104 protein-coding genes and 2 pseudogenes (2 of these 106 cut by a window edge) are annotated in these 115343 nt (G+C 60.4%); 56 read left to right on the top strand and 50 right to left on the bottom strand.

Annotated elements, in window-relative coordinates; translation table 11 throughout:
• The 9 genes from M0D68_RS15700 to M0D68_RS15660 form a co-directional block, all read left to right on the top strand.
• On the top strand, window positions 1–22 hold the 3' end of the coding sequence (locus tag M0D68_RS15700) for a porin (RefSeq protein ID WP_266224768.1). It extends 1085 nt beyond the left edge of the window; 22 of the gene's 1107 nt are visible here — the last part of the coding sequence; its start codon lies beyond the left edge, outside the window; the stop codon is at window positions 20–22.
• Between the two features lie 217 nt (window positions 23–239).
• A complete protein-coding gene (locus M0D68_RS15695; RefSeq protein WP_266224766.1) occupies window positions 240–968 on the top strand; it encodes a PIG-L deacetylase family protein in 729 nt (242 codons plus the stop codon).
• Window positions 965–1660, top strand: coding sequence for a 4-carboxy-4-hydroxy-2-oxoadipate aldolase/oxaloacetate decarboxylase (locus M0D68_RS15690; protein ID WP_266224764.1), 696 nt, complete (start codon window positions 965–967; stop codon window positions 1658–1660). The genes M0D68_RS15695 and M0D68_RS15690 overlap by 4 nt, the downstream gene beginning before the upstream one ends.
• A 15-nt stretch (window positions 1661–1675) precedes the next feature.
• Window positions 1676–2782 (top strand): 4-oxalomesaconate tautomerase, encoded by a 1107-nt coding sequence (locus tag M0D68_RS15685; protein WP_256456658.1) that lies wholly within the window; start codon window positions 1676–1678, stop codon window positions 2780–2782.
• Window positions 2783–3364: 582 nt separating this feature from the next.
• On the top strand, window positions 3365–3562 hold the full coding sequence (locus M0D68_RS15680) for a hypothetical protein (protein WP_054038930.1): 198 nt from the start codon (window positions 3365–3367) through the stop codon (window positions 3560–3562).
• A 115-nt stretch (window positions 3563–3677) separates the two neighbouring features.
• Window positions 3678–4247, top strand: a complete 570-nt coding sequence (locus M0D68_RS15675) for a phasin family protein (RefSeq protein WP_266224761.1) — start codon at window positions 3678–3680, stop codon at window positions 4245–4247.
• Between the two features lie 42 nt (window positions 4248–4289).
• On the top strand, window positions 4290–4448 hold the full coding sequence (locus M0D68_RS15670; RefSeq protein ID WP_166618145.1) for a hypothetical protein: 159 nt from the start codon (window positions 4290–4292) through the stop codon (window positions 4446–4448).
• A 276-nt stretch (window positions 4449–4724) separates the two neighbouring features.
• Window positions 4725–5738: an ABC transporter substrate-binding protein gene (locus M0D68_RS15665; RefSeq protein ID WP_093637902.1), complete on the top strand. Its 1014-nt coding sequence runs from the start codon at window positions 4725–4727 to the stop codon at window positions 5736–5738.
• Window positions 5739–6162: 424 nt separating this feature from the next.
• Window positions 6163–7290 (top strand): porin, encoded by a 1128-nt coding sequence (locus M0D68_RS15660; protein ID WP_093637908.1) that lies wholly within the window; start codon window positions 6163–6165, stop codon window positions 7288–7290.
• A 367-nt stretch (window positions 7291–7657) separates the two neighbouring features.
• On the opposite strand, the gene M0D68_RS15655 is transcribed toward M0D68_RS15660, so the two are convergent.
• Window positions 7658–8059 carry a hypothetical protein gene (locus M0D68_RS15655; RefSeq protein ID WP_211701027.1) on the bottom strand — a complete coding sequence of 134 codons (402 nt, stop codon included), beginning with the start codon at window positions 8057–8059 and terminating at the stop codon, window positions 7658–7660.
• 8 nt (window positions 8060–8067) lie between these two features.
• Complete coding sequence (locus tag M0D68_RS15650; protein ID WP_256456655.1) at window positions 8068–9321, bottom strand: LysR family transcriptional regulator; 1254 nt, start codon at window positions 9319–9321, stop codon at window positions 8068–8070.
• 467 nt (window positions 9322–9788) lie between these two features.
• Between M0D68_RS15650 and M0D68_RS15645 the strand changes: the two genes are divergently transcribed.
• The 7 genes from M0D68_RS15645 to M0D68_RS15615 all read left to right on the top strand — a co-directional run bounded on the left by M0D68_RS15645 (window position 9789) and on the right by M0D68_RS15615 (window position 16121).
• Window positions 9789–10634 (top strand): gallate dioxygenase, encoded by an 846-nt coding sequence (locus tag M0D68_RS15645; RefSeq protein ID WP_093637918.1) that lies wholly within the window; start codon window positions 9789–9791, stop codon window positions 10632–10634.
• Window positions 10631–10990, top strand: coding sequence for a protocatechuate 3,4-dioxygenase (locus M0D68_RS15640; RefSeq protein ID WP_093637921.1), 360 nt, complete (start codon window positions 10631–10633; stop codon window positions 10988–10990). The genes M0D68_RS15645 and M0D68_RS15640 overlap by 4 nt, the downstream gene beginning before the upstream one ends.
• Before the next feature lie 114 nt (window positions 10991–11104).
• A complete protein-coding gene (locus tag M0D68_RS15635) occupies window positions 11105–12448 on the top strand; it encodes an aromatic acid/H+ symport family MFS transporter (protein ID WP_200618339.1) in 1344 nt (447 codons plus the stop codon).
• Window positions 12449–12534: 86 nt separating this feature from the next.
• Window positions 12535–13077, top strand: a complete 543-nt coding sequence (locus tag M0D68_RS15630; protein WP_093637928.1) for a hypothetical protein — start codon at window positions 12535–12537, stop codon at window positions 13075–13077.
• Window positions 13078–13157: 80 nt separating this feature from the next.
• Complete coding sequence (locus tag M0D68_RS15625; RefSeq protein ID WP_266224759.1) at window positions 13158–14378, top strand: porin; 1221 nt, start codon at window positions 13158–13160, stop codon at window positions 14376–14378.
• 194 nt (window positions 14379–14572) lie between these two features.
• Window positions 14573–15121 (top strand): carboxymuconolactone decarboxylase family protein, encoded by a 549-nt coding sequence (locus M0D68_RS15620; RefSeq protein WP_256456653.1) that lies wholly within the window; start codon window positions 14573–14575, stop codon window positions 15119–15121.
• Window positions 15122–15263: 142 nt separating this feature from the next.
• Window positions 15264–16121: a helix-turn-helix domain-containing protein gene (locus M0D68_RS15615; RefSeq protein ID WP_266224758.1), complete on the top strand. Its 858-nt coding sequence runs from the start codon at window positions 15264–15266 to the stop codon at window positions 16119–16121.
• 41 nt (window positions 16122–16162) lie between these two features.
• Here the strand turns inward: M0D68_RS15615 and M0D68_RS15610 are convergent, their stop codons facing one another.
• The 4 genes from M0D68_RS15610 to M0D68_RS15595 all read right to left on the bottom strand — a co-directional run bounded on the left by M0D68_RS15610 (window position 16163) and on the right by M0D68_RS15595 (window position 21409).
• Window positions 16163–17356 (bottom strand): porin, encoded by a 1194-nt coding sequence (locus M0D68_RS15610; RefSeq protein ID WP_256456651.1) that lies wholly within the window; start codon window positions 17354–17356, stop codon window positions 16163–16165.
• A gap of 179 nt (window positions 17357–17535) precedes the next feature.
• Window positions 17536–18903 carry a cytochrome c gene (locus M0D68_RS15605; protein WP_266224756.1) on the bottom strand — a complete coding sequence of 456 codons (1368 nt, stop codon included), beginning with the start codon at window positions 18901–18903 and terminating at the stop codon, window positions 17536–17538.
• Window positions 18900–20678, bottom strand: a complete 1779-nt coding sequence (locus M0D68_RS15600; protein WP_211700523.1) for a GMC family oxidoreductase — start codon at window positions 20676–20678, stop codon at window positions 18900–18902. The genes M0D68_RS15605 and M0D68_RS15600 overlap by 4 nt, the downstream gene beginning before the upstream one ends.
• On the bottom strand, window positions 20678–21409 hold the full coding sequence (locus M0D68_RS15595) for a gluconate 2-dehydrogenase subunit 3 family protein (protein ID WP_200618346.1): 732 nt from the start codon (window positions 21407–21409) through the stop codon (window positions 20678–20680). The genes M0D68_RS15600 and M0D68_RS15595 overlap by 1 nt, the downstream gene beginning before the upstream one ends.
• 528 nt (window positions 21410–21937) lie before the next feature.
• Here M0D68_RS15595 and M0D68_RS15590 point away from each other — a divergent pair.
• The 4 genes from M0D68_RS15590 (at window position 21938) to M0D68_RS15575 (ending at window position 27811) form a co-directional block, all read left to right on the top strand.
• Window positions 21938–23179 carry an ammonium transporter gene (locus tag M0D68_RS15590; protein ID WP_200562106.1) on the top strand — a complete coding sequence of 414 codons (1242 nt, stop codon included), beginning with the start codon at window positions 21938–21940 and terminating at the stop codon, window positions 23177–23179.
• Between the two features lie 58 nt (window positions 23180–23237).
• The gene (locus tag M0D68_RS15585) at window positions 23238–24140 is read left to right on the top strand and encodes a LysR family transcriptional regulator (protein ID WP_266224754.1); all 903 of its coding nucleotides are present in this window, start codon (window positions 23238–23240) and stop codon (window positions 24138–24140) included.
• A 106-nt stretch (window positions 24141–24246) separates the two neighbouring features.
• Window positions 24247–26205, top strand: a complete 1959-nt coding sequence (locus tag M0D68_RS15580) for an aconitase family protein (RefSeq protein ID WP_093637958.1) — start codon at window positions 24247–24249, stop codon at window positions 26203–26205.
• Between the two features lie 136 nt (window positions 26206–26341).
• The gene (locus M0D68_RS15575; protein ID WP_266224753.1) at window positions 26342–27811 is read left to right on the top strand and encodes an MFS transporter; all 1470 of its coding nucleotides are present in this window, start codon (window positions 26342–26344) and stop codon (window positions 27809–27811) included.
• A gap of 55 nt (window positions 27812–27866) precedes the next feature.
• Here the strand turns inward: M0D68_RS15575 and M0D68_RS15570 are convergent, their stop codons facing one another.
• Entirely contained in the window at window positions 27867–28445 is a 579-nt protein-coding gene (locus tag M0D68_RS15570; protein WP_244863968.1) for a TetR/AcrR family transcriptional regulator, read from the bottom strand.
• A 158-nt stretch (window positions 28446–28603) separates the two neighbouring features.
• Here M0D68_RS15570 and M0D68_RS15565 point away from each other — a divergent pair, with 158 nt between their 5' ends.
• The 4 genes and pseudogenes from M0D68_RS15565 (at window position 28604) to M0D68_RS15550 (ending at window position 32480) form a co-directional block, all read left to right on the top strand.
• Entirely contained in the window at window positions 28604–29485 is an 882-nt protein-coding gene (locus M0D68_RS15565) for an aldo/keto reductase family oxidoreductase (protein ID WP_256456647.1), read from the top strand.
• Window positions 29486–29595: 110 nt separating this feature from the next.
• A complete protein-coding gene (locus tag M0D68_RS15560) occupies window positions 29596–31035 on the top strand; it encodes a DEAD/DEAH box helicase (protein ID WP_266224751.1) in 1440 nt (479 codons plus the stop codon).
• Window positions 31036–31369: 334 nt separating this feature from the next.
• Window positions 31370–31580 (top strand): annotated as a pseudogene (locus M0D68_RS15555) (ABC transporter substrate-binding protein); the annotation flags it as partial.
• 324 nt (window positions 31581–31904) lie between these two features.
• Window positions 31905–32480 (top strand): helix-turn-helix domain-containing protein, encoded by a 576-nt coding sequence (locus M0D68_RS15550; protein ID WP_200652883.1) that lies wholly within the window; start codon window positions 31905–31907, stop codon window positions 32478–32480.
• A 131-nt stretch (window positions 32481–32611) separates the two neighbouring features.
• On the opposite strand, the gene M0D68_RS15545 is transcribed toward M0D68_RS15550, so the two are convergent.
• Both M0D68_RS15545 and M0D68_RS15540 read right to left on the bottom strand, forming a co-directional pair.
• Complete coding sequence (locus tag M0D68_RS15545; protein ID WP_256456645.1) at window positions 32612–33508, bottom strand: hypothetical protein; 897 nt, start codon at window positions 33506–33508, stop codon at window positions 32612–32614.
• A complete protein-coding gene (locus tag M0D68_RS15540) occupies window positions 33496–34401 on the bottom strand; it encodes a LysR substrate-binding domain-containing protein (RefSeq protein ID WP_256456644.1) in 906 nt (301 codons plus the stop codon). Before M0D68_RS15540 ends, M0D68_RS15545 begins: the two co-directional genes overlap by 13 nt.
• Window positions 34402–34566: 165 nt before the next feature.
• Between M0D68_RS15540 and M0D68_RS15535 the strand changes: the two genes are divergently transcribed.
• The 6 genes from M0D68_RS15535 to M0D68_RS15510 all read left to right on the top strand — a co-directional run bounded on the left by M0D68_RS15535 (window position 34567) and on the right by M0D68_RS15510 (window position 41964).
• Complete coding sequence (locus M0D68_RS15535; RefSeq protein ID WP_256456643.1) at window positions 34567–35112, top strand: sugar ABC transporter; 546 nt, start codon at window positions 34567–34569, stop codon at window positions 35110–35112.
• A 7-nt stretch (window positions 35113–35119) separates the two neighbouring features.
• Window positions 35120–35446, top strand: coding sequence for a hypothetical protein (locus tag M0D68_RS15530; RefSeq protein ID WP_200652885.1), 327 nt, complete (start codon window positions 35120–35122; stop codon window positions 35444–35446).
• 21 nt (window positions 35447–35467) lie between these two features.
• A complete protein-coding gene (locus M0D68_RS15525; protein WP_093647098.1) occupies window positions 35468–36313 on the top strand; it encodes an MBL fold metallo-hydrolase in 846 nt (281 codons plus the stop codon).
• Between the two features lie 657 nt (window positions 36314–36970).
• On the top strand, window positions 36971–38698 hold the full coding sequence (locus M0D68_RS15520) for a carboxylesterase/lipase family protein (RefSeq protein ID WP_256456641.1): 1728 nt from the start codon (window positions 36971–36973) through the stop codon (window positions 38696–38698).
• A gap of 592 nt (window positions 38699–39290) precedes the next feature.
• A complete protein-coding gene (locus M0D68_RS15515; protein ID WP_266224749.1) occupies window positions 39291–40499 on the top strand; it encodes a hypothetical protein in 1209 nt (402 codons plus the stop codon).
• A gap of 337 nt (window positions 40500–40836) precedes the next feature.
• The gene (locus M0D68_RS15510) at window positions 40837–41964 is read left to right on the top strand and encodes an aminotransferase class V-fold PLP-dependent enzyme (protein ID WP_256456639.1); all 1128 of its coding nucleotides are present in this window, start codon (window positions 40837–40839) and stop codon (window positions 41962–41964) included.
• Window positions 41965–42042: 78 nt separating this feature from the next.
• Here M0D68_RS15510 and M0D68_RS15505 read toward each other — a convergent pair whose 3' ends face one another.
• The gene (locus M0D68_RS15505) at window positions 42043–42207 is read right to left on the bottom strand and encodes a hypothetical protein (protein ID WP_256456638.1); all 165 of its coding nucleotides are present in this window, start codon (window positions 42205–42207) and stop codon (window positions 42043–42045) included.
• Between the two features lie 265 nt (window positions 42208–42472).
• Between M0D68_RS15505 and M0D68_RS15500 the strand changes: the two genes are divergently transcribed.
• A complete protein-coding gene (locus tag M0D68_RS15500; protein ID WP_266224748.1) occupies window positions 42473–46510 on the top strand; it encodes a CheR family methyltransferase in 4038 nt (1345 codons plus the stop codon).
• Between the two features lie 160 nt (window positions 46511–46670).
• Window positions 46671–47708 (top strand): zinc-dependent alcohol dehydrogenase family protein, encoded by a 1038-nt coding sequence (locus tag M0D68_RS15495; protein ID WP_256456636.1) that lies wholly within the window; start codon window positions 46671–46673, stop codon window positions 47706–47708.
• Window positions 47709–47759: 51 nt separating this feature from the next.
• Here the strand turns inward: M0D68_RS15495 and M0D68_RS15490 are convergent, their stop codons facing one another.
• From M0D68_RS15490 to M0D68_RS15475, 4 genes are all read right to left on the bottom strand, one after another.
• A complete protein-coding gene (locus M0D68_RS15490; RefSeq protein ID WP_266210952.1) occupies window positions 47760–47936 on the bottom strand; it encodes a hypothetical protein in 177 nt (58 codons plus the stop codon).
• Between the two features lie 129 nt (window positions 47937–48065).
• Window positions 48066–48299, bottom strand: a complete 234-nt coding sequence (locus tag M0D68_RS15485) for a hypothetical protein (protein ID WP_054042581.1) — start codon at window positions 48297–48299, stop codon at window positions 48066–48068.
• A gap of 94 nt (window positions 48300–48393) precedes the next feature.
• The gene (locus tag M0D68_RS15480; RefSeq protein ID WP_266224745.1) at window positions 48394–49203 is read right to left on the bottom strand and encodes a PRC-barrel domain-containing protein; all 810 of its coding nucleotides are present in this window, start codon (window positions 49201–49203) and stop codon (window positions 48394–48396) included.
• A 60-nt stretch (window positions 49204–49263) separates the two neighbouring features.
• Window positions 49264–49854 carry a YSC84-related protein gene (locus M0D68_RS15475; RefSeq protein ID WP_054042588.1) on the bottom strand — a complete coding sequence of 197 codons (591 nt, stop codon included), beginning with the start codon at window positions 49852–49854 and terminating at the stop codon, window positions 49264–49266.
• 313 nt (window positions 49855–50167) lie between these two features.
• Here M0D68_RS15475 and M0D68_RS15470 point away from each other — a divergent pair, with 313 nt between their 5' ends.
• A complete protein-coding gene (locus M0D68_RS15470; RefSeq protein WP_266224744.1) occupies window positions 50168–50887 on the top strand; it encodes a Crp/Fnr family transcriptional regulator in 720 nt (239 codons plus the stop codon).
• Between the two features lie 166 nt (window positions 50888–51053).
• On the top strand, window positions 51054–51344 hold the full coding sequence (locus tag M0D68_RS15465; RefSeq protein ID WP_266224742.1) for a hypothetical protein: 291 nt from the start codon (window positions 51054–51056) through the stop codon (window positions 51342–51344).
• 532 nt (window positions 51345–51876) lie between these two features.
• Here M0D68_RS15465 and M0D68_RS15460 read toward each other — a convergent pair.
• Window positions 51877–52770, bottom strand: coding sequence for an SDR family oxidoreductase (locus M0D68_RS15460; protein WP_308187591.1), 894 nt, complete (start codon window positions 52768–52770; stop codon window positions 51877–51879).
• Window positions 52771–52809: 39 nt separating this feature from the next.
• Between M0D68_RS15460 and M0D68_RS15455 the strand changes: the two genes are divergently transcribed.
• Window positions 52810–53778: an AraC family transcriptional regulator gene (locus tag M0D68_RS15455; protein ID WP_266224740.1), complete on the top strand. Its 969-nt coding sequence runs from the start codon at window positions 52810–52812 to the stop codon at window positions 53776–53778.
• A 284-nt stretch (window positions 53779–54062) separates the two neighbouring features.
• Here the strand turns inward: M0D68_RS15455 and M0D68_RS15450 are convergent, their stop codons facing one another.
• Complete coding sequence (locus M0D68_RS15450; RefSeq protein WP_054041342.1) at window positions 54063–55010, bottom strand: GlxA family transcriptional regulator; 948 nt, start codon at window positions 55008–55010, stop codon at window positions 54063–54065.
• 226 nt (window positions 55011–55236) lie between these two features.
• On the opposite strand from M0D68_RS15450, the gene M0D68_RS15445 reads away from it, so the two are divergent.
• From M0D68_RS15445 to M0D68_RS15425, 5 genes are all read left to right on the top strand, one after another.
• Window positions 55237–56331, top strand: coding sequence for an alpha/beta fold hydrolase (locus tag M0D68_RS15445; protein ID WP_211700534.1), 1095 nt, complete (start codon window positions 55237–55239; stop codon window positions 56329–56331).
• A 117-nt stretch (window positions 56332–56448) separates the two neighbouring features.
• On the top strand, window positions 56449–56709 hold the full coding sequence (locus M0D68_RS15440) for an aldo/keto reductase (protein WP_093647331.1): 261 nt from the start codon (window positions 56449–56451) through the stop codon (window positions 56707–56709).
• A 118-nt stretch (window positions 56710–56827) separates the two neighbouring features.
• Window positions 56828–57823, top strand: a complete 996-nt coding sequence (locus M0D68_RS15435; protein ID WP_266224842.1) for an alpha/beta fold hydrolase — start codon at window positions 56828–56830, stop codon at window positions 57821–57823.
• A gap of 148 nt (window positions 57824–57971) precedes the next feature.
• Window positions 57972–58856, top strand: a complete 885-nt coding sequence (locus M0D68_RS15430) for an NmrA family NAD(P)-binding protein (protein ID WP_266224738.1) — start codon at window positions 57972–57974, stop codon at window positions 58854–58856.
• Window positions 58857–59102: 246 nt separating this feature from the next.
• Window positions 59103–59462, top strand: coding sequence for a hypothetical protein (locus tag M0D68_RS15425; protein WP_143131867.1), 360 nt, complete (start codon window positions 59103–59105; stop codon window positions 59460–59462).
• 305 nt (window positions 59463–59767) lie between these two features.
• On the opposite strand, the gene M0D68_RS15420 is transcribed toward M0D68_RS15425, so the two are convergent.
• From M0D68_RS15420 to M0D68_RS15400, 5 genes are all read right to left on the bottom strand, one after another.
• Window positions 59768–60301, bottom strand: a complete 534-nt coding sequence (locus M0D68_RS15420) for a MarR family winged helix-turn-helix transcriptional regulator (RefSeq protein ID WP_054041336.1) — start codon at window positions 60299–60301, stop codon at window positions 59768–59770.
• 169 nt (window positions 60302–60470) lie between these two features.
• Window positions 60471–61277, bottom strand: a complete 807-nt coding sequence (locus M0D68_RS15415; RefSeq protein ID WP_093647339.1) for an oxidoreductase — start codon at window positions 61275–61277, stop codon at window positions 60471–60473.
• Window positions 61278–61308: 31 nt separating this feature from the next.
• On the bottom strand, window positions 61309–64446 hold the full coding sequence (locus tag M0D68_RS15410) for an efflux RND transporter permease subunit (protein WP_266224734.1): 3138 nt from the start codon (window positions 64444–64446) through the stop codon (window positions 61309–61311).
• Window positions 64443–65558 carry an efflux RND transporter periplasmic adaptor subunit gene (locus tag M0D68_RS15405; RefSeq protein ID WP_266224733.1) on the bottom strand — a complete coding sequence of 372 codons (1116 nt, stop codon included), beginning with the start codon at window positions 65556–65558 and terminating at the stop codon, window positions 64443–64445. The genes M0D68_RS15410 and M0D68_RS15405 overlap by 4 nt, the downstream gene beginning before the upstream one ends.
• An 83-nt stretch (window positions 65559–65641) precedes the next feature.
• On the bottom strand, window positions 65642–66259 hold the full coding sequence (locus M0D68_RS15400) for a TetR/AcrR family transcriptional regulator (protein ID WP_266224731.1): 618 nt from the start codon (window positions 66257–66259) through the stop codon (window positions 65642–65644).
• Window positions 66260–66335: 76 nt separating this feature from the next.
• Here M0D68_RS15400 and M0D68_RS15395 point away from each other — a divergent pair, with 76 nt between their 5' ends.
• Window positions 66336–67796, top strand: a complete 1461-nt coding sequence (locus tag M0D68_RS15395; protein ID WP_256456625.1) for an efflux transporter outer membrane subunit — start codon at window positions 66336–66338, stop codon at window positions 67794–67796.
• Between the two features lie 300 nt (window positions 67797–68096).
• Here the strand turns inward: M0D68_RS15395 and M0D68_RS15390 are convergent, their stop codons facing one another.
• Entirely contained in the window at window positions 68097–68870 is a 774-nt protein-coding gene (locus M0D68_RS15390) for an SDR family oxidoreductase (RefSeq protein ID WP_200652897.1), read from the bottom strand.
• Window positions 68871–69226: 356 nt separating this feature from the next.
• On the opposite strand from M0D68_RS15390, the gene M0D68_RS15385 reads away from it, so the two are divergent.
• Complete coding sequence (locus tag M0D68_RS15385) at window positions 69227–70108, top strand: LysR family transcriptional regulator (RefSeq protein ID WP_266224730.1); 882 nt, start codon at window positions 69227–69229, stop codon at window positions 70106–70108.
• Between the two features lie 335 nt (window positions 70109–70443).
• Here M0D68_RS15385 and M0D68_RS15380 read toward each other — a convergent pair whose 3' ends face one another.
• The 4 genes from M0D68_RS15380 to M0D68_RS15365 form a co-directional block, all read right to left on the bottom strand.
• Complete coding sequence (locus M0D68_RS15380; protein WP_093647352.1) at window positions 70444–72414, bottom strand: lytic transglycosylase domain-containing protein; 1971 nt, start codon at window positions 72412–72414, stop codon at window positions 70444–70446.
• A gap of 635 nt (window positions 72415–73049) precedes the next feature.
• Window positions 73050–73613, bottom strand: coding sequence for an Hsp20/alpha crystallin family protein (locus tag M0D68_RS15375; protein WP_200621496.1), 564 nt, complete (start codon window positions 73611–73613; stop codon window positions 73050–73052).
• A gap of 133 nt (window positions 73614–73746) precedes the next feature.
• Window positions 73747–74154, bottom strand: a complete 408-nt coding sequence (locus M0D68_RS15370) for an Hsp20/alpha crystallin family protein (protein WP_200621487.1) — start codon at window positions 74152–74154, stop codon at window positions 73747–73749.
• A gap of 24 nt (window positions 74155–74178) precedes the next feature.
• Window positions 74179–74631, bottom strand: a complete 453-nt coding sequence (locus tag M0D68_RS15365) for an Hsp20/alpha crystallin family protein (protein ID WP_266224729.1) — start codon at window positions 74629–74631, stop codon at window positions 74179–74181.
• A gap of 242 nt (window positions 74632–74873) precedes the next feature.
• Between M0D68_RS15365 and M0D68_RS15360 the strand changes: the two genes are divergently transcribed.
• Window positions 74874–75257 carry a hypothetical protein gene (locus M0D68_RS15360; RefSeq protein ID WP_200621485.1) on the top strand — a complete coding sequence of 128 codons (384 nt, stop codon included), beginning with the start codon at window positions 74874–74876 and terminating at the stop codon, window positions 75255–75257.
• Between the two features lie 248 nt (window positions 75258–75505).
• Here M0D68_RS15360 and M0D68_RS15355 read toward each other — a convergent pair whose 3' ends face one another.
• Entirely contained in the window at window positions 75506–75775 is a 270-nt protein-coding gene (locus M0D68_RS15355; RefSeq protein ID WP_266224727.1) for a hypothetical protein, read from the bottom strand.
• A gap of 29 nt (window positions 75776–75804) precedes the next feature.
• Complete coding sequence (locus M0D68_RS15350; protein WP_200621484.1) at window positions 75805–76554, bottom strand: SDR family NAD(P)-dependent oxidoreductase; 750 nt, start codon at window positions 76552–76554, stop codon at window positions 75805–75807.
• Window positions 76555–76652: 98 nt separating this feature from the next.
• Here M0D68_RS15350 and M0D68_RS15345 point away from each other — a divergent pair, with 98 nt between their 5' ends.
• Window positions 76653–77024, top strand: a complete 372-nt coding sequence (locus M0D68_RS15345; protein WP_093644093.1) for a helix-turn-helix domain-containing protein — start codon at window positions 76653–76655, stop codon at window positions 77022–77024.
• Window positions 77025–77344: 320 nt separating this feature from the next.
• Here M0D68_RS15345 and M0D68_RS15340 read toward each other — a convergent pair.
• The 10 genes and pseudogenes from M0D68_RS15340 to M0D68_RS15295 form a co-directional block, all read right to left on the bottom strand.
• Window positions 77345–78649 (bottom strand): annotated as a pseudogene (locus tag M0D68_RS15340) (collagen-like triple helix repeat-containing protein); the annotation flags it as partial.
• A 1106-nt stretch (window positions 78650–79755) separates the two neighbouring features.
• Entirely contained in the window at window positions 79756–80109 is a 354-nt protein-coding gene (locus M0D68_RS15335; protein ID WP_256456616.1) for a RidA family protein, read from the bottom strand.
• 79 nt (window positions 80110–80188) lie between these two features.
• On the bottom strand, window positions 80189–81355 hold the full coding sequence (locus M0D68_RS15330) for an FAD-binding oxidoreductase (RefSeq protein WP_256456615.1): 1167 nt from the start codon (window positions 81353–81355) through the stop codon (window positions 80189–80191).
• A complete protein-coding gene (locus M0D68_RS15325; RefSeq protein WP_256456614.1) occupies window positions 81348–82754 on the bottom strand; it encodes an FAD/NAD(P)-binding oxidoreductase in 1407 nt (468 codons plus the stop codon). The genes M0D68_RS15330 and M0D68_RS15325 overlap by 8 nt, the downstream gene beginning before the upstream one ends.
• Entirely contained in the window at window positions 82744–83109 is a 366-nt protein-coding gene (locus M0D68_RS15320; RefSeq protein ID WP_093647361.1) for a (2Fe-2S)-binding protein, read from the bottom strand. The genes M0D68_RS15325 and M0D68_RS15320 overlap by 11 nt, the downstream gene beginning before the upstream one ends.
• An 8-nt stretch (window positions 83110–83117) precedes the next feature.
• On the bottom strand, window positions 83118–84254 hold the full coding sequence (locus tag M0D68_RS15315) for an FAD-binding oxidoreductase (RefSeq protein ID WP_266224725.1): 1137 nt from the start codon (window positions 84252–84254) through the stop codon (window positions 83118–83120).
• Window positions 84251–85048, bottom strand: coding sequence for an ABC transporter permease (locus M0D68_RS15310; RefSeq protein WP_200621479.1), 798 nt, complete (start codon window positions 85046–85048; stop codon window positions 84251–84253). The genes M0D68_RS15315 and M0D68_RS15310 overlap by 4 nt, the downstream gene beginning before the upstream one ends.
• 16 nt (window positions 85049–85064) lie before the next feature.
• Complete coding sequence (locus M0D68_RS15305) at window positions 85065–85937, bottom strand: ABC transporter permease (RefSeq protein WP_200621478.1); 873 nt, start codon at window positions 85935–85937, stop codon at window positions 85065–85067.
• Window positions 85924–87003, bottom strand: coding sequence for an ABC transporter ATP-binding protein (locus tag M0D68_RS15300; protein WP_093647368.1), 1080 nt, complete (start codon window positions 87001–87003; stop codon window positions 85924–85926). Before M0D68_RS15300 ends, M0D68_RS15305 begins: the two co-directional genes overlap by 14 nt.
• A gap of 70 nt (window positions 87004–87073) precedes the next feature.
• Window positions 87074–88141, bottom strand: coding sequence for an ABC transporter substrate-binding protein (locus M0D68_RS15295; protein WP_266224724.1), 1068 nt, complete (start codon window positions 88139–88141; stop codon window positions 87074–87076).
• A gap of 157 nt (window positions 88142–88298) precedes the next feature.
• Between M0D68_RS15295 and M0D68_RS15290 the strand changes: the two genes are divergently transcribed.
• Entirely contained in the window at window positions 88299–89252 is a 954-nt protein-coding gene (locus tag M0D68_RS15290) for a LysR substrate-binding domain-containing protein (protein ID WP_266224723.1), read from the top strand.
• Between the two features lie 142 nt (window positions 89253–89394).
• On the opposite strand, the gene M0D68_RS15285 is transcribed toward M0D68_RS15290, so the two are convergent.
• Window positions 89395–89901: a hypothetical protein gene (locus tag M0D68_RS15285; protein ID WP_093647372.1), complete on the bottom strand. Its 507-nt coding sequence runs from the start codon at window positions 89899–89901 to the stop codon at window positions 89395–89397.
• Window positions 89902–90088: 187 nt separating this feature from the next.
• The gene (locus M0D68_RS15280) at window positions 90089–90550 is read right to left on the bottom strand and encodes an N-acetyltransferase (protein ID WP_093647374.1); all 462 of its coding nucleotides are present in this window, start codon (window positions 90548–90550) and stop codon (window positions 90089–90091) included.
• A 352-nt stretch (window positions 90551–90902) separates the two neighbouring features.
• Between M0D68_RS15280 and M0D68_RS15275 the strand changes: the two genes are divergently transcribed.
• Window positions 90903–91409 (top strand): GNAT family N-acetyltransferase, encoded by a 507-nt coding sequence (locus M0D68_RS15275; RefSeq protein ID WP_093647376.1) that lies wholly within the window; start codon window positions 90903–90905, stop codon window positions 91407–91409.
• 223 nt (window positions 91410–91632) lie between these two features.
• Here the strand turns inward: M0D68_RS15275 and M0D68_RS15270 are convergent, their stop codons facing one another.
• Both M0D68_RS15270 and M0D68_RS15265 read right to left on the bottom strand, forming a co-directional pair.
• Window positions 91633–91902 (bottom strand): hypothetical protein, encoded by a 270-nt coding sequence (locus M0D68_RS15270; RefSeq protein ID WP_211701042.1) that lies wholly within the window; start codon window positions 91900–91902, stop codon window positions 91633–91635.
• A 100-nt stretch (window positions 91903–92002) separates the two neighbouring features.
• Window positions 92003–93241: an MFS transporter gene (locus tag M0D68_RS15265; protein WP_266224722.1), complete on the bottom strand. Its 1239-nt coding sequence runs from the start codon at window positions 93239–93241 to the stop codon at window positions 92003–92005.
• A 194-nt stretch (window positions 93242–93435) separates the two neighbouring features.
• Between M0D68_RS15265 and M0D68_RS15260 the strand changes: the two genes are divergently transcribed.
• The gene (locus tag M0D68_RS15260; protein WP_266224720.1) at window positions 93436–96096 is read left to right on the top strand and encodes a winged helix-turn-helix domain-containing protein; all 2661 of its coding nucleotides are present in this window, start codon (window positions 93436–93438) and stop codon (window positions 96094–96096) included.
• 20 nt (window positions 96097–96116) lie between these two features.
• Here M0D68_RS15260 and M0D68_RS15255 read toward each other — a convergent pair whose 3' ends face one another.
• The gene (locus M0D68_RS15255; protein WP_266224719.1) at window positions 96117–97055 is read right to left on the bottom strand and encodes a LysR family transcriptional regulator; all 939 of its coding nucleotides are present in this window, start codon (window positions 97053–97055) and stop codon (window positions 96117–96119) included.
• A gap of 161 nt (window positions 97056–97216) precedes the next feature.
• Between M0D68_RS15255 and M0D68_RS15250 the strand changes: the two genes are divergently transcribed.
• Window positions 97217–98425 (top strand): MFS transporter, encoded by a 1209-nt coding sequence (locus M0D68_RS15250; protein ID WP_266224718.1) that lies wholly within the window; start codon window positions 97217–97219, stop codon window positions 98423–98425.
• 1070 nt (window positions 98426–99495) lie between these two features.
• A complete protein-coding gene (locus tag M0D68_RS15245) occupies window positions 99496–100215 on the top strand; it encodes a tetratricopeptide repeat protein (protein ID WP_093645165.1) in 720 nt (239 codons plus the stop codon).
• Between the two features lie 284 nt (window positions 100216–100499).
• Here the strand turns inward: M0D68_RS15245 and M0D68_RS15240 are convergent, their stop codons facing one another.
• Window positions 100500–101978: an esterase-like activity of phytase family protein gene (locus tag M0D68_RS15240; RefSeq protein ID WP_093645162.1), complete on the bottom strand. Its 1479-nt coding sequence runs from the start codon at window positions 101976–101978 to the stop codon at window positions 100500–100502.
• 926 nt (window positions 101979–102904) lie between these two features.
• Window positions 102905–103642 carry a hypothetical protein gene (locus M0D68_RS15235; protein ID WP_200620411.1) on the bottom strand — a complete coding sequence of 246 codons (738 nt, stop codon included), beginning with the start codon at window positions 103640–103642 and terminating at the stop codon, window positions 102905–102907.
• A 1015-nt stretch (window positions 103643–104657) separates the two neighbouring features.
• Here M0D68_RS15235 and M0D68_RS15230 point away from each other — a divergent pair.
• Window positions 104658–105131: a hypothetical protein gene (locus M0D68_RS15230; RefSeq protein WP_266224715.1), complete on the top strand. Its 474-nt coding sequence runs from the start codon at window positions 104658–104660 to the stop codon at window positions 105129–105131.
• A gap of 87 nt (window positions 105132–105218) precedes the next feature.
• Here the strand turns inward: M0D68_RS15230 and M0D68_RS15225 are convergent, their stop codons facing one another.
• Complete coding sequence (locus M0D68_RS15225) at window positions 105219–106130, bottom strand: LysR family transcriptional regulator (RefSeq protein WP_266224713.1); 912 nt, start codon at window positions 106128–106130, stop codon at window positions 105219–105221.
• A gap of 216 nt (window positions 106131–106346) precedes the next feature.
• Between M0D68_RS15225 and M0D68_RS15220 the strand changes: the two genes are divergently transcribed.
• Window positions 106347–106559, top strand: coding sequence for a 4-oxalocrotonate tautomerase family protein (locus M0D68_RS15220; protein ID WP_200620408.1), 213 nt, complete (start codon window positions 106347–106349; stop codon window positions 106557–106559).
• 158 nt (window positions 106560–106717) lie between these two features.
• Here M0D68_RS15220 and M0D68_RS15215 read toward each other — a convergent pair whose 3' ends face one another.
• Window positions 106718–108142, bottom strand: a complete 1425-nt coding sequence (locus M0D68_RS15215; protein WP_200620407.1) for an MFS transporter — start codon at window positions 108140–108142, stop codon at window positions 106718–106720.
• A gap of 395 nt (window positions 108143–108537) precedes the next feature.
• On the opposite strand from M0D68_RS15215, the gene M0D68_RS15210 reads away from it, so the two are divergent.
• On the top strand, window positions 108538–109632 hold the full coding sequence (locus M0D68_RS15210; protein WP_093645141.1) for a porin: 1095 nt from the start codon (window positions 108538–108540) through the stop codon (window positions 109630–109632).
• Window positions 109633–109684: 52 nt separating this feature from the next.
• Here M0D68_RS15210 and M0D68_RS15205 read toward each other — a convergent pair whose 3' ends face one another.
• Window positions 109685–110758 (bottom strand): LysR family transcriptional regulator, encoded by a 1074-nt coding sequence (locus M0D68_RS15205; protein ID WP_200653971.1) that lies wholly within the window; start codon window positions 110756–110758, stop codon window positions 109685–109687.
• Window positions 110759–110763: 5 nt separating this feature from the next.
• Window positions 110764–111747: an AraC family transcriptional regulator gene (locus M0D68_RS15200; protein WP_200574830.1), complete on the bottom strand. Its 984-nt coding sequence runs from the start codon at window positions 111745–111747 to the stop codon at window positions 110764–110766.
• A 216-nt stretch (window positions 111748–111963) separates the two neighbouring features.
• On the opposite strand from M0D68_RS15200, the gene M0D68_RS15195 reads away from it, so the two are divergent.
• Together M0D68_RS15195 and M0D68_RS15190 are read left to right on the top strand one after the other, a co-directional pair.
• Window positions 111964–113070: an NAD/NADP-dependent octopine/nopaline dehydrogenase family protein gene (locus tag M0D68_RS15195; RefSeq protein WP_200653973.1), complete on the top strand. Its 1107-nt coding sequence runs from the start codon at window positions 111964–111966 to the stop codon at window positions 113068–113070.
• Entirely contained in the window at window positions 113067–114068 is a 1002-nt protein-coding gene (locus M0D68_RS15190; RefSeq protein WP_211706933.1) for a 3-hydroxybutyryl-CoA dehydrogenase, read from the top strand. The genes M0D68_RS15195 and M0D68_RS15190 overlap by 4 nt, the downstream gene beginning before the upstream one ends.
• Before the next feature lie 57 nt (window positions 114069–114125).
• Here the strand turns inward: M0D68_RS15190 and M0D68_RS15185 are convergent, their stop codons facing one another.
• Complete coding sequence (locus M0D68_RS15185) at window positions 114126–114926, bottom strand: helix-turn-helix domain-containing protein (protein WP_211706932.1); 801 nt, start codon at window positions 114924–114926, stop codon at window positions 114126–114128.
• A gap of 97 nt (window positions 114927–115023) precedes the next feature.
• Here M0D68_RS15185 and M0D68_RS15180 point away from each other — a divergent pair, with 97 nt between their 5' ends.
• Window positions 115024–115275, top strand: coding sequence for a hypothetical protein (locus tag M0D68_RS15180; protein ID WP_093645129.1), 252 nt, complete (start codon window positions 115024–115026; stop codon window positions 115273–115275).
• 38 nt (window positions 115276–115313) lie between these two features.
• A protein-coding gene (locus tag M0D68_RS15175; RefSeq protein ID WP_211706931.1) for a zinc-binding alcohol dehydrogenase family protein crosses the window boundary here: on the top strand, window positions 115314–115343 show its start. Its footprint extends 927 nt past the window's final position; the window shows 30 of its 957 coding nt (coding positions 1–30); it begins with the start codon at window positions 115314–115316; its stop codon lies off the right edge, out of view.

The following is a 115343-nucleotide window of genomic DNA, read 5'->3' as shown; positions in this document are numbered from 1 at the left end:
CGGGATACACCATCTGTTCTGATTCGAGCGCGGGACGACGGAGTTGCAGTCGTGCTGTGCCACGTGTTCGAGAACATCGTTGAACAACGCGCTCCTCAAGGTTCCAAGCCGGTCTCGCGTTGAACCGACTCATTCCGATAAACAGATTAGATGGCATTGCACGCTCCTTTAGGTGCTTCCTCGCCACCTTCGAAACCTACAATAGTACCCATCACATAGTGAATACAGGTGGGTTGGAAATGGCAGGCAAGGCGATGTTGGTGGTGAGCGCGCATAGCGCCGATTTCGTGTGGCGAGCAGGTGGTGCAATCGCTCTGCACAAAAAAAACGGATACCGTACGAAGGTTGTATGCCTCTCATTCGGCGAGCGCGGAGAGTCGGCCAAACTCTGGCGCAAGGGCGAAATGACGATCGAGAAGGTCAAGGCGGCGCGCAAGGAGGAGGCCGAGCGGGCCGCGGACATCCTCGGCGCGGAAGTCGAATTTCTCGATCTCGGCGATTACCCGTTGCGCGTGCCGGACGAGGCTCTGATGCGCCTCGTCGATGTGTACCGTGAACTGCAGCCGGCGTTCGTGTTGAGCCATTCGCAGAAAGACCCGTACAACTTCGATCATCCGCTCGCCATGCACGTGGCGCAGGAAGCGCGGATCATCGCCCAGGCCGAAGGCCACAATCCCGGGCAAAAGGTGGTCGGTGCGCCGCCTGTCTACGCGTTCGAACCGCATCAAACCGAACAGTGCGAATGGATGCCCAATACGTTCCTCGATATCACCGAGGTCTGGGACACCAAGCGCCGTGCGATCGAGTGCATGGCGGGCCAGGAGCACCTGTGGCAGTACTACACGCGCGTCGCCCTGCAACGCGGCGTGCAGGCCAAGCGCAATATCGGCATCACCGCCGCGCGCGATATTCAATACGCGGAAGGCTATCAACGCATCACCCCGGCCGTGACGGGAGAACTGGCATGAAGCGAGGCGTTGTGGTGACGACTATCCGCCGCGCCGATCCGCGCGACGTGGCCGTGCTGCAGCATGCGGGCGCCGCCACCGTTCACGAGGCGCAGAACCGGCTAGGCCTGCTTGCGTCGTACATGCGACCGATCTACTCGGGGCCGGCTATCGCGGGGTCGGCGGTGACGGTGCTGGTGCCGCCGTCGGACAACTGGATGCTGCACGTTGCCGTCGAGCAATGCCGCGAGGGTGACATTCTCGTTGTGGCGCCGACTTCGCCCTGTGAGGACGGCTATTTCGGCGACCTGCTCGCGACCTCGCTCGTGGCGCGCGGCGTGCGCGGACTGATCATCGACGCGGGCTGCCGCGACGTCGCCTCGCTCAGGGAAATGAAATTCCCAGTCTGGTCGAAGGCCGTGTCCGCGCAAGGGACGGTCAAGGAAACGCTCGGTTCGGTGAATATCCCGGTGGTATGCGCGCAGCAGATCGTGCATCCCGGCGATGTCATCGTTGCGGACGATGACGGCATTGTCGTCGTGCCGTTCGATACCGTGGCGAGTGTCGCGCAGGCGTCGCAAGCCCGCATCGCGAAGGAAGAGAAGACGCGTTCGGTGCTGGCCGGCGGCACGCTCGGTCTCGACTACTACGCGATGCGCGAGAAGCTCGCGCAAAAGGGCCTGCGCTACGTCGCCTCGGCCGAAGATATTTGACGGAGAGGCGAGGTCATGCCCAGTCGCGCACAAACGCGCATTCCGTGCATGATGATGCGCGGCGGCACGTCGAAAGGCGCCTATTTCATGGCGACGGATTTGCCGGCCGATCCCGCTCTTCGGGACCGTGTTCTGCTTGCCGTGATGGGCTCGCCCGATCCGCGCCAGATCGACGGTATCGGCGGCGCCGATCCGTTGACGAGCAAGGTGGGGATCATCTCGCCCTCCACGCGCGACGATGCCGACGTCGACTATCTGTTTGCACAAGTCGTTGTGAACGAAGCGCGGGTCGATTTCGGACAGAACTGCGGCAATATTCTCGCGGGCGTCGGCCCGTTTGCGATCGAACGCGGTCTCGTGGATGCACGCGACGGCAGCACACCGGTCGCGATTCACATGGTCAACACCGGGCAGATTGCGGTAGCGACGGTAAGCACGCCGGGAGGCCAGGTAACCTACGAAGGCGATGCCCGCATCGACGGCGTGCCAGGCCTCGCAGCGCCGATTCCGCTCGAGTTCAGGGACACGGCTGGTTCCACTTGCGGCACGCTGCTGCCTACGGGGCATCTCAAGGATACGGTCGACGGTATCGACGTGACGTGCATCGACAACGGCATGCCCCTCGTGCTGCTGCGAGCGCGCGATCTCGATCGCACCGGTTACGAAACGCGCGAGCAACTCGACGCGGATGACGAACTGAAAGCGCGCATCGAAAAGATCCGGCTTGCTGTGGGGCCAATGATGAATCTCGGCGACGTGAGCGCGCGCACGGTGCCGAAGATGTGTCTGGTGGCCGAGCCTCGCCACGGCGGCACGATCAGCACGCGCAGCTTTATTCCGCATCGCTGCCACGCGTCGATCGGCGTACTCGGTGCGGTGAGCGTGGCCACGGCCGCGGTGCTGCCGGGTACGGTCTGCGAGGGCCTCGCCGATGTGGACGCTTACGGTATGCGAAAGCGCGTGTCGGTTGAGCACCCGACAGGCGAGTTCACGGTGGAACTCGTTCTTGGCGGAAGCCTTGGCCAGCCTGAAGTGCTGAGCGCGGCGCTGTTGCGCACGGCGAGGTGGCTATTCGACGGAGCAGTCGGCATTCCTTCGGCAGTGTGGCCGGCACGGACATAAGCGGACTTCAGGCGGGTCGCTTCGCTGGGTTTCAGCGCGGTTAGCGGTATTGCGGGTTGTTTGTGGAGTTCAACCCGATAAATAAGTCAGAGGCATCCGCGCTGATTGAAATTCTGCCTATTCTTAAAATTGATGCGCGTTGTAATAAATGTTTCGCAATGTCGAGGTAGGGATGGTCGCCTCGATGAAGTCTCGGTCTGTAAATACAATATTCAAATATAAACAGACTCAGCGAATTCAAAATGAATCGATCGTGTTAATTAAGCCGTCGATTCAAACATTGGTGTGTTGAATGGATCAGCCCTTAAGCCACGCCCGGCGGGCATCCACGGGGCTGTGGCAGTGTTATCGAGGGGCATTGCGGGGGCCCTGTAATGCGGAAGTATTCAACAGACAAAACAGCAGTTTTGATAAAGCGCATCCCGCATATTGCATTTGAAAATTGAGCGGTTATGATGGCGTCTCCCAGATGCGATTTCTCGAACGATCGCTTGCGGAGACGGCAGGAACATTTGCCGGGCATTAAAGCTGGAGGGGGTAATTAATACTTCCCGCGCAGATGGACTAAATCGAGGAGACGATATGTTGAGTCCCCATGAATTCGCTACGTTAATGCTCATCAAGAACGCCCCGGATCAGATCGAACTGGGCCGCGCCGAGCTCGACGCTCTGCTCGAGCGACAACTCATATCCCTGGAAAACCTCGCGTCGGGACGTTCACGTCCTCAGATCACAAGCGAAGGCGATTCCATTCTCAAGGCGGTTGCCCGGATGCGCTAGGCATCTGCATCTGCATCTGCGACACCCACATCGATTTATTCACCATCGCGATCCGCCGCTGCACACCCGTCCGATCGGGGCTTCGCGTGCCGGACCGAACTTTGAGGAATTCACAATGACTCTATTGAGTCCCGAGCAGGTTGCTGCACAGAAGGCCAACGTCGACGCGTTCTTCGGGGTGGCCGGAAAGATCTTTGAAGGCTTCGAGAAACTGGCCGCGCTGAACCTGCAGGCCGTCAGGGCCACGCTGGCCGAAACGCAGGAAAACATGGCGAAGGTGTCTGGCACGACGGAGCCGCCGCAATGGTTCGCGCTGCAAGCCGGTTTCACCGCACCCTTCGCGGAAAAATCACTGTCATACAGCAAGCAGGTGTTCGAGATCGCATCGAGCACTCAGGCTGAAGTGACGCAACTCGCACAGGCGCACTACGAGCGCTATAACGACCGCGTGCAGGCATTCGTCGAAGAAACGGCGAAGCATGCTCCCACCGGCTCCGAAGCAGCAGTCGCCGCATGGAAGTCCGCGATTGCCGCCACCACGACCCTGTACGAAACGCTGCAGAAAACGGGGCAACAGGCTGTGCAGTTTGCCGAAAGCAATCTTGATGTAGTCACAGCCTCGGCATCGAAGGCCGTGCAAGGCAACTCTGAGAAGGCTCCCGTAGCCGCGGGCGTGAAGCGTTAGAACTGAAGCCGATAGTTCGCTAGTTCCGCAATGGAGGTCGCGATGAGTGAAGCAGTGGGAATCGTTATGGGTTCGTTCGTGCTGGCGATGGCGCCTGTGTTCGTCGCCGCTCATTATTACCGGGAGCAGATGCGTCGCAAGCGGCTTAGACATCTCGATCACCGCCACTACTGGCCGCATTGGAGCAAAGCCCGGCATTGAGCCTCCGCGCTCGCCAGGCTGTTATTGCCGTACCTGGGTGCTGCTGCGGTCCAAGGCGCAGCAGGCACCTTTGGATTCTGCTGGACGTCTTGACCCACAGAATTTTCCAAGCCAAGGCTTCACGCCTTGGCTTTTTTTTGTGCGCGTCTCTCATGGAAATCCCGTACGGCTCCTTGGTCTCCGTGTAAGCCGAGGGAAGGATTCGCTCTCCTAGAATCGGCCCATCGATGCAGACGGGCGGCACTCCGCCGCACCGGACAATAACGGAGACTATCGATGACCCCTCGCATTCGCACGTTGCGCCATATCGCCGTTGCTTCCGGCCTGCTGTTCAGTCTTGCGTCGCAGCACGCGATAGCAGCCGACGGCGAGAAGATCACGATCATGGTCGGCGGTATCACGAAGCTGATCTATTTGCCGGCGCGCCTGACCGAACAACTCGGCTATTTCAAGGATGAAGGGCTCGACGTCGAACTGCTGTCGCAGCCGGCAGGCGTCGATGCTGAGAACGAACTGCTGGCCGGCGCCGTTCAGGCCGTCGTCGGTTTCTACGACCATACGATCGATCTGCAAACCAAGGGCAAGGACGTCAAGGCGATCGTCGTGTTCGGGCAGGTGCCGGGCGAGGTCGAAATGGTATCGACCAAAGCTGCCGAAACGGTCAAATCGATGGCGGACGTGAAGGGCAAGACGCTAGGTGTGACCGGCCTCGGTTCTTCGACAAGCTTCCTGACGCAATACCTCGCCGGACAGCACGGCATCCCGTCCACGCAATACACGATGCTGCCGGTGGGCGCCGACGCGAGCTTCATCGCGGCGATCAAACAAGGCCGCATCGACGCCGGCATGACGACTGAGCCGACCGTCTCGGCATTGCAGAAGTCCGGCGACGCAAAGGTGCTTGTCGACATGCGCACAGTGGAAGGCACGAAGGCGGCATTGGGCGGCACCTACCCGGGATCGAGCCTCTATGTGCAGGCGGCATGGGCTGATTCCCACAAGGCGGAAGCAGCAAAGCTCGCGCACGCGTTCGTTCGCACGATGCAATTCATCAACACGCATAGCGCGGAAGAAATTGCAGCGAAGATGCCTGACGACTATCAGAAAGACAAACCGCTCTACGTGAGCGCGTTGAAAGCATCGCTGCCCATGTTTACGAAGGACGGCAAGATGCCGGCCGACGGTCCCGAGACCGTGCTGAAGGTGCTGTCGGCGTTCAACCCGTCGGTCAAAGGTAAGCATATCGAGCTGGCGAAAACTTACACCAACGAGTTCACCGGGTCGAAATAAGCCGGCGCTTGCCGGTCACTGTCGCGTGTTGGTTGCGGAGTGATTTCGTTGCGCCGCCGGTGCCGCTTTCGCGGTACCGGCGCCTCGCACGCATTTACCTGATGAATCCCGCTGTTTCCAAAGACGCTCCGGTGATCGAGTTCGACGCCGGTGGCGTACCGCTTTATCTCCGAACGGCCTGCGGCGCTGAAGTGGGTCGGCATCATCTTGCGCGGCATCGATACCGCGTAGCGAGCGCCGAATTATCGACGTATATCGGTGAATTCACTTAGTTGTGCCGGTGATGCGGGAAAGCGGCGTGAAGGATTGAGAAAACTAGGATTGCGCTCATCGACTGATCGGGGCTGTTGTCCGGATCTCCGGACCGCAGTCACCGCAGTCGGCGAAAACGAAAATTTCAACGTTGTAATCAGAGGAGACGATCGTGAAGAAAAAGTATCTGGCTTTGGCCGCTACTGCAGGCGCTTTTGCGGCAACCGGCGCGCACGCCCAATCGAGTGTTCAGCTCTATGGCCTGATGGATCTGAGCGTACCGACCTATCAGTCGCACGCGAATGCGAACGGTGATCACGTGATCGGCATGGGTATCGGCGGCGAACCGTGGTTCAGCGGCAGCCGTTGGGGCCTGAAGGGCGCGGAAGATATCGGTGCCGGTTCGAAGATCATTTTCCGGCTTGAAAGCGAATACGTTGTCGCCAACGGCCAGATGGAAGATCCGGGCCAGATTTTCGACCGTGACGCATGGGTCGGCATCCAGAACGATACGTTCGGCAAGATTACGGCAGGCTTCCAGAACACGATCGCACGCGACGCATCGACGATTTATGGCGATCCGTACGGCACCGCGAGTCTGACGACGGAAGAAGGCGGCTGGACGAACGCGAACAACTTCAAGCAGATGATTTTCTATGCGGCCAGCGCGACCGGCACACGTTATAACAATGGCGTGGCATGGAAGAAGCTGTTCGACAACGGCATTTTCGCCAGCGCAGGCTACGCATTCGGCAACTCGACGAGTTTCGGCTCCAACGCCAACTACCAGGCAGCGCTCGGGTACAACGGCGGCCCGTTCAACCTGTCGGGTTTCTATAGCCACGCGAATCGCGTCGGCTTTACCAACCAGTCGTTCTCGGTCGGTGGCAACTACACGTTCGGTATTCTGCGCGCCAACGCGGGTTACTTCCGTTACCTGGGCAATCAGGGCGCGCTCGGCCAGCGTCAGGACAATGCCTTTACGGTGTCGCTCAAGCTGTCGCCGAAGGGGCCATTCGACTACGAACTCGGCTATCAGCAGATGCGGGTACACAACGCCGCTTACAACAGTGACGGCGATATCCCGAACGCGAACATCGGCGCTTTCGATCCGACGTCGGGCCTCCACAACGGTTACAAGGAAACGCTGTACTGGTCGGCGTTCTATCACCTGTCGAAGCGTACCGAGGTGTATCTGGCGGGCGACTACATGAGGCTGCATGGCGGCTACACAGTCGGAACGACGTTCGGCGCAACCAATCAGCTCGAACTGACTTCGGGCGTGCGCACTCGCTTCTGATCCAGGAATCAGATTCGCTCTGAACCGTTCATCGATGTGCTCCTGCTAGCGGCGGCGGACTTATCCGCCCGCCGCTTTTTTGGGGCTCACCATGTGCAACCTCCCACGCCGACGATAGGTCCAAGAAGTAGCGTATGCGGTAGATGCGAGGAGGTGTGCGATGAACGGTCGAGCAGCCGTGCGGTGCATTTGCGCCGCTTTACTGACGTTACTCACGTGCGGCTTTCTCGCCGGCCTTGCCGGATGCAAAGCGCTAAGCGGTCCACCGGCGGCGGAATGGCCAGGGCCTCACACTCCCTATCCTTTCCCGGACGATGTTCCGCATCGTACCGAATGAGCCGCACGCACTCCGTCACGCCACTCCAAGTCAACCGACGGCCCCGCACGCGACGTTCGGTGCTGTGTACGGGGATGGATATGCAGACGTGGGGCCGCTGACGAGGCGCAGTCGCTGAGTCGCCAATACGTCGGCTTCCGTCGTTTCGCGTCGGGTGAGCGCGGTGCCGGTGGCGCGCACAGCGGTCAGGGGCTCGTTCACAGCACAGCTCAGCGTTTTGCCGTCGGAAAGGTGCACCGTTGTCGAATAGGCGTAATTCGGCTGAGCGGCTTGGCTATCGGCAGCCCAGAACGCGGTGAAGGCGAATAGTGCGAACAAAAAAGATTGGCTTTTCATAGTGCTTCCGTTGTCTTGATCGTCACTATTCGACCAAGGCAACAGCGGCATATTCTGGCGATCTTTGTAATTCTGAATTCCAGATTTCAATGACATTAGCCACGCTAAAGCTGGTTTGCAGCGATGCTGATCGTCCGCGTGACATCGACAACCGAGAGCCGGATCGCGTCGATCAACGCACGCGCCGCGGGTGAGGGCGTGCCGGCTGCCCGCATGGTTAGGCCTATGTCGCGCCGGGTGTTGTGCAACTGCACGTCGAGCATCGTCAACTGGCCAGATTGAACTTCGTAGTGCAGTTGCTGACCCGACAATGCCGCGACCATGTCCGTGCCGAGCAGCAGCCCACGAATCACGGCGAGGTCGGCCGTCTCGACCGTCGGCATGGGCGGCTTCACTTTCATTCGCTTGAATTGCGCTTCGAACAGCGCGCGAGCCGGCGCATTGCTGCGCGGCACGATCCACTGCGCGTCGCGCAAATCCATGATGGTCAGATCGCGTGCGCGAGTGAGCGGGTGATCGCGACGCACCAGAACGACCATATCTTCCGACATCAGGCGCTCGTTCTTCAAACCGCTGCTGGCGTCGTTATCGCGCAGCGCGCCGAGAATGAAGTCGATATCGCCCGCGCGCAGGCCGGCGACCAGCGCCTCATAGGCGCTTTCGTCAGTGACGACTCTCACGCCCGGATGCTGAACGGTCATCCGCGCAATCGCCTTGGGCAGGAGCAACGTGCGCCCGAGCGGCAATGCGCCTACCGTCACCGCACCCTGAATCTTGCCGTGCAAGGCGGCGATATCGTCGGGCACATGCCGCAATTCGTTCAATGCGCGGCGCACGTGAAGCAGAAACGTTTCGCCCTCCGTGGTGAGCAGGATGCCGCGCGCGCTGCGATGGAACAGACTCAAACCGGAGCCGCTTTCCAGCACCCGGATCGCTGTGCTGACGGCCGGCTGACTGATGCCGAAGGTCTTCGCCGCACTCGGCATATGCCGATGACGGGCCAATGCGATGAATAGCTGAAGCCGCCGGGTGTTGAGCAGATAGGCCGGCAACGCGCCTTCTGCTGTCGGCCGTCGGCGTGCCTGCCTCGTGGAGCACCACTGCGCGAGTTCTTCCAGCTCGGCGAAGATCCGCTCGCACCGCTGCAGCACGGCGCGGCCAACGGGCGTCGGAAGCATGCCGGAAGGGCCGCGATCGAAGAGGGGTTCGCCGAGTGCCGACTCGAGTTCCTGCACCGAACGCGTCACAGCCGACTGGGCGCGAAATAGCGCCGCAGCCGCACGCGTGGCGCTACCCATGTCGGCGACGAGTCGAAATGCGCGCAATTGCGCGAGGTTGAGGAGTTCTTTGCTGCTCACGGATGGCGGCGTTCCGGCTGGCGGATGCTCAACGCGTCCGCGATGGTGTGCTGGGTGATCTCGTTCATGGGTGTCTACTCATTCGAGGCCATCAAGTATAGCGACGCATCAGGTCCGGTACCACGCTTGCCAGACGGCTTGCGACTTCGTTTCCCGGGCATCTGTTTTGTTTATCGCATGTGGATAGTCAGGAGTGTAGGCCGGGACTCGGCACGCTCGTCAGCGATACCCAGCACCCTATATCCGGTGGGGCTTCCAGCGTTTATCCGTGCGCCGGCCACGGGCATTCAGGGTGCTTGCGAGCAATTTAATCGGTGCAAATGTGGTTTACCCGTACTTTCGGCAAGCCTGCATGATCTTTATGGTTGCACCTCAAGATGGTTGCAAAGGCTGCCACCCCGGTAGCGGCGACCCATCCGATTGGCGCTTGTTGAAGCACGGCACGAAGTAACGGAAGACAACGGGATATGGCAAGGATCATTGGTGGAATCGGCACGTCGCATGTGCCCACTATCGGCATGGCGTACGACAAGGGTAAGCAGAACGATCCCGCGTGGGCGCCGCTCTTCAAAGGCTACGAACCGGTGGCCGACTGGCTCGCCGAGCGCAAGCCGGACGTGATGGTGATGTTCTACAACGACCACGCAAACAGCTTCTTCTTCGATTGCTATCCGACCTTCGCGCTGGGTGTATCGGCCAATCACGAATTCGCGGACGAGGGCGCGGGCAAGCGCCCGCTGCCGGACATTGCCGGTCATCCCGATCTGGCGATTCACATTGCCGAGCAGCTCGTCAACGACGAGTTCGATCTGACGATTTTCCAGGACCGTGCACTCGATCACGGATGCAATTCCCCACTTTCGCTGATGTTGCCGCATGACGGCGGCTGGCCGATGTCGCTCGTGCCGATGGAAGTCAACGTGCTGCAATATCCGCTGCCGACCGCGAACCGCTGCTACCGTCTCGGTCAGGCGCTGCGCCGGGCGATCGAGTCGTTTGAGCAGGACCTGGACGTCGTGGTGGTCGGCACCGGCGGGTTGTCGCATCAGGTCCACGGCGAGCGCAGCGGCTTTAACAACACCGATTGGGACATCGAGTTCCTCGATCTGATCGTGCATGAGCCACAGCGGCTCGCCGCGATGAAGCATGTCGACTATGTGCGCCTTGGCGGCGCGGAGAGCGTGGAGACGATCATGTGGCTCGCGATGCGCGGCGCGCTCGGGCCGAAGGTTCGTGAACTGCATCGCAGCTATTACCTTGCGACGAGCACCGCGATGGCCGTGACCCTCTACGAAGAGGAGGTGACGCAATGAACCCGCAACTGATCGGTATCGAGGAATTGACGGGCACGTATCCGTTCGACATCCGCCAGAGCATGAAAGCGATGCGCCTGAACCGTTTCTTCTGGCAGATGCGCGAAGCGCCAGCTCGCACGCTGTGGCTGGAGAACCGGACCGCTGCCTACGACGCGGTCGGCCTGACGGTGGAGGAGCGCGCGCTCGTCGACAACACAGACTGGATCGGACTGATTCGATATGGGGTGTGTTTCTTCGTGCTCGAGAAATTTGCACGCGTAGTGAAGATCACGAATCTGGGCATGTACGCCAGCATGCGAGGCGAAACACTCGAGGCGTTTCTGAAAACGCGCAGGGTGCCGGAGGCCGTCTAAGGCGACTCGACCCTGCGTCACATCTTTTTTTTAGCGGCTTTTTCATTTCAATACCAAGAAGACCCGGCTTCGACAGAACGCCGGGGCGGGAAACTGTTTTCTCCGGAGACACGCATGAAATCTGCAGACTCAGTCGACATCAAGGCGTTTATCGACGCACGCAAGATGTCGGCGTACCAATGGCTGGTCCTCGTTCTATGTTTTCTCATCGTCATGATGGACGGGCTGGACACGGCCGTGATGGGCTTTGTCGCGCCCGTCATCATGCATGACTGGAATGTCAGCCGGGCTGCCTTCGGCCCCGTGATGAGTGCCGCGATGGTCGGCCTTGCAATCGGCGCGCTGTCTGCAGGGCCGATTTCCGATCGCATCGGGCGCAAGAAAGTGTTGATTGCCTCCGTGCTCTGCTTCGGCTTCTTCAGCCTGACCTGCGCATTCGCCGACTCAGCCCTGGAACTCGTTGTGCTGCGCTTTCTGACGGGCTTGGGCCTCGGCGCCGCGATGCCGAATTCGACCACGCTGCTTTCCGAATACGTACCGTCGCGCAGCCGCTCGCTGCTGCTCACGATCATGTTCACCGGCTTCAACTTCGGTTCAGGGGCCGGCGGATTCGTGGCGGCTTCGCTGATTCCGCACTTTGGCTGGCGCGCGGTGTTCATGTTCGGCGGTATCTTGCCGATCCTCAGTATTCCCGTGTTGTTGTTGCTGTTGCCTGAGTCCGCACGTTTGATGCTGGTGCGGAAAATGTCGACCGAACGCATTGCGGCAACGCTCGGCCGTGTCTGCGGACATGTCTTCGGTCAAGACGTGCGCTTCACCGCACCCGAACCGGTGGTCACAGCGAAGGCGCCGGTGCGGATGCTGTTCGCGGACGGCTACGCGTTCAGCACGCTGATGCTGTGGCTCACGTACTTCATGGGCCTGCTGATCATCTATCTGCTCACTGGCTGGCTGCCCACGTTGATCAAGGACGCCGGCCTGCCGGTCGAGCGTGCTGCCGCGATCACCGGCATGTTCCAGTTGGGCGGCACCGTGGGCGCCATTGCGGTCGGCTTCGCGATGGACCGCATGGATCGCAACGCGGTGATCGGTGCGGCGTATCTGCTCGGTGGGGTGTTCATCTTCGCGCTGGGCATGGGCACGCTCAAATCGAACCTGCTGCCGGTTCTCGTTACCTGTGCCGGCTTTTTCATGAGCGGCGCACAGACCGGCCTCAATGCACTTGCCCCGAGCTGCTATCCGACACGTGCCCGCGCAACCGGCGTGAGCTGGATGCTTGGGTTCGGCCGGCTCGGCGGCATTCTGGGATCGCTCGTGGGGGGCACGTTGCTGTCGCTGGGATTCAGTTTCGAAACCGTATTCGCGGTGCTCGCTGTACCTGCGCTGATCGCTGCTGGGGCGATCGTCATGAACCGTCTCGCGCTGCGCTTTATCACCAGTCCCGTGGCCGACGCCTGAACGCGTTTCCAGCGGGCTCACGCAGCGGCTTGCTGGCCGCTGCGCGCACGGCATCCCTTACCAGAAGTTATTGAAGGAGAGCAGACATGGGCGGCAATTTTAGCGTGAGCGGAAGCGGGCTCAACAAGGGCGAGGCGACGAATGTGACGGAATGGCCGAACCGCATGGCCATGATTCGCGCGGGCGTGATCGGTGGATTGGTCGGCGCCGTGATCATCTGGATTTACGAAGCGCTCATCTGGGTAGGGGCGCAGCACCTGATGCCGTTGGCGGGGATTCCACGGAACGCGACGGGGCTGGTGTTCGGCAAACAGGTGCAGGAATCGATCGGTGTGTGGGCTTATATCGTCGGCACGGGCATTCACTTCGTGTTCGCGTCGGCGTGGGGTGTTCTGTTCGCGGCAATCTGGCCGTACTTTCGCCGACGCGGATACGAAGCCACTTTTGTCGCCCTGTTTTACGCGGTTTTCGCGTGGATCGTCATGCATGTGGCAATCATGATCGCCTCCGATAACCATCCGAACTACTACGACCCGGCTGTGATCATCGGTGGCTTCATGTCCCATATCTTCTTCACCGTCCCCCTGGCCTTGACGGTAAAGCGACTGCTGCAGCCGCAAGGGCAATAGAACAAAGTGTTTGGCGAACCTCGAGCGTCAATGCCGATTAAGACAATTTCAACAAGACGTACGATTTGGAGATCTGCAGCATGAATAAAAGTATCAGACGAGTAGACGTTGTGCTGTTGGGAGCAGCGATCGCAGCTTCTGTGCCGGCTTTCGCGCAAAACAGCGTCACGTTATACGGTATCGTCGACAACGGCTTTTCTTATACGAACAATCAGACGTCGCTCGGCTCCACTAGCGGAGGAAAATCGGCCGTCAAAATGGCGCAGGGTGTATTTGCGGGCAGCCGCTTCGGCCTCAAGGGCGCGGAAGACCTGGGTGGCAACACGAAAGCGATCTTCCAGCTTGAGTCCGGCTTCAATTCGGCAACCGGTGCTCAGCAATACAGCAACGCGATGTTCGGCCGCCAGGCGTGGGTCGGCCTGACCAACCCGACATACGGTACCTTCACGGCGGGCCGCCAATACGCTTCGTACTACCAGATGCTCTCACCGTATAGCCCGACCACCTGGATCACCGGCTACTACGGCGCGCATCCTGGCGATATCGACGGCCTCGACACGATCTACCGTGCGAACAACACGCTGGAGTACACGTCGCCGAAGCTCTATGGCCTGACGGTGAGCGGCTCGTATTCGCTGGGCGGCGTGGCGGGCAGCACGAACCAGGGCTCGACCTGGGCGACCGGGGTCCAGTATGCGATGGGGCCGATCGGCCTCGCAGTCGGCTTCTCGCGAATCAACAACTCGACCGCGGGCGGCGGCTCATGGGGCTCGGATTCGACCACCTCGAACGGCGGTTCGCAAATCGGCGTATCCGCGTTGACGAACGGCTATCAGACCGCGCAGGCGCAACAGCGTTTCGCGGTGGGTGGCGGCTATAAGTTCAATGGCGCGTGGGATATTACGGCGACCTATTCGAACGTCCAGTACATTCCGGGCACTGGCTCGAAGTTCCACGATACGGCGATCTTCAATACGGCGGGTACCGTCTTGCACTGGAAACCGGCCGTTGCGTGGGATTTTGCCACGGGGTACAGCTATACCCGTGCTACGCGCGCGAACGGCATTCAGGACAGTGCGCAATACCACCAGTTCAATCTCTCCGAGTACTACGCGTTGTCCAAACGCACGGGTTTGTATGCGTTGGAGGCCTATCAGAAGGCGAAGGGCAAGACGCTGGGCACCAACGGCGCCGGGCAGATCATCGACGCCACGGCGACACTCGGCGATGGGTATAACACTGCGCCGTCTTCCTCAGGCAGTCAGTTGGCGGTGGGCGTGGGCCTTATTCACCGGTTCTGATTGGTTGTTTTTGTGGTGAGAAAGGCCGGGGGCAGTTCAGACCCGGCCTTTTGCTTTTCGTGAACGCTTGCACGGCCGCGTGCCGGTTACCCAAACCTATTACATCCGAGGTAATTGGCGAGCCGCACGCTCACGCCTAATCTTCGGTCATCGCGCAACTCATCCCGAGCGGCGCTTACGATCGAGGACACACCATGTCGACGTTTCACATTCACACGATTGAATCCGCACCCGAACAATCCAGGCCGGTGCTTCGGCAACTCGAGCAAAACTTCGGCCTTATCCCTAACATCGCGGGCGCGATGGCTGAATCGCCGGTGCTGATCGGCGGCTTCATCGGTATCTTCCAGAAGGTTCATGCGGGTACTTTCACGGAAGCGCAGATACAGACGCTATTGCTGACTAACGCAGTGACCAATGCATGCACGTGGGCGGTTGCGTTTCACACCGCGCTCGCGCTGAAAGAGGGTCTTTCACCCGCCGACGTCGAAGCGATTCGCGATGGCCGCGTACCTGCCGATCGCAAGCATGCCGCGTTGTCGACCTTGACGAAAACGGCGATTGAGAAGCGTGGACACCTGGAGGACAGTGACGTGAACCCGTTTCTCGAAGCCGGCTTCCGTCAGGATCAGGTGCTCGAGGTTCTCACGGTGCTCGCTGCTTCCACTATCACGAACTACGCCGGCAACATCACCAAGCCTCCGCTCGAAGCATCGTTCCAGGAATATGTCTGGACCGCGTAGGTCGCGTCTGGCAGGGCCGGTCCGCAACTGGGAGTATGCTGACCGGCGCGGTTCGAACGACCGGTTGGCGCCGGACATCTGCGATGCTCCGGCGCCACCGATCACCGAACCTGATCTGTATCGACTAACGGACCACAGACCGATGAATCCTGCGAATCCCGAAAGGAAGACGCCGCCGAACGACCTCGGCGCGTTGTTGCGTCACTGGAGAGACATGCGCGGCATCAGCCAATTGGACCTGTCGTTCAAAGCGGGTGTCTCGCAGCGTCACATTAGTTTTATCGAAAGCGGACGCAGCGTGCCGAGCCGGCAGATGCTGTTGGATATCGCTCAGACGCTCGACATTCCTCTGCGCGAACGCAACACGCTGCTATTGGCGGCGGGCTATGCGCCGATGTATGCAGAAGGCGCCTGGAACGCGCAGGAAATGCAGAGCGTCACGAAAGCACTTGGGCGAATGTTGCGCCAGCACGAGCCGTTTCCCGCGCTCGTCATGGACCGCTACTGGAACGTGCTGATGACCAACGAATCCGCGCCGCGCTTTTTCAATTGCTTCATCGATATGGCTGCGCGCAAGGGACCGCGTAACATGCTGCATCTGATTTTCGATCCGGATGGAATGCGTCCGTTCGTTGCCGATTGGCAGGCGGTGTCGAATAACCTGATTCAGCGTGTCTATCGGGAATCGGTTGGTCGCGTGGTCGACGAACAGACGCACGAGTTGCTTGCCGCGTTGCGCGCCTATCCGGATGTGCAGTCTGATGTGAAGTCTTCTCAACGGACCGTGGAAACCGGGGCCGCTGCTGCGGCCATGCCGGTGATCCCCATCGGTTTCATCAAGGACGGCACGGTCCTGAACTACTTTTCAATGGTCGCAACCGTGGGCACGCCACAAGCCGTCGCGGCACAGGAGTTGCGTATCGAATGCATGTTCCCCGCAGACGACGAGACAGAAGCGCGTCATCTCGAGATGATCGACGCGGTCCAGCAACAACACTGAACGGCAGCGCCGGCCAACCACGCCAGCGCCGCCCGAACCCGTCAGAACCGGTGCCGCAAGCCAATGCTCACAATAGCCTGCGATTGCGTGTCCGACGAGTGGCTGTTGCCCTTGTCGCTGACCGACGCGGTCGCCGCGACCGGATTGCCGAGCGCATCCAGCGTGACGCCGGACGCGTGCTGATAGCCGCCCATCAGATAGACCGTCGAACGCTTCGAGAGGTTGTACTGCGCGCCGAGCGTCACGTTGTGATATTGCGCGCGCTCATCCACACCTTCCACTTCGCCGCCGCGCGTGTAGCTGTAGCCTGCGAACAGTTGCACGGCGGGGCGGATCGTCCACTGTCCGAACACGCCCGCGATATTGAACGTCGCATGCCCGTTGAACAACGAATCGGCGCCCGAGCGGTACTGTACGTTGCTGTAGTTCACACCGAGAATCGCCGGGCCGAAATTGTACGTAGCGCCCGCGCCGATGATCTGTTGCGATTGCGCGCTCGCGTAGCCTTCATTGATCGACGAATTGAACAGGCCGTCGTCCGTGCCGTTCCATTTGCCGACCGTCGAATCATTCGGCCCGTTCTTGCTGTTATCCGAACGCTCGTAGCCGACGCCCACATGCAGCGGGCCGTTGCCGTATCCCGCGCCCACGCTCCACGTGTTCTGCTGCTTCAGGCTGCCCGGTTGACCGCCGAATCCATACAGCGCGCCGAACGTAAAGCCCGAGTAGTTCGCGCTCGTGTACTTGATCGAGTTGTTGACGCGCGCGGTCTGGTCGAGATCGTCGATATCGCCCGGATGCGCGCCGAAGCCGCCCACGAACGCGACCGGCGAAACGGGCGCGACGAAGTCGTTCAACGAGGTGTACTGGCGGCCGAGCGTGACCGTGCCATATTGCTGGCTGCCGATGCCGACAAACGCCTGGCGGCCGAACAGTCCACCGTTCTGGCCGGTCTTGCCGTTGGTGATGTCGAAGCCGTCTTCAAGCAGGAACAGCGCGTTCCAGCCGCCGCCGAGGTCTTCCTGACCCTTGATGCCGAAGCGGCTGCCGGAGAGGTTGCCGCTCGTCAACGCGACGTTCGAGTGTCCCGTGTAAGCGCCGACGGAGCCGGTGCGCTCGTTGCTGCGATAGCTGATACCCGCATCGACGATGCCGTACAGCGTGACAGAGCTCTGCGCGGCCGCAATGCCGGCGAAGGACAACAGCAGGGGTGCAGCAATCAATTGCTTTTTCATCGTGGTTATAGCTCGGTTGGATCGTCTATCTCAAGTCGCCTGAATGGCGATCTCTCTTTTTTCCGCGCGCACGCCGTCCGCTCCTGACCAACGGAGCAGATTGCGTGACGCGGGAGAAGCGGCTTGCGCGACCCTTGTTATTCGCCCTGATTGTGGGCGCGCTGCAAGGGCTTAGCGGCTTAGTGACTTAGTGCAGCACCAGGTGGCATCTCGGGCGCATGCACCGCGACAGTCTTGCGGACCTTGGCGACATCCGCCGCGCTGACCGTCGAACCGGTGTTGCCCCAGCTAGTGCGCACGAAGTTCGTGACGTCAGCGACTTCCTGATCGTTCAGGCGCCAGCCGAAGGCCGGCATCGTGAACGAGGAGGGCGCGGTTTTCGTACCTTCGAGCGTGTTGCCGGTCAGCAGGACATGAATTAGCGAGGTCGCGTCCTTGCCTTGCACGACAGGATTGCCGCCTAGTGCCGGGAACACGCGTGTATAGCCGCGGCCGTCACTGCGGTGGCAGGCGGTGCAGTTGTCGCGGTACACGGCGGCTCCTGGCGCTGTGGCGTCGCCGGTGCGCAGAGCGTGAGCCGCCGTATCGTTGTACACGTACGGCGTTTCCTTCGGATCGGTCGACGGCAGCGTCTTCAGATAACGCGCGATTGCCGTCAGGTCGGCGTCGTTCATATGCTGCATGCTGTGCTGAACGACGTCGGTCATGCCGCCGAATGCCGCGCTGTGCTGCGTGCGTCCGGTCTTCAGGAATTGCACGATATCGGCCTCGCTCCACGAGCCGATGCCGGTGCGTGGATTCGCGCGCAGGCTCGACGGGACCCAGCCATCAATCGCTGCGCCGCCCGCGAGAAACTCCGAGCCGTCGAGATCGCTCAACGCGCGTTCCTGCATCGTCACCGCACGCGGCGTATGGCAGGCGCCGCAGTGGCCGAGGCCCTGCACGAGATAGGCACCGCGTGCGACCACCGGGTCGGCATAGTGCTTCGAATTGAACGCCATGGGATCTGGCGCGAACAGATAACGCCAGATGCCGAGCGGCCAGCGCATCGACAGCGGCCAGACGATATCGACCGCACGGTTCGTCTGGTTCACCGGCGCGACACCTTGCGTGAAGTACGCATACAGCGCATGCATGTCGTCATCGCTCAAACGTGCATACGACGGGTACGGCATCGCCGGATACAGCGTGTCGCCATTCGGCCGCACGCCAGCACGGACCGCGCGATCGAACTGCGCGAAGGTCCATGAGCCGATACCGGTGTTGCGATCGGGCGTGATGTTGGTCGAGTAGATCGCGCCGATCGGCGTGTCGAACTTCAGGCCGCCCGCGAAGGGTTTGCCCGATTGTGCGGTATGACACGCGATGCAATCACCCGCACGCGCGAGGTATTCGCCGTGCGCGATCAACGCCGCGTCGGATTGAGTTGGAGGCGTTGCGGCTTGCGCGGCGAGCGGAATGGCCAACGTAGCCGCCACGCAGAACGACGCTGCGCGCACGCGTCTGAATGCCTGACCCAGGCGTTTCACATCGATGTTTTTCTTCATACGCTCACCAGCGGGCCGGGGTTCTTCAGATACTGCTCGCGGATCGCACGCGCCGACCAGTAGGCGAGTGCGGCGACAAGGCCGGTCGGGTTGTAGCCGATGCCTTGCGGGAACGCCGACGCGCCCATCACGAACACGTTGTGCACGTCCCAGCTTTGCAGGTAGCGGTTCAACACGCTCGTCTTCGGATCGGTACCCATGATCGCGCCACCGACGAGGTGAGTCGTCTGATAGCGGCGCGAATCGAAGTGCGCGCCGAATTCGCGCGTATAGATGCCGATCGATTTCGGCCCCATCTGCTGCGCGATCTTGTGCATCTGCCCGGTCACGTATTGCGCCATCTTGATGTCGTTGTCCTTCCAGTCGAAGGTCATGCGCAACAGTGGCTGGCCGTATGAATCGCGATAAGTCGGATCGAGATCGAGGAACACGTCGCGGTACGACATGTTGGAGCCGTGCGCATCCATCGAAATCGTATGCGCATAGTGGTCCTTCACCGACTTCTTCCAGTCCACGCCCCAGTTGGGCGTGCCGGCCGGCGTCGCGATGCCGCTGATCGGTTTGGTGCCGGCCTGATTCACCCACAACGGCGAGCCGCCGACAAAGCCGAGCGGACCGTGATCGAAGTTGTCGGCATTGAAGTCGTCGACGGCGACGCCGTTGCCGCCCGCGCCGATGAACGGATTGGTGAAGGTGTCCTTGTCGAAGAACGCGGTGATCGTCGAGAGGTTCTGATACGCGAAATTGCGGCCGACCACGCCTTCGCCCGAGACCGGGTCATACGGCTTGCCGATGCCCGAGAGCAGAAGCAGGTGGACGTTGTGATACTGGAACGCCGCGACGATCACGAGATCCGCAGGCTGAAACACTTCGTTGCCCGCCGGATCGACGTACGTCACGCCCTTGGCGCGTTTTTTCGTGTCATCAAGTTCGACGCGCAGCACGTGGCAACGCGAGCGCAGTTCGAAATTCGGCGACTGCTTCAGCGCAGGCAGGATGTTCAGATTCGGCGACGCCTTCGAGTACATGTAGCACGCGTAGCCGCTGCAGAATCCGCAGAAGTTGCACGGGCCCATCTGCACGCCGTACGGGTTCGTGTACGGACCCGAGGTATTCGCCGAAGGCAGGCGGTACGGGTGCAGTCCGAGTTCGCGCGCGGCCTTGCCGAAGCGTTCGGCTGAGTAGGTGTTCAACTGCGCGGGGAGCGGGAAGTTGTCACTGCGCGGCGCGTCGAACACGTTACCGTCGCCGACCACCTTGCCGTTGACCTTATACGCCTGGCCCGAGGTGCCGAACACTTTCTCGGCGAAGTCGAAATGCGGTTCGAGTTCGTCGTAGCTGACGCCGTAATCCTGAATCGTCATGCCGTCAGGAATGAAGCGCTTGCCGTAGCGCTCTTCATAGTGGCTCTTCAGACGCAGCTCTTCCGGCGTGATGCGGAAATGCACGCCCGACCAGTGCAAGCCGGCGCCGCCGACGCCTTCGCCCGGCAGAAACGCAGCAAGCTGCCGATAAGGCAGTGCCGTTTCGCCGACGTTATGACGGATCGATACGGTGGTCTTGGAGAGATCGAGGAACAGCTTCTTGCGGACGTTGTAGGTCAGCTCGTCGATCGTGTTCGGATACGCGCCGTCCGGATAGGTGTCGCGATACTCGCCGCGTTCGAGCGCGACCACTTTGAGGCCGGCTTCGGTGAGTTCCTTCGCGAGGATCGCACCGGTCCAGCCGAAGCCGATGACGACCGCGTCGACGTGCGGTTTGGTTTGTGTGGTCATTAGCTGCGCTTTCCTTCAATCGACACGGGGCCATACGGATAGGCCTGGCCGTTCTGGTTGACGAAGTCCATGAAATCGGCGCGCGCGCCGGGGAAGCCGATCATCTTCCAGCCGCCCATGTCGCGATTGCCGCCGTGGATCGGGTCACAGAAGTAGCCTTCGCGAGTGTTTTGCAGCAACTGGCCGAAGAAGACGCCGGCCGGCACATCCGCGAGTTCGATCGAACCTTTCTCGAGCGCGGTGAGCACGGTGTCGCGAGTGGGGGCGTCGAGGGTGTCGAACGGCTTCGAGTAGGTCTTCGTGCAGTAGGCGTTGACCGAGGCGATGCCGAGCCGGTACAGATCGCGCGGCACGAGCTTCAACTGGTAGCCGAGTTCCGGCGCGCCTTGCGTGAACGGACCTTGCATGTACCAGAGCGCGCCGTGCGCATACGGCGTGTCCATTTGCCGGTCGATGAACTCGGGCACGCCAGCTTCGACCGCGCCGGGGCCTTCGCTGTCCGATGGAATCAGGCGATCGACCGCTGCGTGGATAAACGCCCATTCCTTCGCGTCGAAGAAATGCGGCTTGTAGTCGACGCCGGAGGGTTGGCCCGCGGAGGCGGCGCCGCTCGCGCCCTGAGCAGTCGTGGCGGATTGCTTGACTTCACAACCGGCGAGGGTCCCGGCGGGAACCAGCGCAACAGCCGTGCGTAAGAAGCCGCGGCGGGAGGTAAGAGGAGATTGAGCCATATTGTTCTTTATCGCGAGATTAGGGCGCGCCGTGGTGCGCACGGACGGTCGTCGGATTTGGGCGCCATAGTAAATGGAACCGGTTCCAAAGTGTCTCTACTTTTTTACAATAAGCTGTTTCGTGAAGTGATTAAATGGCGTCTTGAAAGAAATATGTCTTTCAAATCATAAGTGTTTTGCCGCGCGGAGCACTGGGAAGTTGACGCGAAAAAGCGACGCTTTTGCGCCGGCAATGGCTGTGAGCGGCCGGTCGGGTGAACGTGGTTTACCCGCGCTTACAGCACGCTGACAACGGCAAGCGGTCGCCGGTCGGGCCTGAGACGGCCATACGGGGCAGGTGAATCCCGCTATATCTTCCAGCCGTATTGCGCGAGCCTCGACGCAAGAATACTTTTCGCCTGCCGCAAACGCGCGAAAACAGACGAAGCCTACAAATTGAAAAAAATTCCGCGCTGAAGGGCTCTTTTCGACGCCTGTGCCTCGCGCCGCCGTGGGCACACATCACGACGATCATCAAGGAGACAAGCTGTGCTTCCCGCAACCATGCCGATCAACGTTGGCAATACCGCTTTCATGCTGCTGTGCGCGAGCCTCGTCATGCTGATGACGCCGGGTCTCGCGTTTTTCTACGGCGGCCTCGTCGAACGCAAGAACGTGCTGGCGATCATGATGCAGAGCTTCATCTCGCTCGCATGGACCACCGTGCTGTGGTTCGCGTTCGGCTACTCGATGTGCTTCGGCCCTAGCTGGCACGGCATCGTCGGCGATCCGACCTACTACGCGTTCCTGCGCGGCATTACGCTGCAAACCATGTACACGGGCAATGACGCGGGCATTCCGTTGGTGGTCCACGTTGCCTATCAGATGATGTTTGCGATCATCACGCCGGCGCTGATCACAGGTGCGTTCACCAACCGCGTGACGTTCAAGGCGTACTTCCTGTTTCTGACCGGCTGGCTGGTACTAGTGTATTTCCCGTTCGTGCACATGGTCTGGAGTCCGGATGGACTGTTCGCGAAGTGGGGCGTACTCGATTACGCGGGCGGCATTGTGGTCCACAACACCGCTGGATTCGCCGCGTTAGCGTCGGTGCTGTATGTGGGGCGCCGTCAGACCCTCACGCACAAGCCGCACAACGTGCCGTTGATTGCGCTCGGCACGGGCCTGCTGTGGTTCGGCTGGTACGGCTTTAACGCCGGCTCCGAGCTGCGCGTCGACGCCATCACGGCTTCGTCTTTCCTTAACACCGATGTCGCCGCTTCGTTCGCTGCCATTACGTGGCTGCTGATCGAATGGGCCAACGCACGGCAGCCGAAATTCATCGGCTTGCTGACCGGTTCGGTCGCCGGCCTCGCGACCATCACGCCCGCAGCCGGCTATGTGTCCTTGAGCACCGCCGCGATAATCGGCATTTCTGCCGGTGTGATCTGCTATTACGCCGTTGCGCTGAAAAACCGGCTCGGCCTCGACGACGCGCTTGACGTGTGGGGCGTGCATGGTGTGGGCGGTCTCGTCGGTACCGTTCTGCTCGGCGTGTTCGCGTCGAAGGCGTGGAATCCGAATGGCGCGGACGGCCTGCTGTTGGGTGGCGGCGCTTTCTTCGTCAAGCAATGTGTGGCGGTATGCGTGTCCGGCGTCTGGGCGTTCGTGTTCACGTGGGGCATGTTGTGGCTGATCAACCGCGTGACACCCGTTAAGGTGGGTGAAGCCGCCGCGCAGCACGGGCTCGATACCGAGTTGCATGGCGAAGTGGCTTATCTGGACGCGTAAGCCGATGGTCGCCTCTGTGCTAGCGTTGGGTCTTGGCTCAACGTTAAGCGCAGCATCCATGGAAAATCTCCTCAAAAAGCTCGATCTCACCTCGCTGCGCCTGTTCGTCGCCGTCTGCCAGGAGCAGAACATCGCGCGCGCGGCTGAGCGCGAGTTCATCGCGTCGTCCGCGGTGAGCCGGCGCATCGCCGAAATCGAGGCATTGATCGGCTTGCCGGTGATTCAGCGCCAGTCTCGCGGCATTACGGTGACGCCGGTCGGCGAGACCGTGCTGCGCTATGCGCTCGCGATCATCGGCAACATCGAACAGATGAGCGCTGAGTTGTCGCGCTTTTCCTCGGGGGCGAAGGGGCGGGTGCGGGTGGTGGCGAATCTCTCGTCGATCGTGCAGTTTTTGCCGGAGGACGTGGCAGCTTTTGGGCGCGCGTTCCCGGAGGTGTCGATCGAACTGGAGGAAGAGAACAGCGCCGACGTGCTGCGTATCGTCGACGAACACGGCACGGACTTTGGCATCTGCAATCCGGTGGCAGGCAGTGAAGCCTTCGAGCAGGTGCCGTATCGGGAGGACCGACTGGCGGTGCTGGTGCCGGGCGGCCATCGCCTGGCCTCCGCTTCGCGCGTGGCCTTCGACGAGTTGCTCGACGACAGCTTTGTCGGCCTGCGCAGCGAGAGTGCGCTGACGAAGCTTCTCGCGCAGCAGGCGGCCAGCACGGGGCGGCAGATCGACGTCAAGATCCGCGTCAGCAGCCTCGACGCGCTGTGCCGGATGGTCCATGCCGGCCTCGGCATCGCAATCGTGCCCGAGCAGGTGGGGCTGCTCTATGTGAATGCGCTCGACGTGCGCCTGCTGTCCTTGAGCGACACCTGGGCCGTGCGGCATCTCATCATGATCTTCAAGTCGCGCGATCAGTTAAGCGCCAGCGCGGCGGCGCTGGTCGGGTTCCTCGGCAGCAAGCCTTAGCCCGCGGGGCGCCTCGCACCATTCTCCAAACAAGACGTCTGCGTTGCTGGACCGGCACTTCGGCATTGCCTACGCGCGCCGTATAGTGGGCGCAAGGAGAATGCTCATGAGCGATACGATTCGTCTGGACGGCCGCGTGCTGTACCTGTCACAGGACCCTGCGGTGATCGAGGCGCAACTCGCCGGCGAAAATTTCACGCGCGCCACCGCCGGTGCGCTGCGCGATAACGTCTCTACCGACGAAATCACACCGGTCACCGTCATGCTCACCTATGACGAACGCCTCGGCCAGTATCCGTACGTCGGCTTCAAGGCTGGCGAGCGCATGCCGATCGGCCGCGATGCGGTCAGGAACGGCGGCTTCCAGGTGACGGTGGCGGGCAAGCGCTACGGCAAGGGGTCGTCGCGCGAATCGAGTCCGTTAGCGGAGTTGTCGGCGGGTATTCGCCTGATCGTTGCGGAGAGTTTCGAGCGTATCTATCAGCAGAACTGCGACAATATCGGCATTCTCACGACCACCGATTTCTCCGTGCTCGATCGTCTGATCGCAGGAGAGGCGGTGCCGATCGACGAGTTTCTCAAGGGGCGCGATGCCCTCACGCAGCAGATCATTCGCAGCGGCGGCTTGCTTGCGTACAGCAAGTTCGCGGACTGGCCGGCGCCGCGGGTGCGGGAGATGGCAAACCCGGCAAACGAAGCAAGCACCGCCGAACCGAAGACGCTGGTCGAGAAGATCATCGAGCGCCATCTTCATCCCGGCATTGAAAGCGCGCAGCGCGGCGACGGCGTGTTCATTGCCGCCGATTGGCGCTTCAGCCACGACTACTTCACCGGCATGTGCGCGCATCTGATGCATCGCGCGTTCGGCAAGCCTGCGCCGCTGCATGCGCCGGATCACATCATCGCGTTTCAGGATCACCTGGTGCTTGCCTCGCAAAGCATTCCGCACGTTCGCGACGGACTGTTGCCGGGCGTTGCCAATCTGATGGAAGGGCACACGTCGTTCTCGCGCGACTATCCGGTGCGCTCGCACGGCGCGCTCGACAATTCGCCGGGTTCCGAAGGCATCTGTCATGCGTTGATGGCTGAGCAGTACGCATTGCCAGGGCAGGTCGCATGCGGTACCGACTCGCACACGCCGCATTCCGGCGCGCTCGGTTGCCTCGCATTCGGTGCGGGCGCAACCGAAATCGCCAATAGCTGGGTGACGGGTTACGTGCGCTGCAAAGTGCCGGAGACCTTGCGCATTGAAATCGACGGCACGTTGCGCGACGGCGTCACCGCGAAAGACCTCGTGCTGCATCTGTTGCAGATGGACGCGATCCGCTCGGGCGGCGCGATCGGTCTCGTGTTCGAATACGGCGGCGCCGCGGTACGCGCGATGTCGATCGACGAACGCGCCACGCTGACCAACATGGTCGCGGAATTGGGCGGCTTCACGGGTATCGTCGAGCCCGACGAACGCACGGTGGCGTTCCTGAAGGAACGTCGCGGTGTCGATTTCACCCTTGAAAACTGGATGAAAAGCGATTCAGGCGCCACGTATCGCGACACGATCCGCATCGACGCCACCGCCATCGAACCGATGCTCGCGCGCCCGGGCGATCCGGGCAATGGTGTGCCGGCGCCGCAACTGGAGCAGGACATCGCGATCGATATCGCGTATGGCGGCTCGTGTACGGCGGGCAAGCGCGAAGACTTCGACTTCTATCACGAGGTATTGCGCTGGGGCGTGGAGCAGGGCATGCATGTGCCCGAGGGCACGCGTCTCTTTCTGCAATTCGGCACCATGGCCGTGCGCGCCTACTGCGAGAACCAGGGCTATTTACCGGTTTTCGAGCGTGCCGGCGTGACGCTCGTGATGCCGGGCTGCGGTTCGTGCGCGAATTGCGGACCGGGGCAGTCGGCCGATGCGAGCGAGGTGACGATCAGCGCGATCAACCGCAATTTCCCTGGCCGCTCGGGGCCGGGCAACGTGTGGCTCGCGAGCCCGTACACCGTTGCGGCGAGCGCGCTGGCCGGAAAAATCACCACCTTCGAACAATTGAAGCGCGCCCGCGGCTAGAATGCTGGCCGGACCTTGCGGCCCGGCATCGCGGTGCGTGTGACATACGAAAGTACCCAAGGCCGGCACAAGACCGGCCGCGGCGAGCATCATCGTGCATCGCCTGAATGACCTGCATCACCAGGAGACAAACAATATGACATCCCCCGATCACGCTGGGTCCGTCGCGCGCAGCGCCGGCGGCGCGGCGTCTTCCGCAAGCGCGACTGCCGCGGCGTCCGCTGCATCTACCACGCTCGACGCCGGTAGCATCTCCGCGCGCCTCGACCGGCTGCCCGCCACGCGTTCCATCTGGAAGCTGGTGGTGTTGCTGAGCCTCGGCTTCTTCTTCGAACTGTACGACCTGCTGTATTCGGGCTACGTCGCGCCTGGCCTCGTCAAAAGCGGCCTGCTGACCGCGACGACGCACGGCCTGTTCGGCTCCACCGGCGTCGCGAGTTTTATCGCGGCTCTGTTCAGCGGGCTGTTCATCGGCACGATCGCGTGTGGATTTCTGGCGGATCGCTTCGGCCGCCGCGCCGTGTTCACGTATTCGCTGCTGTGGTACACGGCGGCCAACGTCGTGATGGCGTTTCAGGAAACGGCGACGGGTTTGAACTTCTGGCGCTTCGTGGCGGGCGTCGGCATCGGCGTCGAGCTGGTGACGATCGGCACGTATATCTCGGAGCTGGTGCCCAAGCAGATTCGCGGTCGCGCTTTCGCCTGCGAGCAGGCCGTCGGTTTTACGGCCGTCCCGGTGGTGGCTTTTCTCTCTTATCTGTTGGTGCCGCGCACACTGCTCGGCCTCGACGGCTGGCGCTGGGTGGTGCTGATCGGAGCGCACGGTGCGCTGTTTGTCTGGTGGATCCGGCGCGCGTTGCCGGAAAGCCCGCGTTGGCTCGCGCAACAGGGGCGTCTCGTCGAAGCCGATCGCGTGATGAGCGAGCTTGAAGCGAAAGTACGCAGTGAATACGGCCGTGAACTGCCGCCGCCGGCGCCGCCCGCGCCGGTCGCGCCGCGTGGCAGCTTCCGCGATATGTGGGTGCCGCCGTACCGCAGCCGCACGCTGATGATGACGATCTTCAATATCTTCCAGACCGTCGGTTTTTACGGCTTTGCGAACTGGGTGCCGACGCTGCTGATCAAGCAGGGCATTACGATCACCACGAGCCTGATGTACTCGAGCGTGATCGCGTTAGCTGCGCCTATCGGTCCGATTATCGGCCTTTTTATCGGCGACCGCTTCGAACGCAAGACGGTGATCGTAGTGATGGCGGCCGTGAATATCGTGTGCGGTTTGTGGTTTAGTCAGGCGTCCGGCGCGGTGTTGTTGGTGAGTCTCGGCGTGTGTCTGACGCTCGCGGGTAACATCATTTCGTACAGCTACCATGCGTATCAGACCGAGCTTTTTCCGACCAGCATCCGCGCGCGGGCGGTGGGCTTCGTTTATTCGTGGAGCCGCTTCTCGGCGATTTTCACGGCCTTTCTGATTGCGGCGGTGTTGAAGCACTTCGGGACGGCTGGCGTGTTTGTGTTTATCGCTGGGGCGATGCTGATTGTGATGCTGGCGATTGGCTTGATGGGGCCGCGGACGAAGGGGCTTGAGTTGGAGAAGATTTCCAGGTAGACGGGGGTGGGGCACGAATGAGTGCTCCCGGCCCACAACGGTCCTTCAGTTGTGACTAGTTCGCTGAACCCTTCGGACGCGCTTCGCGTTCGAGATACCCTAGACAGAGCGACTCAAGTTGACCGCGAAGCTTGCGGATCATTGATTGCGGCAACTTCCCCTCAAGCAGCAAACGCATGGGGCCGACCAATGCCCCCGTGAACATGAAAATGGTCGTGGACATGTCGTCAAAATGCGCATCGGAAGCCGTCTTCAGCATAGCCTCCAGCGCCGCGCGGTTGCGAGCCTCCACTTCACGAACGTAGCCGCGTGAGTCGAGTTCGAGGGCAACCGCATATAGCGCACGCGATTCGTCCAGGTTCTCCGTCTTTGCTTTCACGAATGCTGCAACCACAGCCTTCACCATCGTCGACAAACACGCGTTATGCGCTGACGCAGTGGCGTCCTCGATCGCTTTCACCACTCTTTCCAGATGCCGCTGCAGCACGGCAAAAAGAAGCGCCTGCTTTTGAGGGAAGTACTGATAAAGCGTTCCGACAGATACGCCGGCTCTCTCGGCCACCCGGATAGTGGTAAGCCGCTGCAAGCCCTCAGCCAGCAAAACCTGAATAGTCGCATCGAAAATCGCGTCCACGGTAGCCTGGGAACGCGCCTGCTGCGGCTGTTTGCGGGCGTCCAGCCCCTGTCCGTTATCTGTCCGCATATGCGAATTCACAATCTGAATGATTATTCGTATTCTATCCGAACACTTTGTAGCTACGGAAACAACAACCCGAAAGAAGGAGTGCATCAATGGCTGACGTTACGCGAGCAGGTACTTTTCAACTTGGCGACCTGTCTGTTACGCGCATGGGCTACGGCGCGATGCAGCTAGCGGGTCCTCACGTTTTCGGCCCACCGAAAGACCGCGCCGCAGCGATAGCAGTGCTTCGTGCCGTTGTTGAAAGCGGAGTCACGCACATTGACACGAGCGATTTCTATGGCCCCCACGTTACCAATCAGCTTATCCGCGAGGCGCTCCATCCCTATCCCGACGCTCTCACTATTGTCACGAAGGTTGGGGCCAGCCGGGGTAGCGATGGCTCGTGGAATGTTGCGTCATCGGTGGCCGAACTGGAATCGGCGGTGCATGACAACCTTCGCAATCTCGGTCTCGATACGCTGGACGTCGTGAATTTTCGTGTGATGTTCGACGTCGCAGCACCGACTGAGGGCGACATCGAAGAGCCTTTGACGGCGCTCGCGGAGCTGCAGACGAAAGGCTTGATTCGTCACATCGGGCTGAGCAATGTGACCGCACGGCAGGTGGCACAGGGCCGCGCGATTACGCGCATTGCGTGCGTGCAGAACATGTACAACCTTGCTCATCGGAACGATGACGCGCTGATCGACAGTCTTGCGGAAGATGGCATCGCTTATGTCCCGTTTTTTCCGCTCGGCGGCTTCTCTCCGCTGCAGGCCGATGCGCTGAGCCACGCTGCAGACCAATGTGAAGCGACACCGATGCAGGTAGCGCTTGCATGGTTGTTACAGCGCTCGCCGAACATCCTCCTGATACCCGGTACCTCGTCAGTCGAGCATCTGAAGCAGAACATTAAAAGCGTCAACCTTCACTTGCCAGAGGATGTTCTGTCGTCGTTGGACAAAATCGGTTCCGGGAAGACGCAAGACTAGGTCGGTCGTGTCAGCTGCTTCGGCTGCCGGTTTGACCTTTGATCTGCGCGGTGCAATCGGCGCGGTAACCGCTAGAAGCTAGAATTGCGGTTTTACCCCGGAATACGCCAATGTCTTTTGCCTCGCTTGGCCTGATCGATCCCTTGCTGCGTAATCTGCAGGGCCTCAATTACCAGACACCTACGCCGGTGCAGGCCAAGGCGATTCCTGCTGTGCTCAGTGGCAAGGACGTCATGGCTGCGGCACAGACCGGCACTGGTAAAACGGCGGGTTTTGCGCTGCCGCTGTTGCAACGGCTGGTGCAACACGGCCCGGCGGTGTCCAGCAACCGCGCGCGCGTTCTGGTGCTGGTGCCCACCCGTGAACTGGCCGAACAGGTGCTGCAAAGCTTTATCGTTTACGGCAAAGGCCTCGACTTACGATTTCTGGCCGCCTACGGCGGTGTGAGTATCAACCCGCAGATGATGAAGTTGCGCAAAGGCGTGGATGTGCTCGTTGCCACGCCGGGCCGTTTGCTGGATCTCCATCGCCAGAACGCAGTGCAGTTTGATCAAGTACAAACGCTGGTGCTGGATGAAGCCGACCGCATGCTGGACCTCGGCTTTGCGCGCGAACTCAACGCCGTCTTTGCTGCCTTGCCCGCTCAGCGCCAGACTCTGCTCTTCTCTGCCACGTTTACCGATGATATCCGCGCCATGGCGGCGGGCATTCTGCGCGGCCCGGTCAATATCAGCGTCAGCCCGCCCAATGCCACGGCCAGCAAGATCAAGCAGTGGGTGGTGACGGTGGATAAAAAGAACAAGCCAGATCTCTTCATGCACCTTGTGGCTGAGAACAACTGGGAGCACGCGCTGGTGTTCGTCAAAACCCGCATTGGCGTGGATTACCTGGCGGCCATGCTGGATGACGCGGGCTATGCGGTCGACACCATCCACGGTGACAAACCGCAACCCGCGCGCCTGCGTGCGCTGGAGCGCTTCAAGACGGGCGAAGTCCAAATGCTGGTCGCCACCGACGTGGCGGCGCGCGGGCTGGATATCGACGACCTGCCGCTGGTGATCAACGTTGATCTGCCGATCGTGGCGCAAGACTATGTGCACCGGATTGGCCGTACCGGCCGCGCGGGCGCGAGTGGCGTGGCTGTGTCCCTTGTGTGTGCCGATGAAGCGCCTCAACTGGCCGCGATTGAAGCGCTGATCCGGCAAACACTGCGCCGTGAAGAAGAGCCGGGTTTTGAAGCCGAACACCGCGTGCCGCAAACTAGCGCGACAGGCGAGATCATCAAGAAACCCAAAAAGCCCAAGAAGCCGAAAGTGCCGCAAGCGGCGTCGGGCGCCATGCAGGTGCCCAGCAATAAACCGCGCCCACAAAGTGGCGAAAACAAACGCAAGCCTGCGACGCAGCGCACTGTGGCCGCGGGCCAAGGCTCAAGCTTCTCCAGCGGTAGCCCATTCAGCGTGCAAAAGCCACGCAGCAAACCCGCCAGCAAGCCAGCTGCGGGTTCACCTAAAGCGGCTGGCAAACCGGCCGGTGGCCGCGGCAAACGCTAACCCTGATCTGTGGGGATGAGGACGACGCGGTATTAGACCTTCAATGCATCCGTGTCGCCCGGACTTTGCGCCGGCGCCACCATTGCCATAGTCCCGTCGCCGCCATCGCGACGGCGGCCGGCACGGTGCCTGGCGCGCGCAATCAGCGACGAGGAATCGCCGCCTCGGTAATTCTCGGATGGGGCGCGCTAGCCGGTGCGATGTTCTGTGCCGCATGGGCCCTCGCGACACACTCAGCATTCACCTTTGACCCGTCACTGCGGTATATCGGCAGCCCCTGCTGTATCTCGCGGTCGCAGCGTCGTGCGGCGGCACCTCGCTTGCGACACTGGCCGCGAAGCTGGCGCGCTATGCGGACTTCGAACAGCGATTCGAATCGCGCTACGGCAAAGTGGTCGTGTTTGCGCCTTACGGCTACGACGCGATGATGTGGCTCGCCGATGCGATGCGTCGCGCGCATTCAGTCGATCCGCATGTCTAATCTGCCTGCGCTGGAAACCGCTAACTATACCGGCGTGATTGGCACGATTCGTTTCAACCCGCAAGTTTCCCCTCTCTTTGAGGCCGAAAGCGTCAAAGAATCATCTAGAGCGTAAGCCTGCTGCACGACGGATTCAGGCATGCAATAAGTCTTGCATTAATCGGTAAGGATTCTATTTATTAATTCTTAATAGAACATGATACCGTTGCGCAGGTGTGCACTGCTGGATAAGCTGCGCCGCCGACCTCCTGGTCTGGAAGTCGGAACATCCTGGTATCGGGAGTCAGAATTTGCGATGAGAGATTTTTCTCGCTATATACGGCTTGAATAATTTCGGCATTGTCCGGGTCGGCACGCTAAAAGCACATAATTCTGCATTGGTCATGTCATGCTCACAGCAACAAACGAAATATCGAATCCAGCTTCCACACTGGGTAGCAAGATACGCTCGCTGCGACTGCGGCTGAAACGCACTCTCGAAGAAACGGCAACGGGGGCGGGTATTTCGAAGCCCTTCCTCTCGCAAGTCGAGCGAGGTCTGGCATCTCCTTCTATCACTTCGCTAACAGGCATTGCAAACGCCCTCGGCGTAACTGTGCGGTATTTCGTCGAACGGCCCAGCGAAGAGCGCTCGGTCTGTCGTGGTGACCAGGTGAGTTTTTTTGGTTTTGCAGACTCGGCGAATCGGTTTGCACGGTTGACAAACTTGAGAGGCGGGTGTCAGTTAGATCCGATTCTTGTGAAGATGCCTCCCGGGCAAAAGCGTACCGAAGTCGCAACGCATGCATCTGAGGAGTGCTTGTACGTCATTGCCGGCGAAGTGTTGCTGACATTGGAGGGCGAAACGTTCGTATTGAAGGCCGGAGACAGTGCGCATTACGAATCGAAGGTGCCGCACAGTTGGGAAAATACAGCACAGATTGAATCTGTCTTTCTTTGGGTCGGGACGCCCAGGCTCCTTTGAATAGCAGCGCAACTGTCAATTGGTTTCGGAAAGCGAAAGCGCTGCTGAGCGGCTCTTCCAATATTGCCTTCGCACGAGGGTATCGTCCCGCCAGGAGTCAGTCGCCTGGCGGGGGAAACGCGTACAGTGATCTATATCTTCGGTCGTCCGGCGAGGCATAGCCGGAGCTGTTCGCGCGCCTGCAGGCCGTCGTGGTAGAACGTGTCGATTACCTGCTTGCCATCCACGGACACTTTGAACGTCATATCATTCTTGGTCATCCCTTGCAGCAGCGCCTCGGCAGTGGGGATGCCGAACGAGACGGCACCAAGCTTGCCCTGCGCCACGGCGTAATTGAAGACGTTCACGGTTTGCGGATTGCCATCGCCTTGATCCAGCGTGACTTTGATGTGCGCGACTGTCGAGGGCTTGGGGATATCCAGGCCCATCAAGGTGAGCATCGCCCCTTTGTAGGAACTGCCCGGTCCCGACAGTTGGACGGCACCCTTGAGGTTCTGGAAAAGCGCCACGCACTTTTGTCCCGAGCTGGGCTGCTGGGTGTCGTGGAAGTAGCTCCAATAACCCGTTCGAAGCTTCCTGAATTCAGGGTCCTGCGCCGTTTTGTTCATATCCTCCAACAGATATATCTGGCTTGTGGCGAGGCTGCCCATCGCCTTCGCAAGCCCGGCAGCAGCATCCGCTTGCGGATCCGCGGCGCGGCCCGGTTGTGATTGCTGTTGGGATTGTGCGTCCTGGACGCACATGGGCACGGGTGCGACGCCGGGAGAGCCACCCGCCATGCCGATCTGGCGTTCGCCTGGCCCAGGGCCAGTCGGACACACAAAGCTCCCGCCGAAAGCGGCCGACGATATACCGAACGATATGGCCAAGGCGCCCAATATTTTGCGATTCATTCCAGCAATCCGTAGTTGTTGATGGCGTTGCGAGTATAGCGGGCTGACCTGCTTCAGCAGCCCAGCCGTCAAGTCGCGCAGTGCTTGCGCGTTCAGGGCGTTGAGGTCAGGCGGTATGAGCGTCAGAGGCTGCATTGAGCCGCTGAGCCCTGGGCTTCGTGAAGAATCCATTTCGCAAATGCCTGTAGTGGGGCTTCACTCAACTCGATTGGCTCAGGAAGAACAAGGCAGAAGTTTTTGGTAATCGCTTTGCCGTCCGGCCAAGGCGCTACCAGGCGGCCTTGCTCAAGTTCTGCCCCGATGTAAAGACGCGGCACCAATGCAACACCCAAGCCCGCTAGCGCCGCCTCGATCAGCATGGAATGGAGATCGTAACGTGCGCCAACCGCCGAATTGGTCAGCACGATGCCGGCCTCTTGTGCATAAACCTGCCACGCGTCCGGGTTTTGTCGCCTGTGAAGGCGTGGGAGTTCGTCTAGCGATATGTTCGCATCGGCGTCTGCGAGGAGCGCGGGACTACAGACGGGAACAAGCACCTCCTCTAGCAGGCGATGTAGATGCATACCCGCCCATGCTGGATGCTCAAAATGGATTGCTGCGTCAAAACCGCTACCCGCAAGGATGAAGGGTTCCATACGTTCGGCGATATGCACCGTGATGTTCGGATGTTTATTTTGAAAGCGTTTCAGCCGAGGGATAAGCCAACGGGTGGCGAAGGTCGGAATCGCGGCGATATCAATGCTCGCGCCTTCGATGGGCTGCCCCATCAGATATAGGCTGTCCCGTTCCAGTCGATCCAGAATCTCGCGAACCTGCACAGCGTATCGCGTGCCGTTGGGAGCAAGCCGTACCCGATTTCCAACGCGCTCGAACAGCGCGACACCCAAAAATGCTTCCAGTCGACCGATCTGACGACTGACGGCGCCTTCGGTCAGCGCTAGTTCTTCAGCCGCGCGGGCGAAGCTGCCGTGTCGAGCCGCGGCCTCAAAAGCCTGGAGCGCGGAATTGCTTGGGATCTTACGTCGCATTGGGTCTCGCCGATTGTTATGCGTTCAATGTCAGCTTGAGTAAATATCACTGAAGGCTGACTTTATATCGTTATATACGCCGAAAATCTCAGATTAGCATTACGTTACCGCAATGAACATGGATCGTTTGCAGCAATCTGCTTACGCGCCACGAAGGATAATCTGATGATCTACACCGTGGAATGCAGCTTCGCCGATCTAAGCAGCGAAGCCGAATGGAACGACTTCTACAGCCTTGAGAAACTGCCCGCCCTTATCTCGGTTACCGGCTTTCACACGTCACAGCGCTTCAAGTCGTTAAGCGATGGTTGCCCGGCCTACCTTGCCGTCCACACGATCGACGGTCTCGATGTCCTGACGGGAGAGGAATATCGCCAGAAAGGCGGCGGCAATTTTGCAAGGTGGCAGCAACACATCGCCGACTGGCACCGAAATCTCTACAGCGATATTGGCCTTGCGCCGGCGGTCAATGCAGACGAACTCCTCGTGTTTTGTGCAAACGGCCCCGAACCGCTGATCCAAATGGGCCTCACACCGTTGGCCATGCGAGCAGTTGCGCTGGAGAAGTTTCCGGAACACCGTTGGCTCGCAAAACTGCTTCGGCGAAACGCGCAGCTTGTCGGGAGCATGCCCGAAGGTGTCCACCTCTACTCGCCGATGACGGAACAACTGACACGCTCCTCCACCGTTTCGACCGGACAGGAAAAATAGGTCCGCGATGCCCAATGTGACTATCTACATCCCTACCGGGCACATGCCGTCTGATGAGAGGCTTGCCAATCTTTCCTGCGACTGCGTCAAACTCTGTACTGGTGTCCTTGAAGCGGCACTCGAAAACGTTCATGTCATCTATGTCGAAGTTCGGCATGGGCACGGACATCCCGTCTTCGCGGAAGTCCAATATCGCCTTGAGACATTTCGCACGCCTCCGGTGATGAACCAGTTCATGGAAGCCCTGGACGACGCCATCGAGTGCTGCACGGGTCTCACAGCGCGCATCCGTTGTTTTGGTTATGCCGCGTCGAACATTCACGCCCGAAATTAGGAAGTCTTCCGGAGAAGAATTGTGTCCACCATTACCTTTCCAAGTCAGCGAGCCGGGGATTTCACGATCACCGCAATCAGCGACGGCTACCTCACTGCTAGTCTGGACTTCCTCTCGAATATCGACCCTTCCGAAGCCTCCAGAATACAAAGTGACGCAGGGCAGAAGGAGCCTTCCGCCGTGCATATCAACTGCTATGTAGTACGCGGAGCGGGCCGCACGATTCTCATCGACGGTGGGGCTGGAGGCATCAAGCAATGGGGCGGTCGCCTGAGAACCAATTTATCGCTTGCTGGCGTCGAACTATCCGAGATCGACACAATCCTGCTCACGCACGCCCATCCCGACCATGTCGGAGGGCTAGTTGACGCGGCCGGACAAATTACCTTTCCGAATGCGGAGCTAGTTGCCCATCATCGAGAGGTCGAATTTTGGCAGGATGACGGAAATCTAAGTCGTGCCAGCGAGCGTGCCCGCGGTAACTTCCTGATAGCGCGCCAAGTGTTCGACGGCTACCGCGACAAGCTCCGTACTTTCGATGAGGGGGAAGTGCTTCCCGGTATCAGAGCGATGCCACTACCGGGACACACAGATGGACACTCCGGATATCTGCTCGAATCCCGCGATCAGAGCCTGCTTGTCTGGGGAGATATTGTTCATTTTCCTCACATCCAGATTGAACGGCCAGACGTATCGATTGCATTCGATCAAGACCCTTCCCTGGCAGTCACCACACGATCACGGCTTCTGGACCTGGTCAGTTCGGAGAGACTGTTGATTGCCGGTATGCATTTGGGGGAACTCGGCTTCGCGCGAATAAAGCGAACAGGCGGGAGCTACGGCCTGCTTTACGAGACCGAAGCATGAGGCCGCGAACAGAAGCAACCACATCTGATACCACTCCGGCATTCTGCACTGGAGCAACTACGCACACTCCGTTGCGGTGACAACGGCCTTGGCCGCTTCGTGCTTTATAGGGGACATCCGGTTGCACTAACGGGGCAGCCGCTTCGGCCGAAAAAGGAGCGTTTGTCTCTCTCGATCGGATGATCGGTTACAGGGGCAAGCCGACGCATAAGCGTCCGACCGACAACGCATGTTAAAGGCGGCTCATGGCTGCACTGTGAGGGATGACGATCGGCTCAGGCCGACCCGATTCGGTCCTTCGACCCGGCGCGACCTCAACGGCGGCTTCCACGGTTCAGCGGTCATTCACGCCTTCCCCGTTCTAGTCATTCCGCAATGCCCGCTTTCGTGCATTGATCAATTTGAAGAATGGATTAGGTGTCCAGGTGGATCACATTTACTCGACTTCATAACTAAAGCAGGGCAGTTTTAAATCCACATTTATATATTGGCCCTTGGTCAATGTGCATGAGCGGAATTCATATTCGCCATTATTGTCGCGAATTTGACCCTCAAAATCACCCCACAGATACTGGATTCCATGCGGCGCCGCGCACCCCGCCTTACGACATGGGCACCATCGTGGGCAAATGATGTTTCACGCACCTGGACAGGATAATGAAATCCACTAATACGCCAAGAAATCACGTGTTGGAAAAATTCAGATTTTACGCGGTATTGACGCAAAGCAGATTGAAACGCTTACCGACACTCCTGGTCTCGTCCAGTGTTGCTGTAATGCTGGGGGGATGCGGTGGTAGCGGCCCGTCGACCACGCCGACTATCACCATGACTGATGCCGGCGCGGTGCAGGGCGCCACGGCCAAGGGCGTCATTGCTTACAAGGGCATCCCCTTTGCGGCTCCGCCGGTCGGCAACCTACGCTGGCAACCACCTCAACCTGTGGCGGCCTGGAACGGCGTGCTCCAGGCCACGTCATTTGTTCACGACTGCATGCAGCCTGTCGACCCGGCGGTTACGCCGCTGGCCACGACGCCGTCCGAAGATTGCCTGTATCTCAACATCTGGCGTCCCACCAGCAGTTCCGGGTCCTCGTCAAACACCAAGTTACCGGTCATGGTCTGGATCTACGGCGGTGGATACGTCGTAGGCGGCACATCCATGCCCGAATATGACGGCACGCAATTTGCCAAGCAAGGCGTCATCCTCGTCACTTTAAATTATCGTGTCGGCCGCTTCGGTTTCTTTGGCCATCCCGCGCTCACCGCGGCCGCAGCGCAGTCCGGCCAGGTGTTGGGCAATTACGGCTACATGGATCAAATCGCCGCGTTGAAGTGGGTGCAGCGCAACATCGCCAATTTTGGTGGCGACCCCGGAAACGTCACGCTTTTCGGCGAATCGGCCGGCGGTGAGTCGATCCATAATCTTTTGACGTCACCATCGGCCGCAGGATTATTCCAGAAGGCAATTAACGAGTCTGGCAATGGACGCGTAAATCAATATTACGGGCGTTCCCTTACACGTAACTCAAAAACCGTCGGCGCCTCCGCCGAAGAACAGGGTACCGTATTCGCTCAGGAATTCGGTATCAATGGCGCCGACACGAACGCGCTGCAAGCGCTGCGCGCGCTGTCCGCAGATCAAGTCGTCAATGGACTCGACATTACGACGTTGAATACTCCGCAAAATGTCGCTACCTTTTCGGGCGGCGCGATCGTCGATGGCAAATTGGTGCTCGATGAACCCGAAAATCTATACAACAGTGGGCAATTCGCCAAAGTGCCTCTCATGCTCGGGGTAAACAATGCCGACCTCGGCTTTTCTACTCCCGGTATTACGACGAAAGACCAGGCGTACGCGATCTTTGGCGCTCAAAATGTAGCCGCAGCAAGCGCGGCATTTGATCCCACGGGCACGGCCACCGTCGCCGCCGTCGAAAGCCAGATCTCCCGTGTAATTACGATGGACGAGCCCGCGCGTTTTGTTGCACGAAACTTCACCTCCCGAGGCGCCCCCACCTACTTGTATCGCTTTTCGTACGTTGCACAATCAGTGCAAAACACGGTCAGCGGCGCAGTGCATGCTGCCGAGGTACCGTATGTCTTCGACACCCTTGCGTCACAGTACGGCAACGCGGTCACGAGTCAGGACGAGCAGGTCGCCCAACGCATGAATGCGTATTGGGCGGCGTTTGCCAAAACGGGAAATCCATCTGACGCGGGCGTCACCAACTGGCCGGTGTACAGCATCACGCTCGACAATCAGATCGAGTTTACCGCGGCCGGTACGGTGCAAGTGGATCAACCAAATCCGGTGAAAGCACAAATCGATCTTGTTCAGCCACTTAACGACGCAAACCTGACGGTTAACCGCCAATACCAGTAAGCACGCGAGATTAAGATCCATACCTGTTTAATGGTACTAAGGGAAGAGTGTCAGGACTATTTCGAATGGAGGGAATCGGTATTGGATGACGCTTTGGCTGACCAAGTCGGCCAGCGTCATCCAAGGCGGTGCAAATAGTCGATATGCACCTCGCTATAGAATTCGTATCGAGCCTCGATTTTGCAGTTGGCATCTTTGAGCGATTTGAACCAACGGTAAACGCGCGATAGACAGTGTGGATTGCGCGACGTGAAAGGATTTGCGTCAGTCTACCGAAGCAATTAGCCGCCAAAGTAGGAGGGCAGCCAGCACCGGGCGAATAAAAGACGCATCGTGAGTGTTCATGGCCGCCAGCGATGACATCCTCGTCGGTTCCATGGCCGCCGAAGCAGGCAAGAATTTCCGAACCGACAACGTCAGTATCGCTATGGTTGTTCGGCATATAGGCTTTCGCCTGGGTTATACCCGGAAGCACTACCCTGGGCCCTTAAGGGCGTGCTAAAAATAGTCGATATCCCGTAAGCGCGGGTGAAGCTCCGGTGAGATTGGAGAATCCCACGCGGTCTGTCGCACGGAATTCCGAGGTGAAAGTATGGAAAAAAAAGTGCTCGTCGCGGTAGCCGCTGCGCTTGTGTCTTCTGTGGGCGCGCTGCATCCCGAATCCGCCCGTGCCGCTGATGCCGCACCCTCGGCCTTCGACGACTCCACCGTCGACGCATCTCTCGACCCCGGCGAGAAACGCGTCTCCACTGATGCCGACATTCAGGCGCGCCTGGCAGACCTGCGCTATGCGTATTTCATCGGCTATAACGCGCGCGCCAGGGAAGACTCGAAATCCTATGCGACGTTGGGCGACGAGGTGAAGCATCGGCAAAAGCAGCCTGCTGCGCCGGCCATGCCCGCATCGCCGAAGCCGGTTGCCGAGCGTGTTGCACCCCCAAGGCGGGTCGTAGCGCAAGCCGCGCCGCCGAGGCAGGTATCCGCGTCGGTCACATTGCCGAAGCGGAATGCTGCTGCGCGAGCCACGCCGGTGAGGCAGGTCGTCGTGCAGGCCAGTCCTGCGCCGCTGAAGCATGCCCCCGTGCAAGTCGCGTCTGCGCCGCCGAAGCGGGTCACTGCACCGGTCGCGGTCGCGTCGGTGAAACAGGCTTCACTGCGGGTTACGCCGCCTAAGCGGGCTGAAATGCAGCCCGTGCCGCTGAAGCAGGTTTCTACTCGGACCACGTCGCCGAAGCTGTTTGGTCCCGAGTCCCAGCCTCCCATACTGATTCCGACGCAAGCCGTGACGGCATTGCCGCATGATGACGACGCGCAGGTGACGCAGAGGCGCGATGTGCAGAACGCTCAGCGGGCGGTACCGCAGTATCGGCAGGCCGCCGATGAGGAGCCGCAATACGCGGCGGAGCAGGGAACTCAAGCGGCTTACAACCGGCAAGCCCGGCAATATCAGAATCAGCAGCCGCAGCAATACGCAGCGGCGCCGGCCTATAACCAGACGTCAGCAGAGTCTCAGGCGGCAGGTGGGTACGCGAGGCGGGACTACGCGCCGCCGGCTCGAACTGTTCAGGCTAACCAATACGCGCCAGCTCCGTATCCGCCCGCGCGATACCAAACGGCTGACGCGCAGTCCGCCTTTGTGCCTCGGCCGCCCACTCAAGCGGCGCAGCAGGTCATCATAGTGGGCCGCCCGCCTGCCTATCCGGCATACAACGAGATGTACACGCCGCCGGAGCAGCGTCGGCCGTACCCTGCCGGTTACGGCAATCCGGCGCAGCCTGCCGGATATCAGGGATGGGAGTAGGCGCACTCACTCACATGAGCCGCTGGGTGCGCTGACTCACGTATGCAACGGGCCGTGACAGACGTCCCGTTTCCATGATGGCGGCAACATGCGCATGCCGCACACGGGCGATGGCACTGCCGTGACTCCGCTCGCCCATCAGGGCGATTCCTGCGAAGGTCCATAATCGTACCGATTGTCGCCACTGGAGCATTCCCCACCGGCGTGACTCGACGGCTGGTTCATGCCGAAACTTGCTGGATAGGTAAGGCGGGGCGTCTCGACCGATACCGTTACAGGCGGCTTTCGTTAGAATGTGTTTGCGATCCTTATATTCGTCTAATAACCGGAGACAAACGTGCCAGGCTTACTTCCCGATGTCGACCGCGAGGGACTGCTCGAGTATTCAGTCGTGTACACCGACCGGTCAATCAATCATATGTCGCAGCTCTTTCAAGGAGTCATGCGCGATATTTCCGCTTCGCTGAAGAAAGTCTACAACGCGAAGTCGGCCGTTGTGGTGCCGGGCAGCGGGACGTTCGGCATGGAAGCCGTTGCCCGGCAGTTCGCCACGAACAAGAAGTGTCTTGTCATCCGCAACGGCTGGTTCAGTTTCCGCTGGTCGCAGATTTTCGACATGGGCAGCATTCCGTCTGAATCGATCGTGCTGAAAGCGCGCCCGGTCGAACAGGGGAGACAGGCTGCCTATGCACCGCCACCGATCGAAGAGGTGGTCGCTGCGATCAGGGAAAACAAACCGGATCTGGTCTTTGCGCCGCATGTCGAAACCGCATCCGGGATCATGCTGCCGGACGCTTATTTGCGCGCGGTGGCCGACGCTGTGCATGCCGTCGACGGCATGTTTGTACTGGATTGCATTGCCTCCGGCACGGTCTGGGTCGACATGAAGGCAAGCGGCGTTGACGTCCTGATCAGCGCGCCGCAAAAGGGATGGAGCGCGTCACCGTGCTGCGGGCTGGTCATGCTGAGCCCGCTTGCCCGCGAAAGAATCGACGGAACGACCAGCACCAGTTTCGCTTGTGATCTTCGCAAGTGGCTGCAGATCATGGAAGCCTACGAGAACGGTGGGTTCGCGTACCACGCAACGATGCCCACGGACGGTCTCGCTACGTTGCGTGACGTCATGAAGGAGACCGAGGCATACGGCTTCGATAAGGTGAGAGTAGAGCAGCTTGAACTCGGCAAACGCGTTCGCTCACTCCTCGCGGACAAGGGATTCAAAAGCGTGGCGGCCGAAGGTTTTGAGGCTCCGGGCGTCGTCGTCAGTTACACGGACGATGACGGAATACGATCCGGTAAGAAGTTCGCTGATGCAGGGTTGCAGGTCGCGGCTGGCGTCCCGCTTCAATGTGACGAGCCTGCGGATTTCAAGACCTTCCGTATTGGGTTATTCGGCTTGGACAAACTGCATGACGTTGAAGGTGCGGTGGGCAGGCTTGCGAAGGCGCTGGACAGTATTCGTTAGGGCGGTTTTTCTGTTTGCGGAGGGAGGTTGATCTGTACAGGAAGCGCGTTCCCGCCAGCTTCGTAGAAATTGGAACCGTCACATCGCCTTCAGATCAGGCAGCAGTCTTTCGCACTCTCTCCTGACAACGCGATAGCACTCGCACGCGCGCTTTTCGACCAGATGCGGGGCGACGCGTGCCCACTCCGACTCGTCCAGCACCGCAAGAAGGTGATTACCGTTTCGATTGTCTTCCTTCAACATTTGCCGCATTCCTCGCAGACTGTCTGGAAACCGCACCGTGTCGCCGATCTGTTCCTGTGCCTGACACATCGATGAGGATATTGGAAGCACGGCGCATAGTACGTCGAGCATGGGAGCGCGAGTCTGTTTTCACATCAAACGCATCCTCGCCGGGTCCGTTTGCGACGCTGGACGATAAAAGCTGAATGCCCCTGCGCCTGAAGTTCGATCAGCCGCCGCGTAATAGGCGCTACACTGGCGATCCAGCAGTCTCCAGCGTGGCGCCATGAATGATTCCAATAACACTTCTGCTGCGCCAGGGCTGGTCGTCGCTCCCCGCATAGTCGCAATCGGTGCGTCGGCCGGTGGCCTTCATGCGCTGAGCCTGTTTTTCAGGGCGGCTTCCGAAATTCCGGCCGACGTTGCCTTCGTGGTCGTTGTCCACCTGGCTCCAGGCGCTGAGAGTCATCTTCCGGGGTTGCTGGCGAAAGACACGGCTTTGCCTGTGTCGGCGATTGAGGACGGCGTTATACCGCGCGCGGGGCACGTCTATGTCATCCCGCCGAAGGTGTCGGTTGTTATCGAGCAAGACGCGTTCAGGCTGCGTGCCGCCGTTGATCGTCCAGCAATCCCCATGCCGATCGACGCGTTCTTCACGTCACTAGCGGCTGACCAACGGGACCGTGCTATCGGGATCGTGCTCACTGGCGCGAACGCGGACGGTTCAGCGGGCCTGAGAGCGATCAAGGCCGAGGGCGGCATGGTCATGGCGCAAACGCCTGACACGGCGGAGCACAGCGCAATGCCTGGCCATGCAATCGCAACGGGGTTGGTCGATTATGTGCTGCCGGTTGAAAACATGCCTGCTGCGCTGTTCGATTACATCACACGATCCACGGCCGGGACGTCGCTAGCCGCGGTGGATGCCGCGCGGCCAGTCGATCTTGAACCGGTGCTCAGGGCGCTTGCGGCTGCCGGATCAGATTTCAGGGGCTACAAACGGGGAACGCTTCAGCGTCGCATTGCCCGCCGCATGGCGGTCAACCGGATTGATAGCCTTGATGCCTATTGCGGCGTCCTGTCGGCCTCGCCCGAGGAGGCTCAGGCACTCAGTCTCGATATGATGATCGGTGTGACGGAGTTCTTCCGCGATCCTGATGCTTGGACCGCACTGTCCGAACGCGTGCTGAGCGTTCTGCTGGAGGAGCCTCAGAGCGAGCAGCCAATTCGTGTATGGGTGCCGGGATGCGCAACGGGCGAAGAAGCCTATTCGATGGCCATGCTGCTGACCGAGGAGATCGAGAAGCGCCGGGTGACGCGGCCGTTCATGATCCTTGCCTCCGACGTGAACCGCGTTGCGCTGGGACGCGCACGTCAGGGCATCTATTCGGCCAGCGTCGCGTCACCAGTGGGTGAAGCGCGGCTCGAGCGTTTCTTTCAGACGCACAGCGATGGATTCCAGATCCGGCAGGAACTTCGCGAAACGGTTCTGTTCACCCCGCAGAACCTTATTGCTGATCCACCGTTTTCCCGCGTCGATCTGATCAGTTGCCGGAACCTGCTGATCTACCTCGAGCCCGAAGCCCAGCAGCGGGTATTTGAGCTATTCCACTTCGCGCTCAATCCGAAGCGCTACCTGTTTCTGGGACGATCGGAAAGTACTGATCCCGATTCCACCCAGTTCCAGGAGGTGTCGAGAGCCTGGCGTATTTACCAGCGCAGTCCGGTCATCGCACCGGCTGTCACTGGCTACCGGTTTTCCGCAAGTACGGCGCGCCGCGAGGAATTCCCGCCCGCAAGCCGCGTTGGTGTCCGCAGCAAGGGTTACGCGGAACTGGTCAACGCCACGCTGCTGGAAGAGCACCATGCCGCCTCCGTGCTGATCAATTCTGCTCACCAGGTGCTCTACGTGAGCGGCTCGACGGACGAATACCTGACGCAGCCGGCAGGTGAGCCAACCGGCAATATTCTCGACATGGCGCGCGACGGCCTGCGCCTCAAGCTGCGGATTGTATTGCGCCGGGCGGTCCAGGACCAGGCAGCCTCGCCGGTCAGTGAAATCGTCGCTGACGGTGGTGCGCCCGCGGTGAAAATCACGGTGACGCGACCGTTCGACACGATGCATGCCGGCAAGGCATTGCTTGTCATCTTCGCGAGGTTGCCGACGGCCGACCGGCCTGCGTCGACGGCGCCCTCCGGCGCGGATTCCGACCTCTGGCATCTCGAGAGCGAGCTTCGCACAACGCAGGTGGAGCTTGGCAGCACAATCGAGGAACTGGAGGAGAGCAATAGCGAATTGCGGGTATCGAACGAAGAAATCCTTTCGATGAATGAGGAACTGCGCTCCGCGAACGAAGAGCTCGAAACGTCGAAAGAGGAGCTACAGGCGGTCAACGAGCAATTGAATGTCGTCAATTCCCAGCTCGAGCAGAAGGTCCATCAGTTGGAGGTTCTCAGTGAAGACGTCACGAATCTGCTTGCCAGCACGGAAATATCAACACTGCTTATCGACAGGCAGGGTCTGATCAAACGGTTTACGCCCAGCGCGGCGAGGATCCTGGGACTTGCGCCGCCGGACATCGGGCGCAGGATCATAGAGGTTCTCGGCAACCCGCTCGGCAACGCGTTGCCGGAGGAGGTCGACAGGATACTTCTGGGCCTCGACGAGAAGGTGGAAAAGGAAATCGAAACCGCGACCGCGGAATGGTATGTCCGCCGCATTACGCCCTACATTACGGTTCGCGGAATGCCGCCTGCTGGCGTCGTGGTCACATGGACAGATATCACCCAGGTCAAGCTGTCCGACGAACGTGCCCGGCGCCTTGCCGCCGTGGTTCAGGATTCGAACGACGCGGTGACGGTATTCGACCTCAAAGGCCGCTTTCTCGCCTGGAACCGCGCGGCTAGCGCGATGTATGGCTATAGCGAGACTGAAGCGTTGCGTATGACCGTCTCCGACCTGGTCCCACGCGGTGCCAGGCAGGATCATCTCGACTTCATCCACCACGCTGAGCACAATGAGGCGCTGCATTCCTACGAGACACAGCGGGTCACGAAGGACGGACGCGTGGTTGATATCTGGCTCACGCTGTCGGTCCTGTCGGACGACGCGGGCAACGCTATTGCGGTGTCATCAACTGAGCGCGATCTCGTCAATCGCAGTGTGAGCAATGCTCACCTTCGCGAGCGTGCCGAACAGCTGGCGGTCGCCGACCGGCGAAAAAACGAATTTCTGGCCATGCTCGGCCATGAGCTGCGCAATCCACTTGCAGCGCTGGTTTCCGCCGGAAATCTGCTCGCGTCGGAAACGGTCCCAGTCACGCAGAAGGACTGGGCCGCCGGCGTCATTCAAAGGCAGGGGCGCGCAATGATGCACCTCGTGAACGACATGCTCGATATTACCCGGATAACGAGTGGCAGCATCGAGTTGAACCGACAGACGGTTCTCCTTAAAACAATCGTTCAGAGCGCCATCGAAGTCTGCCAGCCGATCGTCGATGAGCGTCGCCATTCATTGTCCGTTTCCCTGCCGGAAGAACCCATCTGGCTAAACGCTGACCCGACCCGCCTGTCGCAGGTCATCGAGAACATCGTAATCAATGCGGCGAAATACACCGCGCCGGGCGGCTCCATACAGTTGCGGGCGACCACAGCGGCGCATCGGCTTTCGCTCAGCATCAAAGACAACGGGAGAGGTATCCCGTCCTCGATGCTCGGGAGTCTTTTCGACATGTTTGTCCAGGGGCCCGCGTCCAATAGCCAGCGCAACAACGGCCTGGGTGTTGGCCTGTCCGTGGCGCGGCGACTGGTCGAGTTGCATGGCGGTTCGGTTCGGGCCATTAGCGACGGCAAGACGGGCAGTGAGTTTGTCGTCGATCTGCCTCTCGATCCGGGACCCGTCCCCGGAGATCGGATCAGTTTGCAGCCGGCACCTGTCACCGCCCGCCCGCAGCGGATTCTGATTGTTGATGACAACGCCGACGCGAGTGAGGCGTTGGGCATGCTTCTCGCCAATGAGGGTCATCAGGTCGAGACGCGAATAGATGGTGTTTCGGGACTCAGCGCTGCGGAGACCTTCAACCCTGACTTCGTACTTCTCGATATCGGGCTCCCAGGCATGGACGGATACGAAGTAGCGAGAAGGCTACGCGAATCCGGGGCAAATCGAAATGTGATCCTGGTGGCCGTCACGGGATACGGACTGCCGGCGGATCGCATCAAATCAGTCGAGGCTGGGTTCGACCATCATCTGACCAAGCCGGTCGACTATGAAGCCTTGATTCGGTTATTTGGCTCGGGGACGCAGGGGACGCCACGCACGTAGAGGTTCCCTCGGCCGCCACGCGGTCCGCCACCGTACCGACTTTCTCCGGGTGACACGGCAGAGTGGGTTCAAGCGGCGACAGCCGCGCGTCAGTTCAACCGCCCGAACAGACATGAACTACTGCGTAGGGGCCGATCCAATGCAACCGGAGTTACCGACAATGAAAGCATTCGTTTATCTTGGTGCTGGCAAGAAGGCTGTTGAAGAACGGCCCAAACCCGAGATCGAGGCGTCCACCGACGCCATCGTCAAGATCAGCAAGACGACAATTTGCGGCACGGACCTGCACATTCTCAAGGGCGACGTCGCGACCTGTCAGCCCGGCCGCGTGCTCGGCCATGAAGGTACCGGCGTAATCGAGCAGGTCGGCGCAGGCGTCACGGCGTTCAAGCCAGGCGAACGCGTCCTGATTTCTTGCATCAGCGCGTGCGGTAAATGCATGTACTGCCGCAAACTCATGTATTCCCATTGTGTCAGCGGCGGCTGGATTCTTGGCAACAGGATCGACGGCACACAGGCCGAGTTCGTGCGGATTCCGCACGCGGATACCAGTCTTTACCGGATTCCCGACGGCGCCGACGAAGAAGCGCTGGTGATGCTGAGCGATATCCTGCCGACGGGCTTCGAGTGCGGTGTGCTCAATGGGAGGGTGCAGCCCGGCAGCATCGTGGCTATTGTCGGCAGCGGGCCGATCGGGCTTGCGGCATTGCTCACAGCCCGTTTCTATTCTCCCGCCGAAATCATCATGATCGATCTGGACGATAACCGGCTAGAGACCGCAAAGCGCTTCGGTGCGACCGCGGTGATCAACAACGCGGATGGCAATGCGGTGAAGGCGATCATGAAACTCACGGCCGACCGTGGCGTCGATACCGCAATAGAGGCGGTTGGCATTCCGGCTACCTTCGAAATGTGCGAGGCTATCATCGCGCCGGGCGGGACGATTGCGAATGTCGGAGTGCATGGCGTGAAGGTGGATCTTCATCTGGAGCATCTGTGGGACCGAAACATCACCATCACCACGCGGCTGGTCGATACCGTCAGTACACCGATGCTGATGGATACGTTGCGCGCCCGCAAGCTCGACGCCAGCCTTCTGATTACGCACCGCTTCAGGCTCGATCAGATTCTCGACGCTTATGAGACCTTCGAGCGTGCTGCGGACACGCGCGCGTTGAAGGTGATCATCTCTGCATAGCCGGTCGCCCCTTGGGAAGCGGCACTTGGCGCGCGTATTTGCGCCACTGCGCTATTTCAGGTTGTTGAGTTCGGCACGTGCAAGCGTCTCGGCCGATTCCCATGCAACATCTTCACGTTCGAAGAAAGTGTCGAGTTTGATGATGGGTTCGTTGCTCTTCGCTGCGCCCTTCGGAACGACACATACGCTCGCCACCCAGCCATCGGCAATATGGTCTCTGACTGTCATGTAAGCGTCATGTGTTGTGCTTGAGATAATTCTGTCCGCCATGGTGTCGCCCGTTTGAGTAAACGACAGCCACATTGGCCGTCGTCGCTGCTGGTAAATCTCGCGGGTCATCGATAACAGTCGGCGCTGCTATATTCCGAACTTATGTTCCGCAATGTATTTGTCGCCGTATGCAAGTGCTGCCGCATAGCCTTCCTTGCTCGTCGCAAAAACGCCGACGTCGTAGTGCTTGTCGGCCGAAGGAAGGCAGCCTTCAACAGCATGCCGAAGATGAAAATCGAATGTCCCGTCCTGTAGTTCCTGACATTCGGGGGTGAATGTATGGATACGGGCTTGATACAATTTCTGAATGTTCTGCCTCATGACCTGCTCCCGCCTTAAACGCCTTTGAAGGTTCTCGTTTTCGGTTGATCTGGCACGGTCCGGATTTGATGAGGACCGTGGTCCGTGCGGCGGTTCATTCCGATGCGACTGGCTCGTCGGCGCCTGCGTCCGACCAATATCCATGCTTGTCGTAAAACTGGTGCAGAACGACCTCGTAACGCCGGTCGATCGGCATCGAGTCGTCATAAGCCGGGCTATTCTTGATGACGTCGCGCGTCAATGCCGTCGACACGGTTGAGTCGAACCAGTCGACTTCGTCTATCCAGTGAATCGCGATGAGCACGGCCTTGCCACCGGGCCACCAGTTGTGCGTCTCTACGACCAGGTAACGAATCGCCCAGTCGGTGTCGTCGTAAATGAAGTCCGATACGTGACCGATGCTGCCGTCGGCCGTCTTAAGGTGGTATCCCTTGACCTCGTCGGTGCTACGCAGATGGACGTCGGGTTGCGGTTTGCTCGTATCAAGGGTTGGCCCTGGTGGCTCATCGGGCAGGGCGTCAGGCGCTACACCTGTTGGGTCATAGGCCGGGTAGGCGCCCATCCCCCACAGGTTTGGGCCGCCCCAATAGGTCGGATAGCTGTAGTAGCGCAGATACTCGATCTCGTGCTGCCGCGATACCGGCTTGTGGGCGTCCAGCATTGGGCTGTCCCTCACTTGCTGCTGGGAGAGGCCGACATGCACGACGCTCGATCCGGGATCGGTGTGTTTCACCGAATACGGCGAAACCAGCACTTGCCGGTCATTGAGCCAATTGCCTGTTTCGACCACCAGGTAGCGCACACCCCATGACTCGTCGTCGAAATAGGCCTGGCTAACTGAGCCGATGTCGCCGTCCACTGCGCTAACTGTGCTTCCGTGCAAGTCTCGCATGCTTCGTAACATGGTTTCTCTACCCTGTGTTTCGACGAGGGCGCACATCACGCGCGTCCCTCGGCCTCAATTTCAAAGCGACGTGAGCCGCGTGACTTTTGTGCCTTCCAGCGACGCGCCCGCCATCAGGCCAGTGTTGGTCAACACGAAAGCGTCGACCTGTCCGGTCGCGGTGCTAGTGTCGAGATTGCCGTTCGCACCGACTTTCAGCAGGGCCACGGAGGCGTCGCCGCCAGCCGACCATCCGTCCCTGCTACGGAAGCGGTTGAGCGACTCGTCGGTCATGAACAGGAAGACGATCGCGCGCGATTGCGCGCCGATCTGCCAGCCGATCGAACCGGTCGCCGTGCTGTAGTAGCCGACCGTGTGTCCGCCGACGCGCAAGGAGCCTTCGCCATACTGACCGCCGACCACGAAGCCGGCATCGATCACCGACGGGAACGTCAGTACACCGTGCGCCTTGCCGACCAGTTCGCGTGATCCGCTTGCCATACCGTACAGGCGAGTCAGAGTCGAGTCGACGCCTGCATCGATGGTGCGGCGCTTGTCCATCTGCTGACTGCGGCTCGCATCGGAAGAAGAGGTGGTAGTGCAACCTGAGAGCGCTGCGCCGAGCACCAGAAGCGATCCGGATGTGCTCCAGATAAAGGTTCGTCTAAGCATGATTTTCTCCGCGCTGGTCAACGATAGAAGTCACGCTACGCGCACGCGCGGCAGAAAGCGGTACGACAACGTACAGAGATCTGTCTATGTTCAAACGCACAATCCGCGCAGACCCGTTAAGGCGTGGCCGGTGGCGCGCCGCGACGTACCACCAGACGCACGCGAACTATAATTTAAACAGGGTTTACTCTGGTTCGACGTCCTCGCCCCATTCGTCTGGCGCATTCATGTAACTACTGCTGATGCCTGATACTGTTAAGAACAATTCTGCGAAAACGGCGCAGTTTCTGGACGGGATGTCGGGGAGCGATAAATGGAAAACGAGCAACATTCCAAAGAAAACCACCTGCTTTCGGTTCTGCCGGAAGCAGAGCGGGCGCGCGTGGAGCCGCATCTCGTACCGGTCGAAATGCCCCTGGGGCAGGTCGTGTACGAGTCTGGCGATCGCCTTGATCATGTCTATTTTCCGACAACGTCCATCGTATCGCTGCTCTATGTGATGGAGGACGGCGCGTCCGCCGAGATCGCAATTGTGGGCAACGAAGGGATCATCGGTATTGCGCTCTTCATGGGCGGTGAAACAACGCCAAACCGGGCAGTCGTGCAAAGCGCAGGACGGGCGTATCGACTGGATGCGCGCATCCTGAAAGAGGAATTCCATCGCGCTGGCCCGGTGCAGCGGTTATTGCTGCGTTATACCCAGGCATTGATTACACAGATGGCCCAGACCGCTGTCTGCAACCGGCATCATTCGATCGACCAGGAATTGTGCCGCTGGCTGCTGCTCAGCATGGACCGCCTGCCGTCAAACGAGCTGAAGATGACACAGGAACTGATCGCCAACATGCTTGGCGTGCGCAGATCCGGCGTGACGGAAGCGGCGCTGAAACTCCAGGACGCGGGGCTGATCCGCTACGGTCATGGCCACATCGAGGTACTGGATCGACCGGGACTCGAAAAGCGTGTGTGCGAGTGCTATGGCGTGGTGAAACGGGAGTTCGACCGGTTGTTGCCTGATCTGAGGGCGATATAAACGCGCATTATTCCGTCGGACGAGGCGCGGCCCGGCCCCATTTTTAGCAAATTTTTCGTTCTTTCGATGGCGACGGATTAACTCCAAAATTGGCTTCTTTTTAACGGATTGGACTCCCCATCGTCGGCGCACACTGACATCGTGCCAATCGCGCAGGGAGCCTGAGATGTCTTTCCGCCACGACAAAAGTTACCAGTTCGAAGTTGGCCTGCCGGACGTATCTATGTCCGATTGGAACGGTCCTTCGCCGTACTCCGACGCGGGCATGATGCGCGGCCTGCATCTCGCGGCGGAGTCCGTGTTGCGGCTCGCGACGCAGACTCACAACGCTGTCGCACGTGGCGACACGGTGGGTGCGGAGGTAGCGCGCGTATCGCTCGAAAAGCAGCTGGCACTGACCACGTGCCTGATCGATGAGCTATTGCTCAAAGGTACCGACCAATCTACGACACATTGATTGGCCGTCAGGCCAGACAGAACTAATCGCAGTGTCGAACTTCTGAAGACTGAAATGAGTGCCTTGACCGTAATTCTTAGCATTTGGACGATGGTAGCTATCTGCGCGATCCTCTTCATCCGCGGCGCCAGCCCGCGCGTTGAGCGGACCACCAAATCGCCGCAACGCCGCCCGGCGCGCTTTTCAATCGCTGAGTAACGGCGATCAGCCTGCCAATACGGCGGCGGGCGCGGCCGCTTCTTCGACCTCACCCGAATTGCTTCCTTCGTTAAGTGATTGTCGTGAAGGGCAACACTTAGCAAACGCCGTGCTGCGGATAGTCCGCGACGGCGAGGCAGACGAACACGAGGGGCGGTAGCCTCCATAGCCTAGCTGTCAGCTTGCGGCCATGAACGGTCGCTTACGATCCGTCCCGGGAAGTCTGCTTCGGAGACGCGAGCCGTCATCCGGCGCGGGTCTCCTACGAATGTCGACCTCCCATTTCTTGATTTTCAAAGCGAGCGACGGTCCTCTAGCTGCCTTGCTGCAAGTCCTACATACCCGGCCCGAAGTCGGTCGAGAACGCGAGCTCTTTCTGTGCCTCTAGAGCAGCGAGACGGTCGCTCAATTGCTTGTGCATGACGTTGTAGGCATCACTCCCTAGCGCTATGCGTTTGGGCGCGGGATGCTGGTCGGCGCTAGCAATCATGATTTCGGCCATCTTTGCGGCATCGCCAATAGGTATGCTGGTTCTTTCCTCGATCATCCGATGCGCCATGCGCGCCGGCGACGCATCGTAGGCGTCGAGTTTTGGCGACAGTTGGGCGCTTTGATAGCGAAAGTTCGTTCGCGCCGCGCCCGGCTCGACCAACGTGCAACCGATATCGAACCCAGCCACCTCCTGCCCAAGAGCATCAATGAACCCTTCAATGCCCCATTTGCCGGCGTGGTATAGCGAGCCGGCGGGGAACGTCGCTTGGCCGCCCATCGAGGACAATTGGATGATGCGCCCACCGCCCTGAGTCCGCAGATGCGAAAGCGCCGCGCGCACGGTTTGAATGGAGCCGATCAGATTCGTGTCGATTTGATGCGTGATCTGTTCGTCAGTCATTTCTTCGGCCGCGCCGAATAGCCCGTAACCCGCATTGCTCACGACCACATCGATGCGACCCAGTTCACCGAATGCCTGGTCGACGACGCGGCGGATGGCCGGAGTGTCTGTCAGATCGAGCTTTGCGAGCCAAAGGGCAGCACCGTGGCGCGCTTTGAGATCGGTCATCGAATCCAGATCTCGCACGGTACCGGCGACGCGATCTCCTCTGGCAAGGAGCTGCTCGGTCATGTGACGGCCGAAGCCGCTGTTCACTCCCGTGATAAACCAAGTTTGCTTCATGATAATGGCATCCTCTCCGTCTGTTTCGCTACGAGTTCTACCTGGAAAGTCCAAGCAGTTAACACAGCTTAAAGCCGAGTGGTCAGATTTTGAATGCTTGAAAGTCGCGGTTTCATGCGCGAAAATCTGACAATCATGATTGATCCTTTCTCCGACTTTCTGAGTCTCATGGGCGCGCGCTCCGTCATTTCGGGTGGGCTGGTAGCCGGCGGCGCATGGGCAATCAATTTCCCGCGTGCGAATACCGTCAAGTTTTGGGGCGTGGCACGGGGAAGCTGCTGGATCCTATTTGAAGGCGACAAAGATCCCATTCGCATCGAAAGCGGGGACGTGTTTCTGCTCTGCGAACCGCGCTCACATGTCCTCGGCACCGACCTGAACGCGGAGGGCGTCGATCTCGCCGATGTCCTCGAAGGGCGTGTCGGGAATATGGTCCATCATGGCGATGGCGATGAGTTTTTCATGATTGGCGGCAAGGTCGAACTGAACATTGCGTCCAGCCAGCTTTTGCTGGACGCGCTACCGCCTCTCATTCACGTGCGCGGGACGTCGAGCCAGGCGCAAGCGCTGCGATGGCTGCTCGATCAGCTCGTTCAGGAACGGCAAGGTGCCTTTCCTGGAGCGCATATCGCATCGAACCAACTCGCACATTTGATGTTCATCCAGATACTGCGGGCGCACTTCGAGGCGGCCGGATTGCAGCCGTCTGGATGGCTTCGGGCCCTGGGCGACAGGCGTCTCGCGCCGGCACTCCAACTCATGCATGATGATCCCGGCCGCGCCTGGCAACTTCGAGAACTCGCACAGGCAGCGGCGATGTCACGTGCGACGTTTGCCGCTTACTTCAAGACCATTGCAGGAATGTCGCCTCTTTCGTATCTGACCAAATGGCGAATGCACCTTGCGCAGCGGGCTCTACTGGAGAGCCGAACGCACGTCAACGTGCTTGCGCGCTCACTGGGCTACGCGTCCGAGAGCGCATTCAGCAATGCCTTCAGGCGCGTCGTCGGATGTTCGCCAAAGCACTTTCGGGCACAAGCGGTCGAGGAGGTTGCAAAGTAGCGCGACGGAGAAAATCGGTGACTTGCAAGTGAGCCTTTCGCGGTGAGCGCCTGTGTTGGGCGCTAGCTCGTATGTGTCTGTTCAAGTACTCGCAGCGGACACTCGATCGTGCACACCGAGAGTCAGCAATGGGTCGATCAGAGCCGGTCGTCGTCGGGCTCAGTTCGGCCACTAAGGGCCAGTCGCGAATGTGCGAGCGACGGCCGCAGCTTCGACGTTATCGGTCATTCGATTGATGCGAAATTCTGGACCGTGCGCCGTGCTCATGACAGCTAGTTGATACCTCAATTGTCGGCGTGCTCACGCGCGTTGCGGCGAATAGCCTGAGGTGGCTCACCGAAAGCTCGCAGAAACGCACGGCGCATTCTGTCTGGATCAGCAAAACCCGTTTCCCGCGCAACGACGTCAATCGGCAGCCTGCCCTGCTCGACCATGAGTCGCGCTGCTTCCAACCGCAAGTTCTCGACAGCTTTCGCAGGTGATTGCCCGGTCTCCTCACGGAACGCCCGGCTAAATTGCCGCACACTCAGATTGGCGGCTTCAGCGAGTCTGTCTACCGTCAGTGGGGTGTGCAAATTGCTTTTCGCGTAGACCAGCGCGGTTTGTATCCGGTCAGTTTTTGCATCGAGGTCCAGCAGTGTGGAGTGCTGTAGCTGTCCGCCGGCACGTCGATGGAACATGACCATTCGCTTGGCGACAATTCGCGCTACCTTTGCACCAAGATCTCTTTCCACCATCGAAACCGCAAGATCGGTCCCCGCAGTCATGCCCGCGGATGTCCATACTGGACCATCCACGATAAATATCCGATCTTCTTCGACTTTGACTTTCGGATACGTCGTCTGCAATTCGCGCGCGTGTGCCCAGTGAGTCGTGGCACGCCGATCGTCCAGAACGCCGGCTTGAGCCAAAAAGAACGCACCCGTGCACATTGAGGCAACGCGCCGGGTGTTTTTCACCGCGCCTCTTAAATATTCAATCAGCGCGGCGCTCGCCGGGTACGCGCCAGTGATGACGCCGCCGATGATCACCGTATCGAACCCACCTTCAGCGAAACTATCCGTCATGACGGAGTATCCGAGAGAACTTTGAACCGGCCCACCGCTTTCAGATATCAGACGTATCTCGTAGTACGGCTCCTTGGTCAGTCGGTTTGCGAGCTCAAACACTGTTAGTCCGCCGAAAACCATGACCTGGAAGCCTGGAACGACGATGTAGCCAATGCGCAGCATGATAGGTCCCGGAAAATAGCAGGACATAACGTTACGTCCTGCGCGCTGGCGCCTGGCGCGAGCCGTCGCCTGCTGAGCTGTGATTCTAACCAGCGATCCCGATGCCGATAAGAGTGGCCGCGCCAGCATGGCCAGAATTGTCGGAAATACGTCCCTCCTGCCTCGTTGAGGGCTTCTACCATTAGCGGATTCCCGAGTCTCACATCGGACCAATCGAGAAACCCCTATGGAAAGCAACCTCTCTGGAACAGTGTCTATTCCTGCACCCTCTATCTCGCGCCGCGCGTTCCTCGCGAGCGGGACGGCCTTTGGTGCAAGCCTGCTGCTGGATCGCGGGGCGCAGGCGCAAAGTCCTGGAACCGGCGGCGTACCGGGTATCAAGGAGTACGACGTCAATACCAATGGCATCACCATGCACGTAACCGAACAGGGAGATGGGCCAGCCGTACTCTTCTGCCACGGGTTTCCGGACACTTCCTACACGTGGCGCCGGCAGATGAAAGCGGTGGCGTCTGCCGGATATCGGGCAATTGCTCCCGATATGCGCGGCTACGGACGCAGTTCGGCGCCGACGGACCCAACCTTGTACACGCCACTGCAAACGGTCGGCGACCTGGTTGGCCTGCTCGATGCGTTGAAGATTCCAAGCGCTGTCCTTGTGGGTCATGACTGGGGTGCAACGCATGTGTGGCAAGCAGCGTTGATGCGTCCCGATCGATTCAAGGCCGTGTTCTGTCTGAGCGTGCCATTCGTTCCTCGTGGGGATGTCAGCGTCTTCGAGAAGATGCGCAGGTCCGGCCACCAGGATGATTTCTACATGTTCGAACAGATCCGGCCAGACGCCGATCAGATCTGGGCCGACGCCACGGTGACCATTCCAGGAATGCTGTACTGGGCATCGGGCTCCGCTCCCGCAGACAAGCGGTGGAGTCCGATGGATCCGGCACGCAGCCTTCACCGTGCGGCCCCCGGACCGTTACCGTCATGGGCGGAGCCTGATTACGTCGCTTATAACGTGGCGGAATTTCAGCGCACCGGCTTTCACGGTGCCCTGAACTACTATCGGGCCGCTGAACCGTACTTCTACCTGTCCGCTCCTTGGAAGGGCGCCAGGATTACCCAGCCTTCATTTTTCATCTGGGGGAAGGCGGATGGCTTGAAAGAGCTTTATCCGCTGACCATGGACCAGATGCGCTCCGGCGTTCCCAGTCTCATTGGCGGTCTCGAACTCGACAATGTGGGCCACTGGGTACAACACGAAGCCCCTGATGTGGTCAATGAGCAACTCGTGAAGTTTCTGCAAACCGTAACGACCACCTGACTCGCGCTGGGATTGATACGAGGAAGGGACATCTATCCTGCGTGATAGCACCCGATTCCACGCACTTTGCAGCAGCCGCGCCGGCAAGAACTACATCCAACTGAAACGGATTTAACGATGGTGACAGGCAAAAGCCCCGTGTACAGGTTGAACAATGGAATCGAGATGCCCGCATTCGGACTTGGGGTGTTTCGTAGCGAGCCTGAGAAGACCGTAGCTGCGGTCAGATCGGCAGTCGCAAACGGATACCGGCTGATCGACACCGCTGCGGCCTATATGAACGAGCAACAGGTTGGGGAAGGTATCTATGTCAGCTATGTCACGCCGCACTCTGCTCGCCAATGGAACCGCCTTTGGTGCAAGTCTGTTGATGAGTAAGACAGCTTTTGGGTCTGGGTCTGGGTCTGGGTCTGGGTCTGGGTCTGGGTCTGGGTCTGGCGCTGCCGGCGGCACGGTAGTCGTCGGTGCCAGTGCAGATAACGTCCCTAACCTGACCGTGCATACCTTCAGCTCGCCGCGCCACACAACGCGCTACCTGGCGGCTGGCCCGGCCGATGGGCCGTTGATGATTCTCCTCCATGGCTGGCCCGAGATCGGCCTGATGTGGCGCGCGCAGATCGAGGCGTTCGCATCCGAAGGCTGGCGCTGCGTTGCACCGGATATGCGTGGCTATGGCGGCTCATCGGCGCCGGCCGCTTCCGAGGCCTATGCCTTGAACGAGATCGTCCACGACATGGTCGAACTGCACGACCATTTGGGGGCACGCCCGGCAATCTGGGTTGGCCACGACTGGGGAAGCCCGGTGGCCGGAGCGCTCGCTGCGCACCACGGGGCGCGCAGTCGCGGCGTGGTGCTGATCTCAGTCCCTTACTTTCCGGAGGGCTTCGCGCTGCCCAATCTCGTGCCGCTGATCGACCGTCAGTTGTACCCTGCGGATCAATATCCGGATGGGCAGTGGGATTACTTCCGCTTTTACCTGACGCACTTCAGTCAGACGGTTAGCGATTTCGAGGCGGACACCCCGGCAACGCTCGCGTCGCTCTATCGGCGCGGCAATCCTGCGTCTGTCGGCCAGGTCTCTCCGTCCGCCTTGATCACAAAAAACGGCGGGCGTTATGGCTCGGCGCATCGCGCCCCGGCGACGCCGCCTGATCCAGCGCTCTGGACGCCCATCGACTTTGACGCGCTGGTCGATGCGTTCGATGTCAGTGGTTTCCGTTCGGTCAATGCCTGGTACCTGAACGACACCGCCAACATTGCATACGCGCGCACAGCGCCGAAAGGCGGCCAGCTACGCCAGCCCGTTTTGTTCGTCAACGGTGATTGGGACGCAATCTGCGACATCAACCGCAGTCGCCTCGGAGAACCCATGCGCAGCGCCTGTGCCGACCTTTCCATAACGAACCTGCCCGCTGGCCACTGGCTTCCGCTTGAGCGCAAGGCTGAGCTTGTCCAAGCGATTCGTGCGTGGCTTAAGACAAGCGGGTTGTAGCGGGTGGACCGGCCGGGTGAACGTTTCCCGGTCGAAGTGAACCAGTTCGTCGATTGGCTGAGGCAAAGCTTCCTCGCATGAGGTTAATCAAGCACCCCGACGTGCCACAGATCCAACAGCCCTTTCCCTACAGCGTGGAGTGTTCGAAATGTCTGATAAGAAAATTTTTGTTGCCGGAGCGACAGGCGATACCGGTGGAGCAGCTACCGAAGCACTTGTAGCGGCCGGTGAAAAGGTACGCACGCTGGTGCGGAAGGAGGACCAACGTTCGGAACGACTGAAGTCGCGTGGAGTCGAGGTTTTGGTCGGTAACCTTTCCAGTCTGGACGACGTGGCACAAGCTCTCGAGGACATTTTTTCCGCGTACTTTGTCTATCCAATCGAAGCAGGGGGAATACAGGCGAGCGTCTATTTTGCTCAGGCGGCCCGGGAGGCTGGAATCGGCGGGATCGTGAACATGTCGCAAATTTCCGCTCGCAGGAACGCAACGAGTCACGCCGCACGTGACCACTGGATCTCGGAGAGGGTATTTGACTGGTCGGGAATCCCGGTCACCCACATTCGCCCGACGTTCTTCGCACAATGGCTAACTTATCCCGGCCAGGTTGCAAACGTCAAAAAGGACGGAACGTTGAGGCTGCCCTTTGGTAACGGGCGTCATGCACCGATTGCAGCCGAAGACCAGGGGCGCGTCATCGCTGCGATTCTTCGTGATCCAGCTCCTCACGCTGGCAAGGTCTACCCGCTATACGGCCCCGTCGAGATGAACCACCATCAGATTGCTGATGAAATGAGCAAGGTTCTGGGCCGGGAAGTGAAGTACCAGCCGATTGACCTCGATATGTTCGAAAAGCGTTTGAATACCGATTCGAAATTTAGCGATGCATTTTCACAGCATCTCCTGTCTGTCGCTGTCGACTATCAAAATGGCGTTTTCGCCGGTACCAATACGCTGGTCGAGGAACTAACGGGCACCCCGCCCATGACCGTCGAGGCGTTCATCCGGAAGCACGTCGCGGTCTTCGCAGACTGACGGTCTAGTCCTGCCCTCGAAAGAAGCTGCTCGCGATTGTCTGGACTTGCGTAGGACGCTTCGTGAGCAGGTATCCCGATCACCAGAGAACGCATGAAGTAGTTGGCACTGAGCGCAAAGTGCGAACCCTTCCGGTTCCAATGCCCGCGATATATGACGTAGTTGATTCTGAATCGGATTCGAAACTTTGACCCGAGAGAGCGGACTGTGCATACGGCCGCTACCGAATGCAAAGGAGTCATTCCTGTGGCGGCGCCGACTGGCAGTTCCGGGTCAATGCTGGTGAAAAATGCTGGAGGACACTCCGATTTCATGGGTTGCTTTGTGAGTGGGTATGCAGAGGCATGCGAGCGTATTCGCGCGACGCTGCTGGACGCTCCGCCTGAGAACGGAAAGCGTGTGCTGCTTTACATCTGCCCAGAGTGCGGCGATGTTGGCTGCGGCGCATATTCGGCCCTCGTGCGGCGCGATCGCGAATCCTACGTCTGGGAAAATTTTGCCTACCAGGTGGGCGAATATGATTCGACGTCACTTGAGGCAGTTGGACCGTTTGTTTTCGAATTAAGTCTATATAAAGCCGGTTTGCTCAATGCGTCACGATTTTGACGGACCCGAATAGGTGTGAGGCCCCAGTCGGCCACCAAGAGTCATTCGCCGGCAGCGTCGATTGGACATCAAGGCGATCGCTGCACACCGGCAACCGGCCGTTTGACAGGTGTTGCTGAAAGACTCGGGCCGACAATGCGCGCTTCCATCGGCTCGCACCAAGCCCGGTAGGTCTCTTCGAGCTGATGGTCACGCGACTGCCCCTTCGCGCCGATTCCCCCGTGCTCCGAACTGGATTGACGCGGCCGACGTATGTCAGTCACGATGATCCACCGGGCTGTCGGGCCGTCTTGTAGTTCACCAGGCTAGTCATTGCGCAGCAGCAGTCGAGATTCCGGGCGAGCAGGAGCGCCGCTGGCGTCGTTCAGGTCGTCGAGCCTTTTCAAATCCCGAATCACGTGGAAACGATCACGCATTGAATCAAGATCAATCAGTCTCAAAAACGCAAAGGTATCCTGATAAGCTCGCATCCAGGGGCTCATTGCGGAAGCCACAGCTTTTCGTCCCTCGGTCGTCACGGCGAGCTGACGTGTCCGCCGATCTCCCTTGTGGGTGATCGATGAGATGAGCTTGCGACGGAACAATGGTGCCAGATTGGCCGACAGGTTAGATCGGTCCATTGCCAGTTCTGCTGCCATGTCGCCGAAAACCATTGGTTCGCGTAGATGTAGCAAGGCGAGCATACAAAACTGGGATGCGTTGACGTCGGTATCCCGCAGCGCTTCGTCGAAATGAGCCCATAAAGCGCGCATTGCGCGCTGGGCGAAAAAATGGTTGAGCGCGAGAGCGGAGATTTCTCCGATTGCGAGCATCGACGACTCGAAATTCTGACTTTCCATATGTGCGGTTCCGGGTGCGTACGGGCTCGGTTGCAAAGAGTTCCGTGCTGCTGCGGGCCGTGGTTGAAAGGCGCCGAAGTTGTCATGACCATGGACGGCTGAAGCTAATCACTCGTCGGCGCAGGGCAGGCCCGCGAACGTGATGCACGTTGCGGCGGGAGAGAGGATTTCACGCGAGCCCGAATGTTTTCCTCAAGCTTGCATCCACGGGGCCGGAGGGCATGAAGCGCCGCAATTTGCGCAACAGGGATGCTTCGCCGGCCGGCGTGCGACGCATACGCCAGGTACCGAGCGCCGCTTCAACGATTGTCTTCGCTACGCCGTCGGGCGCGGGGGCGCCATTGACACTGTTGACGACTGCACTTGATGCAAGGACCCGCTCGCGATCATAGTCGGCGATCTTCGAACTCACCTCCGGTGCATTGACATCGAGATTTGTGCGGGTAAAGGACGGCTCGACCAACGATACTCGGATACCGAACTGGCGCACCTCATGATCCAGGGTCTCGGTCAGCCCTTCGACGGCATGCTTGGACGCGGAGTAGAGTCCCATGTAGGGGGCGGGCAAGAACCCGAGCACCGAACTGACATTGATGATCCTTCCGCCATGTTGTGCACGCATATGGGGAAGTACTGCCTGCGTCGTGCGCAGAATGCTGAAGACGTTGGTATCGAACAGCGACAAGGCCTCGGCAGCCGAAGTTTCCTCCACGGCACCGATCAGGCTCGTTCCCGCATTATTGACGAGGACGTCGATTCGCCCGGTGCATTCGATGACGGACTGGATTCCGGCCTGGACCGAAGCATCGTCGCGAACATCCATCTCGACAAGCTCGACTCCGGAGATAGGCACCGCTTTTGCAATGCTGCGCACTGTGCCAAACACGCGGCAATCTCGCCTCGTAAACCTCTCGGCGGTGGCGCGTCCGATACCCGATGACACGCCGGTCACAACGACAACCGTGGAATGCGACATGAAAAGCTCCGTTTGGTGATTTGATGGTGTTTCAACGCGCGTCGAGCGCATCCTGGGTCATCGGTTCGGAGCGCGAAGACTGGTGATTCCGGCTCTTGTGCGAACCCACAGGGCTGCCGGGGCGGATCCTGAACCAGATCGCGAACATGGCCGGTAGGAACACCAGCGTGAGAATCGTTCCGGCTAACGTGCCGCCGATCAGCGTGTAGGCGAGGGTTCCCCAGAACACCGAATGCGTCAGCGGGATGAATGCCAGGATCGCCGCCATGGCCGTGAGAATCACCGGGCGCGCCCGCTGCACAGTGGCTTCGACGACCGCATGGAACGGATCCAGCCCGGCATGTTCGTTCTGGTGAATCTGCCCGATCAGGATCAGCGTGTTGCGCATCAGGATGCCCGACAGCGCGATGAGACCGACCAGCGCGTTGATGCCGAACGGCTGCCGGAACAGGATCAATGTCGGAACGACGCCAATGAGGCCGAGCGGACTCGTCAGGAACACCATCACCATCGCCGAGATCGAGCGAACCTGGAGAATGATGATGATCAGCGTGATCGCCAGCATGATCGGGAACAGCGGCAGCATCGCAGTCGTCGCTTTGCCCGATTCCTCGATGGAGCCAGCCTGCTCGATCCGGTAGCCGGTCGGCAGCTTCGCGATGATCGGCTGAAGCTGCCTGGTGATTGCCGTTGATACGTCCGGTGGCTGCAGATTTTCGGCAATGTCGCCACGTACCGTGATCGTCGGCACGCGGTCGCGCCAGCGAATGATCGGCTCCTCCATGCGCACGTCGACCTTGCCGACCTGCGACAGCGGAATGCGCTGCCCGTTGGCGCCGGCTAGCGTTAAGTCGCCGAGCCGGGCAGGGTCGAGACGCACATCGCCGGCCGAGCGCGCGATCACCTGCACGGTTCGGATATCCTCACGCACGGCGGTGACAGGCACGCCGGTGAGCAGGAACTGCAGCTGTTGCGCGACGGCGCTGGACGTCAATCCCACCGCCTGCAAGCGATCCTGCTGCAACGTGAAGTGCAGCGTCGGTGAGCGCGTGCCCCAGTCCGTGTTGACCGTGCGCATCATCGGACTGGCCTCCATCACCTGCTGGACTTGAGCCGCGATTCCACGCAGTTTGTCCGGGTCCGGACCGGTGACGCGATAGGCGACCGGGAACGGCGAATATGGCCCGAACACGAGTTGCGTGACGCGCACGCGCGCTTCGGGCACAAGACCATCGGCGATGGCTCGCCTCAGTCGCGCCTTCAGTGCATCGCGCTCCTCCTGACTGTCCGTGCGGATCACGATCTTTGCGAACGACGGATCGGGCAGTTCCGGTCCCATCGCCAGGAAAAAGCGCGGTGCACCTTGCCCGACGTACGCGGTGACGATCCTGGCGTCCTTCTGTTCAGACAACCATGCCTCCACCTTTCGCGTGGCGATGCTGGTCTGCGAAATCGATGTGCCGTAGGGCATCTGCACTTCGACCAGCACTTCGGGGCGATCGGAGATCGGGAAGAACTGCTTCTTGACCACACCCATACCGAGGATGGCCAGGGCAAAGAGGCCAACGACCGAACCGGCGACCAGCCATTTGCGCGCGATCACGCGCGTCAGCAACTGGCGGAAGCGGTTGTAGCGCGGCGTGTCATAGATCGCGTCATGCCCACCTTCGACCTTTTTGAAGTCGGGCAGCATCTTCACGCCGAGGTAGGGCGTGAAGAACACGGCAACGACCCAGGACGCGATCAGTGCAATGCCGACTACCCAGAACATATTGCTGGTGTATTCGCCCGCGGTGGACCGCGCGAAGCCGTTGGGCATGAAGCCCACGGCCGTCACCAGCGTGCCCGACAGCATGGGGGCGGCAGTGTGGCTCCAGGCATAGGCAGAGGCGGCCACACGGCTGTAGCCTTCCTCCATTTTCACCACCATCATTTCAATAGCGATGATCGCGTCGTCCACCAGCAGGCCCAGCGCCAGGATCAGGGATCCCAGCGTGATGCGATCGAAGTTCTTGCCTGTCGCGGCCATCACCACGAACACGATGGCCAGCGTCAACGGGACAGCGGCGGCAACCACCAGGCCTGCGCGCCAGCCCATGCTCACGAAGCTCACGAGCATGACCACCAGCAGGGCGACAAAAAACTTGAGCATGAACTCGTCGACCGCCGAATGAATGTTGACGGCCTGATCGGTGACCTTTGTCAGGCGCATGCCCAGCGGCAGCCCGGCGTTGATTGCGCCGACCTCGCTGTCCAGTGCCTTGCCGAGATCGAGCCCGTTCCAGCCGTCGCGCATCACGATGCCCAGCAGCAGCGCGGGCTCGCCGTCGTTGCGGATCATGAATGTCGCCGGATCTTCATAACCGCGCTCGACGGTGGCAATGTCCGACAGTTTCAGCGTGCGGCCCTGCACGACGACCGGCGTGTCGCGGATCTTCTGCAGGTTGTCAAAGGCGCCGTCCAGGCGAATGAACACCTCTGGACCTTTGGTCTCCACGGAGCCGGCCGGCGTCAGGGCGTTCTGGCCATTGAGCGCGGCGAATACGTCCTGCGGACTGACACCGAGCGTTGCCAGCCGGTCATGCGAGAACTGGACGTAGATGCGCTCGGCCTGCTCGCCGATGATATTGACCTTCTTCACGCCCGGCACATGCAGCAGCCGTTGCCGCAGCGTCTCGGCATCGCGCACGAGCAGCCGTTGCGGTTCGCCCCGGGCTTTCAGTGCGAAGAGCGCAAACGTGACATCAGCATATTCGTCATTGACCATCGGCCCGATCACGCCAGCCGGAAGGTTAGCTGCTTCGTCGCCGATTTTTTTCCGGGCCTGGTAGAACTCCTCCTGCACTTCCGACGGCGGTGTGCTGTCGAGCAACGTCAGCGTTGTGTATGCCAGGCCAGGTCGTGTGTAGGTTTCGGTCCGGTCGTACCAGCGCAGCTCCTGCATGCGCTTTTCGATCTTTTCGGCGACCTGGTCGTGCATTTCCTGCGCAGTGGCCCCCGGCCATACGGTGATGATGGTCATCACCTTGATTGTGAACGCCGGGTCTTCGGCGCGACCCAGCTTGAAGAACGACAGGAGCCCGGCTAGCGAGATCAGGCAGATCAGGAACAGGGTGATGGAACGCTCGCGCACGGCGAGCGCCGACAGATTGAATCGGCCTTCGCTCACGGACGTGCTCCTTCGTTTGCCATCGCGACGGCCTGGCCGGACACGCGGACCTGCTCGCCTTCGCGCAGCAACTGGGCACCGAGCGCAATGACGCGATCGCCTTGCTTCAACGCACCGGACACGCGCGCGCTGTCGTCGTCCAGGTGAAGGACCGTCACCGGCTGCCATGCAACCCTGGCCGGCTCGCCGTTGGCGATCCACACGCCGGGCCCTTTGCCCGCGTCGAGCACCGCGCCGATCGGCACCTGCATGCCGCCTTGGAGCGCCACGCGTGCGTCCGGTATCTCGATCGTGACGGTTGCACCTAGCGGCGCGTCGGCGAGCGCGTCCTGCAATACATAACGCGCTTCGAATGTGCGGGTACGCGGATCCGCCGTATCCGAGAGCTGGCGCAGCGTGGCTGGCACGCTGACGCCGCTGTTGCCGAACAGGGTCGCATGGGCGACCGAACCGATGGCGGGGCGCAGAGTTTCCGGTAGTTGGATTACGGCCTCGCGGCGCCCGGCATGGGCCAGGCGCACCACGGGCTGTCCGGCGCTGATGACCTGGCCCGGTTCGGCCAGCGTTTCCATCACGACGCCATCGCCGTCCGCGGCCAGATTGGCGTAGTCCGTCGCATTGCGCGCCACGTCGGCGTCGGCCTGGGCCGCGCTGAGCTGCGCCCTGGCGGCATCGGCGGCCGCCTTGGCCTGGTCGTAGGCCGAAGCCGAGATCGCACCCGTGCCGCGCAGGTCGCGATAGCGCTCCTCATCCTGCGCGGTCTGCTGCGCCCGCGCCCGCGCGGCGGTCACCGCCTCCTGCCGGGCCTGCGCGGCAAGCTTGAGATCGATGGGATCGAGGCGCATCAGCAGCTGCCCGCGTTTGACGGTTTGGCCGGTATCCACAAGCCGTTCCAGCACCTTGCCGGAAACACGGAAACCCAGGTCGCTTTGCACGCGAGCCGCGACAGTCCCCGTAAACGAACGGGCTGCGGGGACGGCGCTCTGAACGATGGCCGTGCGCACCAGCGGCACCTCGGTGCGCGGATCGGACGGTGCTTTTTCGCCGCAGGCCGCTAGCGCAAGCGGCAGCGCACAGGCGAGTGCGGAGGTGGCGAAGCGACGCGAGAACATGAAAGTCCCATCGATGAAGTGATGACGGCTTTCATTATGGTTCTAGTGACCAAATTAGTCAAGAGTCACTAGTGTTGATCGCGTCAGGGCGACAGACTTCGGAGAACCAGGCTGGACAGCTGCGCAGGCGCGATATCGGTGGTGTCGCGGTTGTACTGCAGGAGTAGCGGGTTGAGGTACGGGCGCAGCACCAGGTAGATTGCCATCGCGGTTTCGTCCAGCGGCGTCTTGCGTTCGAAGTCTCCGCTTTGCCGACCTTCCTGCAGAACTTCCTGGAGCAGCTTCTGAACACGTGCCTCATAGGCTTGCACCGCCTGCCAGTTTTCCGTGGCGGCCGATGCTGCGATTTCGTATAGCTTGCGGTCCCGGAAAAACAGCCTGAGGCTCGCTTCGGTAAAGACCTTGAAGATCCGTCGCAGCTTCTCCGGCGGCAGATCGGTCTCTGCGACGGCTGTCCGGACCTCGCTTTCGATTTCGCGCAGGCAGTTGACGCAGATCATCTCGCCAATGGCCTGCTTGGATTCGAAGAACTTGTAGATGTAGGCCTTGGAAAACCCGATCGCCCTGGCAAGGTCAGAGACCGTCGTTTTCTCGTAGCCATACCGGCTGAAGTGCTCGGTGGCGGCGGCAACGATCTGGTCCCGCACTTCGTGATCAGCCGGGCCACGCGCGGGGGCGGAGGAAGTGGTGGTGTTTTTCATGGGCATAGCATACAGGAATGGACAACGAGTGACTATTTGGTATTATAGTCACATCCGGAACTTCGCTAAGACGCTCATGCTACCCAAACACCTCCTTGCTGCGGTCATTGTCGCCAGCCTCTCGGCGGCCTGCGCTGTCGGCCCCGACTATGTCCGGCCCGATGTAGCCATGCCGGACCATTTCCAGGGCCAGGCTGCGGTAGATCACCGGCAGGCGGCGGCGAGCGCAGACCTGGTCACGTGGTGGACGGGTTTCGGCGATCCGCAACTGACGCGATTCGTCGCGCTTGCGCTGGAGCAGAACCTCGACCTCGCGCAGGCATCCGCTCGCGTCGTGCAGGCGCGTGCAGGACTTGGCGCGGCGAATGCCGCGCTGCTGCCTTCTGGCAATGTTAGTGGCCAGGCGGCCCGGGTCTACCAGTCGGTTGAAACTCCGCTGGGACGTGTCCTGAACTCAACGCCTGGTTTCGATCGCTACGGTAACGACTACGAGGCCAATTTCAACGCGAGTTGGGAACTGGATGTGTTTGGTGGCCTGCGTCGCGGGCGGGAAGCGGCACTTGCCGACTATCAGGCTTCAGAGGCCGGCGAGGTGGCTACGCGCCTGGCTGTGGCAGCACAGACCGCCGACATCTACATCACCATCCGTGGATTGCAGGCTCGTCTGCAGGTGGCCCGCAAGCAGTTGCAGACGCAGCAGGATCTGCTCTCGACCATCGAGCTTCTGTATGGGAAAGGCCTGGCGGCCGACCTTCAGGTGAGCCAGGCTGAAGGCGCGCTTGCGCAGGTTCAGGCGTCCATCCCGGTCCTCGAGGCCGGCCTGGATGCGGCGATGAACGCGCTGGATGTGATGCTGGGCTCACAGCCCGGCACGCATCGGGCGGAACTCATCGAGGGCGGCGATATCCCGGCCGCCCCGCGAATCGCAGGCACCGGATCGCCTGGCGAGTTGCTCAGGCGTCGGCCCGATCTGATCGTGGCCGAGCGCCGCCTTGCTGCATCGAACGCGCGTATCGGCGTGGCAGTCGCTGAGTATTACCCCAAGCTGTCACTCAGTGGACTGATCGGGAGCGCCACTTCAGTGGCCAGCGGCAACCTGTTCAGTAGCGGCGCCGGTCAGGCCGCTGGTCTGCTGGGGCTGCGCTGGCGTCTGTTCGATTTCGGCCGCATCAATGCCCAGATCAATGAGGCCAAAGGCCAGGACGCCGAGATGCTCGCCGCGTACCGGCTTGCCGCATTGCACGCAACGGAGGACGTCGAGAATTCTTTCTCTGCACTCGTGAAGCGCGAGGAGCAGGCCGCCGTTCTCGCGCAGGGTGTGAGCTCGCTCGGCCGGGCGCGAGCCGCCTCGTTTGCGGCCTACCAGAAAGGTGTCGTCAGCCTAATCGAAGTCCTGCAGGCCGATCAGAACTTGCTGAGCGCATCCGACGAGCGGGTGCAGGCGCAAACAGAATCGGCGCGCGCAGCGATCGCCGCATTCAAAGCGCTCGGCGGGGGGTGGCAACCCGCCGATCCTCAGGCCGTTGCAAGCCGATAGCACCACCACCCTGGGCCGGCTGCAGTTGGCCCGCTCGTTTGCAGAGGCTTCCTCCGACAGTCGGGACGCTGTTTCCGCGCCTGCCGATGCGCAGTGCGCACGACAGGCAAGTGACCGTTGGTAATTCGAGAACGGCCACAGCTAGTGCAATGACCTGACTGAAGGAAACGGATCCGCAAAGCGGCCCTGTCCGTTATCGATCGATAGTGCCGTAGAGCTAACGTTTCATGGCCTCGATGCGGGCGGCCGCGGTCGCTGCGCTACCTTCCTTGACCGGAGCTAAAGAAGCCGTGATTCTCGTTAGAAAACGCTGGGAACCAGGTTCTCACCACCGGATACTTCGATGACGGTGCCGGTTACATAAGGGTTGGTCATCAGGAACAGCGCAGCGTGTCCAATATCATCTGCTGTGCCTGCGTGTCGCGCCGGAAAGGACTCACGTACTTTTGCTCTCAATGCCTCGCGCTCGTTATCGGACATGACGCGCCACAAGTTTGTGTCGACATAGCCGGGACGTATCGTGTTAACTCGGGTAGGGGCTAGTTCGAGTGCGAGTGAGCCCGATAAAGATTCCACCGCGACAAACGCAGAGGTGACAGCGCTGAAGCCGCTCTTATGTCGCGCTGCCAAGCCACCGGTAAGGAAGGTAATCGAGCCGCCGGCTCTCAGGTGGGGCGCTGCATAACGCGCACAGGCCCAACTGCCGAGGAACTTATTTTCTATATAGCTTCGGACGCCGCGCATATCGTCGTCCATGAAAGTCCCCCAGGTCCCCAAATCGGGCCCTGCTGTGACAGCGAGATGGTCGAATGGTCCTATGTTGTCAAAGGCCTTTCTCACCGCTGCCTCATCGCAGATATCCAAGGTCACCTGTTCGAAATTAGCCAAATCCCGACGTTCCTCCGCCGAGGTGATACGCCGACTTGCGACCATCACGGACGCACCCGCTGCATACGCCGCTTGCGCAATTCCAAGGCCAATTCCTGTTTTCCCGCCAACCACCACCACTTTTTTTCCCGAGAGGCTCAGTAAGGGCGGTGACGAATGTTCTCGATGATTCATTGCGGTGCTCATGGCTCTAGTCCTATTTGATCAGTAGTTTTGTTGTTGATCCAGGAAGCGCCGCAACTTATCGACCAAAAAATCGATGAGCGGCGTTCCTTCCAACAGGGGTTTCAAGGTGCTCGATGGGCTTGGGCGGCTGTGACGCATTGTTTTGGTAAAAAACGTGTTGCCACGCTAGCTTCTGCTGTCGTTCGACCCATCGATCGGGCACGCATCGATACTAATTTGGTCGGTTAAGATTGATAATGGGCAAATATTTCATAGGTACCATTCTTTGAAAGAATAGGTCGATCTGCCCCGGGAGGTCCGCAGTCGATTCCTGGCAAGGTTCATGCGAGCCCCGCCAAGCTCGCCAAGGAAATGGAATGGATCGATTTCATGAATTGACCGCTTTCATCACGGTTGTAGAAGCGGGTGGTTTTTCCGCTGCCGCGCGCCGGCTTGATGATTCGCAATCTGGAATGAGCAAATCCATCAGTGCATTGGAGAAGCGGCTCGGTGTGCTGCTTTTCAACAGGAGCACGCGCAGTGTGACGTTGACCGATCAAGGGCGAAAATACTATGACCGTATCAAGCCGCTTCTCGAGGAAATGGACGAAGCGGACGGGGAGCTAACCAGCAGCTCGCTGGAAGTCTCCGGTCTTGTCAGGATCGCTGCGCCCTCTACATTTGGCCGGCTTCATGTCCTTCCGCTGATCCCACAATTGTTGGCACTTCATCCGAAGATCAAGTTGGATCTTGGTCTTTCGGACAGCGTCCGAGATCTGCTTGCGGACGGGATCGATTTAGCGATTAGAGTCGGTCCTGTGCACGATCCGGATGCGGTGGTGAAACGGGTGACGGACACTTCATTGGTATGTGTTGGGTCTCGCCGTTATTTTGCTCGACACGAGGCGCCCACGGTCCCGGAGGATCTTGTCAATCACAATTGTCTTGTCTACAACGAGATGACGAATTGGGCTTTTGGCGGCCCAAAAGGAGAATTTAGCGTGCCCGTGAGCGGTAATCTTTCTTCGAACAGTATGGAGACGATTCTTTCCGGGGTGCTTGCTGGTATAGGCATAGGCATGTTTTCCCGGGCGTCGTTGGTAGGTGAACTCCAGCATCCAGACATCGTTACCGTGCTCGATCCGTTTATGAATGAAGCGAGAGACGTCAGCCTCATCTGGCCAAAGCGTAGGTTTGTACCAGCCCGTGTGCGGCTGGTAACTGATTTCTTCGTGACAACGCTCTCTCAGCGTGTTTGAGCACCATGTGGCAAATAGCCCATGACGATCTCCGTTCATGCGAAGGGATGGTCAAGTTAGCGACTGAACGGGTAGGCCCCCGCATTCGCACCGATCCGACTGGCCGTTGAACAACCCCAAAGCGGACATATGCCTCTCGAGTGCGAACGACCGTTTCCGTCGTTCAACTGTCATCCGGTTTGATCTGAGACTGGCCGTCGTACTCCGAACGCGGATGCCCTCCACAATCTGGCAATACTGCTCGAAAGACATGGCGACTGATCGTTATACAGTGTCGCGTATGCAGCCGCACTTACTGCACCCGAGCGATCCACGGATCAGCGTTGCGGACGATATCATCGGGGCTCGATTTGGCCAAGCCGCTCAGTCAGCGATTGCGGGTGGCCATCAAACAGCGCCGCGTAGTAAACCGTGTTCGACAATACATTCTTGACGTAGTCGCGGGTTTCGTTAAACGGAATTGTCTCCGCGAAAATCGCGCCTTCCACCGGTCGCGGCAGGTTGGCCTGCCACTTACGCGGGCGCCCAGGGCCGGCGTTGTAGCCGGCGGTCGCGAGCACGGCAGAACGGTCAAGCTGGTTGTAAATCATCGATAGATAGGACGTGCCAAGCAGGATGTTCGTGTCGATGTCGTTCATCCTGGCCCGCGAGATCGTACCGAGCCCGATCTTCCTCGCGACCATGTCAGCGGTGTTCGGCATCACCTGCATCAGGCCGCCCGCGCCAACCTCCGAGCGCGCATTGATAATGAAGCGCGACTCCTGGCGAATGAGGCCATACGCCCATCCGACGTCGAACCCGGTGGACCGCGTATCGCGCTCGACAATCGTGCGGAATGGCGCCAGGTAGCGCAGCGAAAAATCATGTTCCGTCTGCGTCCTGTCGGCAGTGCTCACAGCCCGGTCATAAAGCTCGATGCGACGCGCGTACTCGGCGACTGCGAGCAGTTGTCGGTCAGTCATGCCGCGTAGCTGCCAGTTCCACTCACGGTTGCCTTCCGTACGCAGGTGCAGCGCGTAAAAGCGTTCTGCCAGCTCGAAGCCTGGTGTCCGGCCAGCCCGCTCAACTTCTTCGTCGGTCACCTTGGTCTGCGGCGGGATCACGATCTGCCGGCCGAGTGCCTCGGAGGCCAACTGGCCATAGAAGGTGTAGTTACCCGCGATCGTTCGGAATTCCTGGTCGGCTGCCGCCACCTCGCTGCTCTGCTTCAACGCGCGCGCGTACCAGTAGACCCATGCTGGCTGTGCGCGCAGCGCGGCCGGCATCTGCTCGATCGACCAGCGCACCATTGTCCAATCCCCGGCCAGCAGCGCGCTGCGCGTGCGCCACTCGTAGGCCTGACTCGACAGGGGCGCGTTCGCCGACAGCCGGTACCAGTTCACCGCGCCCGGTAGCTGCCTGAGCACCGCCTGATAGGCGATCGTGCCCCAACCGATAGCCCGTTCTGCCAGGGTGAGCGACGGTGCGATTGCGGTGAAGGTGGCCTCGGCGGCCTCCGGATCGCCGACCGCCAACTGTGTGATGGCGAGCAGCGCGAGTTGATGGGACGCTGCGTCCAGCTGGATGCCTTTCGCGAGCAACAGGCGTGGCTGGTTCGTCGCCTGCTCGAGGAGCCGCTGATCCGGGCGCGCCGCGCCCAGCGCATCGACCAGTCTGCCGCCTGTCGTCCTCGCGCCCTGTTCATAGGCCTGGCGAATCAGCTGCCACCCATCGTCCGGAGTGAACTGCTGGTTACGGACGAGCGCGGTGATCAGATCGACGCAGCCGTCACCGTACCAGTTCGGCTCGACGAGCAGCGCCCGCGCCGCGTTGGCCACATTTTCGCCTCGCGTGGCACGGGACTCGAGCGCATAGCACTTCACCTGCGTGTCGTCGTCCAGGACGAACTTTGAATATTGCGAATCGAAATCGTGCCAGTCGTGGCGCGCCCCGAGCACGCGAAGGTAGTCGTTGCGCAGACGGTCGGCAATCGCCTGTCCGTCGTAGCGTTGCAGAAATGACAGCACCGGTGCGTCCGGCGCGTCGAGATTCGCATGCCCCGCGCCGGTGAACAGACGCGGCTTGATCTGGAAATAGCTGAGATAAGCCGGCGCCGGATAATTCGGAATCAAGCTTGCCAGGTGCGCTGCGCGCGCGGGATCGTTGTCGCGTGCAGCGTCATGCAACTTGATGAAAATCTGATCGTCGGCGGACAACGAGGTGAACGGGGTGGGATGTCTGGCTAGCACCGTGCCAGACATGACCAATGTCACGGCGGCAAGGGCAAGGCCGACCGTGCGAGACACCCGGTGAAGTCGTGTGGACATCGCTGTTTTCTCGTTGTTTCAGTGCAGAACATTGAACCAAAGCTTAGGCCGCTACCCTTCGAAGCGAAGCTTCGAAAAAGACAGGACTCAACCCGCAATTCAGCTCTTTGCGAGCCGGATGCCTGGGGCACATCGGCACTTGCGTGTCCGCTGTTTCGTAGCGTGGGCCGGGAGCTGGATTCGGCAATGCGATCCAGAAGGTCTTGAACGCGGCGTTGGTCGTTCTGGCCGGGATGCTCGCTTCTGGGTGGTTTTGGAGCGGAGGGTCGTCAAAGTGCAGCGAGGACTAAATGAAAACGGGCACCCACCTGGGTGGAGATTCCTCCGCTTATGTCGAGAAAGACTCTTGACTGACCAGCGCGGATAGAGCTCACGAGTGCTGCGAGTGAGGTAGTTGTTGGACCCAACCACGGTAGCCAGGCAGCGAGCGCGGGGGGCACAGCCGAGACCTTGGCTAGTCGGATGGAAGTCGCGATCGACGAACGTGGCCGAGTTTGTGATCTACATCGTCAAAGGCCGTGACGCCTGGTGAACCGGCGGCCGGCTCGCATTTTTAGAGCGTAGTTTCCAGCTGAGCTGACCACCCGGGCTACTCCCATTGATTCAATTCGCAATCGCCACGTCGCCAGCCAACGTTAGCCAATATCGATCGTGCGGCTCGTGGATCGCTGCTGCTCCTGTTTCGGCACCGTCAACGTCAGGACGCCCTTGTCAAACTTTGCGAGAGCGTGGTCGGGATCGGCATTTTCCGGCATCGGGATTGTGCGCGTGAAGGCTCCATATGCGCGTTCAAGTCGATAGCAGCCGTCTTCCTCACTGTGCACATCCTGCTTCTTTTCGCCACGCAATACCAACGCTCCGTCCTCGACGCTAATGGTCAAGTCCTCCCGCTCCATGCCTGGCAGTTCGACGGTCACGCGCAGTATCTTTCCCTCGTCGACCACGTCGATGCGCGGCTGGAAACGCGATGAACTGAAGTCGCCAAACCATCGTTCGAGCGCGCCGCGCGCCGCGAACGGATCATGAAAGAAATCCTCCATCGCACGCCACGGATCACGGGGAAAAAGTCGCGAAATGTCGGGCCACGGAACACGTGACGGTTCGCTGTCCGGCGGGCTTTGCGCACTGTCCGCCTCGGGCTTGCGTCCTGAACCGCGGAGAAATTTGAAAGGGTTCCACTTTTTCGGATCGGTGTTCATCTTATGCTCCTCGACGGTCTGGCAGGAGAACCGGAGCGTGACGATCTGCATCTGCGCCTCGACGGGCCCGGGTGGTGGCGACCTCGCAGCCGCCACCGGTTTTTCTCCTGTCATCGTTGCGGGCCTTCCGGACTTAGTTGGTCTGCACCTCGATCCGCCGCGGCCGTGCTTCGTCGCGACGCGGAATCGTCAGCTTCAGCACGCCGTCCTGCAGGTTTGCATCGATCTTCGATGTGTCGAAGTCCGGGCTCAGCGAGAACGCGCGCGCGAAATGCGGTTCCCGGATCTCGGCGTGCTGCAGCCGCAGACCGGCGGGCGTCGGCACAACTGCTTCGGCCTCGATATAAAGATTGCCGTCGTGCACCTTCACGTCGAGTTTGTCCTTTGCGACGCCTGGCAGGTCCGCCCACAGCGTGATGCCCTGGCTGTCCTCGAACACGTCGACTGCCGGTGCGAGCGTCGTCCGCCGCGCCGGCTGGTCACCCTCGCGTCGTGCTACCGCGCTCTGGTCGCGCTCAGCGACCTGTGTCCTGTCGTTCATGGCTTGCTCCTTGAATGGCTGACATTACTGGACGGTAATGGCTCGCGGCTTCGACGCTTCACGCTTGCCCACGCAGATCGACAGGCAACCGTTGGTGTAGCGCGCCTGCACCTTGTCGGGGTCCGCATTCTGCGGCAGCTCGATCACGCGCCGGAAACTGCCGCTGAACCGCTCCTGTGCATAGGTGCGGGTGTCGTCCCGGGTTTTGTCATCGCTGCCGGTCTGGGCGGGCTTGCGCTCACCGCTGATTGTCAGCAGGCCCTTGTCGATCGACACGTCGAGTTCGGCCAGCTTCAGACCGGGCGCGAACGCGACGATTTCGATTGAGTCGTCAGTCGTACCGATGTTCAGCTGCGGAAAGGCCCCGAAGCGGCCCGAGCGGATGCTGGACGGAAAACCGCCGAACAGGCTGTCCACCTGCCGCTGCAGACGGTCAAACTCACTGAACAGGTCGGTTCCGGAAAAGAGATCACTCATCGTATCCTCCTTCGATGCAGCGAGGAGGCGAACGGGCCTACGCGCTCCAGTCCGCCTGCCAGGCCGCTGGCAAACAAATCGAAACACGCAGCGCACCGGATGTGACCGGCGCATCTGCCTGAGCGAAATCAAAGATAGAACCTACGGTGAAAATTTCAAGGGGCGGTAGTGAAATTCCGGTCTTGAAAATCGCCTGCCAAATCCTATTATCGCGGTGCGTTGCAACGGAACCGGAGGACACCATGGAATTCGATTCAGACTGGCTCACGCTTGGCAGACACCGCGTCCGGCTGCGCTCGACCAGAGGCTTTCCGACGGAATTGATGCGCAGCGTGGCGGAGGTCGTGCAACTCGCGATCGACAACAACATGAGCGCCCGCGCGCGGCTGGTCGAGATCGTCTTCCAGCACGAACAAACCTACGATATCGCTGTCGGCACGACACTTACCGAAGACCGCGTTTGTGCGCCGCAACTGGAAGCGGCGATTGCGATGGTGCTCGGCGTGCTGCCGGATCAAGTGAACATCATCGTGACGACAGTAAGTCAGGAGGAAGTCGACCTGCACTTCGGCGTGTATGAGCGCATGCTGGCCGAGAAACTGGGCGTGGTGCCGCCAATCCAGTGATCTTCGGGCTATTGCGCTTGGCCGCAGGAGCCGCGATGCATAAGCACGGGAAGGCTGGCCTACCGGATCGTTTGCTTCTGCTGCCCTATTTGGGGCAGCGGGTCGCAGTCACGGGACGCGTCACCCGTTTTCCACCGTTCAGCCGACGACGACCTAACGTAATGCCGGCGGTCTTGCTGTCTGGGCGAGTCCGTCTTGATTCCGAATGGCTGCTTTGCAGAAAACTCGGTGGCCGCTCCGGGTCGACCTTAGCCAGTCGCCGTCCGGCTCAGTGCGGCCACAAACAGCCGGTCATCGAAGGCCATTGAGCGTCCGCTTTCTACCGGATACACGCCGCGCTGCCGCAGCCTTTGGGTCGCGCGCAAGACAGCGATGTCCAACTCGCGTGGCCCGCATTGTGCCTCGCGAGAGTTACCCTGCAAGCTGTCGGCGTCATCTTCGCGCAAGGCACGTGAGCCGGCGAGAGCCGCGAATTCGGGGATTTCATCGCTTCGATAAATATCGACCGCCTGAGACAACAAATCCTCCCGCCGGACTTGCGCGTTCCTTAGACCTGCGCGTACCCGCCATCAGCGAACAATTCACTTCCCGTCATGAAGCTGCTCTCATCGGAGGCAAGAAACAGGGCGGCGGCAGCGAGTTCGTCCGGTTTCCCCATGCGTCCGATAGGAACCCGTGCAATCAGGGCTGCTGCAGCGGCTTCTTGCTGGCCTGAGCGCGCCAAACCGTTGAGCAGACCAGGCGTTTCGGTTGGACCCGGCGAAAGGACGTTCACGCGAATCCCCGTGCCCTTTAAATCCCACGCCCAGCTCCTTGCAAGATTGCGGACTGCTGCCTTCGAGGCGCTGTAGACACTGAACGCTGGTGCGCCCATCGAGCCAGTCGTCGATCCGGTGAGGATGATCGATCCGCCTTGCTTCATTAACGGCAGCGCTTTCTGTACGGTGAACAGCGTCCCCTTGACGTTCACACCGAAAATCGTATCGAACGATGCTTCGGTGATGGAGCCGATCGGCTGCGTGCCGCCCAGTCCGGCATTAGCGAACAATATGTCGATTCGTCCTTTTGTGGCCTCTACTTTGGCGAAGATTCGATCGAGGTCGTCCAGGTGGGAGACATCGCCTTGGACAGCGGTCGCGCGAGACCCGATGGCTTTGAGCGCGTTGTCCAATTCTTCCTGGCGACGACCAACGATAACAACCTCCGCCCCTTCCGCTGCGAATCGCGTGGCAGCCGCCAGTCCAATACCACTGCTACCACCTGTCACCACTGCGACTTTTCCTTCTAACCTGCTCATGTGCACCTCCGGTTGGAATCAGAAGTCACACAGTAGACCTGCACCATTCATCTGGATAGTATTTACCTTTTGGTAAGTACCATGAGAGAGGCAGCAGAATGGCTACGATTACCTTTAACTGTGGGCTTGACGCCGCGCTGGCAGTCCTTGGCGGGAAATGGAAACCGCTGGTGTTGTTTCATCTGGCGCATGGTGTGCATCGATATGGTGAGCTGAGGCGCGCGGTGGGTAGCGTCAGCGATAAAGTGTTGATTCAGCAACTGAAAGAGTTGCAGATGGATGAGGTAATAGAGCGCGTCGACTACAAAGAGATTCCGCCAAAGGTTGAGTACTCTCTCACGCCTTTTGGGCGTTCGCTGGCGAAGGCGCTTGGTCCCCTTTGCGTTTGGGGTACCGAGCATATGCGCGACGTCGAGCGAATCGCCTTACGCCGACAGACACCCGCGGATGCCGATGTCGGTCAAGATTAGTGGCGGCTCCGGCGTGGACTCACGCTGACGCTGCGTCAGTTAGCCTGGCGCCATTCGTTTCGTCAGGATTTGCTGCAATGAACCCATATTGGTCTCTGCGCGGACACTCGTGGTCAGGTAGCCGAAGGGCCGTAGAGGGTCGACTTCTGCCGATCGCATCAGGCTCTGTGTGGCCTATCAACGACCTTCGGCTACAGGCAACCATTTCTGTCCCGCGCGCCAATAGTTCGATGGCTAGCAAAGCCATGATGGTCCAGTGCTACGCGGATCGGCGGCCCGGTTGCCCGGTCCGCCGTTTTCCCCGATGCGTGGTTCCTTCGTTACTTCCTTGATGTCAGCCCACCGAGCACGGCGCTGGATGACCCGGACGTTCCTCCGCTGGCGCCGCCAAGCGCACTCGTCAGGGCGTTGACGAGGCCGGTCACGGGCGCGAGCAGGTTGGTCGTGCCGGACCCACCTGAACCGCCTGAGGCGTGTAGCGCGCCTGTCGACGATGATGCTACTGACGTCGCTGGTACTAGCGGGTTGTTGGCGCTGCCTGTCGCGCCGTTCAGCGCGACGCTTGCCGAGATGGCCACGCCGGTGAGCGGCGCTAATGGATTGCCAGGTCCTCCGACCATGCTGGTCAGCGAAGAGGTCAGCGAAGTCAGGGTGCCGGCCAGAGGTGCGAGTGGATTGGTCGAGCCGCCAATACTGCCAAGTCCGCCCGTCAGCGTGCCGGGCAGCGAAGTGAGGATGTTGGTGAGCGGTGCCAGCGGATTGCCGGACGAACTGCCGCCCGGATTGAGGATGCCGGTCAGGCCGCCGAGCGGATTACCGCTGCCCGAGCCACCTGTGGTCAGCAGGCCGCCGACCGAGGTAACCGTATTGCCCAACTGGGTCACGACGTTACCCAGGTTCTTGCCGATCGGATTACCCGTGGCGCTGCCGATCTGGCCGCCCGCAGTGTCGAGGCCGTGGCCGATGGTCGACAGCAGTCCATTGAGCGGCTTACCCAAACCGGTCGTGTCGCCGACGGTCTGGGTGGTCTGCGCGAGCGTCGCGGTGATTGGCGTGATTGCAGTGCTGAGGGTCTGCGTGAGCTGCTGCACCGGGCCGTTAGTGAGCGTCGAGCCGAGTTGCGTGCCCAGGCTGCTGACGGCGGTGCCCACGGTTGAGATCGTGCTACCGAGCGGGGCCGTCAGGGGGCTGAGCGGAGCAGTCGGACCGCTGCCGAGGCTGGTCACGAGCTGTCCGGCGCTATTGACGGCCTGGCCGGCGTCATAGACCAGGTTGCCGCTGCTGGCGAGGGTGGTACCGAGAGGGTCGGTCGAGTTCCCTAGCTGGCCGAGACCGTTGAAAGCGCCCGCGCCGAGTGCGGACACTCCGGCGCCGAGATTCGAAACCACACTGCCGAGCGCTGTGGCGGTAGCGGTGTTGCCGCCAGGGATCGGCGTGAGACCGATCTGGCTGCCGATGGCCGAGACAGTCTGGCCGGCCGCAGTGACGACATTGCCGGTGTTCTGCACCACGACGCCGAGTGGGTTCGCGCTCGACGGCGTGGGTGTCGGCGTAGGCGTCGGCGTCGGCGTCGGCGTCGGCGTGGGCGTGGGCGTGGGCGTGGGCGTGGGCGTCGGCGTCGGCGTGGGCGTTGGCGTAGGCGTAGGCGTAGGCGTAGGCGTGGGCGTGGGCGTGGGCGTAGGCGTAGGCGTCGGCGTGGGTGTAGGCGTGGGCGTGGGCGTTGGCGTTGGCGTAGGCGTGGGCGTCGGCGTCGGCGTGGGTGTAGGCGTCGGCGTCGGCGTAGGCGTAGGCGTAGGCGTAGGCGTAGGCGTGCCGTTACCTGAGCCGGACCCCGATCCGGAACCTGTACCGGACCCCGCCCCTCCTCCCGAACCACTGCCGGACCCGCCGCCTGTACCTGTGATGGCGCCGCTTCCCGAACCATTGCCAAGCGTTGGCGACTTCGTGGTCAATGTCGATCCACAACCTTGAAGAACCATCAGTGACGACACGCACATGGCGATCGTCGTCATTTTGAAATTGCGATTCATGCTTGCACCCCCCGGTGATGAAAATCCTGGGGTTGTGACTGCAAAGGTCATACCATATGGGGAGCGCACCGTGCGGTGCATAAGAAAGGTCAGCAAATCAAGGGCGCGCAGGCGATCGATTCCCGCGCGTCGCGATCTTGAATGCCAGTGTGGTGCGGAACATTGTCTTCCAAACCTCGAACGTAACGTAACGTGCGGAGCGGTTTTCACACATCTGCGTTTCCCCCGAGGCAGCTGTTCTTCAATAATGAACAGTCGTTTAAGAGCCGATTGCGATCGACGGTTGATGGTCGACGACTTTGCCTGACGACGACCGGCTCAGTTCGTTTAGGATTGTTCGACGCCTGCTCGCATGCGTCATGCGTGCGCTCACGCGGCAGCAGGCAAGGGCAGGTGTCGAACACACCTAAACGGGTGTGGACGTTCGCCGTCGTAGGCGCTCAAGCACCCGATGCGGTTGCTTCCTTGCCCGCATTGCAGACTGGCGTACCGTTCGGGCTAGTTGTGGCATCCGGGCGAATGTCCGTTGTCGATCAATTCGAACGTCCCTTCAGGGTCGACTGCAGAAAAACGCATTGAGCAGCCAGCCGGCCACTCAATGCACTCACCGGCGCGCTCGCCTGCGGAACTCGCTTCCAACATTTCCGTAGGCCAGTCGACCAGCGAAGAGCCGAACCAGCCTGAGGCACTAACAGCGCACCTCAAGCAAGCGCCACGACAGCAATCTCGACAAGCAACTCGGGCGCGGCCAATTTCGCCTGCACTGTCGCACGTGTTGGTGCGCAGCCTTGCGGAACCCATGCGTCCCATACTTCGTTCATACCGGCGAAATCGCGGCTAATGTCCGAAAGCCAGACCTGCGCGGAAACCAGACGCGTCCTGTCGATGCCAGCTTTCTCCAGAAAGTCGTCGATCTTCTCCAGTACTTTCGCGGTCTGAACCTTCACGTCGGGTGCGTGATCGGCCGACGTCTGGCCGCCAACGAACACGAGGCCACCGGCTTTGACGACGCGGCTCATACGCTGATTGGTTTCGATACGAACGATATCGGTCATGAACATCTCTCCAGTAGAAGTCGAACGAAACCGTCGCGCGCCGACTCAATGCGCGTGACGGAGCAAAAAAAGAAAGCGATTAGTGCGTGACCAGTTGCGCAGTGCGTGAAAACGACGAGTCGCGGCCGAAGCGATCGATAGCGAACGCATCGAGCGGGATCGATGGCGCGCCGTCGAGTATCAGTTCGGACACGAGCTTGCCGCAGCCTGGCCCCAACTGAAAGCCGCTGCCGCAATAGCCAAACGAGTAATACAGATTCGACGCCTTGCGGCTCGCGGAGATCACCGGCAATTCATCCTCGGTGAAGGCTTCGACGCCGGCCCACGCGCGATTTACACCGAGATTGCGCAGGTGCGGAAACAGATCGGTCACGGTTCGCGCGCTGCGCACGAGGCGGGCGAAATCCACTTCGCCGTGACGATTCGCGAGGTCCGCGATACCGATCAGTTTGCCGCCGATCACCACCGTGCCGTTGTCGAATTGCTTGAACGACAGCGGCCTGCCCGTTGCGCCAAGCGTCGCGCGACAGAAGGGCGCGACACGATGCGTGACCATCAGCATCAAACCTTCGGGGTGCACCGGAACCGGTTCACCCACCTGCTTCGTGAGTTCGCCGGACCACGCGCCCGCGGTGACCAACAGTTTTTCCGCGCTGAACGTGCCACGCGATGTCACCGCGAACCACCGCGTGCCGCGCTGTTCGATGCGGCGCACCGGCGTGCCTTCCAGAAAGCGCGCGCCCAGTCTTTGCGCGGCGAGTCGGAAGGCAGTCGTTGTCCGATAGGGCAGTGCGAAGCCGTCGCGCTCCACCCAGATGCCGCCCGTCACGTGCCGCGCAAGCGCTGGCTCGAGTTCCAGCACGGACTCGCGGTCGATCACTTTCTCGTGCGTGAATCCATGCGATTCGAGCAACGCGACGCGCTGGCGGCACGCTTCGAGTTCGTCATCGGTTTCGGCAATTTTCAGCTGGCCGGACGGGACGAAGCCCCCATCCTCGCAGAGCAGATCGCTCATCCGATACCAGATTTCGCGCGACATCAACGCGAGCGGAATCTCGGGCAACGGGCGGCCCAGCGTGCGCACGCCGCCCGCGTTCACGCCCGACGAATGACGCGCGACGTAGTCGGCTTCGAGCACGATCACCTTCGCGCCACGCCGCGCCATGTGGAACGCGCTGCTGGTGCCGTGCAGTCCACCACCCACTATAAGGACATCGACTTCGTGAAGGTTGGTGGTGTCATTCACCAGCGAGTTCTCCGAGCGTGAGCGGCTTGATCGGCGGCCGGATGCGGTAATAGCCCACTTCGGCGGGCGAGACGCGGCGCGCTTCGGCGATCACTTCCGTCACCGTGAGACCGCACATGCGGCCCTGGCACGGTCCCATTCCGCAGCGTCCGAAAGACTTCGCCTGATTCGGTCCCACACAGCCCAGCTCGACGAACTTGCGCAACTCGCCCGCGGTGACCTCCTCGCAACGGCACACAATGGTCTCGTCGCGCGGAATGCGGTTGATGTCGCGCGGACGATAGAGGCTGTCCAGAAACGGCCGGATGCGCATGACGTCGGCGAGCGCGCGGCGATGCTGAGTGGCCTCGGTATCGCGAAGCGAGGCGGTGATGGCGTCCAGTTGCGTGGCGGCCGCGAGCCCCGCGAGCGACCCCTGTAATGCCGCGGCCTGCGCGCCGCCGATCCCCGCGCAATCGCCCGCCACGAAGATGCCCGGCACGTCGAGTTCGCCCCACGCATCGACTTGCGGCGTAAAGCAGAGTTGCCCGTTGTCCCAGCGGTGCGTGGCGCGTAGCGCCTGCGTGAATTGCGTGTTCGGCACGACGCCCTGGTGCAGCAAGATCACGTCGGCTTCAATGCGATGCGCCGTGCTTTGGGTCGTGAAGTGAAGCGCGGCGGCGCGCTCGACGTGATCCGTGCCGATGCACCCTTCCACACGCAGATCGTCTGCCGCCTCGAAGATCGGCACGCCGGCTTCGCGCAGCGTGCGGATCAGTTGCAAGCCTTTGGAGAGGAACGGCCACGCGCGCAGCGCCGCAAACACATGACGCTTGGCGCGCCAGCGATCTTCATGACGCGTGGTGTCGACCAGCGCGCGAATCGGCACGCCGGCGCGCACGTATTGCCAGCCCAGCAGATAGAGCAGGGGGCCGCAGCCCGCCAGCACAGGCGGCGCGGCGGGCACTTCGCCCGCGCTTTTCAGGAGAATCTGCGCCGCGCCCGCGGTCAGCACCCCGGGCAGCGTCCAGCCGGGAATCGGAAAGGGCCGCTCCAACGCGCCGCTCGCGAGAATCACGCGCTGTGCGTCGAAGCTGCCAATCTTGCCGTCCTTCAGATAATTGACGCCGCGCTCGCGCGTGACTTGCCACACGCTCGCGTTGGTCACGTGGCGCGCGCCGGAAGCGACGAACGCGTCGGCAGTGGCGGCACCCGCTGCGTAGTCCGGACCGAGAATTTCCTTTCGACGCGCGTCGGCGCGGCCAATGCCGCGATAGATCTGGCCGCCCACGGCGTCCTGTTCGTCGATCAATACGGTTTTGAGGCCTGCGCGCGCGGTGCGCGTCGCCGCGCTCATGCCTGCGGGACCGGCGCCGACCACAACGACGTCGACAGTTTCAGAAGCGAAATCAGCGGCCATGTATGTTCTCCAGCGGTGCGTCAGTCACGGGCGGCAGGTCGCGCGCGCCTTCCTGCGAGCGAATCCGCATGCCGGCCTTCACTTCCACCATGCAGCTCTGGCGACTCGGCACGCCGTCTATTTCGACGAGGCATTCGAAGCACGCGCCCATCATGCAGAAGGGCGCGCGCGGTGCGCCGGACACGGGTGTCGCACGAAAGCGCGAGACGCCCGACGCGAGCAGGGCGGCCGCGACGGACCGGCCGCCGGGCACGGTGAGCGGCTGATCGTTGAACAGGATGTCGACGTTCGCGGCGGCTGTGCCTTGCGCGTCCGCTAGTGGCTTGAAGAGGGTGTGGGTCGATTGCGAAGTCATATCGATGGTCAGTGAGCGGGAGTCAGTTCTCGGGCGTGCTCGAAGCGGCGCGCGGAAAAATTGGGCAGTTCCTCTGGCATCGGTCTGCCCATGATCCACGGCGCCACGCGCAACGCGTGCGCCGCCGCGAGCGTCACGCCGCTGTGACACGTCACGACGAACGCGCCGGGATGCTTCACGGACTGGTCGTAGATCGGGAAGCCGTCGGGGGTGTAGACGCGCAATGCGGCCCACATGCGCACGAGCCGCACGTGCTGCAACAGCGGGAATGCGCGCACGCCGCGTCGGGCGATGTCGGCCAGCACGTGCGTGGTGGTGAAGTCGTTGAAGCCGACTTCCTCCATCGAATCGCCGAACTGCACGGTGCCCTCGTCGGTCTGTCGTACGTTGAGCGTCGGATAGTCGAGAAACTGCGTCACGCGCTCGCTCACCAGCACCTGTCCCCGATTGGGCGCGACCGGCGCATTCAGTCCGACGAATGGCGCGAGCGCGCGATTGCCGAGGCCAGCGGCGAGAACCACTCGCGCCGCGCGATACGTGCCGCGTATGCCATGCACGATGAAGCCATCGCCTTGCGGTTCGATGCGCTCCGCGCGTTCACCTGAGACGAGCCGTACGCCACGTGCCTGCATCGCGGTGTGCAGCCCGCGCAGGAGCTTGAGCGGATTCACGTGACCGTCCATCGGCGTATAACTCGCCCCAATCACATCGGGGCCGATCTGCGGAATGCGCGCGCGGACTTCGGCGGCATCGAGCATCTGATACGGGTAATCGCCGAGTTCGGCTTGCAGCGTGGAGAGGCGTTTCTCGCGTTCGGCGAGTTCGTCGTCGTTGAAGCAGAAGTGGAAGCCGCCTGGCTGACGCAACGCGACATCCACGCCGGTTTCCTTGAGCAGCGCTTCGGCGAGCAGGGGCCAGCGCGTGGCCGAACTGCGCGACCAGCGCGCGTAGGGCGACAGGCCGTAGCCCTTGCCCTGAATCCAGACGAGGCCGAAGTTGCCGCGCGAGGCGCGGAAGCCGCCGTCGTCCTCGTCGAGCACGGTGACGCGCGCGCCTTCGCGGGCGAGTCCGTAGGCCACGGCGGAACCGACGAGTCCGCCGCCGAGCACGAGCACGTCGGGGCAGACGCTGCTTGTCAATGTCATCGGGCTTCTCCGATCAGAATGCGATCGAGTCCAACCATGCGATCGAGCAGGATCATCAGGAGGACAGTGCCGACGATCAACACCGCCGACACCGAAGCGACCAGCGGATCGATCGTCTGCGCGATCTGGTTGTACATGGCGACGGGCAGCGTGGTGGTGCCGGGCGTCGCAACGAAGATGGTCATCGTGAGTTCGTCGAAACTCTGGATGAACGAGAGCACCCAGCCGCCCGCCACGCCAGTGCGGATCATCGGCAGCACCACGCGGCGAAACGCGGTGAACCGGCTGGCGCCACACGAGAGCGCGGCGCGCTCCGCATCGCGATCCAGTCCGACAGCGGACGACAACGCGAGCCGCAACGCGTACGGCAGCACGATGATCACGTGTGCGCAAACCAGTGACCAGAACGATCCCGACAGATGCAGCAGCGACAGAAAGCGCAGGAACGCGATGCCGAGCACGACGGCGGGAATCATCATCGGTGAGAGAAAGAAGCTCGTGAGCGCGGCGCGGCCGGGAAAGCGATACCGCGCAATGGCGAGCGCGGCGGGCACCGCGAGAACCACGCCGATGGTCGCCGAAGCGAACGCGAGCCGCACCGAGAGCCAGAATGCCGAGACCATGTCGTCGTTCTCCAGGATCGCGCGGAACCAGCGTAGCGACGCGCCATCGAAAGGCATCGAGATATAGCCTTTATCGGTGAAGGCCACGAGCATTACCGCCGCGAGCGGCGCGATGATGAAGGTGAGAAAGAACGCGTTGTACACGAGCCCGAGAATGCCGTTCTGTTTCATGTTCGCTCTCCCTCGCTCAGTCGAAGATATGCCGGAAGCGGCGTTCTGTGAGACGGCTGCAGCCCATCACGATCGCCACGTTGGCGATCAGCAGCAGCACGGCGATGCTTGCGCCGAGCGGCCAGTTGAGCGTGCCGAGGAATTCGTCGTAAGCGGCGGTGGCGACCACTTTCAATCGACGTCCGCCGATCAGCGCTGGCGTCGCGAAAGCCGAAGCCGAGAGCGCAAACACGATGATCGAGCCCGACAGCACGCCCGGCATGATCTGCGGCAGCACCACGCGGCGGAACACTGCGAATGGCGAGCCGCCGAGCGAGCGGCCGGCCCATTCCACTTGGGGATCGAGCTTCTGCACGGTCGCCCACACCGACATCACCATGAACGGCACTAGCACGTGAGTGAGCGCGATGATCATGCCCGTCATCGTGAAGACGAGACGGATCGGTTCGCTCGTGATATGCAGCGACTGAAGCAGATTGTTCAGCACGCCGTTATTGCCAAGCAGGATTTGCCAGCCGAGCGTGCGCACCACCACGGAAATCAACAGCGGGCCGAGCACGATCAACAGACACAGCGACTGCCATGGACGCTTCATGCGCGCGAGGACGATGGTCTCCGGCACGCCGAGCACGATCGAAAGCAGCGTGACGGCGAACGCGAGACCGGCAGTGCGCAGGAAGATCGTGCCGTAGTAGGGATCGCTGACCACTTCCCAGTAGTTCGTGAGCGTATAGGCGGAGGTGACGCCGGCCGTATCGCTGAACACGCGGAACGACAGCATCAGCGTGAGCAGCAGCGGCACCAGCAGCAGGCTGACGAACAGCAGCAGCGCGGGCCCCGACAGCAGCCACGGCGCCGCGCCGGGGCGGCCGTCTTCAAGCGTGGCCATGAGCGCTCTCCCGATCGTCTTGCGTGAGTACGCGTAGGTCGTCGTCGGTCCATGCGAGACCCACTTCGTGACCTTCCTCGGGCGGCGGCGCGCCGAGGTTCGGCTGCGCCACGCGCAGCTTGCCGAGTTCAGTCTCCACTTCCAGCAGCCACTGATTGCCGACGAAGACCCGCGTCGCGATACGGCCGCGCACACGGGCGTCGCCATTCGCCAGATGAACCTTTTCCGGGCGGATATAGACGTTCACCGATCCATCTACCTGACGGCCCTCATGCGGAACATGCAGCGTGGTGCCGGCCACCGCGACTTCCGCGCAACGCGGATTGCGGCGCAGCACTTCGCCCGGAAACGCGTTGGTGCGGCCGAGGAAGGTGGAGGCGAACGGCGTGGAGGGCCGTTCGTACGCGTCGTAGGGCGTGCTCAGTTGCGCAATCGCGCCGCGATGCATCATGGCAATGCGATCGCTCATGGTCATCGCCTCCACCTGATCGTGCGTGACGAGAATCGTCGTGATGCCGAGGCGCTTCTGGATGGCGCGCAATTCGATGTGCATTTCCTCGCGCAGCTTCGCGTCGAGGTTCGACATCGGTTCGTCGAGCAACAGGAGTTCGGGCTGCATCGCGATGGCCCGCGCTATCGCGACGCGCTGCCGCTGACCGCCAGACAGTTCCTTCGGAAAGCGGTGGCCAAGGCCATTGAGGCGCACGAGCGAGAGCGCTTCGGCCACGCGCTCGTCGCGCTCCTTGCGCTTCACCTTGCGCATCTCCAGCCCGAAGCCGACGTTGCCGGCGACTGTCATGTGAGGAAACAGCGCGTAGCTTTGAAACACCACGCCAATGCCGCGTTTTTCCGGGCGTTCCTGGGTGATGTCGCGGCCATCGAGCAGAATCCGGCCCGCGGTCGGCGTGACGAAGCCCGCGACCATCTGCAGGGTGGTCGTCTTGCCGCATCCGGACGGGCCGAGCAGCGCGAGCAGTTCCCCACGTTCGACGGCCAGATCGAGCTGCTCGATGGCGGTGAAATCGCCGTAGCGCTTCGAAATGCCTTGCAGAGTCAAAAAGGCCATACGCCTCGCTCCTTCATCAGATCGCGCGCCGCGCGAAGAACTTACCAGTCACAGACGGCTGTGACGTACATCAGCGTTCGACCGAACGGTTCCAGCGCTCCGTCCACTCGGCGCGATGCTGGTTGATCGTGGCCCAGTCCATTGCGGTCAGCTTCGAGACCTGCTCCGGTCCATACGGCACGCGCGCGGCGATGTCAGGTGTGAGCTTCACCGTCTTGTTGACCGGACCGATGCCGATGCCTTGCGCCTGCAACACCTGCACTTCCGGGCTCAACAGGTACTGCACGAACTGCTGCGACAACTGCGGCTGCGCGTTCTCCGCGACAACGCATGCCGCCACCTGCAACGCGACCGCGCCTTCCTTCGGGTAGATGAACTTGAGCGGGAAGCCGGTGTTCTGGAGCGCCACGGCGCGGCCGCTGCCATAAGGCGCGAGGATCACGTCGCCGGCTTGCATCTGACCGTCCATCTCGCCGGGCGTCGGCGCCCAGGAGAGCACGTTCGGCGCGACTTCCTTCGTCATCGCGGCGAAGCCAGGATCGATATTCTTTTCGCCGCCGCCGGAGAGGCGCGCGAGCATCACGAGCGTATGCAGGCCGTAGGTGTTGGTGATCGGCGGCACGCCCAGCTTGCCCTTGAGGTGATTGTCGGTGAGCGCCTTCCACGAGTCGGGCGGCGGCAGGCCGGCTTTCTTGAACGCCTCTTCGTTGTAGCCGATTCCGGTCGCCACCATGCCGACGCCGATCGAGGTCGGGCCGAGTTTGGCGAGCGGATAGACGTCTTTCATCACGGGCGAGTCGTCGAGCTTCGCGCACAGGTTGAATTGCATCGCCTGATACATGGGGCCGTCGTCCATCACCGCCACGTTGATCTGCTGATGGCCTTTCTGCGCCTGGAGCTTGGCGAGCGTGTCGCTCGAATTCCCCGCGACGTAGACGATCTTGACGTCATGCGCCTTTTCAAACGGCGGAATGATCTTTTGCCGGTAGACCTGTTCGTTCGAGCCGCCGACGTTGGCCACATAGAGCGTGGTCTCGGCCTGCGCGAAGAGCGGGGCGGCGAGGGTGGAAGCGAAGGAAACGGCCGCGATGGCGGCGCGCGACGGGGCGGACAGACGGCGATGCAACGCTCTTCTCATGACGACGATCTCCAGTTCCGGTGTGGGGAGGCGGGCTTGGTCGCCCGTCGTTAGAATGCAGTGTCACGCTGCCTAGTCATGTCGTCCAATACGAATTAAATACCTACCTATGCATGAGTGATATGGGTTAGGGGTGGTCGTTTAAGGGAGAATACGGATGAATCTCAAGCACATCGAGGCGTTTCGCGCGGTGATGGTGTCGGGGTCGATGACCGCCGCGGCCAAGGCGCTCTTCACGTCGCAGCCGAATGTGAGTCGGCTGATCGCCCAACTGGAGCGCGATACGGGCTTGCAGCTCTTTCAGCGCAGCGGCGTGCGGCTGATTCCGACCAGCGAGGGCGAGGCGTTCTTTCGTGAAGTCGAACGCGCATTCGTCGGCTTGCAGGGTTTGGCCAATGCCGCGGCGCAGATTCGCAATCTCGGCAGCGGCCGTTTGCGCATTGCCGCCATGCCATCGGCGGGCATGACGCTGGTGCCGCACGCGATCAAGCGGTTTGTCGCGCTATTTCCGGAAGTCACCGTATCGCTGCATGTGAATACGTCTGGCACGGTAAATCATTGGACTGCTTCGCAGTTCTGCGATCTGGGTGTGGCGGTGTACGTCAGCGAGGCGTCGGATTGTGAGGTCGAGCAGTTGTCGAAGGTGGCTGCCGTTTGCGTGATGCCGGCGGAACATCGGCTGGCGGGAAAGCGCAGCATCAAGCCGGAGGATCTGGAGGGTGAGTCGTTCATCTCGCTGTGTCACGGCGATGGCACGCGCGTGCTGATGGACGAAGTGTTCCAGCGCGCCGGCGTGCAGCGCGTCCTGGCGATCGAGGCGCAATACACCGCGATGTGCTGCGAGATGGTTCGGCATGGGATGGGCGTGACGCTTGCGCATCCCATCGTCGCACGCGACTTCGCCGGACCTGATATTGCAATTCGCCCATTTCTACCGGCCACACTCTTTCCGACTTATCTGCTTTTTCCTCCGCACCGGCCACGAGAGCGGCTCGCGTCAGCTTTTGTAGAAGTGTTGCGGGGGCTGCACGAGGAATTGCTTGCAGAGGTAGTTGCGCCGGTTCGGAGTATGGCGGGCCGCGCGCGAGCGCGCTCTCGGGCCGGGGCGTGACGGGAAACGTTTCGAATTGGCGGTGGCGTATTCTGGTCTTGTGGTGGGGCCGTCGGGCGGGGTTCGGCCACTTTCGGACGGTCGACGTCGTGGCCTGAATTGTTGAGACCTTCAAGGCCAAGTTGACTGGATGCGCCGTCCGCTACCTTTTCAATAGGGCCACGTAGTAGTCGGCGATGCTGTCCTCCGCCCCCTTTGTGATCCGATTGAATACTCGTCCCCATGGCCAGAAGCTGGAACCTGAGGTGGTTTGCAGACCCGGGAATCGGCTTCCGCCAAGGGTGACCATACCCCATTCGCCACCATGATTGCGGCGATACACCTCTCCGACGTAACTTCCGTAGGCTTTCGCAAACGACATAACTTGTTCGTCCGTAGGCTTGGGACTCGTGCCGACGTAGGATGAACTCATTTGCGCCAAGGCCTTTTCGACATTTGCAATACTCGCGTCCGACCAGTCGAGTTTTATTCCAAACTGTTTTGCGGAGAAGTCGACGGCGTCTAGCGAGTAGGCTTCCGCAATTTTCTGGATTTTTGGATCAGGAGAAAAGGACTGATCAGATGGGGTTTCTGCCAGAGCAACTCCACCGCGAACGCAAGCCATCAGGACGATCAGCGCTAACAGGAAGCGCTTTACGATTGTTTTCAAGAGGATTCCCACTCCAAGACAACTCTGAGTCGCTGCAGCGAGTCGGAGTGTTGAATTTTCGCCTAGACCGATCTTATACGTCGGAGCCGCCTATAAGCTATGTGAACGGCAGCTTTCGGCAAATCTGAAGGTCCCCTGTGGGTCGGCCTGAGCCGATCGTCATCCGTCACAGTGCGGCCAGGAACGGTCATTTAGCCGCGTCGGTCTGATTGGCGACAGATACGGTTGTCGGGGCAAAGCGTTTTTGCAGAAAATAGCGTGTATGCCCAATCGGAAAATCGGGCAACTCGCCGAAAACTGTAAATCCTGCGCTCTCGTAAAGACGTTTCGCAGCAGGGTTGAACGTGTCGATCCATGCAGCACGGCATCCTCGGCGTATAGCTACCTTTTCTGCCTCAACCATCGCTGCTGCAGCAAGCCCTTGCCCACGAGCGCTGTCAACTATCCAAAGCCACTTAACGAACAGCCAGTCCCATGCGGTATAGCCGACCAAGCCTCCAAGGCATCCATCGTCAGAACTGATTGAAACTGCGAGGTCTCGCCAATCAGAGGTACCTACCGCTACGGTATTAAATGCGGACAAGCCATCGCCGACAAGCGTGGCTAAATCGTCAGGAATTGAATCGAAGACGTTAAAGGTCGCGCTCATTGAAGGAGTTTCCGTTGTCGATAGAAATTCGTCGCGATCATACTACGTCCCGCAAATAGCTATCGATAGCGCAGCGCTAGCCGGAGGCATGCACCTCCAGTGAAGGGCCGCTTCGGAGAATTGAGACCGGCTGCTTCGGGTCGGTTTATGCCTTTCGCATACATGCTGTTATCAGTGATCGATCGAGGTCTGCGTCGGACCGGGTTCGGCCATGAACGGACCTTCGTCGTCCTCGCCTAGATTGTCGACAGCTTGACTTAAGTGGATGGGCTAACCACTTGACCGTCAACACTTGCGCGGCGTTGTTGATATCCAGTACGGTAAACGTTCTTTGGTCATCCCCTTATATCGCATGGTCACTGTCCGCCTACTAGATCCACATGACGCAGATCAATTCAAAGCTTTGCGTCTTCTCGCCGTCGACAACGCCCCCACCGCCATATGGCCTACCCGTCAGGAGGAAATGGCACGCTCGACTGAGGAGATCGCCAACCGCGTTCGTTCAACGCCAACACAAGCCGTCTTCGGTGCGTTCGAGGGTGAGGTGCTGGTCGGCATCACGGGCGTTCGTCGTGAACCGCTGTGTCAGGTGAATCACAAGGCCACGATTTGGGGCGTGTTTGTAAACCCTTCGTACCGTGGACGAGGAATCGCACAAACGCTTTTGTCGGCAGCGACAGTTCACGCGACTGAGGAGTGGGACACCATCCAGTTGATGCTTTGCGTCAATGCGGAAAACCTGCCAGCAAAGAGGCTTTACGCGTCGCACGGCTTTCAGACGTTCGGCCTGGAGCCACGGGCTATGAAGGTTGGAGATCGTTTTTATGACGAGGAGCATATGTGCAAACAAATGATCTAGAGCGCCGCATTGCGTTAGACCGGATTCGGCCAGGAGCCGCCGCTGACCAATCTGCTCCCAACGACCCATTGAAGGCGGCAAGCGGTCGTTCGGAACGTCGTCGCAGCCAACTCGATCTGTCGCGCACTGCTCTCGCAGCAGTTCATCGAGCGAAATCCGGTAGTACGTTGCGATTCGCTCTCGACAATGGTCCAAGCCCATTGACTTGATGGATCGTGCCTGCCTATCGCACCTGAATCTCGAAATCGACAAGATATCCCGATACTTCTGTACCGTGCGCGTGAATCAGTGCGATAAGCTCTTCCGGCGTAATTTCGACACGCCATTCCCGTTGGCTGCCAGGCTTGCGAATATCTAGTGCGACCAGGAGCACGCTGCGACCATCCGGTGAAGCTTCGAGGCGCATCGTACGGTTAATCGTCTCCGTCTGCGGATCAATTTCCGTCAGTAACGACAACGTGCCATGAGCGCCAGAAAAGTGTGGGGAGTTCATGAATGAAAGTTTCCTGATTTCTTCGAACTGCTACGTTCGTCGGCCTTTACGGGGGAGGCATCCGTTCTATTTCCGGTTGCTTTCGGCCACTGTCGACGTTTCAACTTCTGGTGGTGGCGTACGCAGACAGTCTCCCTGAGAAATGGAGAACGAACCCGAGCAACGCCAACGCGCCACCAAATACGCATGCTGCATGCCATCCACCGAGTCGCCAACTGATACTTGCTCCCCAGGAACCCGCGGCGCCGCCTACGAACATTCCGCTCATGAATAGCGTGTTGAGCCGGCTTCTTGCCTCCGGTCGAAGAGCGTAAACCACATGTTGGTTGGAGATGAGAGCCGACTGCTCACCGAAGTCCAGCAGGATGATGCCGACGACCAGACCAGCGAGGCTGCCCCAAAGGCCCAGAACCGCGTATGACAGCAGCATGATCAGGCAACCAAGTCCGATAACGACATGGGGCCCACGACGATCGGCGACACGGCCGGCAAGTGGGGCAATCAGAATACCCGCCGCGCCAACGATCCCCATAAGGCCTGCCACATCAGCCCCCAGGCCGAAGGCCTCATGCAGACGCAATGCCAGAATCGTCCATAGCCCAATAAAGGAACCGAACATCGCGGCTTGAATACATGTCGCACGGCGCAGTGACGGTTCTTCTCGCCACAACTCGATGAGTGACTTCATGAGACGAAAGTAGCTGTGGCTTGTCTTGGGTTCACTGTGTGGGAGTTTGACTAGCAACATGACCCAGATAATGGCGGTCATCGCGGCCCCTAGCCAGAACGTGGCACGCCAGCCCCAATGATCGGCAGTAAATCCGCCGACGGCCCTTCCCAGCAGAATGCCGCAAAGCAGCCCGCTCATCACAGTACCGACGACCTGGCCACGGCGATTGGATCCGGCTAGTTCTGCCGCGAACGGTACGACTTGTTGGGCAACAGATCCTGAAATACCTACTACTGCTGAAGCGATGACCAGCAACCAGGCATTCGGGGCTGCAGCAAGGCATACCAACGCCACGACTAACACTGCCGTTTGCCCGAGAATCAATTTTCTCCGATCAATCCGGTCTCCCAGAGGTACCAGAAAAAACAGACCGCAGGCGAAACCCAGTTGTGTCGCCGTCGGAACCAGATTGACGAGGCCAGGCGATCGTGGGAAAGCCTGCTGCAACAGTTCCAGGATCGGCTGGTTGTAGTAAATATTAGCGACGAAGACACCGCAGGCAACCGCCATCACCATCAGTAATGAATTGTCTAGGTGATGTGTTAACCCGGGCTCTTCAGGGGCGGCGGACTGCGCCGGAGATTCGCTACCAACTGTATTGGGTGACATGTCCAGACTCACGACGTAGTACAGGGACCCTCATCGTGATGCAGCGCACACGAGAAGTCTTTGGCCTACAATTTCAGACATCTGAAATTCCAGTTGATCCCCGAAATCTCGCCGTGTGACATTAAGAAATGCCTACAGGTACAAAGACTCGCCATGAAAGGCCGTCGAAGGGCCCTGACGCCCGCGACGACGATATGGTTGCTTTCGGCCGCTACCAGTTGTTCCCAGGTTTGCGGCTGCTGTTGAGAGATGGTGTACGACTGGACGTAGGTGAGCGTGCGCTGGACGTGCTAGTCCAGCTTGTCAGTACGGCAGGCCAGGTCGTATCCAAAGATTCGCTTCTTTCCCGGATATGGTCGAAGGAGGTCATCGAGGAAAACAGCTTGCAGGCGCAGATTTCGTCGTTGCGAAAAATACTGGGGGATGATCGGGACCTTATCGCGACGGAATTCGGTCGAGGCTATCGTTTTACAGGTTCAGTGCGGGCGCATCGGGCTGTCACGTCATCCATAGGCGCACCTCAAGCACGAGTTGGCCTGCCGAGCCCACGGTCTCCTTTGATCGGCCGCGTTGAGGAGCTATTGGAATTAAACCGGCTGCTGGCTACCCAAACGTTATGCACGCTCACAGGCCCTGCCGGTATAGGTAAGACTCGCCTCGCGATAGAGGCCGCGTCAGAATCCAGTCCCTGTTTTCCCGACGGGGTTTACTTCGCCGACTTGTCGCAACTAAGCGCAGCCTCAGTATCGCCAGCTATTTCGAGCGCGTTGGCGGGGCTTGCTCGGACAAGCACACAACAGTTGGCGTCTCACCCGGGAAGGGCACTGCTGGTCGTTGATAACTGCGAACACGTTACGTCGGCGTGTGCAGCGGCCCTTGAGCGGGTTCTGGAATCTGATCCGCAACTGAGCGTGCTGCTCACCAGCCAGACCCCATTGGGGCTGGACGGTGAGCAGGTCTACCGGCTCAGTCCTCTCACGTTACCTCCGCGCACCATCAACGCAGCAAACGCGAGAAGCTATAGTGCGGTTGAACTGTTTGTCCGTCGTGTAACTTCCGCGGACTATCACTTCGAGCTTACGGAAACGAACGTAGAGCAGGTTACGGCGTTATGCAGGGCGCTCGATGGTGTCCCACTGGCATTGGAAATCGCTGCAGCTCGCGTGCCATCGCTGGGTCTCGCAGCGGTCACCGAAGATTTAGCCCTTTCGTCCGGATTGCTTGCCGCTCAGAAACGCCAGACCCCAGGTCGCCATCGGACGCTTGGTGACGCGCTGCAGTGGAGTTACCAATTACTCGACTCCGTGGAACAAGCGGTGTTCCAGGAGTTGGCCATTTTCCCTGCCGATTTCACCGTCGCTGCCGCAGAACGTATCGTATCCACCACGCTGGAAAGGCCCACCCGACTGGTTGATGTGCTTTGCAGCCTCGTTGACAAGTCGCTGATCACGTTGCAGGCCGGAACCCAGCCGATTCGCTATCGCTATCTAACCATGCTGCGGGCATACGCCCTGGAGCAGCTTGCGAACCGCACGGCGGCCGTGACTGAAAAGCATGCTCGCTTCGTTGAGCAATTGACTTCTCAAGCCCAACGGGATTGGACGTCGCTACCCACGACGCAATGGAAGCGACAATACGAACACCTCATTGACGATATCAGGGCCGCTCTTGACTGGTCATTGTCAGATAGTAAGCGCCGTGCCTCGGGTCTGCTCATTCTCGCGAACTCCGCCCCATTCTGGATACAACTATCACTCTACGACGAGTGTCGCCAGCGGATTACGAACGTACTGGAAGAAACGAAAATTCCTCCCGTTGAAGAGCGCCAGGAGATGATGATCCAGACCGCACTGGCCACTTCGCTGACCTGGTCGCGCGGACCCGTTCCGGCTAATGGGCGGGCCTGGAGCAGGGCCAGCGATCTCGCGCTCCGGCTGGACGACGCGGAAACGCAACTGCAGGCTGAATACGGTCTATGGCTTTATCATCTCCGCAGCGGCTACTACGCACAGGCCCTACAGCACGGGAAAAACATGGCAGATCTAGCCGTGAGACATCGCGATCAAGCGGCACTTCTGACGGCACGTCGTTTGATTGGGACATCTCATCATTTTCTGGGGAATCACACTAAAGCTTTGTCTGAAATTGAGTGCATGCTCGACAGTTATACGCGCGGCGAACGTCATGGTTCCCATTTCAGGTTCGGAATGGACCAGCGCGTGGCAGGTTGGGCCTTTCTTTCGCGCATTCTGTGGTTAATGGGGAACACGGCAAAAGCGCGACGGGCTGCCCAGATAGCGATTGACGAGGCGATTGCGCTGGATCACGCCTGCACCCTATGCTGCGCCCTTGCGGAGGGAGGTTGCAACGTGGGAGCACTTTCAGGAGACGTAGAAGGCGTCAAGCGTGCGTCCCAGCAGCTTATCCAGGTGGCAGGAACTCACGGTCTGGACTTTTGGGGACTCTATGGTTCGGCTTTTTCACTTTGGGCGAAAGTATTCCAGGATCCGAACGCTGTCTCTTTCGTCGAGCTTCGATCGACACTGGAGACGCTGCAAGCCCGCGGATTTGATCCGGCTTATTCCGTATTCTTATCCGACTTTGCGAGCGCAATGCTGGAACAGGGCCGTATGCGAGAAGCAGTCAGCCTCATTAATGCCCGGCTGGCTGGCGACGCTACTGGACAGTTTTGGAACGCCCCTGAACTGATGAGAGTCAAGGCTCGGACGCTATCGGAGAAGACGTCATCCCGGCGAACGCCACGGGCGTTGATTTTGCAGGAAGCGTTGACGCTGGCGCGCGCTCAGGGCGCCAAGGCCTGGGAGCTCAGACTCACAAACGAACATGTCGCATAGGCGCGTGGCGTAATGCGGTATCACCCGTTTGCAGGCCCGAGCGCTTCGCCGAAGCGGGGCATGCCGGCGAGCGGGCCTGTTTCCGTCGATTCGACCAGGTAGTCGAGGAAGGCCCGCACAGAGGGCGACGTGCGTCGTGCGCGTTCGAAGAGCACATTCACAGGCGCAGGCATTGTCTCGTAATCCTGCAGGATACGCCGCAGCCGGCCGCACTCGATGTCGGCCGCTACTTGCCACGATGGTGCGCGCACGATGCCCGCACCGTCGATCGCCGCGGCCGCGAGCACGTCGAGCGCGTTGGCCCAGAGACGGCCTGTAATGCGGGCGGAATGACGGGTGCCTGCGGACTTGAAGCGCCAATCGACGGGGCCAGGCTGGTCGGAGAAAACGAGGCAGTCGTGCCGGCGCAGCTCGTCAGGCGAGCAAGGCGCGCCGCGGCGCTCGATATAAGACGGTGCGGCGCAAACGATCATGCGCACGTCACCGAGCTTGCGTGCTACGAGCGCCGAATCGGGCAGGCGGCCCACGCGAATCGCGAGGTGGATGTCCTCCTCGACGAGATTCACGGCGCGGTCGATCAACAGCAGTTCGACCGAAACCGCGCTGTGGCGCGCAAGGAAGCAGGGCAAGAGCGGCGCGATGACGGTTCGGCCGAGCAGCGTGGGCACAGCGATGCGCAAACGGCCCGCCGGCTCGCTGCGGCCCGCGCTGAGTAACGTGCCCACTTCGTCCAGCTCCGCGAGGATCGACTTCGCGCGCTCAAAAAATAGACGCCCCTCGTTCGTCAGTGCAATGTGCCGTGTCGTGCGCCGCAGCAGTTGCATGCCGAATTGCTTCTCGAGCGCCGACAAGTGGCGGCTCACCGAAGTCAGCGACATCGGAATCGCACGCGCGGCGGCAGACAGACTGCCGGTTTCCACCACCCGGACAAACACGTTCATCGCGTCGAATCGGTCCATCGGTCACCCTTCCTCAAATCGCAAGAGTCATTGCCGCTGGCTGACGCTACTCCCGATTTTAGAAATAGTCTAGATTCCCCTTTGAGCAAACCGTTAAAGCCCGCGCGCCACGCCTAGAGCGCGTGAGCTCTTCGAACATTTCCGGCAAAGGATGGGCGCAGATGAAGCAGTCGATCTACTGGGTCATGGCACTCGCAGCCGGGCTCGTCGTCGCCAACAACTATTACAACCAGCCGCTGCTCGTCGATTTCGCGCATACGTTCAGCGCTACCGAAGGTCAGGCCGGCGCGGTTTCCATCGCTGCGCAGGCTGGTTATGCGCTGGGCTTGCTCCTGTTCATTCCGCTGGGGGACAAGGTCGAGCTGCGCAAGCTCTTCGCGCTCACGTTGGCGGCGGCGGTCGTCGCGCTCGTCGCGATGGCGGCGGCACCCACGCTGCCTTGGGCCGTAGCGGCAAGCTTTGCCGCGGGCATGGCGAGTGTCGCGCCGCAACTGCTCACGCCTTATGCGGCGAAGATTGCGGGCCCCCAAAACCGCGGCAAGGCCGTCGGAATCGTGATGTTCGGTCTGCTTTGCGGCATCCTCGTCTCGCGCACGGTATCGGGCACGATCGCTGCGAATTTCGGATGGCGCTCTGTCTACGCGTTCGCGGCAGTCGCGATGGTGGGCGTTGCCGTCATGCTTGCGCGCGTGCTGCCGCGTATCGAGCCGACCTTCTCGGGCAGCTATGGTGCGTTGATGCGTTCGCTGTTTGCGTTGCTGCGCGAGGAACCCGTCGTACGGCAGACCGCTTTGATCGCGGCGTTGCAATTCGCTGTATTCAGCGCCTTCTGGACGACGCTCGCGTTTCATCTGCACGCCCTCGACCACCGTTACGGCAGCGAGACGGCGGGGTTGTTCGGGCTTGTCGGCGTCGCCGGCGCGAGCGCGTCCTATGCTGCGGGAAAGCTGACCGATACGCGCGATCCGCGTCGTATCATCTTCGCCGCCAGCATTGTCCTCATTGCCTCGTACGTGGTGCTTGCGTGGAAAGGCTCGAGCATCGGCGGGCTAATCGTCGGGGTGATCCTGCTCGACCTCGGCATGCAAAGCTCCCATGTCTCGAACATGGCGCGCAGCCTGGCGGTTAAGAGCACTGCGATGAGCCGTGCCAACACGCTTTACATGACATGCCGCTTCGCAGGCGGGGCGATCGGCGCGGCGCTTGGCAACTATGCGTGGAGCATGTGGCATTGGCCTGGCGTGTGCGGCGTTGGGCTCGTCTTTGCCAGCGCTTCGATGCTGCCGCAGATCATTCCAGCGTCCGGTCGGCGACCGCCTGCGGCGCAACGCGAGGCAAGCGCCGACTACAAGGGGCGTGAAGCCCGATAGACGATCGAGTGGTCGCATCAAACGGATCGCACTTCCTTAGGCAAATGGACGAATCGACCGCTTTTGATCGCTGTTGGGACATCCAAAGAAACGAACTGAAGGACCGCTCCGGGTCGAACCCAGTCGCTCGCCATCCGGCTGAGTTCGGCCTTGGATTCAACCGGTCGCCGGCTCGCGAATTTCAGGCTGCGAACGCCACTTGCGTGAGGCAGACAGCGGCCATCAGCGGACCTTCGACAACCACACCAGAATCGTCGACAATTTGCGTGCTCAACGTCAGAGGCAACCGGGAAGAGAATCATGGACTGCAAGTCTGCCGTATTCGCTGTGGGGCTGCTTTTTGCCGGTGTTGGTCCGATTCAAGCCCAAAACGAGGTCACGTCGTCAGATCCAACGGCGGTCAGGCCAATTCACACAGCCCCTATGGTTCCACCCGCGATGAGTCAAGAGGGTAGGGATGCCTTATGTACCATCTTCAATCGCATAAGTGTCGCGACGAAATCTTTGGAACCTGGGAGCGACTCTCCACCAGTAATCGGCTATAGCGTCCATGTTGACAGTAGTGGGCAGGTTACGAAAGTGATGAAGAACGCGCGTGCTGAAGATTCCGATTTTGATAACGCTGTCAGGCACGCTCTCGTAGGTTACAACGTGTCTCAACGCCCCGATGGCTTTCCATATGTTGTGACTATCGGGTTCGACGGAGAAGGGCACCTCGATGACAGCTACCATCTGGGAGACTGCCTTATCGCGCACTGACAAGCTTGGCAAACAGCGAGTGTGCAGGTCCAAAGGAGTCTCGCTAAAGCGCATCGGGCCGCGATCTGCCAGGAACGGCCTTTCATTGGTGCCCAATGATTATCGCAGGAATGGCGGTTTTCGATCCGTGAGCCGACGCCCTTGATTAATCGGTTTTTCGAGCGCTACCCGTGCGACGACAAATATCTGATTGACACAAGATAGACCGATTAGTATCTTTGCGTACGCAATCAGGCCATCACATGACCTTTATGTGACGCTATTTCGTCATGTCGTCGTGAAGCGCTTCATCACCCGCTAATGGCGCCGGCATGGCTTCCCATTTTCAAAACGGAAATACCACGCCGATGATATTCTTGTCCATCCGCCGTCTTGCGTTCGGTGTCGCCGTCATGCTGTCCTTGACCGCACTGGGCGGCTGCGCGGTGCCCTCATCCAAGACGCAGTCCGAGCGTGAAGCCGAGGTGGCTGCACACGAAAAAGCCGCCGCGGAATCTGGCAATGTGATGGCCGAGTATCTTTACGCCTCGCACCTCGTAGGTCAGAACGACCTCGCCGGGGCCTTCGTCTATTTCCTGAAAGCCGCGCAGGCCGGCGATGCTTTGGCACAAGCAAAAGTCGCCGGGTACTACTACTACGGAAGTGGTGGCGTAACCAAAGACTATGCCGCCGCCGCGTCATGGATGCGGAAATCCGCCGAACAAGGCAACGACCGCGCGCAATTTTCGCTGTCTACCATGTATGCGGAGGGGGTAGGCGTGCCGAAGGACAAGGCCAAGCAGATTGAATGGTTGGAGAAGGCGGCCTGGCAGTACAACCGCGATGCGCTTAACGCCCTTACTCGCGTGGGCGATCCTCACGGAGTCGTGCAAAAGGTAGAAGCGAACAGAGACGCGTTCCTCCGGGCATCGAACGCGAACGTTCAGGCCGAACGACTCCAGCAGGCGGTACAGCAGCAGAATTCACAACCGGCGCCGCAGCGGCTGTGCCCGGTGACTATGGGTAGTGTTACCGGCCTGGCACCGTGCTGAGAGATCAGGCCGCCGGCAAAGCTGAGAATATGGCGTCCACCGAGGACACGCAAATGGCCGTTGGACTCCGGAAGCGGACTTTCAAGTAAAGCTGGCTCCAATGGCGGTAGAGGGTCGACAAGACTCAGTTGAGTTTCTTGAAAACGACCGTTCGTAGACGAAGATGTGTGTCCCTTCGATTAACGGCTATCGCTGAGTGCCAGCCGTCCAGCGGCGACAAAGAAAACGGGCCGAAAGTGGATCGCGCATCCAGCGTTAAAAAACACGGGATGCGCGATCGATGCTCAATGATCGTCGTCAGCCGCGCACATACGGTTATGGTCTTGGCCGCGACCGTGACCGTTGCCGCGCGTGTCGTCATCCACTCCGGGCAGGCGCTGCGCGACATAGGCCGGCAAGTCGCTCGGATCCCACGCGAACACGAAGAACTGATTCGGGTTCGCGATACCGGCCGGATGATTGGAATCGGTTATCGTCCCGATAAAATCGTTATCGTTCGCAATGAACAGCGTGTGCTTTTTCACGCCGCCGACCATGACATCGGGACCGAACGCGAGGCCTTCGAGCTTCGCCGGTATATCGTTGGCGCTGAGACCGTGTGCATTTAGCGTGGTGACGACATCGAGGAACAGGGCCTTCTGGACCGCGTAGGGTGCGAGCCCCGCCTGACTGCTTGCGTTGCTCACATCCTGGGCGCCCGTCAGGTCAATGTGAAACACCTTCTTGAACACTGCCGTCGAATTGTCGCCAAGACCCTTGCCGTCGCGTTCGTCCATCAGCAGTTCGTGATCGTTGACGGCGACCACGTCGCTGATGGTCGGGTACTTCGGCTTGGCTGCCGTGCCGATGTTCGTTAGCGGATACGCAAATTGCGTCATCTTGCCGCTGCGTATATCGATTTTCACGATGCGCGTATAAGCGCCGTCCGTGCCGCCATCCTGGATCAGCGGGCTTTGCATCGCGCCGAACAACGTCTTTCCGTCGGGCGAGATCGCCAGGCCTTCCATGCCCTTGTTCGCCACGCGGCCGGAGGTGTTGAGCGTGATTTCATCGCTACCGAGAGGGCTGAGCGTCGAGACCGCGAACGTATCCGGCAGCTTGTAAGTGTCGATGCGGCGTCCACTGCGGCGATCGAACCGGTAAACGTACGGACCGTATTCATCGGAGATGAATACGGTCTCGCCGTCATTGCTCACGCGCACACTTTCCGGGTCGAAGCGCGCGTTGCGATCATTCGTCGACAAGCGTGAAGGGTCAAAGTTGTCCGAGCGGCCCGAGAAGTAATGCGTGTGATTGCGGCGGTTAAGCGTTGGGGCGCCATCGGGGACGCCGGCAGCCGCGCCCGTTCCGTAGACCAGTGGTTCGGAGGCGTGGAGCAGGGTGGTATCGAGGAGTTTAGGTGTCAGCGTGTACGGCAGTGCTGCGCTCGCCGACGCCGGTTTCAGGCGCAGGCTCAAGGTCTGGAAGCGGTTGATGTACGACGCGGTATCGTCGATCGCGGCGTTGTACGACACGGCATTCGGGCCGCGGTCCGGAACAGCCACGAACGTTTGGCACCCCGCGTAAGCGATGCCCGAACCCAGGCCGCCGAGCAGATTGCCCGCTACACCGTTTTCCAGCGGCGCAGCCGTTTCCTTCGATAAATCGCCGGTCAGACCGCTCAGTTGGCCCATCGCAATGAGATCCACGCCCGCATACGCCGTAGTTGTAAATATGAGCGACGACGCAATCGCCGTCAGAGCAAACAGTCTTGAACGTGACACGATGTCTTTCCTTGAGTGGGCATGGTTCTTGTCGAGCGCGTATGGCGCTGAGTCTTGTCCTCGCTTGTCTTGCTCGCCCGGATGTTTGCATCGGACAAGGACGGACTCGCGCGCAGATCGTCGGCCATTTGAAGGCTGGCGGTAATACTGCGTGAGGGTTGTGACCGATTGATGACGCTAATTAGTTGGATCGGCCGGACGCTCAGATTGGCCAGTCTTGTGCCGCTTGCGCTAGAAACCGGGCCCTATTGCTCGCTGTACCTTGCTGGCTCAGGAGAAACGTCGGAGCCAATTCCCGGAGCGCGCCGGCTGCCTTTCTGTGTTACCTGAAGGGTTTGAGTGCTCACTGGCCGACAATCGCGAAGAGCGGTCTACTGTCGCGGGAATGAGAATATTGGGTGCCTCGTACAGACAGATCCACTCGGATCTACCGCGTTCTAGCGGATCTGTTTCGTGTATCCAGTTGAAGCCACAGTGCTTGCAGCGATAGCGATGTAGAACAACCGGCGGTCGGCCGAAGGGGCGAAGAATTGCTGGGTTGCGATATGTCAGCAGCCCATCGTGGGAACCGTCTGAATCGCCAACCAACAATTTCTGGCACGCTTCGCAGGGCATGGTTTCCTGAAGCCGACCGGGGTGAGCATCGAAGGTAGCACGTTCGCGAAGAAAGGAAAGAACGTTTGGGCGAAAAAATACCCGCTTTGTGGCGGGCTCAATTCATATCAATGGAGACATGGAGGAGACGTAACGAGTACAAACCCTTGGGGCTCGATTGCAATCGCACAACTATGCGCTCTATCTGGCAACCAGTGTCGATGGCATAGCTGCCTGCAATCTGTTCAGCCGTCCGGCGGTGCTGGCGAAGTCGTTCCCCGCTGGCGATTGTAGGTCGAAACTATGACGAGCCTGACGGGACCTTCGAGTGCTTAGGCGGTGCCTAAGCGCGATTCGGCAATCCGCTTCAGATCATCGGGAGTTGAAGCAGATTCAGCCAACCGCCCGAGCAGCTCCGTGGCCCTGTTTTCGTCTTTAGGCCCACCATCGCCAAGCGTCAAACTCACCGCCAGGTTAAGTATTGACCTAGGGAGCCCTCGCGAGGCCAGAGCCTCAAGGAGGTGACGAGCCACTTCGGGTTCTCGCTTTCGGTTGCCGCTTAGCAACTCATCAGCAATCGATTCTACAAACCTCAGCGAGCTTTCGTTTTCCGTTCTGTGTATGCCAGTCATGAGCGCTTGTTCGAAGTGGCCAACGGGACGGTCCGCGGCGTGAGCCAATGTGCTCAGCGCCTCCTGAAAACTCAGATCTTCCTTTGAGCCGGCAAACGGCGCTTCTGTCGGGTTCGGGCCCTCTTCGTGCGCATGTGCGGACGATGGTTGCCACCATCGAACAAATTCGTCGGCGGATTCACCGTGAAGATCAACTGACGATGCGAGCAATTGCGACGCCTGATATACGCGTCTCTCGGTTAGTGTCACGCTGTCACACGCCTCGTCGAGCGCGGAAGCCGCTTTGCTGCCCAGGTCGCGGTGGAGGTCGGTCCAGTCTCTATAGCCGAAGACTTCGGAGGTTACCTGTCGCGCCTGGGATTCCTTTAGCGAAAGGCGGAATTTAAGCCGATTGGCGGCCCGCGTCGGGATAGACGCGTTCTGGAAGTAGATACGCATGGCTTCGGTCCGAGTATCCGTGCCGATGAGCCTCCCAGCCGGCACGGAATCGAAAAGAACTGTGAGGCGGCGCAGGGGGCGTGACGCCCCATCAGAAAAAATACCGTTGGTTTCTCAAGTAGTCAATCCCATGCAAAGAGGTCGGTATTCTGCGCGATAACACAACCTTTCACTTCCAAGCAGACCCGCTCCGCGACAAATTGATTGACTCTCTGGACAAGCAAGATAGTGGGGTCTGGATTCGCGGTCTGAACAAGCAACTGGAAGCCTTCCTGATACGGGCACTACCGATCAAAGAGACCATGGATAAACTGGCGAGGAACGGGCCGCCGAAGGTTCCTCTCAGCATGAAGCTGGGCACTCTGCTTCAGTGGGGCAAAAAATAGGCATCACACAGTGTCAGTGCGCCGCACCGTAGCACGTGAATGTCCGCTCGGGACAAATCCCACAGACCGCTCAGGGTCGACTTCAGTCCTCTGCGTTCTCCGAGAGCAGTCATTCAACCGGTTGCGATCAGACGGAGGTCCACCGTCCCTTAGGCCGATGAACCTCCATCAACCGCCAAGTTCGGACACTGACGAACCCCAGATACGCCTACGCGCTCACTATCACCGCAGAGCCAACCAACCGCCCGCGTCCTCTACGGCCTCCGAGTTCACGCCAACCCGCCAACCGCCGCCGCCGACGATGCCTTATCCAATCGGCCAAACGCAAACACTTAGCCTGCCTGGTTGATCGCTACGCGGCTGCCTTGATTTATAATCATCAAGCCGTTGGGAAACACCCGGCGGTCAGGTGTGGAAGCCTGAAGTCAGAAACCGCACACCCGCTCGCGCGGGTCGTGCGTCTACCCCTGCACGTCTGTTGTTTTCAATGGGCGGGCTGTGGTGGGGGAGCCGCGAGGCTCGCCGGCATGTTTCTGACCCGGTCTTCCAAACCCGCCACGTGCCCGCTCACCCACTTCCCCAAGCAAGCGAGTGTCGGGCGATCAAAGAAGTACCAGGGAGGTCGCACCATGAGCAACAAACCTACAAAACAATCTCAACCCGTGTCACGCCCGCCAGTCGACGCGCTCCAGTACGAAAAGCTCGCGCTTTCCACCTTCGCCCTCTGTAACCGGCAGTTGAGCCAACTCAACACATTGATCACACTTGCGTCCTCGATGTGTAGGAATCCTGCCATCACGAGCGACGAAAGACGACGCCAGCAGACCATGCTTGAATTGCTCGTCGACACAGCAGAGCAATATCATCGCGAGCTCGAATGTGACCGTGAGCTATACCAGGTGATCGCGCTCGATGCGAAGGGCATCCCTCAAAGCCGCATCACCGCGAGCCGTGCAGCGCGCCTTCTCGCAGAGGCGTCACAAATAGCGACGACGGAAACACCGGCAACCACGAAGCCTAGCGCGGCCAAACAAACGTCAGCCAAATCCGCGACAAACGAAGAAGACGACGCGGACGAACAGCCGGCTCCTGTGCACCACTAACCACCGAGAAAGGCGGACGGCTTCAGTTGGCCGACTGCCGTCCAATGCTCAGCCGCCCGAAAGCGGGCGGCTCTTCCAACCTTGCGTTCAACCGTTCTCACCGCCGAATTTCGCCGCATACACCTGACTCGCCCAATCCACGAAAGCGCGGACCCTCGGAGCGAGCTGCCGGTGCTGGGGATAGAGAATATTGATAGGTAAGCCCGGACTCTCCCAGTCCTGCAGGACCTCGACAAGACGACCATCGGCAAGCTCGTCCTCCACGTGGAAGCGGGGCAGCTGAATCAGACCCGCCCCGCGCAACGCGCAGATGACATAATTCTCAGCGTCGCCCACCGAGATCCATCTACGCAGCTTGAATTCAGTGATCTTCCGCTCGATGCGCAGTTCGATCGCATAGGAGGACTCGCTCGTCTGGGAAAAGAAGCCGACGGCTTCATGCGAGGCCAGATCAGCCGGTGTCGCGGGCATACCCCATCGCGCCAGATAGGCGGGGCTCGCGCAAATGATCTGCGGCACGACGGCCATAGGCCGCGCAATCAGCGATGAGTCGCGCGGACGCCCCCCACGGATCACGCAATCGACACCTTCGCGCACGAGATCCACGAGGCGATCGCCGCTACTCACCACCAGCTCGATACCCGGATAGCGTGCCCGAAACTCGTCGATGCGCGGCAACACGATGCGTGTGGCGTGCGTGCCATGCAGGTCCAGCCTCAATACGCCACGCGGGTTGCTAGTCTGATGCGAGAACGACGACTCCGCATCGTCGATCTCGCCCAGGATGCGCACGCAGCGCTCGTAAAAAGCCTGGCCGTCGAGTGTCGGCCGCACGTGCCGCGTCGTTCGTTCCAGCAGCCGTGTGCCGAGCCGCGCCTCAAGTGCCTTGATGGCATAGGTCGCCGTCGCGCGCGGGATGTCCACCATGCTCGCGCCTTTGGTGAAACTGCCCTGCTCGACGATCCGGACGAACAACTGCAGCGTGTCAAAACGATCCATATCCGCCGATCTCGATTAGTTATTCCCATTGAATAGTCATGGCAATTTACCACCATTTATCCAGGTGATCGGGGCGGCAATAATCGCTCTCAAGGCAGTCGGCCACCTGAGCGTCACTCTGCAAAGGAGCAGAAATGGAAACTGGTTCTTCACGCGTGACTGTCCAGGTGCCGAAAACCGACACCCCGTTTTCAAACCCCAATCAAGGAGTTTTTCATGCCATTTGCCAATTACAAGTTTCCGCAAGGCACGCTCGATGCCGCGAAAAAAGAAGAAATCATCCATCGCACCACGGCCATGTTCGTCGAGTATTTCGGCGAGGGCGTACGTCCTTACTCGATGGTTCTCGTGGATGAGGTCGCCGACGGTGGCTGGGGGCGCGCCGACGAGACCCTGACGATGGAGAAGATGGGTATCCCGCGGAACTGATGTCCATACGGGTGCGAGGATGACCGCCTCGCACCCGTTCAATCGCAAGTCAAACGGTCAAGTGTTGAAGCCTGCAATGCAGAACCGCCCGAAAGCGGGCGGTTCTGCCATCAGCGGATAGTGCAAAGAAACGAGTTAAGACCGAAGCAGTAATAGCCTTACTGTCCCACCAGCGGCGCAACGTCGCCGACATGCGCGGCGTCTGCGGCGTCGTGATGTGCCCCGGTCACGGTCGAACCCGTTTGCCCCTGCACACGCGCAAGGCTCAACCGGAACTGCTTGCACCCCAACCACAACAGCCCTGCAGCCAGCAGCGTGGCGACAAGATTAACAATCGACATCGAATCACCAACCGCTTTCGGCGACCCGAACACCTTGTCGGTCAACAACGCGACGAGCGTCGTGCCGATCCCAAGTGCGATGAGATTGGAAACCAGCAAAAACACCGCCGAAATCTGCGCACGCATCTGGTTCGGCGCGAGCGTCTGCATCGCGGCGGTCGAAGTGGGCATCGGGAACGAAGCGAAGAACATCGCAACGACCAGCAGCGCAAGCGACACGTTCAGACTATCGACCTGTGTGAAAGCAACGGCCGGCACCAGCATTCCAACCGCGCCGATGAACCCCGCTAGCATCGGGCCGTCCGTGCGGCCTTTCTTCATGAGCCAGTCGTTGAGCCACCCGCCGCAGAACACGCCGATGGTGTTCGCGACCAGCAGGATCGTGCCGAGCGTGTAACCGGCTTCGGCCGGCGTGAGCCCGAAGTGGCGGATATAGAACGCGGGCGTCCAGCTCATCAGGCAGAACAGCGTCATCGCATAGAACGAGAAGCCGAGGTAGTGGCAGGTGAACGTCTTACCATGCGTGCCGATGAAGCGTAGCGAGTCGCCCATCGACACGCGCTTTGCCTGGCCGGCGCCATCCCGCACGAGTCCTCGACGCGCCGGATCGCGCACGGTGAGGATAAACAGCAAAGCAACGAGAAAGCCCGGCAAGCCGACAATAAAGAACGTGAGTTGCCACGAACGCACGTCGCCGAGAAGTGGCACGCTGACCGTCGTCATCTGCTTGAGCAGATGGATCACGTACCCGCCGATCAGGAAGGCCATCCCGCCGCCGATGAATGAGCCCAGCGAATACACGCCCACCGCGCGTCCCAGTTTCTCCTTCGGAAAGTAGTCGCTCAACATCGAATACGTTCCGGGCGACAGCGCGGCTTCGCCCACGCCGACACTCATGCGGGAAAGGAACATGTGGATGAAGTTCTGGCTGACGCCGCAGGCCGCGGTGGCGAGGCTCCATAACGCAATGCCTGTCGCGATGATGCGAGGGCGGGCGAAGCGGTCGGCAAGATAGGCGAGCGGCATGCCCATCACCGCGTAGAAGAGCGAAAACGCGAAGCCTTGCAGCAGGCTGAACTGCGTGTCGGTCAGATGCAGATCCTTTTTGATCGGCTCGATCATCAACGCGAGAACCTGTCGGTCGACGAAGGAAAACACATACGCAAGCATGCAGATCAGGACCACGTACCACTCGTACGTATAGCGCCTGCGTGCAGGGTTATTGCTCGTTGATACGGCCATGCCGGTTCTCCTGTGCCTGATATTCGACGAAGTTGCGATGAGGTTTCAATGAGGTTGCGAAGCAGCGTATGTAAACAAATTTCCGAAACATATACGCAAGGTCTGCGCACACACGGCGAGATTCCCCTGGGTCACTAAAGTTTTCCCCAGGAGGCGGCCGGAAAGGCTTGTCCCATAAGGCTCAAGAGGCCGTGGTACGGTGCGCGGCCCACCTCATTCGCACTGTCTATAAGTGTTATATGTGCGCATTCATCGACGCTCGAAATTGGTGTTCCTAGACTCGCTTCGTTTTCCGCTCCATCAAACGAAAGGCTTTGGAGAAGACGGAAAACACGAGCGTCGCGACGGCAAATCCGCGCGGCAGTTAGAACCAGACTTTCGCCGGGACTAAGGGAATGACCAAACGGATGTGGTGCGTGTCGCTGCTGAGCCTCGCAGCGGCACCCGCGCTTGCGCAATCGAGCGTGACTTTGTACGGACGGATCGACACGTCGATCGAATACGCGAATTTCGGCCCCAACCACGTGGTGCGGATGGGCAGCGGCGATATCTTCGCGACGCAATTCGGCTTGAAGGGCAGTGAAGATCTTGGCGGCGGTTATCGCGCGATCTTCAAGCTCGAAAACGGCTTCAATTCGGCTAACGGTACGCTCGGCAACAACGGCGCGCTGTTCGGACGCGAAGCGTGGGTCGGGCTGTCGGGTCCGTTTGGCGCGATGCAGGCGGGCGTCAATTACACAGTCCTGCATACCTCGTTCGTGACCTACAGCTTGCCGGGCGACGGCGCCGGCCTCGCATGGGGCAATGCGGCGAATAACTTCGTCGGGCCGACCTTTCTGCGCGTGAACAACTCGATACGCTATTCCTCGCCTCGTATAGGCGGCGTGCTGGTGCGGGCTATCGCCGCGCGCGGAGCGAACGGTGCATCGAACGTTCCTTCGACGCTGGGCGATACGTATGGCGCCTCGGTTAACTACGTGAACGGCAGTCTGTCGATCGACGCCGACTACATGCAGCAGACCTTCAGTCCGGCGAGTGCGGCGGCACTGAACGCGAAAAGTCCGACGGCCGCCGGCAATTACGCGCTTGGGGCAATCTCGTACGATTTCGGCTTCATCAAACCGGCTTTCATCTATCTACGGCATCGCGGCGGGCCGGACGTCACGACGAGCGTGAACGCCGCCAGTTCGAATCCGCACAACGATCTGTTCGAACTCGACGCCACCGTGCCGGTGGGCCGTTCGCTGGTGTTGCTGAGCTACGGTCATTACCGGAAAGTGGCCGACAGCGCAGGCAATGCAGATTCGTTTGGCGTGCGCTGCGACTATCCGCTTTCGAAGCGCACCGTGCTCTATACGGGCGCAGCGATGATCCGCAACGGCGCGCACGCGAACTTCACGGTCAATGGCGCGGCGGGTGGCGGGGTATCGGTGGCGAAGGCTGGCGCGACTGCAAGCTCGGTGGTGGCCGGCATCATGACGGCCTTCTAGGCGGCCGATCAAGCTGACCCGCTGGTGAAGCGGCGGGTCGCTCCCGACGCGTTCAGGCGCTACGTACGCCTTCCGGATTGAGATCGAGCGGCGCGCTGAGCCAGCTGTCGAAAGGCTCACGGGCGCCGATCCGGAACAGCTCCATGAGCACACCGCGCAGCCACCGGTGGCCGGGATCGGTATCGAAACGGCGATGCCAGTAGGCGTTCACGGGCCACGTGAGCGCATCTTCGAGTTCGAACACGGCCGATTCACCGAGCGTGGAGAACGCACGCGCAACGGTGCGGGGCAGAATCAGCGCGTAATCGCAGCGGCTCAGGATAGCCGGCACCACCATAAAGTTCGGCACGGCGATCCGCACACGCGAGGTGAGCCCATAGCGCTCGAGCAGTTCGACCGATTGCGGGTGAGAAGTGACCGCGATGAAGTGCAGCCCTGCAGGCACGTTCGCATTCAACGTATAGCCTTCCCGCAGTTCGAACTGCTCCGCCACGCGCCGCGCCATCAGCAGCACATAACGCTCGTGCAGCAGTTCGCTATGGTGAAAGTGGCTCGACGCATGCGGGAAATGCCCGAGCGCGAAGTCAATGCGACCGGATTCGAGCGCCACGTTGAACTGGCTGTCGTCGATCTGATGGGTTTCGATCACCACACCGGGCGCTCGCGTATCGAGTTCGCGCATTAGCGTCGGCAGAAACGCGGCTTCGGCGAAGTCGCTCATATGCAGGCGGAACACGCGGCGAGACGTGGCGGCGCGGAACTGCGCGCCTTCATCGAGCATGTCCTGGAGAATCTCCAGCACGCGATCGATGGAAATCGCAAGGCGCTGCGCACGCGGCGTTGCTTCGACACCGCCGGGCGTACGCACGAACAGCGCGTCGCGAAACACGAGCCGCAGGCGGGCAAGCGCATGGCTCACGGAAGGCTGCGTGATCCCCAACCGCAACGCCGCACGGCCGACGTTTTTCTCGATGTACACCGCGTGAAATGCCTTCAGCAGGTTCAGATCGAGGTCCCGTACGCGCGGGGCCCCGGCGGTCTCTGCGAAGGCCAACGGGTCATGTTCGTGCGAAACGGAATCGGCAGAAGCGGTCGGATCAGCGGAATTGGCGGGATCGGTCTGCATGGGAGTCAGTTGCGCACCATGCGCTTCGCGGTGGCCGATGGCAGGCAGCCGAAGCGCCGCGCGTACGCCTTGGCGAAATGCCCAAAGCTGTGCACGCCGTGCTCGATGAAAATATCGGTCACCGAGCGTTCAGACTGCGTCTGTAGTGCGCGGTGCACGGCTTCGAGCCTCCGTTCGCGGATATAGCCCCCGGGCGACGTATTGAGGAACTGGCTGAAACCGTTCTGTAGCGTGCGCGTCGAAACACCGGCGGCGCGCGCCAGGGCGTCCATCCGCAGCGGCTCGTCGAGGTGGGCGTCGATATAGTCGCGCGCGCGGCGCACATGGACCGGCAGTGGCGACGAGGAGGCACGGGCCAGCGTCGCGCTGTACGAATGCGGCAGCTGGCTGAGCAGAACCGTCATCAGCCACTGCGTCAGATCGCGGCCGAAGATCCGTTCCTGCGCGGGCTCGTCGAACTGATCGCACAGATTGCACAGGTAGCGCAGGGTCGACAAAAAAACCGTGGTGCCCGTGTGTGCATTGTCGAAAGCGAGATCGAACACGAGCGGTTGTTTGACGCTGTCGTTCAACATCTCGGCAAGCTTGACCTCGAGCGCCTGGCGGTCGATCCGCAAGAGCAGGTTGCGGCATTCGCGATCCGTGACGATGCGGCTCATGCGTGCGGGCGATGACACGCTCAGGCTCCCGGCCCGCAGCGAAACGCGTTCGCCGCCCGATTCCAGCGCGCATTGGCCGCTGAGCGTGGTGCGAAACAGGTAGTGATTGCCGATGTCGCCGGCGTCGATGTGGGTTTCGCTGCCGTAGTGCAGTTCGAGGAGCATCGCCTGATGGAGCGCGACGCCGTATAGCTCGGCGTTGAGCGGGCCACGGTGTGCGACTTCCATCCGGTGCGGACAGAGCACCTGTGACACTTCCCGCTCGATATCCTCGCGGGCGTGCGATGCGATCAGACGGTTACGGTTTCTGCGTGAAATCGCGATTTCCATTCATGGGCCTCGAAGCGGGGGAGCGGGCAGCGCGCTCATCATGCGATGGCCATTTTTTTCGCGCAAGAACGGATCGACCCGGATAGCGCGATTGTTCATCAGGCGCGCGACCGCATTCTCATTGAGTTGCCGGATTTGAATGCGGCTTGCGCGCGGTGAAGCGTCTTTGTGCCGGCGACCCCGTAGTCTGATGATCATCGAACAAGGAGAAGTGTGATGAATGTCAGCGTACTGGGCGGGGGGCATGGCTGCTATGCGGCCGTGATCGACATGCTGGAAAAAGGCCATAACGTGACGTGGTGGCGCCGCGATACGGTCGCCGCGGCGCGGCTGCGCGAACTCGGCGCGCTCAAGGTCAAGGACTTTCGCGGCGAGCGGCGGGTGCCGATCGGCGCGCAGCCAGGCGCGATACGTCTCGTCGACGATCTGGCGGAAGCGGTGGAGGGCGCAGCGCTCATCGTGATTCCGTTGCCTTCAACGACGCACGAAGCGCTGGCGGCTCAACTGGCACCATTTCTCGCGGACCATCAGGTGGTGTTCCTGCCGCCCGGCACGTTCGGCAGCTATGTGTTCGCGAAGGCGATGCACGAGGCGGGCAACGCGCACGAGGTGGCCTTCGCGGAGACCGGCACGTTGCCGTACCTCGCACGCAAACATGGCGAAGACAATGTGGTGGTGAGCGCGTACGCTACGCGCCTGCCGAGCGGCGTCTTTCCCGCACAGTTTGCGGCGTGGGCGGTTCCGGTGCTGCAGCAGGCCTATCCATCGGTCGAACCGATCGAGGATGCGTTGAGCGGCGCCCTGATGAACGCGGGACCGGTGATCCACCCGCCACTGATCATGATGAACGCCGGCCCGCTCGAGCACTTCGATGCCTGGGACATCCATAACGAAGGCACGCAACCGTCGATCCGCCGCGTGACGAGTGTGCTCGACGCCGAACGTATGGCGGTACGCGAGGCCCTTGGCTACGGCGCGCCGCATTTTCCGCTCGCCGACCACTATGCGAGCGAGGGCGACGAGTGGATGTACGGCCGCGGCGCGCACGGCAAGCTGACCGATAGCGGCGACTGGCGCGAGGACATCGATCTGAAGACGCACCGCTATATGCTCGAAGATACGCGGCTCGGTTTGTCGTTTCTTGTTTCGGCGGGACGCTGGGCTGGCGTGCCGACGCCCGTCGCCGAAGGTCTGCTGAATCTGGCGAGCGCGGTGTCAGAGCGTGACCTGTACGGCGAAGGCCGCACGCTCGAGCGGCTGGGCCTTGCGTCGCTTTCGCGCGAGGCGATGACGGCCTTGCTCGAACGGGGTTTCGATCAATGAGCGCGGCCGTCGACATCCAGCACGTTCATATCCTCGGTGCGGGGCGGATGGGGCAAGGCATCGCGCTTGCCTTCGCTTATGCCGGCTTGCGCGTAACGCTGATCGACTTCAAGGAGCGCGACCCGGCGGCTCGCAGCGCCTTCGCGGCTGCCGCGCGTGGCGAGATCGTGCGGCAGTTGCAGACGCTGGTGGTGTTGGGCCGCATCAGCGAGGCGCAGGCTGCGGAGACGATGGCGCGCATCGTCATCGTGGATCGTGAGCACGCGCGGGAAGAGCTTGCCGAAGGCGAGATCGTCTTCGAGGCCGTGCCGGAAGTGATGGAAGCCAAGCAGACCGCGTTCGCCTGGCTATGCGAACACGCCGGGGCGGACGTGTTGTTTGCATCGACCACGTCGACGTTTCTCGTGACCGAGCTTCAGCAAGTGGTCGCGTATCCCGGGCGGCTTCTCAACGCGCACTGGCTCAACCCGGCTCACTTGATGCCGCTTGTTGAAGTCAGTCGTAGCGATGCCACGGCCGCAGCGACCGTTGAGCGCGTGGTCGCCTTGTTGCGCCGGGTTGGCAAAGTGCCGGTGGTGTGCGCGCCGTCGGCGGGATACATCGTGCCGCGCATCCAGGCGCTGGCGATGAACGAGGCCGCGCGCATGGTCGAGGAGGGCGTTGCCAGCGCGGAAGACATTGATACGGCTATCCGTACCGGTTTCGGTCTGCGGTTTTCCGTGCTGGGTCTGCTCGAATTTATCGACTGGGGCGGCTGCGACATTCTCTACTATGCGTCGCACTATCTGGCGCGGGCGATCGATCCGCGCTTCCTGCCCGCCACGATCGTCAGCGACAACATGCGGGAAGGCCACGATGGTCTGCGCGATGCGCGTGGCTTCTACGATTACGCGGATGTCGATGTGCCGGCGTATCTGCACAAACGGCTCGGTGAATTCAGCAGCTTGCTCGACAACACGGGACTCGCGCCTGTGTTTAATGCCGCGTTGAAAAGCTGAACGGCGTCTGCGAAGAAAGTTCGTTGAGGGCGAAACGGTGTGGACGCCCCTCATGAATCAGATGACGACTCTATCGTCTGGATTCGCAGCCGTTGCGTATCGCCCTGGCGTCGTCCCCATCACTCGCCGGAACATGTCGATAAACGCGCTGACGTTGTCGTAGCCGAGTTCGAGCGCAATCGTCGTGACAGGCAGGCCATCCGCGACGAGCTCGAGCGCTCGAAGCAGACGGGCCTGTTGACGCCATTGTGCGAACGTCAGGCCCGTCTCCGCCACGAAACGCCGACTCAGAGTACGTGGTGCGACGCCGGCCCACGCGGCCCATTCTTCCAGGCGGCGATTGTCTGAAAGGTCGCTCGCCAACGCGTCGGTGATCCTGACGAGCCTTGGATCGTCGGGGCTCGGCAGACCTAGTGATTCCTCTTTCGCCGCTGCAAGTTCATCGACGATGACGTCCGCAATACGCGTCTGCGCCTCGTCGAGTTCGATGCCCGGCCAGGTCGCCGCGCGCCGCACGGCTTCGCGCAGCAAGGGGGCCGTCCTGATCGCGCGAGGCTCACGAGGTAAGGGCGCGCACCTTTCTTCAGCGATAAACACGCTCCACCCTGAGAACGGGCCATACGACCGCACGGAGTGGACGCAATGCGGCGGAATCCAGATCGCGTGTATCGCAGGAACAACCCATTGCTGCTTGTCGAGTCCGACCGAGACGAGGCCGCTCAGCGCGCCCATGAGCTGTCCGCGCGCATGACTATGTGGCGCCGTCGCGCGCGCTTCGTTTTGCGTCAGCTCGGCCGCGGCGAGATAGGGACCTTCCTGCGAGGTCACGAGATCGGGGCGAATGAGGTAAGTGGACATGGCCGAAACACCGTATGGAATGGCCTTTATACCGGAGACGGGCCGCTTTTGCACGACTACACTGGTTTTGTTCTTTTAACGACCGGAGTGCAGTGCGATGCGAGCAGAACAGATTCTTCCCGATCACGTCGACCAGGTCGACTTCAACGGCACGACGGTCCGCAAGGGCACCGTCGCGGCTTTTCTCGCCAGTGCGCGTATCTGGAGCGATGAAGGCGCCAGTGAAGAGGCGCGTGCCCATGCCGAGGCCGACATTGTCGAAGGGCTGCCTGCACTGCGCGCAATAGGACTCTTCGATGTGCTCGAGATCCGTGATGTTTCGCTGCGCAATTGGCTCGACGCACATTGATCGGGACGCAGCCTCAATCTTCTCTTCGAGGAATTCTCATGAAAGCTGCAGTAGTTAAAGGTGCGGGG

The organism is Paraburkholderia sp. SEWSISQ10-3 4 (assembly GCF_030464785.1).
Lineage (GTDB): Bacteria > Pseudomonadota > Gammaproteobacteria > Burkholderiales > Burkholderiaceae > Paraburkholderia > Paraburkholderia aspalathi.
Note: the sequence above shows the minus strand (reverse complement) of the source record. Positions and strands in the feature narration are given on the sequence as shown.

What these genes read in the sequence shown, in the direction of transcription:
- M0D68_RS15695 (WP_266224766.1), top strand. Translation starts at nt 240, where the DNA reads ATGGCAGGCAAGGCGATGTTGGTGGTGAGCGCGCATAGCGCCGATTTC.
- M0D68_RS15690 (WP_266224764.1), top strand. Translation starts at nt 965, where the DNA reads ATGAAGCGAGGCGTTGTGGTGACGACTATCCGCCGCGCCGATCCGCGC.
- M0D68_RS15685 (WP_256456658.1), top strand. Translation starts at nt 1,676, where the DNA reads ATGCCCAGTCGCGCACAAACGCGCATTCCGTGCATGATGATGCGCGGC.
- M0D68_RS15680 (WP_054038930.1), top strand. Translation starts at nt 3,365, where the DNA reads ATGTTGAGTCCCCATGAATTCGCTACGTTAATGCTCATCAAGAACGCC.
- M0D68_RS15675 (WP_266224761.1), top strand. Translation starts at nt 3,678, where the DNA reads ATGACTCTATTGAGTCCCGAGCAGGTTGCTGCACAGAAGGCCAACGTC.
- M0D68_RS15670 (WP_166618145.1), top strand. Translation starts at nt 4,290, where the DNA reads ATGAGTGAAGCAGTGGGAATCGTTATGGGTTCGTTCGTGCTGGCGATG.
- M0D68_RS15665 (WP_093637902.1), top strand. Translation starts at nt 4,725, where the DNA reads ATGACCCCTCGCATTCGCACGTTGCGCCATATCGCCGTTGCTTCCGGC.
- M0D68_RS15655 (WP_211701027.1), bottom strand. Translation starts at nt 8,059, where the DNA reads ATGTCATTGAAATCTGGAATTCAGAATTACAAAGATCGCCAGAATATG.
- M0D68_RS15645 (WP_093637918.1), top strand. Translation starts at nt 9,789, where the DNA reads ATGGCAAGGATCATTGGTGGAATCGGCACGTCGCATGTGCCCACTATC.
- M0D68_RS15640 (WP_093637921.1), top strand. Translation starts at nt 10,631, where the DNA reads ATGAACCCGCAACTGATCGGTATCGAGGAATTGACGGGCACGTATCCG.
- M0D68_RS15635 (WP_200618339.1), top strand. Translation starts at nt 11,105, where the DNA reads ATGAAATCTGCAGACTCAGTCGACATCAAGGCGTTTATCGACGCACGC.
- M0D68_RS15630 (WP_093637928.1), top strand. Translation starts at nt 12,535, where the DNA reads ATGGGCGGCAATTTTAGCGTGAGCGGAAGCGGGCTCAACAAGGGCGAG.
- M0D68_RS15625 (WP_266224759.1), top strand. Translation starts at nt 13,158, where the DNA reads ATGAATAAAAGTATCAGACGAGTAGACGTTGTGCTGTTGGGAGCAGCG.
- M0D68_RS15620 (WP_256456653.1), top strand. Translation starts at nt 14,573, where the DNA reads ATGTCGACGTTTCACATTCACACGATTGAATCCGCACCCGAACAATCC.
- M0D68_RS15615 (WP_266224758.1), top strand. Translation starts at nt 15,264, where the DNA reads ATGAATCCTGCGAATCCCGAAAGGAAGACGCCGCCGAACGACCTCGGC.
- M0D68_RS15610 (WP_256456651.1), bottom strand. Translation starts at nt 17,356, where the DNA reads ATGAAAAAGCAATTGATTGCTGCACCCCTGCTGTTGTCCTTCGCCGGC.
- M0D68_RS15605 (WP_266224756.1), bottom strand. Translation starts at nt 18,903, where the DNA reads ATGAAGAAAAACATCGATGTGAAACGCCTGGGTCAGGCATTCAGACGC.
- M0D68_RS15600 (WP_211700523.1), bottom strand. Translation starts at nt 20,678, where the DNA reads ATGACCACACAAACCAAACCGCACGTCGACGCGGTCGTCATCGGCTTC.
- M0D68_RS15595 (WP_200618346.1), bottom strand. Translation starts at nt 21,409, where the DNA reads ATGGCTCAATCTCCTCTTACCTCCCGCCGCGGCTTCTTACGCACGGCT.
- M0D68_RS15585 (WP_266224754.1), top strand. Translation starts at nt 23,238, where the DNA reads ATGGAAAATCTCCTCAAAAAGCTCGATCTCACCTCGCTGCGCCTGTTC.
- M0D68_RS15580 (WP_093637958.1), top strand. Translation starts at nt 24,247, where the DNA reads ATGAGCGATACGATTCGTCTGGACGGCCGCGTGCTGTACCTGTCACAG.
- M0D68_RS15575 (WP_266224753.1), top strand. Translation starts at nt 26,342, where the DNA reads ATGACATCCCCCGATCACGCTGGGTCCGTCGCGCGCAGCGCCGGCGGC.
- M0D68_RS15565 (WP_256456647.1), top strand. Translation starts at nt 28,604, where the DNA reads ATGGCTGACGTTACGCGAGCAGGTACTTTTCAACTTGGCGACCTGTCT.
- M0D68_RS15560 (WP_266224751.1), top strand. Translation starts at nt 29,596, where the DNA reads ATGTCTTTTGCCTCGCTTGGCCTGATCGATCCCTTGCTGCGTAATCTG.
- M0D68_RS15550 (WP_200652883.1), top strand. Translation starts at nt 31,905, where the DNA reads ATGCTCACAGCAACAAACGAAATATCGAATCCAGCTTCCACACTGGGT.
- M0D68_RS15545 (WP_256456645.1), bottom strand. Translation starts at nt 33,508, where the DNA reads ATGCAGCCTCTGACGCTCATACCGCCTGACCTCAACGCCCTGAACGCG.
- M0D68_RS15540 (WP_256456644.1), bottom strand. Translation starts at nt 34,401, where the DNA reads ATGCGACGTAAGATCCCAAGCAATTCCGCGCTCCAGGCTTTTGAGGCC.
- M0D68_RS15535 (WP_256456643.1), top strand. Translation starts at nt 34,567, where the DNA reads ATGATCTACACCGTGGAATGCAGCTTCGCCGATCTAAGCAGCGAAGCC.
- M0D68_RS15530 (WP_200652885.1), top strand. Translation starts at nt 35,120, where the DNA reads ATGCCCAATGTGACTATCTACATCCCTACCGGGCACATGCCGTCTGAT.
- M0D68_RS15520 (WP_256456641.1), top strand. Translation starts at nt 36,971, where the DNA reads ATGAAATCCACTAATACGCCAAGAAATCACGTGTTGGAAAAATTCAGA.
- M0D68_RS15515 (WP_266224749.1), top strand. Translation starts at nt 39,291, where the DNA reads ATGGAAAAAAAAGTGCTCGTCGCGGTAGCCGCTGCGCTTGTGTCTTCT.
- M0D68_RS15505 (WP_256456638.1), bottom strand. Translation starts at nt 42,207, where the DNA reads ATGTTGAAGGAAGACAATCGAAACGGTAATCACCTTCTTGCGGTGCTG.
- M0D68_RS15500 (WP_266224748.1), top strand. Translation starts at nt 42,473, where the DNA reads ATGAATGATTCCAATAACACTTCTGCTGCGCCAGGGCTGGTCGTCGCT.
- M0D68_RS15495 (WP_256456636.1), top strand. Translation starts at nt 46,671, where the DNA reads ATGAAAGCATTCGTTTATCTTGGTGCTGGCAAGAAGGCTGTTGAAGAA.
- M0D68_RS15490 (WP_266210952.1), bottom strand. Translation starts at nt 47,936, where the DNA reads ATGACAGTCAGAGACCATATTGCCGATGGCTGGGTGGCGAGCGTATGT.
- M0D68_RS15485 (WP_054042581.1), bottom strand. Translation starts at nt 48,299, where the DNA reads ATGAGGCAGAACATTCAGAAATTGTATCAAGCCCGTATCCATACATTC.
- M0D68_RS15480 (WP_266224745.1), bottom strand. Translation starts at nt 49,203, where the DNA reads ATGTTACGAAGCATGCGAGACTTGCACGGAAGCACAGTTAGCGCAGTG.
- M0D68_RS15475 (WP_054042588.1), bottom strand. Translation starts at nt 49,854, where the DNA reads ATGCTTAGACGAACCTTTATCTGGAGCACATCCGGATCGCTTCTGGTG.
- M0D68_RS15470 (WP_266224744.1), top strand. Translation starts at nt 50,168, where the DNA reads ATGGAAAACGAGCAACATTCCAAAGAAAACCACCTGCTTTCGGTTCTG.
- M0D68_RS15465 (WP_266224742.1), top strand. Translation starts at nt 51,054, where the DNA reads ATGTCTTTCCGCCACGACAAAAGTTACCAGTTCGAAGTTGGCCTGCCG.
- M0D68_RS15455 (WP_266224740.1), top strand. Translation starts at nt 52,810, where the DNA reads ATGCTTGAAAGTCGCGGTTTCATGCGCGAAAATCTGACAATCATGATT.
- M0D68_RS15450 (WP_054041342.1), bottom strand. Translation starts at nt 55,010, where the DNA reads ATGCTGCGCATTGGCTACATCGTCGTTCCAGGCTTCCAGGTCATGGTT.
- M0D68_RS15445 (WP_211700534.1), top strand. Translation starts at nt 55,237, where the DNA reads ATGGAAAGCAACCTCTCTGGAACAGTGTCTATTCCTGCACCCTCTATC.
- M0D68_RS15440 (WP_093647331.1), top strand. Translation starts at nt 56,449, where the DNA reads ATGGTGACAGGCAAAAGCCCCGTGTACAGGTTGAACAATGGAATCGAG.
- M0D68_RS15430 (WP_266224738.1), top strand. Translation starts at nt 57,972, where the DNA reads ATGTCTGATAAGAAAATTTTTGTTGCCGGAGCGACAGGCGATACCGGT.
- M0D68_RS15420 (WP_054041336.1), bottom strand. Translation starts at nt 60,301, where the DNA reads ATGGAAAGTCAGAATTTCGAGTCGTCGATGCTCGCAATCGGAGAAATC.
- M0D68_RS15415 (WP_093647339.1), bottom strand. Translation starts at nt 61,277, where the DNA reads ATGTCGCATTCCACGGTTGTCGTTGTGACCGGCGTGTCATCGGGTATC.
- M0D68_RS15405 (WP_266224733.1), bottom strand. Translation starts at nt 65,558, where the DNA reads ATGTTCTCGCGTCGCTTCGCCACCTCCGCACTCGCCTGTGCGCTGCCG.
- M0D68_RS15400 (WP_266224731.1), bottom strand. Translation starts at nt 66,259, where the DNA reads ATGAAAAACACCACCACTTCCTCCGCCCCCGCGCGTGGCCCGGCTGAT.
- M0D68_RS15395 (WP_256456625.1), top strand. Translation starts at nt 66,336, where the DNA reads ATGCTACCCAAACACCTCCTTGCTGCGGTCATTGTCGCCAGCCTCTCG.
- M0D68_RS15390 (WP_200652897.1), bottom strand. Translation starts at nt 68,870, where the DNA reads ATGAGCACCGCAATGAATCATCGAGAACATTCGTCACCGCCCTTACTG.
- M0D68_RS15385 (WP_266224730.1), top strand. Translation starts at nt 69,227, where the DNA reads ATGGATCGATTTCATGAATTGACCGCTTTCATCACGGTTGTAGAAGCG.
- M0D68_RS15380 (WP_093647352.1), bottom strand. Translation starts at nt 72,414, where the DNA reads ATGTCCACACGACTTCACCGGGTGTCTCGCACGGTCGGCCTTGCCCTT.
- M0D68_RS15375 (WP_200621496.1), bottom strand. Translation starts at nt 73,613, where the DNA reads ATGAACACCGATCCGAAAAAGTGGAACCCTTTCAAATTTCTCCGCGGT.
- M0D68_RS15370 (WP_200621487.1), bottom strand. Translation starts at nt 74,154, where the DNA reads ATGAACGACAGGACACAGGTCGCTGAGCGCGACCAGAGCGCGGTAGCA.
- M0D68_RS15365 (WP_266224729.1), bottom strand. Translation starts at nt 74,631, where the DNA reads ATGAGTGATCTCTTTTCCGGAACCGACCTGTTCAGTGAGTTTGACCGT.
- M0D68_RS15360 (WP_200621485.1), top strand. Translation starts at nt 74,874, where the DNA reads ATGGAATTCGATTCAGACTGGCTCACGCTTGGCAGACACCGCGTCCGG.
- M0D68_RS15350 (WP_200621484.1), bottom strand. Translation starts at nt 76,554, where the DNA reads ATGAGCAGGTTAGAAGGAAAAGTCGCAGTGGTGACAGGTGGTAGCAGT.
- M0D68_RS15345 (WP_093644093.1), top strand. Translation starts at nt 76,653, where the DNA reads ATGGCTACGATTACCTTTAACTGTGGGCTTGACGCCGCGCTGGCAGTC.
- M0D68_RS15335 (WP_256456616.1), bottom strand. Translation starts at nt 80,109, where the DNA reads ATGACCGATATCGTTCGTATCGAAACCAATCAGCGTATGAGCCGCGTC.
- M0D68_RS15325 (WP_256456614.1), bottom strand. Translation starts at nt 82,754, where the DNA reads ATGGCCGCTGATTTCGCTTCTGAAACTGTCGACGTCGTTGTGGTCGGC.
- M0D68_RS15320 (WP_093647361.1), bottom strand. Translation starts at nt 83,109, where the DNA reads ATGACTTCGCAATCGACCCACACCCTCTTCAAGCCACTAGCGGACGCG.
- M0D68_RS15315 (WP_266224725.1), bottom strand. Translation starts at nt 84,254, where the DNA reads ATGACATTGACAAGCAGCGTCTGCCCCGACGTGCTCGTGCTCGGCGGC.
- M0D68_RS15310 (WP_200621479.1), bottom strand. Translation starts at nt 85,048, where the DNA reads ATGAAACAGAACGGCATTCTCGGGCTCGTGTACAACGCGTTCTTTCTC.
- M0D68_RS15305 (WP_200621478.1), bottom strand. Translation starts at nt 85,937, where the DNA reads ATGGCCACGCTTGAAGACGGCCGCCCCGGCGCGGCGCCGTGGCTGCTG.
- M0D68_RS15300 (WP_093647368.1), bottom strand. Translation starts at nt 87,003, where the DNA reads ATGGCCTTTTTGACTCTGCAAGGCATTTCGAAGCGCTACGGCGATTTC.
- M0D68_RS15295 (WP_266224724.1), bottom strand. Translation starts at nt 88,141, where the DNA reads ATGAGAAGAGCGTTGCATCGCCGTCTGTCCGCCCCGTCGCGCGCCGCC.
- M0D68_RS15290 (WP_266224723.1), top strand. Translation starts at nt 88,299, where the DNA reads ATGAATCTCAAGCACATCGAGGCGTTTCGCGCGGTGATGGTGTCGGGG.
- M0D68_RS15280 (WP_093647374.1), bottom strand. Translation starts at nt 90,550, where the DNA reads ATGAGCGCGACCTTTAACGTCTTCGATTCAATTCCTGACGATTTAGCC.
- M0D68_RS15275 (WP_093647376.1), top strand. Translation starts at nt 90,903, where the DNA reads ATGGTCACTGTCCGCCTACTAGATCCACATGACGCAGATCAATTCAAA.
- M0D68_RS15270 (WP_211701042.1), bottom strand. Translation starts at nt 91,902, where the DNA reads ATGAACTCCCCACACTTTTCTGGCGCTCATGGCACGTTGTCGTTACTG.
- M0D68_RS15265 (WP_266224722.1), bottom strand. Translation starts at nt 93,241, where the DNA reads ATGTCACCCAATACAGTTGGTAGCGAATCTCCGGCGCAGTCCGCCGCC.
- M0D68_RS15260 (WP_266224720.1), top strand. Translation starts at nt 93,436, where the DNA reads ATGGTTGCTTTCGGCCGCTACCAGTTGTTCCCAGGTTTGCGGCTGCTG.
- M0D68_RS15255 (WP_266224719.1), bottom strand. Translation starts at nt 97,055, where the DNA reads ATGGACCGATTCGACGCGATGAACGTGTTTGTCCGGGTGGTGGAAACC.
- M0D68_RS15250 (WP_266224718.1), top strand. Translation starts at nt 97,217, where the DNA reads ATGAAGCAGTCGATCTACTGGGTCATGGCACTCGCAGCCGGGCTCGTC.
- M0D68_RS15245 (WP_093645165.1), top strand. Translation starts at nt 99,496, where the DNA reads ATGGCTTCCCATTTTCAAAACGGAAATACCACGCCGATGATATTCTTG.
- M0D68_RS15235 (WP_200620411.1), bottom strand. Translation starts at nt 103,642, where the DNA reads ATGCGTATCTACTTCCAGAACGCGTCTATCCCGACGCGGGCCGCCAAT.
- M0D68_RS15230 (WP_266224715.1), top strand. Translation starts at nt 104,658, where the DNA reads ATGAGCAACAAACCTACAAAACAATCTCAACCCGTGTCACGCCCGCCA.
- M0D68_RS15225 (WP_266224713.1), bottom strand. Translation starts at nt 106,130, where the DNA reads ATGGATCGTTTTGACACGCTGCAGTTGTTCGTCCGGATCGTCGAGCAG.
- M0D68_RS15220 (WP_200620408.1), top strand. Translation starts at nt 106,347, where the DNA reads ATGCCATTTGCCAATTACAAGTTTCCGCAAGGCACGCTCGATGCCGCG.
- M0D68_RS15215 (WP_200620407.1), bottom strand. Translation starts at nt 108,142, where the DNA reads ATGGCCGTATCAACGAGCAATAACCCTGCACGCAGGCGCTATACGTAC.
- M0D68_RS15210 (WP_093645141.1), top strand. Translation starts at nt 108,538, where the DNA reads ATGACCAAACGGATGTGGTGCGTGTCGCTGCTGAGCCTCGCAGCGGCA.
- M0D68_RS15205 (WP_200653971.1), bottom strand. Translation starts at nt 110,758, where the DNA reads ATGCAGACCGATCCCGCCAATTCCGCTGATCCGACCGCTTCTGCCGAT.
- M0D68_RS15200 (WP_200574830.1), bottom strand. Translation starts at nt 111,747, where the DNA reads ATGGAAATCGCGATTTCACGCAGAAACCGTAACCGTCTGATCGCATCG.
- M0D68_RS15195 (WP_200653973.1), top strand. Translation starts at nt 111,964, where the DNA reads ATGAATGTCAGCGTACTGGGCGGGGGGCATGGCTGCTATGCGGCCGTG.
- M0D68_RS15190 (WP_211706933.1), top strand. Translation starts at nt 113,067, where the DNA reads ATGAGCGCGGCCGTCGACATCCAGCACGTTCATATCCTCGGTGCGGGG.
- M0D68_RS15185 (WP_211706932.1), bottom strand. Translation starts at nt 114,926, where the DNA reads ATGTCCACTTACCTCATTCGCCCCGATCTCGTGACCTCGCAGGAAGGT.
- M0D68_RS15180 (WP_093645129.1), top strand. Translation starts at nt 115,024, where the DNA reads ATGCGAGCAGAACAGATTCTTCCCGATCACGTCGACCAGGTCGACTTC.